Below are 114,060 nucleotides of genomic sequence, written 5' to 3'. Positions count from 1 at the left end.
GGCGGCTCACGCCCGCCAACAAGCCGTCGACGCGAAACTCATCGAGCGGACCGAGGCGCTCGCCGAGACCGCGGCACGATTCCAGATGATGGCCGACCACTCACCCGTCGGCACTGTGTTCGGCGACGAGCACGGCGCTGCGAACTACATCAACAGTCGATTCACCGACATCATGGGCCTGTCCCCCGACGACCTGTTAGGCCTCGGCTGGCTGTGCTGCGTCGACCCGGATCAGCACAACAAGATGCTCTCTGTGGCCGGCGCCGGCGCACAGGACCACGCGCAGCACCGTTACCGCGGCGAAGTCACCATGCCCGACGGGTCCGCTCGGTGGCTGCACGTCCACATGCAGGGCATCCCGAACAACAACGGCGGATCACATGGGTTCATCGCCACCATCGACGACATCACCACCGTCGTCGAGGCCGAGCGACAGAAGCAGGCCGCCGACCGGAAACGCTACGTCGACGCCCGCATCCAAGCCACCCAACGCCTCGAAGGCCTCAGTCGTCTAGCCGGCGGCGTCGCCCATGACTTCAACAATATCCTCGGCGCGATGCTCGGCTTCGAAACCTTCGTCACCGAAGGCATCACCGAACTCATGAACACCGGCCACATACCCAGTGACGCCGGCCGCACACTGCTCAGCGATCTGGAACAAATCCGCAACGGTGGCCACCGCGCCACTGACCTCACCCAGCAGCTACTCACCTTCGGCAGTCGGAAGCACCTCTCCGTCGCCCCGCTGGACCTCAACCAAGCCATCCACGAATCCTGCGACCTGCTCGCCCCCACCATCGGCAAGGACATCGACGTCCTCACCGACCTCGCCGTAGATTTACCCCATATTCTGGCCGAATCCGTCAATATTGCCCAAATCCTTCTCAACCTCACCATGAACGCGTGCGACGCCATGGAGTCCGGTGGAACCCTCACCATCAGCACGTCCAGCACCGCCATCCAGGGCGGCGAAGACGGTCCCTGCGGCGGCCTCCCGCCAGGCCGCTACGCGCGACTCACGATCCGCGACACCGGCGTCGGAATGACTCCCGACGTCCTGGACCGCGCGCTCGAACCCTTCTTCACCACGAAGGGCCGCGGAAAAGGCACCGGGCTGGGCCTCGCCACCACCTACGGCGTGATCAACCAACTCGGTGGATCCCTACGCATCGAATCCGCACCACACCGCGGCACCACGATCACCATCCATCTACCCACCGCAGACGAGACTGCCGAGCCGCCTCCCGCGCCCACAGCCCAGTCCGCACACGGCGGAACCGAAACCGTCCTCCTGGCCGACGACGAGGAGGGAATCCGCGAAACCGCCGCCCGCATCCTCACCCGGGCGGGGTACACCGTCATCACCGCTGCGAACGGCCCCGACGCCCTCAATCTGGCCAGCCACCATCATGGGTCCATCCAGCTGCTGCTCAGCGACGTCGTGATGCCGGGCATGCCCGGCCCCGAACTCGCAGACCTAATCACCACCGACCGTCCCACGGTCAACGTCCTGTTCATGTCGGGATACGCCGACGGACTCATCAACGACCGAGGCCTTCTACCGCCAAGTGCCACGTTGCTGACCAAACCATTCACTGCGAGCCAACTCCTCGCCGCGGTCCGAGCATCGCTCGAAACTCATCGACTGGCCTGACCGCACGCCCGTCGTTGTACACACCCCGCCCGTCGGGGATGGCGGCGGGTGGTCAGGACGCCGGCATCCGTTCGAGCCGGGCCATCCAGTTCTCGTCGATCGCGGCCTGCACGGCGTGCACAGCCCGGAAGGACTCGCGGAGGTGCCGACGGGTGAGGGTGTCCAAGGTCTTCGGGCCGATGTACGTCGTGGGGGTGGCGCCGGAGCGCAGGGCGTCCGCCTCATGGCGCAGTGCCAGGGTGTAGACGTCTTCGAAGGCGCCGGTCAGCGTCTGTGTCTCGTCCAGGGTGAGCAGCCCGTGGGCAGCGCCGCGGTGCAGCCGTTCGGGCGTGTTGCCGCCGGCGTCGCCGGTGGCGATCGCCACCCACCGGGCCAGTCCGACCACCGGAGCGAGCCCGCCCCTCTTGAGATCAAGCTGGCCACCGTGCGCGCCGCCGTGTTCGACGACGAAGTCCCGGATGATCCCGGTGGGTGGCCGGAAGCCCAGTGCCTCGTCCAGCAGCGCCCGCAGGAAGCGGGTGTCGCGGGCGTGGCCGCGGATCGGGTCGGTGAGGCACCGGCCCAAAGCCGTCTCGGTCAACGGACGGCTGTCCGCGACCATGGCGTACCTCAAGAGGGACCGTTCCTGGATGGTTTCGCGCCGCCAGGTTGAGATGGCGCCGGCCCACTCCGACCGGGATCGGCTGAACTCCGCGGTGTTCGCGTTCGTTCCGTTCGGGCACGGCTCCAGTCCGCAGCGCCGCAGGTCGTCGAGGACTCCGCCGGCGGCTGCCCGGATTGCTGCAGCCCGGTCCGGTGTGGTGGAGTCCGCCCACACCAGGGCGGTGTCGATGTCCGATCGCGGCAACGACTCGCGGCGGGCCAGGGAGCCCAGCGCGACCCAGGAGTGACTCACCTCTGCCAGCACCGGATCGGCGCGCGCCCATAGCACCCGGCGCACGATCGCGTCGACCACGGCGGCGTGAAGGGCGCCGATGTCGATCGCGGCTACACGGCTGTCGCACAGCGCGACCATCGCCGCGGGCAGCAGCTGCGCCGCGGCCACCACCTCGTCGACAGTGGTTGCGGTGTCGATGGCCGACCGGACCAGGAGCGGGTCGCGCACCTCGGCGTGGGCGAGGTCGACCGCCCGCAGCACGCCGACCGGCCGGCCGTCCCGGTCGATCACCACCAGGTGGTGCACCGCGTGTTCCACCATCTTGAGCAACGCGGCGGCCTGCGTGGCATCTTCGTCGACTGTCAGCACAGGGGCTGCGACCAGCTGCGCGACCGGGGCGTCGATGCTGAGCTCGCCGGTGGCGACCCGGCGCCGGAAGTCGTGATCGGTGACGATGCCGAAGCCGGCCCTGGTGCGCACCAGGGCGCAGGAGTGAACGCCGGTGCTGATCAGCCGGGCCACATCGCGGATCCGGTCGGTGGCCTGGCACCACAGGATCGGGCGAATGGGCTGCGCGAGTCGGCGCTCGACTGGTGACACTACGGTGCCGGGGTCCTCCGCCACGACGCACCCTAGATGCCGAACCGGCGGCGCAGTTCCCGCGCCTGACGTCGGGCGACCTCGACCCGGCTGTGCTGCCGGTCGTCCATCATGAGGACGAATGCTCCTTTGTAGTCGGGGACGAGTTCGCGTACGTGGTCGAGGTTGACCAGATACGAGCGGTGGGTGCGGAAGAAGTGACCGTGCAGCCGGCGCTCGAGTTCGTTCAGCGAGAAGCTCACCAGCAGCCGCTCGTCGGCCAGATTCAGGTATGAGTAACCACGGACGGCGCTGGCGTAGACGATCGACGCCGGGTCCACCAGCACCGTCCGCCCATCGCGCTGGACAGGTATGCGGGCCGGCTGCTCGGTGCCCGGCGGCCCGCCCCGGACCAGAGGTCCAGGGGCGGCGGCGTGCACGGTGCCGGACAGGGCACGGTCCAGGGCACGGCCGAGCCGCTCCGCGTCGAAGGGCTTGACCAGGTAGTCGACCGCCGCGAGGGCGAAGGCGTCGACGGCGTGGTCCGGGTAGGCGGTGGTGAAGATGACTTTGGGTTGGTGGGGCAGCTCGCGCAGGGCCGCGGCCACCGCCAGTCCGGTGCCGCCCGGCATGCGGATGTCGAGCAGTACCAGGTCGTAGTGGAGCCTGCCCAGCAGGACCAAAGCCTCCTCACCGTTCGCGGCCTCGCCGACCACCTGGATATGGCCGAACCCCTCGAGGAGGTAGCGAAGTTCGGCGCGGGCAGGTGCTTCGTCGTCGACGATCAGTGCGCGAGCGCGCATCCTGTCATCGTAGGGGGATACGTAGTTCGACGGCTGTCCCGGCACCGACGGTGGATTGGACATTGAGGGCATAGCGCTCTCCAAACAGGGTTTCGAGCCGCTGCGATATGTTGCGCAGGCCCACGCCGCCGTCGGCGCCGGCCGCACCGGTGGTGAGCTGTGCGAGCACGTCGGCGGGGATGCCTACGCCGTCGTCGGTGACCTGGATCAGGGTGGTTCTGGTCAGCGGGTCGACGCGGGCTCGCAGGTTGACCGTCCCGCCCTCGACCTTCTCCGCGAGCCCGTGCTTGACAGCGTTCTCGACCAGCGGCTGGATGATCAGCACCGGCACGTGCGTCGTCAGCACCTGCGGGTCGATGTCGTAGCGCACGCGCAGGCGGTCGCCGAAGCGGGCCTGTTCCAGGGACAGGTAGGTACGGACGAAGAAGTACTCCTGGGCGAACTCGGCGAAGTGGCCGTCCTGGCGGACGGTGTAGCGAAAGAAGTCGGACAGCCGCACCAGCAACTGCCGTGCCTCATCCGGGTCGTCGCGAGCCTTGGAGGTGATGGTGTTGAGGACGTTGAACAGGAAGTGCGGGTTGATCTGCGCACGCAGCGCATCGAGCTTGGCGTCGACCGCAAGCTTGCGTTCCAGGTCGAGCTCGGCGAGTTCGAGATGCAGCGACAGGATCCCCGCCATGTCCTCGACCAGCTCGCGCGACGGCGGGTCGGCGTCGGTGCGATAGACCTTGAGCGTTCCGACCAACCGGTCGCCGATGGCCAACGGCGTGACGACGGCCGTCTGCAGCGGACAGCCGGGCACCGGGCAGCCGATCTCCGACCGGCGCCGGACGACCGTCGTCCGGGCACGCCTGATCACCCGGGCCGTCGTCCCGGTCGCCGGCTGGCCACCGACGAGATGATGGTCGGCGCCCGGGCCGACGAAGGCCAGTACCTGCTCGCGGTCTGTGATGGCGACCGCGTGGCCGCCGAGGAGAGGCCGCAGCAGCTCGGCCGTGCGGCGTGCCGCGTCGGCGGTCAGTCCGGAACGCAACGGCATCGAGCGTCCCGCCGCCGTGATCGTCCGGGTGGTGCCGAGGCTGATCGCGGTCCAGCCCGGCTGGCGCAACGCCCGGCCTGCCCGCGGCCCGCGGAGGGCAGACGGATAGCCGATCGTCAGGACGGAGGTCAGCACCACCCCGACGACCAGCGTGATGCCGGTGGCCAGCGGGGGGTCGACCAGCACCTGGGTGGCCAGGTAGACCAGGCCCCAGGTCCCCGCCACCACCGCGGCGAGCAGAACGCTACCGCTGCGCACCTGTCCTCCTCCCCTGCCCGCGGCGCCTGCCGCCACTGATCATCAGCCGGGCCAGCCGTTCGGCGTGCCGGTCGGCCGCGGTGCCGTGCAAGGCCGACCACATCCGTTCGACATCCGGCGGCACGGACGTCCGCCGCGAGACGAGCACGGTGAGCGCCGCCGCCACCGGCGCGGCGATGAGTGTGGGGGTCAGCAGCAGCTCGCCGACGCCCCGGTCCCCGACCAGGATCCCGGCGGCGAACATGGTCAGCGCGACCGCCGCGCCGCCGGCCATTCCGGCGGTCGCGCCCGCCGCGGTGATGCCGCGCCACCAGATCGCGAGGAGAAAAACCGGGGTGAGGGCCGAACCGGCCAGCGCGAAGGCCCACGTCACCATCGTCGCCACGATCGACGGCAGCACCGCGACCAGCGACTCGGGCCGCATGGCGAGCGCGGAGCCCGCCGAGGCGAACGCCACCACCACGACGGTCGCACGGCCGGCCCGGACGGCCTGCCGCTGGGTGGCCCGGGGGTTGATGTGCCGCTCGTAGACGTCGTGACCCCAGGACGCGGCCGAGGCGAGCAGGAGCCCTGCGATGGTGGACATGACGGCGACCAACGCCCCGGCGGCGATCACGCCGAGGCCGGCATTGCCGCCGTAGATCCGTCCCAGCACCGGCAAGGCGTGCTCGGGCATGCGCAGGACACCGTCGACCGTCAGCTCCGCCAGCCAGGCATTGTCCTTGACCGCCGCGGGGATGAGCGCCCTGGCCGCCGTGCCCAGCATCACGGCGAGGGCGTAGAAGATCCCGGCCAGCCCGAGCACCCAGACGGTGGTCATCCGGGCCGCGGTGCCGGTCGGGCTGGTGAAGTACCTGTTCATCACATGCGGCAGGCCGGCCGTTCCCAGCACCAGAGCGATGATCAGGGCGAACTGCCCGAGCCGGCCGTAGCGCGCTCCCGGCTCGTTGAAGGCTGCCGCCCCGTCGTCGTCGACGCGGTTCTGCTCGAGCGCCAGCCGCCACCCGTCGTCGGTGTGGACCGCGGCGGTCAGCGGCTCGGCGGAGAGGTCGGCCACCGCGCCCCCGTAGCTGAACCCCGACCCGAGCACCGCCACGGCGAGCCAGACGAGGGCCGTGAGCAGGAGGAGGAACTGGACCGCCTGGGTCCAGGTGGTGCCGCGCATGCCACCGAACGCGACCAGGCCGGTGATCGCGACCGTCGAGAACAGGACCCCGGTGGCGTACGGCGACAGCCCCGCGACGCCCCGGCCCACCAACAGCTCCCAGGTGATGCCGCTGCCCACCGCCTGTGGGATGAGATACGACAAGATGATCAACTGCACTACGCCCACGGCGACCAGGCGGACCCGCTCGGACGCGAGCCGGCGGCCGAGGAAGTCGGGGATCGAGAACTCGCCGAACCGGCGCAGCGGTGCGGCCACGAACAGCAGGACCGGGACGAAGCCGGCGGCGAATCCGACCGCGTACCAAACACCGTCCACGCCGGAGACGTACACCGCCGCGGCCACGCCGAGGAAGGACGCGGCGGAGAAGTAGTCGCCGCAGATCGCGCACGCGTTGGTGATCACACCGACCCGCCGACCGGCGAGATAGAAGTCTAAAGTGGACACTCCGCGAGGACGGATCACCACGGCGAACCCGGTGACCACGAGCAGCACGGCGGCGAGGGCGGCAAGGCTCGCGCCGTTCACCGGGCGCCGTCCTCGGTCGGTTCCTCGTCACGCGGGCCACCGAGCATGCGGGCCTCGACAGCGGTGGAGAGGGTAGCCGCGGCAAGGCCGATGAGGAAGAAGAACACGTAAAGGCCGAAGGCAGCCATCACGAAACCGGGGCTCATGCCCCCGATGAGGCGGCTGTCCGACCACCAGACGAGGGTTACCGAGAGGGCTGGAACAGCGGTGATGGCGACGAGGAAGACGGCGAAATAGCCGATGGCGACCCGGCGAAGGGTCCGGAACGCCGCGTCGACCTCCGCCGGGGTGTCGGACTCGTCGACGTGGTTTCCCATAGCCGCACCCTAGGGAAGGCCCGGTCAGGATGCTACGTCACGGACCGGAGGCGAAATCCCGCACGGAGCAGCACGACCCCGCCGCCGGCGGCCATCACCAGACCCATCCCAGGCAGCAACTGCCCCCAGGAGTCGGTGGCGGCACTGAGGTAGCCCAGGCGGGCGACCTGCCAGACGACGATGGCCAGGACAGCCAGTGCGGGTGCCAGGCAGTGGGCGATCGCCAGCTTCCGGTACGGCAGGAGCGCGCCCGCGACGGCGAGGAAGCCGGCGCCCAGCGTCCACAGCCCGGGCCCGGCCGTCCCGTACAGGGAGCCGAACGGTGTGGACACCCACGGCAGCAGCGAACCGACCACGACGATCAGCCCTCCGACGAGCATGCCGGCGCTGCCGCGGTGCAGGACGCGCCGGCGGTTCGGCGCAGCATCAGCACGTGCGGTCGAAGACATGGCCGAATGCTAGGCCGGAACCGGACCGGAACCGCCAGGTCAATCGGCCGGCGGTCGGGTCTGCCTCGCGAACGGTGGGTTCGGCGGCGTGAGCGGCTCGTCGGCGCTCGGAGCCGTCGTTCGTCCCGCCGTTCGACCGCTCGGGAAGTGAGATCCGCCACTTGCCGACCAGCTCTTGATTGCCGCTCGCCGTGGCGTTTCCCTTCGCACAACACGGTATGACCCACTCCACGTCTCAAGAAAGGAGTGCCGGGACATGGCCGAGGCGACACCCCCAAGCGGAAAAGGCGTCGACGAGACGCCACCACCGGACGACGGCACGCCGCCGGACAATGGCTGGCGGAAGGAGTATTGGAAGCGGAATCTCCGAATCATGGTGGTTCTGCTGATCATCTGGTTCGTCGTCTCCTTCGGCTGCGGCATCCTGTTCATCGAGCAGCTGAACAAGGTTGAGATCAACGGATTCCCACTCGGCATGTGGTTCGCGCAGCAGGGGTCGATCTATACGTTCGTGCTCCTGATCCTGGTCTACGCGGTCCTGATGGACCGCCTCGACGACCGTTACGGCGTAAGTGAACGTGACGGGGACGGGAGGCGGATGTGACCGAGATCCAGGGCTGGACACTGGGCTTCATCACCCTGACCTTCGCCATCTACATCATCATCGCCTGGCGGAGCCGGGTGAAGGAAACGGCCGGCTTCTACGTCGCCGACCAGGGCATCCCGACCGTCGCCAACGGAGCGGCGGTGGCGGCCGACTGGATGTCGGCAGCGTCGTTCATCTCCATGGCGGGCCTGATCGCCTTCCTGGGGTCGGACGGATCGATCTACCTCATGGGGTGGACCGGCGGCTACGTCCTGCTTGCTCTGCTGCTGGCGCCCTACCTGCGTAAATGGGGCAAGTTCACGGTTCCCGAGTTCGTCGGCGACCGATACTCCGAACTCGTCCGCACCATCGCCGCGCTCTGCGCCATCATCATTTCCTTCACCTACGTCGTCGGACAGATGCGGGGCGGTGGAATCGTCTTCAGCCGGTTCCTCAAGCTCGACATCAACGGCGGCGTGGCGGTGGCCGCGGCAATTATCTTCATCTATGCGGTGCTCGGCGGGATGAAGGGGATCACCTGGACGCAGGTCGCCCAGTACTCGGTTCTGATCGTCGCCTACCTGATCCCCGCGATCGCGGTCGCCCAGCAGATCACGGACTGGCCGATACCGCAGGTGACGTTCGGGACGATCCTCGACGAGCTCAATGCGATCAGCGTTCAGATGGGGCTGAACCAGTACACCGAGGCGTTCGCCTCACGACCGCAGATCGACGTCTTCCTGGTGACGATGTCACTGATGATCGGCACTGCCGGCCTGCCCCACGTGATCATCCGGTTCTACACCACGCGCACCGTCCGCGGCGCCCGCTACTCGGCGTTCTGGGCCCTGCTGTTCATCGCCCTGCTGTACACCACTGCCCCCGCGGTGGGTGCGTTCACCAAGCTGAACCTGCTGCGCGACGTGCAAGGCGTTGCGGTCGACGCCCTCCCGGCCTGGGTCGGGAACTGGATGGCGACCGGCCTGATCACGATCGCCGATGACGTCCAGACCATCCAGTCGGTCAGCAACAGCCCCACGTCCGGCGCCGACCTGATCGTCAACAACGACATCCTGGTGCTGGCGAGTCCGGAGATCGCCGGTCTGCCCGCGCCGATCGTCGGGCTGGTCGCGGCCGGCGGCATGGCGGCGGCGATGTCCACCGCTGCCGGGCTGCTGCTGGTCATCTCGTCGTCGGTCTCGCACGACCTGTACTTCCGCCGGATCAAGCGCGACTCGACCGACAAGCAGCGGCTGCTCGCCGGCCGGATCGCGATGGGCTTCGCGGTCCTGGTCGCGGTGTACGCCGGTATCAACCCGCCGGCCTTCGTGGCGCAGGTGGTCGCGTTCGCGTTCGGCCTGGCGGCATCGACGTTCTTCCCGATCATCGTGCTCGGCATCTTCTGGAAGCGATGTAACGCCACCGGAGCCGCCTCCGGCATGATCGTGGGCCTGCTGTTCACCGCCAGTTACATGATTTACACCCTGCCGGTGTTCGGCACCTCGGCACACGACCACGTCCTCGACATCAGCCCCGAGGGGATCGGCGCCATCGGCGCGATCATGAACTTCGTCGTCACGATGGTGGTGTCGAAGATGACGGCGCCTCCACCCGCCGACGTGATGGAAATGGTGGAGAACATCCGCTACCCAGCCAAGACCCGCGCGGTTCCCGTGTCCCGGGAGAACTGACCATACCCACTCACCGACCGGTCCCCGCCACCCCGGCGGGGACCGGTTCCCGCGTCTGCCTCAGTGGTGATCGATAGTGGTGATCGATTTGATTGGGGCCGGTGGGTCGCTATCATCATCGGACGCCGCACTCGGAAGCGCTCCAATGCGGGAGTGTTCGAAACCGGAGGCGTTGGATGGCGAATCAGCGCTTCGCGGTGATGGTGGGCGTCGACGACGCCGGCTCACTGCTGCGTTTCGCCGAGCGTGACGCCGAGGCCATGCGCGACCAGTTCGAGGCCGAGGGTTTCGAGACCTGCCTGTTCACGGGGCTGAACGCCACTGCCGGCGAGATCAAGGCGACGCTGCGTCAGGCCGTGATGCGGTCCGGGAAATCGGATGTCCTGGTGGTCTACTTCGCCGGTCGCACGGTCACTCCGGAGTGGAGTCGCGGCGCCGACACTTACCTCATCACCCACGATCTCGACGAATCGGCTCTTTCCGAAAATCCCGATTCGGGCGTACGAATGGCATTCCTGGAACGGGACGTGCTGGAGTTCTTCGCCGGCGCCGCGGTGCTGTTCGTCGACGCCGTGGGCGACGCCCCCGAGGGGTCGCGGCCCGCCTACAGCGCCCTCACCTCGTATGCGGAGGACGCCGCCACCCGCGAGGACCCGGTCATCCGGCATGGCGTGCTGACCGCGCACATCCTCGCGACTCTGCACCGGCAGCCGAGCGTCACGTTCGGGTCGCTGGCTCAGGCCGTACGCGAACAGGGTCTGACACCGCAGGTCATGAGCCCGCCCGAGGGTGACGCGGTCGTGCTGGCCGGGCCGGCCGACCAGCCCGGGCGGCCCGCCTCGCGCCCGCTGGCCAACCCGATGGACGCGGCCGCGGGCGAGATCCTGCACCTGATCAGCCGGCTCACTCACCACGCCCGGATGCCCCGGCACGCTGCCCCGCGCTCGGCCGGCAGCCGCGCCGAAGCCGGAGGGGCCGCGCCCTCCCGCGTCGAATACCTGCGCGCCGCCACCGACGCCCACTCGTCGGCCCTGCTCGAGTACACGGCGAACGGCTTCCAGACGATCGACTCGTCCAAGCGATTCGACCTCGACGTGATCCGGCCGCTGCTGCGTTTCCCGGCCGGGGCCGACTGGTTCGGTCACACCGTGCACGACGACCATCGCACCGTTCTGTGCGTGCCGCTGCGCCTGGCCGAGGGCCGGTCCCTGCTGCTGGCGCTGGTCGACCCGGTCGCAGACCTGCTGGGGCTCGGGCAGCCGCTCGCCAAGATCCTCGAGACGATCTGGCGTACGGATTTCGCGGCGTCCCCGGACGAGGCCGAGATCGAGGTCCTGACCGCGCTGCGGGACGCCTTCGGCAGGCTGCCCGTCCCGCTCTACGAGCACTGCTTCGAGCTGTACCGGCGGGTCGTGAAGTCGTACTGCGTGGTCTTCCAACCGGTAGTGACGCTCGGTAAGACCGCTCGGCGGGTCGGCGTACACAGTTACGAGGCGTTGGCCCGCCGCTCGCCCAGCGACCAGCGCGCCCCCGTCGCCATGCTGCGGCTGGCCGAGGTGTGGGGCGACCGCTTCGTCGTCGAGCGCGACAAGGTGATCCTGCGGATGGCGTTGCACGCGTACGCCCAGGCCCACGCCGAGGGCCCGTGGGCCCAGCCCAAACCGGTCTCGGTCAATGTCGCCGTACGGTCGCTGCTCAGCGACGCGTACGTCGAGACGCTCCGCACGACGATCGCCGAGCTCGCCATCGACCCCGAGACGGTGACCCTGGAGATCTCGGAGCAGGACCCGATCGAACCCCGCCGCGGCGAGCAGTGGGCCGAGGCCCCGCACGCCTACTTCCACAACCGCCTGGCCGCGATCGCACGCGACGTCGGGGTGGCGTTCGCGGTCGACGACTTCGGCGAGGGGTACGCGTCGCTGTCGCGCATGGCCGAGCTGCCGCTCACCCAGATCAAGGTCGACCGCGCGATCCTGCACCACCCGCTCGCGGCCAAGGAACTTTCGCTGGTCATGGACACGGCCCGCTACGCCGGCCACGCCCCGCGGGTGGTCATCGTCGAGGGTGTCGACAACGAGTCCCCGCTGACCCTGCGCGAGATCTACGAGCAGCGCATCCGCCACGTGCAGGGCTACATCACGCGCCAGCCGGCCGCCCCCACGCTGAGCACGATCTCGCCCGAGACCAGCGAATACATCGCCGCCCTGGTCCGCGGCGACGACGAGCACCGGGACACCCTGATCACCCGCGCCGACGACCTCCCGCTGCAACGTGGCGCCTGAGGTGCCGGTATAACGGCCGTGATCTGACCGCAATGGCGGGACGGTAGCCGCTAGGCCACGCGGTGCGGCAGCTTCCAGTCCGGCCGCGGGAAGTGGCAGGTGTAGCCGTCCGGGATCCGCTCCAGGTAGTCCTGGTGCTCCGGCTCGGCCTCCCAGAACGGCCCGGCCGCGGTCACCTCGGTCACCACCTTGCCCGGCCACAGCCCCGACGCCTCGACGTCCGCGATCGTGTCCTCGGCGACGCGCTTCTGCTCGTCGCTCTCGAAGAAGATCGCCGACCGGTAGCTGGTCCCGATGTCGTTGCCCTGCCGGTTCATCGTCGTCGGGTCGTGAATCTGAAAGAAGAACTCCAACAGGTCCCGGTACGAGGTCACAGCCGGATCAAAGGTGATCTCGATGGCCTCGGCATGCCCGTCGTGGTTGTAGTAAGTCGCGTTGGCCACGTTCCCCCCGGTATAGCCCACCCGGGTCGAAACCACCCCCGGCCGCCGCCGGATGAGGTCCTGCATCCCCCAGAAACAGCCCCCGGCCAGAATCGCCTTCTCCGTAGCCATGCCACCCACCTCGTCCGTCGCTGAGTTACCCGCTCCAGCGTTACCCCTCGACCGTCCCACGGCTACTGTCACGTCGGTCACGCGATCGCGATGGCTCTGAGCGATCAGCTCCTGTTTGCCGTCGGCGACAGCTTCCTTCCCGCCAGCCCGCTCGACGTACGCGGCTCGAATGTCCTGCCATCGCGACCAGCCGCTCATATTCTGTCCTCCTGCTGAGCGACCGACGTCAGGTCCGGTATGCGTGGTCTGAAGAACCGAATCAGCAGCGCTGTCAGGCCGGCAGGTCGACGCGGACCGGGTAGTGGTCGGAGGCGTACTCGGTCTCGTCGCCGCGGATCACGGTCATGTTTGTGGCGCCCTCGGCCAGGGTGGGGCCGGCCAGCACGTAGTCGAGGCGCATGCGGGAGAACTCGCGGCCGCCGCCCTTGGTGGTGGGGACGGTCAGTGGGGAGCCGGCGCCGGCCACCCGCCACAGGTCGGTGTAGCCGGCGTCCAGGAAGGCGGCCACCGCTCTGGTGTCGGCGGAGCCGTCGCGGGCCAGGTGGCGGGCGCGCAGGAAGCCGGGCTGCGGCGCCAGCGTCTCGGTGTGGTCGGTGCCGGGGTTGAGGCCGTTCAGGTCGCCGGCTATCACCGTGGGGAGCCGGGTGGGGCGGTAGCGATGGGCCAGCCACACGGCTTCGCGCATGCGGCGGTACGGCGAGAACGGGTTCAGGTGGGCGCTGACGATGCGCAGCGGGCCGGTGTCGGTGGCTACCGTGACCACCGCGGCGGCGTGGTGGAGGCGCCAGCGGACCTCGGCGCGGTCGATGATTTCGAGCGGCGGGCGGACCAGCACGGCCACCGGCTGGCCCAGGAAGGAGCGGGCCAGGTGGGGCACCATGCCGACGGCCTCGGCGAGCTCGTTCAGCACGCGGCCGTCGTTGCGGTCGAAGTTGCGCAGCTCCTGAAGGGCCAGCAAGTCGGGCTGCTCGCGGCGGATCACGGCGGCGATGGCATCCAGGCGGCCGGCGCCGCCCGTCTTGATGTTCCAGGTGACGAAGCGCAGCGTCATGCGGTCACTGCCTGGCGGTCGCGCACCTCGTGGGCCTCCTCGGCGGCCTCGGTGACCGTCTCGGCGTGGTCGTTGGGGCGGATGATCAGGTAGAGGGCCCCCACCCAGCACAGCGTCAGCAGGGACGCGCCCAGAACGTCGGTCGGGTGGTGCATGCCACGGTACATCCGGGACAGTGCCACCATCGCCGGCATCAGGACGGCGAGCACCGGGAAGATCCAGCGCCACCACTGGCGTACGCGGGGCATGCTGACGACCGCGATGGCCGCCCACAGGCACATGGTGGCGGCGATGTGGCCCGACGGGAACGACGACGTGGGCATCTGGCCGTCGAGCTGTTCGACCGAGGGTCGTTCGCGACCGGTTGCGGCGGCGGCGCAGAGGAACAGGGTGAGCTCGCCGATCATGGTGAGCACGATGAACACGACCGGCCGCCACTGCCGCCACAGCGCCAGCGCGAGCGGGCAGAAGACCAGGCAGACGATGAGTACGGCGTGTGTGTCGCCGGCCTTGGAGGCGAGCCAGCTCAGGTAGTCGAGGCGCTCGGTGCGGAACGTCTGGAGCCACCGCGGCACGGCGTCGTCGAACGGGGGCTCCCAGCGCGTCACCGCGTACCCGACGAAATAGAGCAGACCGAACGTGAACACCCAGCCGACCAGGATCTCGGCGCCCTTGGCCCAGGGGTGGGGCAGCACCTTGTCCTCCGCGGGCGCGGGCACCAGGTCGTCGGCGGCGGCGGGGTCGAGGCCGTCGGTTGCGGGCGGCGCCGGGTGGCCGGCCTCGCGGCGCCAGACCCGGAACGCGTACGCCGTGACACTGATCCAGGCTAGGCCGAGCATCCAGCCGGCCAGCACGTCGGAGAGGAAGTGCACGCCGAGCGCGATGCGGGTCAGCCCGACGGCCACGATGATCGCCGCCGCCACCGAGAGGATCCACGCCTTGTGCCGGCCGCGGGTGGCCGACAACGCGACCAGCGCCAGCATGCCGTACACAATGGTCGCCCCCAGCGTGTGACCGCTCGGGAAGCTGTTGCCGCCGCCGACCGCGACCGGGTCGGCGACCACCGGGCGCACCCGGCCGACCAGCGCCTTGAGCGACGGGTCGAGGACGGCCGCGCCGAGCCCGGTGACCGCCGCGTAAAGGGCGAGGCGGGGCAGGCGGCGGATCAGCAGCAGCAGAACCACCATGACGACCAGGGGCACCAGCACGCCCCGGCCGCCGGCCGAGGTGATCGTGGTGAGCACCTTGACCAGCGCGGGGTGCGGCGCGACCAGGTCGTTGAGGCCGGTGGCGATCGACTGGTCGAGCCGCCGCAGCGGGCTCCACTCCGACCGTACGAGCAGAAGGAGGGTGCCGAAGGCCAGGCCGGCCAGGACGACGGCGGTCAGGCCGGCCACGCTGCGTCCGGCGAAGTGCCGCAGGGGGGCCCAGCCGGTGCGTTCTACCACTCGGTTGTCGGTCACGGCCCGGTTTTACCCGGAGCGCCGATTCCGTACACCGCTGGTCGAACGGGCCGAGGGCTCCCATTTGTCCTTCTTGGCCGGCCGCGGAGCACCCACCCGCGCCGCCTCCAGCTGAGCCGCGAACGCGATGCCCAGGAACAACGCGATGCCGGTCAGGTTGGCCCAGAGCAGCAGGGCGATGATCGCGGTCAACGGCCCGTACGTGGCGCCGAAGCCCTCGGCGAAGCGGACGTACCCGGCCAGCATCAGGCTGGCCAGCCACCACAGCGCCGTGGCCAGCCCGGCGCCGAACAGCAACCAGGACAGCCCGGGCTGGTGCCGGCGCGGCGAGTACTTGAAGAGCACGGCCACCGCGAAGACGATCAGCAACAGGCTCAGTGGCCAGCGCACGAAGTCCCAGGCCACCCGCAGATCATCGGCCCACGCCCAGTGCCGTGCGGCCGCGTTTCCGAACGGTCGCCCCGCCACCAGGAGCAGGAACCCGAACAACGCGGGAATGCCGGCCACCGCGGCGAGGATCGTGGCCCGGATGTACTTGAACAACGCCGGCCGGTCCCGTTCGACGCCGTAGATCCGGTTCGCGCCCCGCTCGATCTGGCTGATCGCCGTGGTCAGGGCGAACAGACCGGTGATCAGACCCAGGGTCAGCGCCAGCTCGCCGGCATCGCTGCTGCCCTCGCTGTCCTCGAGCAACTCGGCCACGAGCGGATCGCTGGCGCCCGGGGTCAGTTCGAGGACCGTCTCGGCCACCACCCGGCCGCCGTCCTCCGCGCCCAGATCGGCGGCCAGGCCGGAGAGCGCGATGAGGAACGGCACGATCGCCAGGCACAGCTGGAACGCGAACGCCCGGGCGTGGCTGAAGCCGTCGCCGTACCGGAATCGGACGAACGCGTCGCGGACCAGCGGCCAGCGGCCGTAGTGCCACAACGCCTGAACGGCATCGTCGGCGGAGAGCTCGTCCCCGCTCATGTCACGGGTCTGCGGCACGGGCTCCGTACTACTCACGGGCGGCCTCGCGGATGTCTTCGGCCGCCTCGGCCGCGGAGCTCACGTCGTACGCCAGGTCGGGGTCGCCCGCGGGGCGGGGAACGCAGAGCAGGAGAGCCTTGGGCTTGATCGAGATCTTGAGGGTCCGGCCGGGCTCGATGAGGTCGCCGTCGAGCTGCCGCGGCTGCGCCGACCGGGCCTGAATCTCGACCTGCTCGGCGGTGTAGGTCTCCATCAGCGGCACACTCTTCCGGCGACGGATCACGCCCCAGGCGAGCGACACCCAGTGACCCAGGTTGTTCGGGCTCAGAATGGCGACGTCGAGCTTGCCGTCGGCCGGGTCGGCCTCGGTCAGCAGGGTCACGCCGCCCTGGAGCCGGCCGACGTTGCCGACGATCACCGAACGGGGACGGCGGGGCATCACCTTGCCGCCGTCGAGCACGATCCGTACCCGCATCGGCCGCTCCCGCAGCGCCTTGACCCCGCCTCCGATGTACGCCAGCCAGCCGATCCGCTTCTTGGCATCGTCGGAGGTCTTCTCCAGCATCTTGGCGTCGAAGCCCATGCCGGCCATCACCGCGAAGCACTTGTCGCCGGCCACGCCCACATCGATGCGCTTCCGGCCGCCCTCGAGGGCCACCTCCACGCCGGTCGCCGGGTCGGCGCCGAGGCCGAGGTTGGCCGCGAGCAGGTTGCCGGTGCCGGCCGGCAGCACGGACATGGTCACGTCGGACCCGGCCAGGGCGGTCACCACAGCCATCACGGTGCCGTCGCCGCCACAGGCGAAGACCAGCTCGGCCCCGTCCGCCACGGCCTGTTTCGTCTGACCTTCGCCCGGGTCCTCGGGGGTGGTCTCGTACCAGGACGGCTCCGGCCATCCGGCGCCGGCCAGGCCCTCGCCGATGATCCGGCGCAGCTCGTCCATGTCGGGCACCTTGGTGGGGTTGACTACTACGGCGCTGCGGGGTCCAGTCACGGCGACAGTGTGCCCGTCCTGGGTGGGGATCGAAACTCGGCTTCTGTACGGTGAATTGCGTGAGCACGACTTCGGTCACCTGGTGGGGGCACAGCACCGTGTGGCTGGCCGACTCCGGCACGTCCCTGCTGACCGATCCGGTGCTCACCGGCCGGGTGGCTCACCTGCGCCGCATGGCCGGCCCGCAACCGGCGCTGCCCGGCGTCCCCGACGCGGTGCTGCTCTCCCACCTGCACGCCGACCACTTCCACGTCGCCTCCCTGCGCAAGCTGGGCGGCACTCCCCAGCTGATCGTGCCGCGGGGGGCCGGGGCGTTCGTGGTCAAGGCGCTGGGCTTCGAGGCGGCAGCCCGCACGGTCGAACTCGGCCCCGGCGACGAGACGACCGTCGGTTCGCTCCGGGTCCGCGCGGTGAAGGCGGCCCACGACGGCGGCCGCGGCCCGTGGTCCCGTGAACGCGCCGTCGCCATCGGGTTCGTCGTCGAGGGCGAGGCCCGCACCTGGTTCGCGGGCGACACCGGCCTGTTCGACGAGATGAACGACCTGGCCCCGCTCGACCTGGCCCTCGTACCGGTCGGCGGCTGGGGCCCCACCCTCGGTTCGCTGCACCACCTGGACGCGACGGCCGGGGCCGAGGCCCTGCGCCGGGTGAAGGCCGCGTGGGCCGTCCCGGTCCACTACGGCACGTTCTGGCCGCTCGGCATGGGCCGGGTCCGGTCACACATGTTCCGCGACCCGGGCGAGGAATTCGCCCGCGTCGCGCTGCGCGCCGCCCCCGACTCCCACGTGCGGGTGCTGGCCCACGGCGAGAGCTTGTCGATCGGGCGTCCCGCGTGACGGCCACTCTGGGCACGCTGGCCTGGCTTTTCGCGGTTGTGGCGTTCGGCGCCATCATTCCGATCGTCCCCACCGGGGCCGCGGTCAGCGGCGCGGCCGCGCTGGCCTTCCACGAGCACCACCCGCTGACCATCGTCTTCGTCATCGCGGCCGGCGCCGCCGGCGCCTACGTCGGCGACCTGGTCATGTACGCGATGTGCCGGCTCGGCGGCGAGAAACTGGCCAAGCGCCTGCGCTGGCTGCGCGACGAAGAGCACCTGGTGTCGGTCAAGGAGCGCCTGCACGAGAAGCAGATCCCGGTGCTGCTGGTCTCGCGGCTGATTCCCGGCGGCCGCGTGCCGGTGCTGCTGGCCGCCGCCTTCGTGGGCATGCCCTGGCGTACGTTCGTGGTGGCCAACGCCCCGGCCTGCGCGCTGTGGTCGGCCGTCTACGCCGGCATCGGCGTTGCCGGCGGCTCGATCTTCCCCGAGCCGTGGGAGGGCGTGGTCGCTGCCGTCGTGCTGATCCTGATCATCAACCAGACCGTCTCGTGGATCTCGAAGCGGCGCGACGCCCGCGCCGCCGCTGATGCTTCAGGTGCCGGCGCCTGAGCTTCGCTCAGTATTTGAGGTGCTGGCGCGTCAGCTTGGCGACCTTCTGCACCGTCGCGATGCCGCCCGACATCGTGGCGTTGTCGTGCGAGAGGACGGCGATCGAGACGTCGGTGCCCGGCCCGGTGACCCGGCCGACCGAGTTGATGATCCAGCGGTAGTTCTCGGTCGAGCGGGCCAGCCAGCCGTTCTTGACCGTGAACTTCTCGGTGCTCCGGGCAACCGCCGGCACGCCCCAGTCCTGGCTGTCGTCGACGGTGCTCATCAGCGTGTAGGCCAGCTTGCGCGAGCCGGCGTCGAGCGGCCCCGACGTGTCGGTCAGCTCGGCCAGCAGCTTGACCTGGTCGTTCACGGTCGTGCGGGTCAGCCCCCAGGCACTGTTGACCTTGGTCTCGGTGAGGCCCAGCCGCTTGTTGCAGGCGCTCACCCCCGAGGCCCGGCCCAGCTTCGAGAACAGCGAGGTGGTGGCATCGTTGTCGCTGAGCCGGATCATGCGCTTGGCCAGGGAGAGCTCGGTGGCCGTGAGGTCGCGGCGGGCGTCCTGGGCCTTGAGCAGCAGGCAGGCCAGCACCTGCACCTTCACGACGCTCGCGGTCTCGTATTTCTCGGTTCCCCGGTACGAGTAACGCTGCCCCGTGCGGCGGTCGAGCACGGCGACGGAGAACTCCGGGGCCGACGCGGCGTACTTCTTGAGAGCGGCGTCGAGCGCCTTGACCCGGGCGGCGCGCACCGCGGCCGGGCTGGGCGTCTTCTGCACGGCGGGCGCCTGAGCTTGAGCGCCCTGCCGCGGGGCAGCCTGGGCTGGGGCTCGAACGCCGGCTTCGCTGAAGGTGCCGGCAAGCGGTCGCGTGCTGCCCCCGGAGTCGCGCATCATGCCCACCCCGACCAACCCCGCACCCCCGAGGACGCCCGCCATCGCGGCGCCCAGGATCCAGATTCGCGTACGTCGCACGCCTGCCATAGTGCCAACTCGCGACGGTTCATGGGCGTCCCAGGGTGCTCCGCGTACGAGATTGACAGCAAGTATCGACTGTCGGCGCACATTCCGCTCACCGAGGGCGATCACGTTTGAGGCGTGCCTCCCTGGCGCATCATGGGAACATGCGCATCCCGTTGCTGTCACCGTCCACCATTGCCGAGCTGGCCCGTTCCGCCGTCGGCCAGGCGGTTGAGACGGCGGCCGCAGCGGCCACGGTCCCCGTCCGGGTACTCGGCCTGCTGGGCCAGACCGAGCTGCTGGTCAGCCGCGTGACCATGCTCGCCGACGAGGCCGAAGCCCTGATCCAGAGGGTGACCGCGGTGGTCGAGGCGGCCGAGTCGACGGTCGCCGACGCCCGCTCGATAGCCACCACCGCCTCCGGTGTAGTGGGCCAGGCCGTCGAAATCAGCTCACGCGCCGGCACAGTCGTCGGCACCGCCGAAGAGATCAGCTCACGCGCCGCCACAGTCGTCGGCACCGCCGAAGAGATCAGCTCACGCGCCGCCACAGTCGTCGGCACCGCCGAAGAGATCAGCTCTCGGGCCGGGGCCGTTGTCGGGCGAGCCGAGGATGTCAGCGGGCGCGCGGCCGTGGTCGTCGGGACGGCCGAGGACGTCAGCGGCCGGGCCGGCGCCGTGGTGGGCCGGGCCGAGCAGGTCAGCGAGCGCGCCGAGGGCGTGGTCCTGCGCGCGGTCGGCATCTCGGACGCCGCCGCGGGCGTGGTCGAGCGGGCCACCGCAGTCAGCGCCCAGGCCGAGACGGTGGTGGGCCGGGCCGACAAGACCGCCACGGAAGCGGCCCTGCTGCTGGCCGCCTACTCGGAGGCGCTCATGAAGGGCGCCCCGATCGCCCGCCGCTTCGTCGACGAGCTCTCGCCCGAGGAGGTGACGGCCGCGATCCGCATGATCGACCAGCTTCCGGCCCTGCGCTCCCACCTGGTCGACGACGTGATGCCGCTGCTCGGCAAGCTCGACCAGGTCGGCCCCGACCTGCACAAACTGCTCGAGGTCACCGAAGACCTGCACCTGGCCATCGCCGGCCTCCCCGGCCTGAAGCTGCTCCGCCGCCGCGGCGAGGAGCGCGTCGAAGAATCCCGCTGACCACCCCGAGCGGCACCCGCCCAACGAACCGCGCGGCAGTCTGCGGCACAGCTTCAGCCCGGCGGTGAGAGGCTCGTCAACCCGGTGGAGCGGCGGGCGGGTCCGGTGTTCTGAGCGTGTCGCGCAGCAGGTCGAGGTGGCCGCAGTGCTGAGCGGTCTCACGGATCATCTGCACCAGCATCCACCGGAGGCTGACCGGCGCCTTGCCGAACGAGGGCAGCGCCGCCCGCCCGTCGAGCCCGCCGAAGCCGACAACGGCGGCCCGGCTGCGGGCGCACGCCGACGCGTACAGGTCGCGCAGTGTCTCGACCGAGTCGTCACCGGCCGACGCCCAGGCCCAGGCCTCGTCGGTGCCGACGGACGTCCACGGCTGCGGGAAATCGGCGCCGAGCAAGGTGTGGGTGAACCAGAGATCCTCCATGTGAGCCAGGTGCTTCACGATGCCGCCGATGGTCATGCCGGTGGCCGGCAGCAGACGTGCGGCCGCCGTCCGGTCGTCGATCCCGTCGAGCGCGGCCGAGGCCATCGCGCGGTGCTCATCGAGAAACTGGAGCAACGTCTCGCGCTCAGGTGGGTGCAGCTGGGGATATTCGCTCAGGACAGGACCTCCTCCCGATCACCGGTGCGGTGCGACCGGACGTGCCCCCGATTCTGCCGGGTCCGCCGCTCCCCCGGCGCTGCCCAATCCGGACCTGTGGATAACCTCGCGCACCCGTCTGCCGGCCGTCGTAGCGCGCTCCGGCAACCGATCCGGCAAGCCACCCGATCCGGGGTAGGGCTGCCCTACCCTCCGACCACGGATTCCGCGGGTTGGTCATGAGCGCCGGGGACAAACGGGGCAGCTGGAGCCGGCGGAGCCGACTGCCGCCAAGAATCCTGCCGACGCGGGAATGGTCGTCAGTCGGCCCGCCGCCTCGCCGCGCATGCGAACGGCCCCGCCGATGAGGACGGGGCCGTTCGGTGATCAGCGATTCAGGAGCCAGACGATCAGTACACCTGGACGCCGTACACGTTCAGGGCCTCGGTGACCGGCTGGAAGTAGGTCGTTCCACCGGTGCTGCAGTTTCCGCTGCCGCCCGAGGTCAGGCCGAGGGCCCTCGTGCCGGCGTAGAGCGGGCCGCCGCTGTCGCCCGGCTGGGCGCAGACCGTGGTGCGGATGAGGCCGGAGACCGAGCCCTCGGCGTAGTTCACCGTGCTGTTGAGGGCGGTCACCCGGCCGGACCGGATGCCCGTAGTGGAGCCGCGGCGGGTGACCGTGGCGCCGACGGCGGGGGTGCCGGCGGAGCTGATCTCCTGCGAGCCGACCGTGCCGCTCTTGGTGATGCTCGTGTTCGTGTAGCGGACGATGCCGTAGTCGTTGCCGGGGAAGCTGCTGCCCGCGCGGGTGCCCAGGGTGGCCGAGCCGTTCGTCCAGGTCGAGGCGATGTTGGTGCAGTGGCCGGCGGTCAGGAAGTAGTAGGTGCTGCCGGAGCGCACGTTGAAGCCGAGCGAGCAGCGACCGCCGCCGGCGTAGATGGCGTCGCCGCCGCTGATCTTCGTGCTGAGCGTGCCCGCGGTCTTCTCGATGCGGGCGTTGTCGCCGAGCTTGGCCACGGTGGCCTCGACGGAGGCGAGCGCGGCGCCGGTGACCGAGCTGTCGACCTCGACGACGACCTGGTTGCTGACCGGGTCGACGGCGAACGCGGTGCCGGGGGTCTTCAGGCTGCTCTTGAGGGCGTTGTCGGCCGCGGCCAGCTGGGCGCCGGTGCGGCTGACGAAGCGCGGGGTGGCGCCGGCGGCCTTGACCGACTTGGCGGTCGCGGCGTCGGTGACGTTGACGACGACCTTGCCGGCCGAGTCGATGTAGGAGCCGGCAGCGTTGACGCCGAACTGGGAATCGAGCTTCTGGGACAGAGCGGACGGGGCGAAGGAGTCGCCGGAGGGGGCGGCCGACGCGGGTGAGGCGGCGAGTCCGGTGCCGACGAGCATGCAGGCAGCAAGGCCGACGATCGGCCGGCGCAGCTTCCGGTTGAGCACGGGGGTCCTCCCAGGGGGTGGGGGTACGCCGGATCCGGCGTACCGCTCTGCCCTCGGAGTATTGAGGCATCTCGATGGTTCGACAAGATGTTCACATTTTCGCGTCCGTGAGCGAAACCCTCTGACCTGCGCGAACACCCACGCATAGCGCGAATCGTATTATCCAACCGGGATGGCTAGACCCCGAGCCTGCGAGCGGATCTCGGGCACGGCCGTCGTCTCCCACCGGGCGCCCCGGCGCAGCGGCCCGATCAGCCACCGGTCCTGCCGAACACGCCCGTCGGCACCGATCAGCCGGCCGGCCGGGTCGATGTCGAGCCCCAGCCCGTGCGGGCCGACCCGGGCCTGGCCGACCGCGAGCAGGCTGCCCACGAACGATCCCGCGGCCTCCGGCAGCCGGCCGGGCCCGGCACAGTTCACCACCGCGCCGAACCACTGCACGCCCGCCTCGAGCTCGACGAGCAGACCCCCGGCGGCGGGCGCAGTCATCGAGCGGATGCCGCCGGCCCGCACCTCGAACCGGCCCTCCTCCCGCACCCGGGCGATCCGGGCGCCCACCGAGGGAGCCATGCGGTGCCGGTGACACTCCCAGGGGCGGGCCAGGTGGCGCAGGAACGCCTCCTGCTCGTCGGGCGTGAAGGCGGTCCACAACTCGTCCAGGTACGGACGCAGCCCGTCGACCACAGCCCGCCAGTCCCCCACGCGGGCCGCCTCGGTCCGCACGGCCCGCACGATGTCGCGCAGGGTCGCGCAGTCGTCGAGCGCCAGCCCGATCGGCGGCGCGGCCACCTCGGTGTGGGTCAGCGGCAGCCGGCCCCGGCGGCTGACCGCGGTGATCGGCGCGTCCCGGTCCGAGGCGGTGAGCGTGAGCGCGACGTCGATCGCGGTCAGCCCGGCCCCGACCAGCAGCACCGGGACGTCGGACGGGATGGCGTCGAGCGCGCCCTTGGCCCACGGGTCGCCTATGTAGTCGGGGTGGTCGGGCCGGGCCGCGGGCTGCGCGGCGGCCGGGTTGCCGGTCGCGACGACGACGCTCTCGGCCCGCACCTCGGTTCCGTCGGCGAGGCGCACGCCGGTCGCGGTCAGTCCGGCCGCCCGGGCCCGGCGCACGTCCAGGCGCTCCGAGGAGGGCAGGACCGAGCGCAGGTAGCGGCCGTATTCAGCCCGCGGGCGGAACTCGTCGGGCGAACAGCCGGCCCAGCGCGCGAAGTGCCCCGGGTCGTCCGGATCGGCGCTCATCGCACCGGCCCGCGAGTTGAGCAGGTGCCACGGCCGGGCCGAGCCGTAGGCCAGGCCGCCGCCCGGCTCGTCCGGCTCGATCAGCACGACCCGGTCTTCGGTGCCGCGCAGCAGTTCGCGGGTGGCCAGCACGCCGGCACACCCACCGCCGACGACGGCCACGGTCCGACGGGTCACCGCTCGACCACGGTGACGCAGGCGTCGTCGGCCAGGCGGTAACCGAGCCCGTAGACGGTGGTCACGACCTCGGGGTCGGCCAGCTTGGTGCGCAGTCGGCTCACGTGCACGTCGACCGTCCGGTTGGTGGTGTGCGTGTGCCCCCACACCTGGGCCAGCAGCTGACTGCGGCTGAACACCTGACGCGGGTGCCTCGCGAGGAACAGCAGCAGGTCGTACTCGAGGCGGCTCAGGTCGAGCCGCTGCCCGGCCCGGACTGCGGTGCGGGCGCCGGGTTCGAGCCTCAGCGCGTCGCCGGTAGCCGGCGGCTCCTCGACCGAGACGGCCGTGCCGGCCGCGTCCACGAAGTCACGCAGGGCGGCGACGACCCGGTCGCGGCCGGCCCCCGAGCCCGAAATGCTGATCGTGACGGTGACGGGTGGCTCGGGCCGGTCGGGCACGGGATGCAGACGGCGGCGCGGAATCGTGGGGTGGGCGACGGCGAGCGCGGACATGGGGTTCTCCCTCCGGTGGCGGCCCGAACAATATATCTCCTATCTGCAAAATAGGTTAAGACCCGGCCGGCGGGTCGGCCGCTCGAAGCGGCTGATCCTTCCGGATTCCGCGGCGATCGCGGAGAAGTACGCGGCTGAGGTCAGCTGACGTCGATCGTCAGGGCGCGCGTGCTCCGGACGCCGAAGCTGTCGGTGAACGCCACGGTGAAGACGGCAATGCCCGCGGTCGCCGGCGTGCCCTCGAGGGTGCCGCCGGCCGGGAGGGTCAGGCCGTCGGGCAGCGCGCCCGAGACGACCGACCAGGTGCCGGCGCGACCGCCCGCGACCGTGAGCTGCTGGTAGTAGTAGTCGCCGACAGCGGCGGCAGGCAGCGAGGTCGTGGCGATCACCGGGGTGGTCGTGCGGACGGTGACCTTGATCGAGCGGGTGACCGCCTGCGGCACGTAGTCGGTGAAGCGGACGGTGACGGCGGCCGAGCCCGGGCCGGTCGGTGTGCCGGTGATCGAGCCGTTCGGGCGCAGCGTCAGGCCGGTGGGCAGCTTGCCGGCGGCGATGCTCCAGGTGCCGCGCCGAGCCGCGGTGAGGGTGAGCCGGCCCGCGTACGCCTGTCCGGCGGTCACGGTCAGCGAGGCGCTCGTGATGACCGCCTTGGCCGGCGGGCGCGGCACGAACAGCAGCCGGTTGGCCGAGCCCCTGGCGTTCTTCACCTTGCTCCCGGTGGCGTTCTTGACCAGCAGGTTGCGTACCTGGGCCGGGCTGAGGCCGGGCGACGCGTCCAGAACCAGCGCGGCCGCGCCCGCGACGTGCGGGGCCGCCATCGACGTGCCGCTGGCCACCGCGGTCAGGTTGTCGCCGCCGTAGTAGTCGGAGCGGATGTTCACGCCGGGCGCGAACAGGTCGAGCGCCGTGCCGTAGTTCGAGAACGTGGCGCGGCGGTCGGCCGCGTCGGTGGCGCCGACGGTGATGGCGGCGGGCAGGTTGGCCGGGCTCATCGTGCTCGCGTTGGCGTTCTCGTTGCCGGCCGCGACCACGTAGGTGACGCCGGAGTTGATCGAGCGTTGCACGGCCGCGTTGAGCGAGGCGCTCTTCGAGCCGCCCATGCTCATGTTGGCCACAGCCGGCTTGACCGCGTGCGTCGTGACCCAGTTGACGCCCGCGATGACCTGGGACAGCGAGCCGCGGCCCTTGCAGTCGAGCACCCGGACGGCGACCAGCTTGACCTTCTTGGCCACGCCGAAGTACTGGCCGCCGATCGTGCCCGCCACGTGCGTGCCGTGCCCGTTGCAGTCGTCCGCGTTGCTGGTGCCCGAGAGCGCGTCGTAGCCGTAGGAGGCGCGGCCACGGAAGTCGGCGTGGGTGACCCGGATGCCGGTGTCGAGCACGTACGCGTGCACCGAGTCGCCGTCGTCGGTCGGCGTGAACGTCTTGGACGCCTTGGTGACCCGCTGGTCGATCCGGTCGAGGCCCCAGGCCGGGTTGTTCTGCGTCGCCTGCAGGATCAGGATCCGGTCCTGCTCCACGAAGCGCACGTCCGGATCGGCCGCCAGCCGGCGCGCCTGGGTGGCGCTCAGGTCGGCGACGTAGGTGGCGCCGCCGTCGACCGACAGGGCCGAGACGTCGCCGCCGGCCGGCTCGTCGAGCGTGACGATGTACCGGCCCGGGATCGCACCGGGCAGGCCCGTCCCGAAGACGGTGCCCTCCGGCAGCGAGGCCTGAACGGGGACGGCGGTGCCGACGAGGACCACGGCGGCGGTGGCGGCCGCGGTGGCCAGGGTGCGCATACGCATGGCCGTGTGATCGGTGCGGAACAGCCGTGACATGAGGTGAAACCCCTGCCGGCAACGCGGAAATACCGGCCCTGCCACGGTCGTTACACCACTCGCGACCGGCGGACGCCATCGCCGGCGCGGAGAGGTACCGATCATGAAGGTCCGAAACTCGCTGCGGTCGCTCAAGAGCAAGCCCGGTAGCGTGGTCACTCGTCGCCGCGGCCGCCAGGTTGTGATCAACAAGAAGAACCCGCGCTGGAACGGCCGACAAGGCTGACCCGGCTGAGATAGCCTGGACAAGACAAAGCCGGAGTCCCCGCCGCCACGGGGGCTCCGGCTTTTCTCATCCGCCCCGATGGGCCACGAGGGCCAGGCGTACGCGGTTGGGGCTGTTGGTCTTCGTCATGAGCGCCGTGATGTGCGTCTTGACCGTGGTGATCCCGATGTGCAGCCGCTCGGCGATCTCGGTGTTCGAGAGCCCCTCGCCCACCAGGTTCAGCACGTCCTTCTCGCGCGCGGTCAGTCCCTCGACCGGCTGCCGCGGCGCCGCCCCGGCGCTGGTCGCCCGGCGTACGAGCCGGTGCAGCACGTCCCGGCTGAACGGACTGTCCCCGGCTGCCGCCCGCCGGATGCCGTCGAGCAACTCTCCGGGCGGCGCGTCCTTGAGCAGGAACCCGCACGCGCCCGCGTTGAGCGCCGGGTACAGGTGGTCGTCATCGCCGAACGTGGTGAGCACCAGCACCCGGACGGACGGCCGCTCGGCCAGCACCCGGCTGGTCGCGCTGATCCCGTCGACGCCGGGCATCCGCAGATCCATCACGATCACGTCGGGCGTCAGCCGGGCCGCCAGCGTGATCGCCTCGCGCCCGTTCCCGGCCTCGCCGACCACCTCCAGGTCGGGCTCGGCGTCGCACAGCATCCGCAGCCCGGCCCGGATGAGCTGCTGATCGTCGGCGAGGAGCACCCGGATCACGCGGCGGCCCCGCTGTGCGCCGGCAGCACCGTGGCGACCCGCCAGCCCGGGCCGTCGGGCCCGGCGGTCAGCGTGCCGCCGAGCACCTCGACCCGCTCCCGCATGCCGGTGAGCCCGTGCCCGCCGCCCGGCGCTGCCACGGCCCGAGCCTGGCCCCGGCCGCCGTCGTCGCTGACCGCCCACACCACAGCGCCCTCCTCGACCGCCACCCGCAGGCGGGCCAAGGCGTCGGCGCCGGCGTGCTTGGCCACGTTCGTCAGGGCCTCCTGGGTCAGCCGGAGCACGGCCAGGCCTCGTACGGAATCGATCGTTCCCACCGCCTCGTCGATGTCGGCTTCGACCGTGACCCCGGCGCGGCGAGCCGTTTCGACGGCCCCGCCCAGGGCAGCGGGCAAGGCGCCCGGCTCGACCGCGGCCAGTGCCGCATCGGTCGCCGCGCTCTGGTCACGCAGCACAGCAACGAGCCGACGCAGATCGTCCAGGGCCGCGGTGCCGGTGCGGTGCACGTCGTCGAGCACTTCCCCGACCCGCGGGTCGATCCCGGGCAGCACGTGCCGGGCCACACCGACCCGCAGCACCATCGACGCGACGTGGTGGGCCACGACGTCGTGCAGCTCCCGGGCGATCGCGCTGCGCTCGTCGGCGCGGGCCGCGCGGCTCTCCGAGAGGGCGCGCTGCTCGGCCTGCCGGCTCAGCTCGCGTGACGTACGGATGACCAGGCCGAGCAACAGCGGCAGGCCGACCGGCAGGATCAGCCCGATCAGCTCGTCGCCGTCCCGCAGCACGCCCAGAGCGAGGTGGACGCCGGCCAGCAGCGCGGCCGCCACCGCGTACACCGACGGCCGCCGGGCCTGCACGACGAGTTCGCCCAGCGCCCAGCTGGCGCCGACCTGGTTGATCGTCGTGTCGTCGATCAGCAGGAACGCCGCCACCAGCAGCGCCACCTGCACCGCGAAGTTGACCCGGGGCAGGCGCGAGAACACGATCAGCAGCACGAACGCGGCGATCGCGAGCGCCCACTGCGGGCCGGTCGGCGCCGGTTGCCCGCCGGGGTGGAAGACGAGGTAGCTCAAGCCGCTCAGGTCGAGCAGGACCATCCGGGCCCACGTGTCCCGCTTGTCGAAGAGGCGAGCAAGCCAGCCCATGGGGATCACCCTAGGCGCTGCGTTCGCAGCGCGGCGCGCACGCCCAGGGCGGTCCCGATCACCAGGACGGCCAGCGCGGCCAGGGTGAGCAGATCGGGCCGCAGCAGCGGCTGGCCTCGCAGGGCCTGGCCGGTCGTCAGGAGCGTCAGTCCCGCGTACGCGAACCCGGCCACCGTGACGAGCCGCGCGCTGGTCATCTGGTCGAAGCGGCCGCGCCGGGTCAGCAGCAGCGCCAGCAGCGGCATCGCCTGCAGGCCGTGCATGCCCACGAAGTGCCCGATCCGCAGGTCGCCGCCCGTGGTGCTCCAGCCGAGCAGCGGCAGCCCGGGCCCCCCGTCGCGCACCCCCACCGAGTGCGCGCCCGAGATGGCCTCGGCCGGGGAGGCCTGGTTCGGCATCACCATCGGCCAGGCGACGATCAGCCCGAGCAGGGAGAGCAGCAGACCCCAGCGGATCGCGTTCGCGGCCACCCGATCCGGGATCCGCTGACGCAGCGCCACGACGGCGATGACCAGGTGAGCGACGAACAGCACCATGATCGACGCGCCCATGACCGACCAGAGCCGGCTGTCGAGCGTGTTCGTGTCGTTGAAGTGGCTGCGGTGACCGCGCACGGTCTGCACGGTGATGACGGCGATCTCGATGAACGAGACGGCGACGATCACCGTGCCGGCCCACTCGCCGGTCCGGCTGCGACGGGGCAGCACCGCCAGCATCCAGGCCAGCGTCAGGGCGTACAGGGCGAACGAGACGGCGAATTTGAACGGCTTGGCCCAGATCGGGGCGCCGACCAGGATCCGGTCGTCGGCCACCAGGCCCACGGCGGCGACGAACGCGAGCAGGGCCATCGCAGCGGTCAGCACCAGCAGCGGCCGGTGCCATCGAACGGTGCGGAGCGCAACGGTAGTCATGCAGGCAGCGTCTTGCTTCCCGGCGGCCGGATCGTCCGCCCGCAGGCCCCGGTTGCGGCCGATGGTCGGAAGGCGCCTCCTACCGTGGGAGGAGATACTGTCGCGCGTGATCGACTTTCCCGCCGACGAGACGGGCCGGCGCAGCAGTGCTGCCTTCGGCCGCCACGTGGTAGCCGATGCCCTGCGCGTCGCCGACCCGGCCGCTGCCGATGCCGCAGCCGCCCAGACCGACTGGCGCCGCGGCTACCTGCCGCACTTCCGGGCGCTCGTCTCGGCTGGGCTGGCCGGCGGCTACGACATCGCGGCGGCCGGGCTGGCCGCGGTGCACCACAGGATGCCGGTCACGATCGAGGCGCCCGAGCAGCCGTTCGAGACGCTGACCACGGCCGGGCGTGAGACCCGCGAGACCGAGGTCGTGCTTCCGTACGGCCGGGAGTTGCTGCGCGGGGATGCCCTGCGGCAGCGGCTCGACGCGTGGGTGGCAACGGGAGTCGTCGAACAGTCGTGCGCCGAAGCGGTGCGCGAGGTGATGGACAACCCGGACTGGCTCGACCTGTCCGACCAGCGGCTGGTGGTGATCGGGGCCGGGGCCGAGATGGGCCCGGTGCCGGCCGTGCTCGGCTGGGGCGGCACGGTTGTCGCGGTCGACCTGCCCGCGGTCTGGGCGCGGATCTCGGCGGTCCCGTCGGCGGGCACGGTGATCGCGCCGGTGCGGCCCGGGCGCGACCCCGGCGCCGACCTGCTGACCGAACTGGGCGCGGTCGCGCACTGGCTCGACGGGATCGAGGGCCGGCTGATCGTCGGCAATTACCTGTACGCGCCCGGGGCCGCGTACGTGCGGTTGTCAGTCGCCTTCGACGCTCTCGCCGTACGCCTGCGCGAAAGCCGCGACGACGTCGCGCTGGCCTTCCTGGCCACGCCGACCGACGTCTTCGCGGTGCCGCCGCCGGCCGTCGAGCAGTCCACGCAACGATTCCGGGCCCGGTCCCGGCGGGCCCGCGTGACCGGGGCGCTCTCCGGCGGCCGGTTGTTGCAGCCCAATTACCGCGGCGACGCCGTCAACGACAGCCTGGTGCCGCAGCAGGGCCCGAATTACGCGCTGGCGAAGCGAATCCAGCGCTGGCGGGCGTCGATCGCACGCCGCGACGGCGTGGTCAGCTTCGCGGTCGCCCCGCCCACCTGGACCCGCTCGGTGACCAGCAACCGCCTGCTGGCCGCGGCCTACGCCGGCGCCCATCTCTTCGACGTCGAGATCTTCCGCCCCGAGACGGCCAACCGCCTGATGGCCCTGCTGCTGGTCCACCAGATCCGCAAGCCCCGCCCGGCCGCACCGCTGGCCTGGCAGGACGAGGCAGAGTCAGCGGCCCACGGCGGTCTGTGGCGCACCGCCTACCACCCGAGGACGGCGCTGGGCCTGGCCGCGGTGCGCGGCTTTCTGCCCTGACGGGGTAGGTACGGCATTCAGGGCTTGGCCCCGGCGTCCGAGGTGATCAGCACGACGTTGCCATCCGGGTCGTCGACCATGGCCGCGTACGGGCCTTCGGTCTGAGCCGGCGCCATCCGGCCGTGGTGACCGGCCGCGGTGAGCTTGGCCCACTCGGCGTCGACGGCCGCGTCGTCGCCGACGTAGAACTCGAGGAACTGCTGGTAGCCGCGCTCGGGACGCACCCAGTCGGGATCGTTGGCGGCGGCGAAGCCCTCGGCCAGCACGAGGGTGACGCCGCTGTCCATCCGGCAGAGCGAGGCGGGGTGGCCGGCGAGCGGCTCGGGGATGTCGAGCCCGAGGAGCCGGTAGAACTCGATCGACCGACGCAGATCACGGACGTCGAGTCCGATCATGCCGAGCTGGATTCCCATGGTGTCTCCTTCGCCAGATCGTAAGCACCTACCTATGATCTATGGACGCTTACGATATGTCAAGGCGTGAGAAGGTAGGAGCCGTGCGAGGCGAGGAGCGAGCGGATCTCGCGGCCATGGTGGGGCGGCTGGCCCGCCGGCTGATCGCGGCGGAGGAGCCGATCCTGGCCCGGCACGAGATCTCGATGTGGGCCTACGTGGTGCTCAGCTCACTGCGCGAGGGGCCGACACGGACGCAGGCAGCGCTGGCCGCGGCGATCAACGCCGACAAGACGCGGCTCATCCCGGTGCTCGACGACCTGCAACGACGCGGGCTGATCGAGCGGACGCCCGACCCGGCCGACCGGCGCGTACGCCTCCTCAGCCTGACCCCGGCCGGCCGGAACCGGCAGCGGGCGGTGCAGGCCGAGATCCGCGCCGAGGAAGAGGCCCTGCTGGCCGGCCTGGCCGAGGACGAGCGGGCCGGCTTCCTGGCCGCGCTGAAGGCGCTCAGTTAGGCCGAGCACTGCGGAGCGGCGTAACGGCCCCGCTGGACGGCGGTGGTGAGTTCCTTGCCGCCGACGGTGATCGAGCAGGTCATCGCGCCGGCGCCGCCCTCTTTGCGCTGGGCGAGCAGCACCAGCGGGGGCTTGTCGCCGACGAACTCGAAGGTGAGCCGCCACGGCAGCGACACCTCGCCCTTGCGGATGATGTCGCGGTCCTGGTCGGTGTATTCGACGCGGGCCAGGTCACCGCGGCCGCTCGAGGTGACCAGATAGACGACCTCGACGGGCGCGGCGGCGGACGGCGGATCGGTTTCGACGACCGGCGCCACGGCGGTGACGGCGGGTGCCCGCTCGAACCGGTCGCCGTCGCTGACCACGGTGAGCAGGACGCCGGAGAAGCAGGCGAGGAGCGCGAGGACGGAGGCCGCGAACCACACGAGGCGCCGGTCGCGTCGCCGTGGTGCCTGTTCGACGTAGCCGTCGTCGGGGACGGGGGCTACCGGCATGCCGGGGACGGCGTACGCGGCGGGTGTGGGCGGCCGGGACCGGCGGTCGTCGGGTCCACCGTCCTGATCGGCGTTCGTCACAACCTCACAGTAGGGGGACGGTGCCAACCGGTCACGGCGGCTAAATGTCGTACCGGGGCCGTAAGTTGTCGGCATGACGGACTCCGCCCTCACCGAAGCCGACTTCGCCGCCGCGGTCGGTCAGGCGCAGGTCGCCGCCAAGTCGTATTACGACACCGGCGACGTGCTGATGACCGACGCCGACTACGACGCGCTGCTCGACCGCATCGCCCAGGCGAAGAAGGCCCACCCGGAATGGGACGACGGCGGCCTCACCACGCAGGTCGCGGCCGGGGTGTCCGGCGGCGGCGACGTGCGGCACCCGGTGCCCATGATGTCGCTCGAAAAGATCAACGGCGACGAGGGCGTACGAACCTTCGTCGCGAGCCTGGGCGGCGAACCCTGCCTGGTCGAGGTCAAGCTCGACGGCCTCGCCATCCGCGTCGAGTACGAGTCGGGCCGCCTGGTTCTGGCCGCCCTGCGCGGCGACGGCAGCACCGGCGAAAATGTCACGGCCCAGGTGCTGCGCGGCGTGGCCGGGCTGCCCGCCCAGCTCGCCACCGGGTGGACGGGCGAGGTGCGCGGCGAGATCTACATGACCGTCGGCGACTTCGAGGCGGCCAGCGCCAACCGGGTCGCCGCCGGGGCCAAGGCGTTCATCAACTCGCGCGGCGCGGTGGCCGGGTCGATCCGCAGCGTCGACCGCACCTACGAGACGCCGATGACCTTCGCGGCGTACGACATCTCCGGCGCCTTCGAGTCCCACCGCGAGCGCATGGCCCGCGCGGCCGAGCTCGGCTTCCCGGTGGCCGGGCGGCTGGCCACCGGCGCGATCCAGGTCGCCACCGACGCCGAGGCCGCGCTGGCCGCCGTCGCCAACATCGGCGAGCTGCGCCGCAGCCTCGAGTTCCCGATCGACGGCGCCGTGCTCACGGCCGACCTCGAATCGACCCGCCGCAAGCTCGGGTCCGGCAGCCGCACCCCGCACTGGGCGGCCGCATTCAAATATCCCGCCGACACCGGCTCCACAGTGCTGCGCGACATCGAGGTGCGGGTCGGGCGCACCGGCCGCATCTCGCTGCGTGCCGTGCTCGACCCGGTCTTCGTCGACGGCACCACGATCACGTACGCCACCCTGCACAATCCCAAGTTCGTCGAGGAACAGGGCCTGGCCATCGGCCAGACCGTCGCCGTGTGGCGGGCGGGCGACGTCATCCCCCGGGTCACCGCGCCCATCGGCGAGCAGCCGCACGGCCTCACCCCGTGGGCGCCGCCCGAGGCCTGCCCCCAGTGCGGCGAGCCGTGGGACAAATCCAGCCTGCTCTGGCGCTGCCACACAGCCTCGTGCAGCGCCACCAACGCGCTCGAGTACTGGTGCAGCCGCGAGGCCATGGACGTCGAGGGCGTGGGCGAGGCGCTGTGCGTCGTCCTGGTCAGCCGCGGCCTCGCGAACGACGTCGCCGACCTCTACCAGCTCACCGAGGAGCAGCTGGCCGAGCTCCCCGTCGGCAACACCAAGGCCGGCGGCGTCGTGCTGCTCGGCAAGCTCAACGCGGCCAAGGTCGTCGCGTCGCTGGAACGCAGCAAGGCCCAGCCGTTCAACCGCGTCATCACCGGCCTCGGCATCCGCATGACCGGCCGCAGCGTCGGCCGCTGGCTGGCCGCCCGCTTCAAGACCATGGACGCGCTGCGCGCCGCCACCGTCGAAGAGATCGCCGAGATCGACAAGATGGGCCTGATCAAGGCCCAGCACGTCGTCGACGGCCTGAGCGCCATGTCCGGCGTCATCGACCGCCTGGCCGCCGCCGGCGTCACCATGAGCGTCCCCGAGACCGAGGGCGACAAGCCCTTCGAGGGCCGCACCTACGTGGTCAGCGGCAGCGTGCCCGGCTACACCCGCACGACCGTGAGCGAACGCATCGAACAACTGGGCGGCCGCGCCAGCGGCAGCGTCTCCGCCACCACCACAGCGCTGATCACCTCCGAGACCACCACCGCCAAGGCCACCAAGGCGGCCAAGCTGAACGTCCCGATCATCGACCCGGCCGAGTTCGCCGAAATGCTCGCCGACGGACGACCTACTTGAGCGCCCAACAGGCGGGGGCGCCCAACAGGCGAGAGGGCGGCCGAACGATGGGCTGAAGGGGTTGGCAGGCGACGCAGCCGGGTCGGCGCGACCTGCAGGTCGCGCGGGCATGGGCGGGTGGCAGGTGTGGGCCAGCGGGCGCTCGCGATCGCCGACGCGGCCGAGCTTGCCGGTCGAGGCCGCATGCGGGTGGACCGACAGGTCAAACGTGCTCGGGCCGGGTGACAGGTGTGGGCAAACAGTCGCTCGTGATCGCCGGCGCGGTCCAGCTTGCCGGTCGAGACCGCATGCGGCAGTACCGGAACGTCAAGCGGGCATGGGCCGGGCGACCGGTGTGGGCCGGCAGGCGCTCGCGATATTGCCGGCATGGCCGAGCTGGTGGTCGGGGCCGCGTGGGGTTGGAATTGTGGAGTCAGTCGGCGTGGATGCGGCCCTCGGTGGCGGTCAGGCGGGCGCCCGTGCCGCCCCAGCGCAGGGCGACGATCTCGGCGGCGATGCTGACGGCGGTCTCCTCCGGGGTGCGGGCGCCCAGGTCGAGGCCGACCGGGGAAGCCAGCTGGTTCAGGTCGGCATCGGTCACGCCGGCCTCCTGGAGGCGCTTGTTGCGGTCGTCGTGGGTGCGGCGGGAACCCATCGCGCCGACGTAGGCGACCGGCAGGCGCAGCGCCACCTCGAGGACCGGGACGTCGAACTTCGGGTCATGGGTCAGCACACAGAGGACGGTGCGCTCGTCGATGCGGCCGGCCTCCACCTCGGCTGTCAGGTACCGGTGCGGCCAGTCGACCACCACCTCGTCGGCCGAGGGGAAGCGGCGGGCAGTGGCGAAGACCGGGCGGGCGTCGCAGACCGTGACGTGGTAGCCGAGGAACGAGCCGATCCGGGCGGTTGCCGCGGCGTGGTCGGTGGCGCCGAAGACCAGCATGCGGGCGGGCGGCGCGAACGACGCGACCAGCACCGAGAGTCCTTCGCCGCGGCGCTCGCCCGACGGCCCGTAGTGCAGCACGCCCGTTCGCCCGGCCGCGAGCAGGCCGCGTCCGTCATCGGTGGCCGCGTCGTCGATCCGGTCTCCGCCCAACGTGCCGTCCCGGCGGTCGGGCGTGATGACCAGATGACGAGAGTCGCTGACGTCGTTTCCACCGTCCGGCGTGATGTCCGAACGGGCGTCGCCGCCCATACCGTCAGCGGATCCCGACGTAGCGCCCGGACCGGCATCACCCCCGACACCATCACCGTCTCCCGACGTGGCCCCCGGACCGGCACCGCCCCCGACACCCGACGTAGCGCCCGGACCGGCGCCGCCCCCAACACCGCCACCACCACCCGACGTAGCGCCCAGACCAGCACCGCCTCCAACACCACCCGGCGTAGCGCCCGGGCGGGCACCGCCCCCGACACCGCCTCCCGAGGTGGCCGCCGGACGGACGTCGGTGGGGTTCCTGGTCGTGGAGGCCGGGGGGTTGCCACCGATGTTGTCGGTCAAGTGACGGGCGTCGGCGAGGCCGTTCGATATGGGCGGCGGGTGGTCAGCGGGTGCGGGGGGCCGGCTGCCGGGAATTCGGGTCAGCAGGGCCACCGGGCGGGATTCGGCGATTGCCGCGGCCAGATCGGGGAGTTGGGGAAAGGACTCGCGGTCGACTCGCTCGATCAGCAGCTCGATCGTGCCGCCGCAGGTCAGGCCGACCTCGAAGGCGTCGTCGTCGCTCACGCCGAAGCGGGCGGTGCGGGGGGCGCCGGTGTCGATGACCTCGCGGCACAGTTCGTAGACGGCGCCCTCCACGCAGCCGCCGGAGACGCTTCCCACCACCTGGCCGTCGGGGCCGACGACCATGGCCGCGCCGGGCTGGCGGGGGGCGCTCGACCACGTCGCGGTCACCGTGGCCAGGCCGACCGGCACGTCGGCGTGCCACCACTCGAGCAGGGCGTCCAGCACGTCACGCATGGGGATTCAACTCCGGGACGTCGAGGTCGAGGTCGTCGGCGACGTCGTCGACGGGCACGACGCGTACGGAATGGGACTGCAGATAGGACCTTGCCCCGGAATCGCCGGTCGCGCTTGCGATCACACCGGGCCAGTGGGCGCGACCGAGCAGCACCGGATGGCCCCGGCGCTTGCCGTAACCGCCCATGACCAGCGCGTCGGCACCGGCATGGGCGGCCACCCGGCGTACCGCCTCGGGGGTGACGCCGGGCATGTCGACCAGCAGGACCACCGCGGACCCGGCCGGCGTGCCGGTCAGCGCCCGCAGGCCCGCTCGCAACGAGGAGCCCAGACCGGTCGGCCAGTCCGGGTTGATGACTGTCGTAGGCAGACCGGGGGCGGCGGCCAGCACTCGCTCGGCCGCCGCCCCCAGCACCACGACGATCTGTGACAGGGCCGCCTCACGCAGGGTGTCGACGGCCCGTTCGACCAGCAGCTTGTCCGGGTACGGGATCAGCGCCTTCGGCATGCCGTAGCGGCTCCCCGCACCCGCGGCGAGCACCAGCCCGGCTGTGTTCCCGATCACCGGCCAAGCTTAGGCCGTCATTGTTCGGATGCCGCCTTGTCGCGCGCCACCCGGACCAGCTCGACGAGCCCGCCCGCGTACTCCTGCGCCTCGGCGTGCGCCTCGTCGAACGGCGGCTGGAAGCCGACGCCCTCCCACTGCTGGGTCGCCTCGTTCCAGCGGTCGTTGCCGACCTCGAAGTCCCACGCGTCGATGCCCAGCTCGTAGTAGAGCTGGTCGGCCGAGTTGCCGGCGGCCGAGTAGAGCACGTCGGCCACCGGGCCGGTGTACGAGGGCCAGGTCACCGTGCCGCGTTCGGCCGAGATGGCGCCAACGATCCGGCGGGCACTGTCCAGGAAGAACTTCGACTCGTCGATCGACGGTCGCGGCAACGTGACGCGGCCGTCGGCGCGATAGGCACCGGGCGGCCACATGAAGTAGCCGCCGTAGCTGTGCACGTTCATGGCCAGGCCGATGTTCGGGTGCGCCTGGGCGAGGGCGATCACGTTGCGGCTCTCGGCCTCGGAGAGTTCGGCCGTGCCCGCGTACGTGCCGGAAAGGCAGTTGGAACTGCCGCCGACGTAGCCGTCGAAGTAGGAGCCGACGGTGTAGTTGCGGTTGACGTCGACTCCCCACGAGTCGCGGTTGCGCGGGTCGCGGGACGCTCCGGCGCAGTGGTTGACCAGGTTCTTGCGCTGGAAGTTGAAGTCGTTGAACGAGTAGTTCGCGCCGTCCGGGTTGACCGTCGGGATGACGAACACGTCGGCCGAGTCGACCAGTTCGCGCGTGGGTGGGTCGGTCGCGTAGTTGGCCAGCAGCCGCTCCGCGAACTCCAGGGTCACCAGCGGGGTGGCCCACTCGCGGGCGTGCTCCTGCGAGTACGCCAGCACGCCCGGCTTCGAGCCGTCGCGCACCTTGCCGATGCGCAGCGCCTGCACCGTCCACGGACCGGTCGGCACCTCGGTGCCCTTCAGTCCGTCGTCGAGCCGCGCCGGCCCGGCGATCGGCATCGGCAGGCCGGCCGAACCGGCCTCGACGAATGCGCGGAACTGCTGCGGGTAGCGGGCCGTGACGAAGGCGGCCACGTCGTCGGTCGTGCTGATCACCTTGCCGCCGGCGTCGGTGGCCAGTCGTACGGTGAGAACGCGGTCCCGGTAGGTGGCCCCGAGGGGGCGGTTGGCCAGGCCCGGGTCCACGGTGCGCACCTGGACGCCGTTCATGTTCTGGGCGCCGAACCGGACCGACTCGACGACGACGGCGGCCGCGGCGGGATCGCCGAGATAGGCCGCGGCCGTACGCCGGTAGCCCTGCGTCCGGTTGGGCAGGTTGATCACGTCGACGAGCTCGGGGTACTGCCGCCCGAGCCGCTTGATCCGCGCCCGCACGTCGACCGGCGTCAGGTACGCGTCGATGAAGTCCTTCTGATAGCCGCTGGGCGTGGGCGGCGGGGACGCACCCGGCCACGCCGCCGGGGTGGCCGGCCGGGCCGTGCCGCCGAGGCTCGAGGTGGCCGTCACCTGCACCGGCTTGGCCGGCAACGGTTGCGGCAGCGCGTAGTGGTACTGGTACTCCCCCGCGTCCTCGAACCGCACGAGCGGGAACGACCCGGTCGCGCCGTCCGCTGTCCGCCAGGTGACGGTGATCTCGACGTCGGGGTCGTCGCTGGAGGTGGTGGCGACCTGGGTCTGCACGAACGTCCGCCCGGCCGTGGTCCACCAGTACGCCTGCAGGAAGTGCAGCGTGTCGGCCTGCACCGCGACTTTCGCGGACCGCTGGGCGCCGCCGGACGACTCGCGCTGGACGACCTGCACCGGCACGGCGCCCTGCCCGGTCAGCGTCGCGAACTGCCGATCGTCGACGACCATGTCGACCAGCACGGCGCCCTGCTGGGTCCGCGGCCGCGCGGCGAGGTCGGCGCCCTGGGCCACGAGTCGCCGCAGCGCGTCCTCGTCGGCCAGCCGGAATCGGATGAGCGCCGTCTCGCCGGCGTTCAGAGTGACCGACGGCGGCGCCGCAGCGGGCGCTGCCTGCGCCGGCACAGACACCGACGCGGTGATGAGAGCGAGGGTGGCCACAGTGGCCACCCATCGAGGTCGGAGCGACATCGAACCCCCTGCTTCGTTGAAGGATGTCGCTCACCACCCCACCTCTCCCATGGATGGATGTCAATGTCAGTGGAAATTCGGTTGTCCGCCCGGGCTTGATCCGCGAAGGTCGAAGCATGACGTACTGACGGACTGCCCTCAGCCCTTCCCAGTGGCCGCGCGCTGTGACGCGCCGCCGTCATGTCGTCATTCCCTTTTCGTGGAGTTCTTTTGTCTCAGCAGTCTGCTCGCGCAACTGTTCGTGTCTTCGCCTCTCCCGGCAGCTGGATCGAGTCGGACGCCCTCGTGCAGTGCGACCGGGTCGCCGCGCTCGACGGGATGATCCGGGTCGCCGGCATGCCGGATCTGCATCCGGGCAAGGGGGCGCCGATCGGGGCGGCCATGTTGTCGTCGGTGCTGTATCCGTTCCTGGTCGGGTCGGACATCGGCTGCGGCATCGCCGTCTTCCCCATCAGGATCAAGCGGCCCGACGCGGAGCGGATCGCCGCCCGCTTTCCCGACCTCGACCGGGCGCTGACCCCGGACGACGAGGAATGGCCGGCCGACATTCCGGCCGGGCACACCGACAGCCTCGCCACCGTGGGGCGGGGAAATCATTTCGTGGAGCTGGCCCGGGTCGACAGCGTCCGCCAGGAGACGACGCTTTCGGAAAAGAGCCTCGTGCTGATCGTCCACAGCGGATCACGCGGGCTCGGCGAGCGCATCCTGCGGGCGCACACCGAGGTGCACGGGGCCGGGCCGGCTGCCGACCCGGCCGCGTACCTGAAGGCGCACGACGACGCCGTGCGCTGGGGGTCGCTCAACCGGCGGCTGATGGCGGCCCGGGTCGGGCGCGCGCTCGGGGCCGAGGTCGGCGAGCCGGTCGTCGACGAGTGCCACAACCTGGTCGAGGTGCGCGACGGTCTCTACCTGCACCGCAAGGGCGCGGCCCGCGGCGACTCGCGGGACGTTCTGGTCGCGGGCACGCGGGGCACACCGTCGTACCTCGTCGCGGCCCACGCGGGGGCCGAGGCGAACTTCTCGGTGGCCCACGGCGCCGGGCGCAAGATGTCGCGGTCGGACGCGCTCCGCCGCGGGAAGGCCAAGCACACGGTGGCCGAACTCCGGCGTACGAAGGTGGGCTCGCTGGTCGTCTGCGGCGACCGGCAGTTGCTCTTCGAGGAGGCGCCGACGGCCTACAAACGGATCGAGCAGGTGATCGGGGATCTGGCGGCGCACGGGCTGGCCACGCCGGTCGCGGTCACCGTCCCGCTGGTCACCTACAAGACGAGGGGGCACCGGTGAGGGTGCATCTGCTGCTGTCGGCCGGGCGCGGGCCGCGGGAATGCGAGTGGGCGCTGATCGAGCTGCTGGTGCGGTTGAAGGCCGAGGCGGCGGCACGCGGGCTACGGGCCGCGGTCGCCTCCGACACGTCCCGGTCGGCCCTGGTCACGGTCGAGGGTGCGGGGGCGGGCGAGTTCGCGCGGGGCTGGACGGGCACGCTCTGCTGGCAGGCTTCCAGTCCCTTCCGTACGGGCATCGGCCGCAAGAACTGGTACGTCATCGCGCAGCCGGTCAGCCTCGACGTGCCGCACACCGCGTTCTCGGAGCGCGACGTCGACGTCGTCGCCACGCGCACCGGCGGGCCGGGTGGCCAGCACCGCAACAAGGCAAGCACGGCCGTACGGGCCACCCACCGGCCGTCCGGCCGGGTCGTGGTGGTCGACACCGAGCGGCAGTTCGGGCTCAACCGGCGGATCGCCCTGCGGTTGCTGCGGGAACACCTGGAAGCGGACGAGGCCGCCGTCGAACGGGCCGCGGCGGCCGGCCGGTGGCGGGTGCACGATCAGCTCGTGCGCGGAAACCCGGCCCGCATCGAGCGGCCGGCTATCGGAGCGAGCGCCCCCCGAGGAACGAGACCGCCTCGGCGAGCCCGAGGTCGGTGAGCGCCGGGTCGTAACGCGGCCCGACATCCCGCATGAAGGCGTGCTCCCCGCCGGCGTACACGTGCAGCTCCAGATCCTCCAGACCCGCCTCGTAGAGGGCGGAGATGATCTGAGCCCGGGCGCCGGCGGGGACGTGCGGGTCACGCGACCCAAAGATGATCATCAGGTCGCCGCGGATGTCGGCCGCCCGGCTCAGCGAGTCGGCGGTGTCGGCGCCGAGCGAGCCGTTGTGCAGGCCGGTCGGGTAGAAGCAGACGGTCGAGGCGACCCGCTCGTCGAAGGCGGCCCGGAACGCCAGGTGCCCGCCGAGGCAGTAGCCGGCCGCGTGCACGGTCGTGACGTCGGCGCGCCCGGCCAGGTAGCCGAGCACGCTCGTCCGGTCCTCGTCGAACTCGGCCGTCGTCATCGAGGCGGCGCCGGCCAGACCGGCCCGCTTGCCCGCGTCGTCGAACTCGAGCGCGACCCCGGCCAGTTCGCCCCGCGGATAGATCTCGGGTACGCAGACCACCAGCCCGGCCGCGGCCAGGCGGCGGCAGGTGCGCAGCGTCGACTCGGTCAGCTGGAAGATGTCGGAGTAGAGCAGCAGGCCGGGCCGGTTCCCGCCGCCGTCGGCCGTCAGCACCCGGGCCCGGATCTCGTGGCCTGCCCCGGCAATGCGTACGTCTTCCTCGAGCACCTTCATGCCTGCGCACCCTACTGGGAAGATCCGTCGTCGTTCCGGACCGTCGCCCCCGGGCGGAGTGGCGCGTGCCCGCCCATGGTTCCCGACCAGCGGAAATATCCGGCCCCAGCACCCGAGGGAGCGATAATGCCCAGGTGCAGACTGCATCCGAGTATGTCTATATCGTCCGGCCACCGCGGCTGCGGGCCGGCGATCAGGTGCGACTGGTGTCACCGACGGACTCGCCGGACCGGGCGGACGTCGAGCGCACGGCCCACTGGCTCGAGAGCCTGGGTCTGAAGGTCTCGGTGGCCGAACACGCGCTGGACGCCGGTTCCGGCGCCGACCGCATCGCCGACATCGACGAGGCCCTGCGCGACCTGTCGATCAAGGCGATCATCGCCGTCGGCCGCGGCGCCTATGCCCACCGGATAGCCGACGACCTCGACTTCGCGACCGCGGCCCACCTGCCGACGCTGCTGGTCGGCTTCCGCGACTGCACGATCCTGCACCTGGCGTTCTGGGAGCGGGCCGGCCTGGCCGGCATCTACGGCGAGCCCGACCGCTCGTTCGTGGCCGCGGCCTTCGGTGCCGAGCCGGCCGTCCTGCACAGCGAGCCCGACTCGCACACCGCCGAACTGACCACCACCGGCCAGGCCGCCGGCGTGCTGCTGGGCGGCGACCAGGAACAGATCGCCACTGCCGCGGGCTGGATCCTGCCCAGCCTGCACGGCGCGATCCTGCTCCTGGAGGCCCGCTCGCTGAACGCGGCCCAGATCGACCGCCAGCTGACCATGCTGCATCGCACCGGCCGCCTGCAGGGTCTCAACGGGGTGGCCCTGGGCCGCTACATCGACTGCGGCCCGGGCCCGGTGCTGGACGTCCTGCGCGACCGGCTGTCCCCGCTCGGCGTGCCGATCCTGGGCGGTCTGCCGATCGGCCAGGGCGCCATCCCGCTCGGCACCCCCGCCTTCCTGGACGCCGACGCCGGCACCCTCACGATCGAGCCGGCCGTCTCCTGAGGGCGACGCGCCCAGGCTCGTCAACAGCGGCTGATCGAGCTGGCTCACCACTGATGTGATCATGGACGTACGCTGTCCCCGATTCGCGTAACGTGCCGGGCAACGGCAGTGGCCACGGGCTGACGGAGGACGCGCATGGGTGACGGCCGGTCGGTGTTCACTCTCGACTTCGGCGCGGGCCGCCAGGCCCTGGCCGCCCGGGTGTCCGACCGGGACGGTCTCGAGGCGGCCGTCCGCGACCTCGGCCTGACCGGTCCCCGGCCCGCAGTGGCGATCGTGGGCGGGGCCAACGGCATGACCGACGCCGACATGGAACGAACCAGCGCGGTGGTGGCGCTGGCCTTGCTGCCCACCTTCGCCGCCACCCGCGCCGTCGTCGTCGACGGCGGCACCGACGTCGGCGTGATGCGCCTGATGGGCCGCGCCCGCGACACCTTTCCCCTGGTCGGCGTGGCGGTCGAACAGACCGTCGTGCTGCCCGGCCGATCCGCCGGCCCGGGCGACCCGGCTCCCTTGGAGTCGCACCACTCGCACTTCGTGCTGGTCCCCGGCACCGAATGGGGCGAGGAGGCCCCCTGGCTGGCCGACACCGCCACCGTCGTGGCCGGCTCCGCCCCGTCGGCGACCGTGCTGATCAACGGCGGCCCGGTCTCGGCCGACGACGCCGCCGAAAGCCTGCGCTCCCATCGCCCGGTGCTGGTGCTGGCCGGCACGGGCCGCCTGGCCGACCGCATCCAGGCCGTCCGCAACGGCGCCCGCGACGACGACCAGGTCGCGCACCTGGCCGAACATCCCCTGATCCACATCGCCGACGTGTCCGACCCGGCCGCCGTACGCCGTCAGTTGACCGCCCTGCTTCGGCCCGGCGGCTGAACCCCGAAAAGCTGAAGCGATCTTGCCGGGCGGGCCCGTATGTTCGGCGGGTGCTCGTGCGGATGCTCGGGCCGTTCGAGGTGAGCGGCGAGAACGGGCCGGTTGTCGTGGCCGGCGGGAGCCAGCGGACCGTGCTGGCCATGCTCGCGCTGCACGCGGGGCAGCCCGTCGGCGCTGCGGCTCTGACCGACGCGCTCTGGCCCGAGGGGCCGCCCGCGTCGGCTCGCAACAGCCTGCAGTCCCATGTGGCCCGGCTGCGCGCGGCGATCGGCGTGCCCGCGTTGATCGCGCTGACGCCGGCCGGCTACTGCCTCGGTCTGCGTCGCGCTGAGGTCGACGTGCTCCGGTTCGAAGATCTGCTGCGCGACGGGGCGGTGGCCGAGGCGCTCGACCTGTGGCGCGGGCCGGCGATGCCCGAGTTCGAGGGCGAACCGTTCCGGGGCGTCGCCGGGCGGCTCGCCGGGCTGCGTCGCGAGGCCCTGGCCGATCTCGTCGGAGCCGGTGGGCCCGTGGATCGGCTGTGGGTGGCGGCGGCGGACGACCCGTGCTGGGAGCGCGGCGCGGTCGTGCTGGCCACGGCGCTGGCCCGCGACGGGCGGCGCGGGGAAGGGCTCGAGGTGCTGCGGCGGCATTCCGACGCGGTGGTCGACCGGCTGGGGATCGACCCGTCCGAGACCGTACGGCTTCTGCAGGTCGCGCTGCTGCGCGGCGAGGGACCGGGGACTGTGGTGGGAACTCCTGCCTCCGGTTTGTCACCGGCGCGCGTACCGAAAAAGACCGTGCCCCTCCGCTTTTCCAGCTTTCTCGGACGCGAGGGTGAGCAGCGGACGCTGGCCGGCCTGCTGGCCGAGCCCGGCATCGTCACGGTGACCGGGCCCGGCGGCGTCGGGAAGACCCGGCTGGTGGCCGAGACTGTGCGGGCCGGTTCGAGGGTGGCCTGGGTGGACGCGGCCGATGTGACCGCCGATGACTTCCTGGCGGCGGTGGCCACCGAGGTGGGCGCGCGGGTCGGGCCGCTCGACGATCCGCTCGAGGTCATCGGGCGGCACGCGGCGGGCTTCACCGTCGTCGTGCTCGACAACTGCGAGCACGTCGTCGAACCGGCCGCGACCGTCGTGCAGGCCATGCCGGGCGTCCGCGTCGTCGTGACGAGCCAGGAGAGGCTGCGGGTGGACGGCGAGCGGCTGCTCGAACTCGGGCCGCTCGACCAGCCGGCGGCGATGCGCTTGTTCGCCGAACGGGCCGGCGTGCCCACCGGCGACCCGGTCATCGTCGAGCGGCTCGACCGGCTGCCGCTGGCGATCGAACTCGCGGCCACCCAGGCGGCCGCGCTCGGGGTCGACGAGTTGCGGGAGAGGCTCGACGACCGGCTCGACCTGCTGGTCCGCGGCGGCCGGACGAGCGCCGCCCGGCACCGCACGCTGCGCGCGGTGGTGGAGTGGTCGTTCGGACTGCTCGACCCCGCGGCGCGGCAGGTGCTGACGCGGCTGTCGGCCTTCGCCGGCGCGTTCACGGTGTCGCAGGCCGAGGCCGTGGTGGCGGCCGACGGGGCGGCGGCCGTGCTGGCCGACCTGGTCGACCGCTCGCTCGTCGTCCGGCACGGGCCGGGGCGGTTCCGCCTTCTCGAGACGATCCGGGCGTACGCCGCGTCGTTGCTGGGCGAGGAGCGCGAGGCGCTCCACCGCCGCCACGCCGACGTGATGCTGGCCACCGCCCGGCGGCTCGACCTGATGTTCCGCGGACCCTCGCAGGCCGTGGCGGTGCGTGAGCTCGACGCCCTCCTGCCCGACCTGCGCCTCGCGGTGCTGCGGAGTTCGCGCGCCGGCGACCTGGCCGCGGCGCTCTACCGCTACGGCTACCGCTGCCAGCAGTACGAGGTGCTGGCCTGGGGACGGGCGGCCGGTGATCAGCCCGACGCGCGAGCCGCCGCGGCCACCCACGCGTGGGGCCGGGGCGACCTCGCCGAGGCCCGCGCGCTCGCGGCCGGGTACGAGAGCGACGCCGTCCACGAGGTGCTGGGCGACGTCGCGCTCGTGTCGTGCGACGCCGCGACCGCCCTCCGGCACTACCGCGCGATGGGCACCGAGCCCGTGCACCGGGTGTCCGGGCTGGTCGGCGAGGCCCTGGTGCTGGCCTGGTCGGGGCGGGTGGACGAGGCGGTCGCAGCGGCCGGGTCGGCGGTGGATCTCGCCGTGTCGACCGGCAACCCGGGCGCCCGGGCCGAGGCGCTCTACGCCCTGGGCGAGGCGCTGGGCGACAGCGACCCCGACCGGGCCCTGAGCCTGCTGGCCGAGGCGGCCGAGGTGGCCGCGACGGTCGACGAGCGGCTCTTCCTGGGCGCGGCCGAGACGGCGGCGGTGGCGATCGGCAGCCGGCACGGCGACCCGGCGGCCGCGCTGTCCGCGTTCCGCGAGGTGCTGGCCATGTGGCGCCGGGTGGGCAACGACACACTGCGGGCGACGGCGCTGCGCAACCTGGTCGTGCTGCTCGTGCGGGTCGGGGCCGACGAGACGGCCGTCCTGGTCGACGCCGCGCTGCCGCCGGCCGACGTCTATCCGGCCGAACAGGCCCGTCTTGATCGGGCTCGGGCCGCCGCCGGCGAACGGCTCGGCGCCGACCGGGTGGCGGCCCTGCGGCGGCGCGGCGCCCTCCTCCCTCCGGCCGGGGTGCACGACGAAGCGTCACGGGCCATCAACGCTGCGCTGTCCCGGATAGCCGGATAGGCGAGCTTTGGTCGCCGGGCGGTCACGATCGGCGTGCGGGCTGCGCCCGCCGGGCACGGCGTCGATACCGTTAGCGCGTGTCTGACATCCCGTGGTGGGGACTCCCCCTCATCGCTGCCCTGTTCGCCCTGGCCGGAGCCGCGGCGGTACAGCTCGCGTCCGCTCGCAACGACTATCTGCGCAGCCGCCGGAAGCGCACCCGAAGGTGGTACGAGGAACGCAAGGAGGCGTACGTGTCGCTTCTGTCGGTCTTCGAGCGTGACACCTACCGGCTGCGGGCCGCGTACGACGCCGGCGAGAAGGCGGTGCCCGTCCTCACGTACATGGACGAGGTGGGCCCGGCCCTGATGCAGGTGCGGCTGCTCGCCTCCGGGCCGGTGCGCAGCGCCGCCCTGGCCGTGCACGTCCTTTTGCAGAAGCTGCACGGCCAGATGAACCCGGCCGCCGTGGTCGGGGTCGAGCCGCAGATCCACTTCCGTGAGCTGCTGGCCCAGGTGCCGCTGGTCATGCAGCAGTTCGAGGCGGCCATCCGCGACGAGCTGCGGATCGAGACGGCGCCCCCGTCGCCGCCGGTCGACGGCGAGAGCCGCAACTGGCCCCGGTTGAGACGTCCCGCACGCACCGCACCCCTGGATGGCCGGACCGAAGTGGGGCAGGATCTGAAGGCGTGACCGATGTGAGCGTTCCCCTCGACGCCGTGTCCGCCGCCGTGGTCGAAAGCGGGATCGTCGCGATCCTGCGGGCTCCCACGGCCGACTATTTCGCCGCCGTGGCCGAGGTGCTGGCCGAGAATGGCATCACGGCTCTCGAGGTGACGCTCACCTCCCGGGGCGCTGTCGAGGCGCTGGCCGGTCTGCGCCGCCAGCTGCCGTCATCGGTGGCGATCGGCGCCGGCACGGTGCTCACCCCCGAGGACGCCAAGGCCGCGGTCGACGCGGGCGCCGAGTTCCTGGTCTCCCCCGTGCTCGACCGCGGTCTGATCGCCACCTCGGCCGTCCCGTTCTACCCCGGCACGTCCACGCCGACCGAGATGTACGCGGCCCACCAGGCCGGCGCGCCGCTGGTCAAGCTGTTCCCGGCGGCCGGTCTGGGCCCCGAGTTCCTGCGTAACGTGCGCGGCCCGCTGCCCCAGATCAACGTCATGCCCACCGGCGGCATCAAGATCGAGGACATCGCCGACTGGCTGTTCGCCGGGGCCCGGTCGGTCGGCCTGGGCGGCCCGCTGGTCGGCGACGCGGTCGTCGGCGGCAGCCTCACCGCCCTGGCCGCCCGGGCCCGCCACGCGGTCAGCGCGGTCGCCTTCGCCCGCTCATGACGGGCCTGCTCACCTTCGGCGAGACGATGGGGCTGGTCGCGGCCGACGGCATCGGCACGCTGGCGTACGCGAAGAGCTTCTCGTTCGGCATCGGCGGCGCCGAGAGCAACGTGGCGATGGGCATCGCGCGCCTCGGCGGCGAGGCCACCTGGCTGGGCCGGGTCGGCCCCGACGCCACCGGGGCCCTGATCGCGTCCCGCATCGCCGCCGCCGGGGTGCGCACGCTGGCCATCACCGACGAGTCGTTCACCGGCCTGATGGTGCGCCACCGCCGGTCCGGCGAGTTCGCGCAGGTCGACTATCACCGGGCGGGCAGCGCGGGCTCGCGCCTCTCCCCCGCCGACGTCCCCGCGGCCGAGGTCACGGCGGCCACCATCCTGCACATCACGGGCATCACGCCGGCCCTGAGCGAAACGGCCCGGGCGGCGACGTTCCAGTCGATCGAGACCGCCCGGGCAGCCGGCGTCACCGTGTCCATCGACCTGAACTACCGGGCCAAGTTGTGGAGCCGTTACGACGCCGCTCCCGTCCTGCGCGACCTCACCACCCGGGCCGACGTGGTCTTCGCGTCACCGGCCGAGGCCGAGCTGTTCGTCGACCCGGGCGACGTGCCGGCCGAACTGGCCAAGCTGGGCCCGGCCGAGGTGATCGTCAAGGACGGCGGCGACGGCTGCGTGGCGCTGATCAACGGCGAACGGCACACGGTGCCGGCCCTGCGCGTCACCGTGGTCGACCCGGTGGGCGCGGGCGACGCGTTCGTGGCCGGCTACCTGGCCGACCGGCTGGCCGGGGCCGCCCCGGCCGAGAGGCTCACGACGGCGATCAGAGCCGGGGCGTTCGCGGTGACCGTCCCGGGCGACTGCGAGGGCGCCCCCACCCGCGCCGAACTGGCCGCCCTCACGGGCGACGACGTCCGCCGTTAGCGCTTCGCGGCCGCGCGGGCCAGGCGCTTGCGTTCGCGCTGCTCACGGGTGTAGCGCTTGCGATTCTCGAGGTCGCGCTTCCACTGCTCGCGGGCGCCCTCGTCGCAGCCCTGCACGGCGTTCTTCGTCTGGGCCGGCCCGATCATCGAGCGGAACCACATGTCGTCGAACGTCTCGTGAATCCACTGCCGGAACCGGCCGCGTCCCTCGGCGTCCTTCGTCATCTCCGCGCCCTCCCGAACCGACATAGTTGCCACACAAATCATTTGTACCCCAACCATCGGCCTGGCGGCAACGAATGTGAGGCGTCCGCCTAGAGACTGCCCCGGCGGGCGGTCAGGAAAGCATGTTCCACCTCGTTGTCGGTCAGCGTGAGGGCCTCGTCGTAGGCGGCAGCGGCCTCGGGGCTTCGACCCAGCAGGCGCAGGAAGTCGGCCCTGGCCGCGGCGAGATAGGCGTACGTGGCCAGGGCGGGCTCGGCCGTCAGCGGCGCCAGCGCGTCCAGCCCGGCCTGGGGGCCGTCACGGAAGCCGACGGCCACCGCCCGGTTGAGCGCCACCACGGGCGAGTCGCCGGTCAGACGGAGCAGAACGTCGTACAGGCTGACGATCTCGGGCCAGTCGGTCCGCTCCCAGGACGGCGATTCGGCGTGCACGGCGGCTATCGCGGCTTCCACCGCGAAGCGGGTCGGCGCCTCCCGGCGCAGCGAATCGGTCAGCAGGGCCACACCCTCGGCTATCTGCGGATGGTTCCACCGGCTGCGGTCCTGGTCGGGCAGCAGCACGAGGGCGCCCGAGGCGGAGACCCGGGCCGCGGACCGGGCATCGGTCACCAGCAGCAGCGCCAGCAGGGCGGCGACCGCGGCGGACCTGGGCATGAGCAGGTGCAGGGTCCGGGCCAGGTGGATCGCGCTCGCGGTGAGGTCGGCGCGGATCAGGACGGGGCCGATGGGTGCGGTGTGCCCGGTGGTGTAGAGCAGGTGCACCACCTCGAGCACGGGGTCGAGGCGGGACCCCATCTCGTCGGGGTCGGGCGTCCGGTACGGGATGCGGGCGGTGACGATCTTCTTCTTGGCCCGGGTCAGGCGGGCCGCCATCGTGGGCTCCGGCAGCAGGAACGCGCGGGCCACCTCGTACGTGGAGAGCCCGCAGACGAGGCGAGCGGTGAGGGCCACCTGGGCCTCGCGGGACAGCGCGGGGTGGCAGCACGTGAAGATCAGGCGCAGACGGTCGTCGCCGGGGCCGTCGGGCGGGGTGACCAGCAGCGGCAGCCGGCGGCGGAAGGCTGCCTCGCGCCGCATCTCGTCGAGCGCCCGGTTCCGCGCGACCCGGGTGAGCCACGCTCCGGGCCGGCTCGGCACGCCGTCGCGGGGCCAGACGGCCAAAGCCTGCGCGTACGCGTCCTGGGTGCATTCCTCGGCCAGGTCGAGATCCCGGGTGACGCGCGCCGTCGTCGCCAGCACCTGAGCCCAGTCGCGGCGGTGGGCCTCGGCCACCGCCGCGACGATCCCGGCCGTCATCCGTGGTCGACGACCGGACGGATCTCGACGCCGCTGTGGGTGGCCCGCACCTCGGGCAGCAGCTTGGCCAGGGCCAGCACCTCGTCGAGGTCGGCCGCCTCGAGCAGGTAGAAGCCGCCCAGCGCCTCCTTCGTCTCGAGGAACGGGCCGTCGGAGGTGACGGACCCGCGCAGCGTCGTGGCGGTCGGCGCGGGTTCCAGCTCCTGCCCGCCGATGACGCGGTCGCCCGCCGCGGCCCGGAACTCGGCGTGAGCGGCGTCGTGTGCCCGTCGCTCCTCGCCGGTCAGCGCCTCCCACTGTGCGGAGTCGCCGTAGATCAGCAGGGTGTACTTCGGCATGTCGGTTCCTTCCGTTCTTCGCTGTCATTCCACCGACGAACGCCGCCGACCGGAAATCGACAAGCCGGGCCCTGTTCTGCTTCAGACGGTTTCTACCGCAGACGATTCCTACCGCAGACGGTTCCTACCGCAGACGGCTTCTTACCGCAGACGGTAGAAGCGCCAGAAGTCGTTCGGGATGTCGAGCACCTCCGGCGACCGGTAGCCGGCCTCGCGCGCCCAGGCCAGCAGCGTCGGGGCGCGCAGGATGGTGCCGTTGGCGATCACCGGGTCCTCGGCGCGGGTGGCCGGCAGGCAGTGCAGCACGCTGAACGCGTACTGGAGCCGCTCGATCTCGCCGGCCGGGGCGGTGAACTCGTCGGCCACCCGCTCGTCGCCGATGAAGACGCTGCCGCCGGGCGCCAGCCGGGGGCGGACGGCGCTCAGCACGCCGACCGGGTCGCCCATGTCGTGCAGGGCCTCGAAGATGGTCACCAGGTCGTACTCCCCGTCGATCCGGGTGGCATCGCCCAGCGTGAAGCTCACCCGATCGGCCACACCGGCGGTGGCCGCGGCCGCCCGCGCTTCCGTGATCGAGGCCTCGTCCAGGTCGATTCCGCGTACGGTGATCGCCGGGTAGGCCAGCGCCAGCGCCACCGACGAGCGGCCGGCGCCGCAGCCCAGGTCGAGCACCCGCGCGCCCGGCGTGGTCAGCAGTCGCGCCTCCACCTCGGGCAGGGCCGGCAGCCACTCCGCGGTGAGCAGGTGGTCGAACATCGGCTGGTTGAACGCCGCGATGCCGTGCCGGATGTGCTGCCCGTAGTCGGAGTACGGAATGCCCGCGCCGGTGCGGAACGCCGCGACCACCAGCGGAAAGACCATCCCCAGCCCGGCCGCGAACTCCCCCGGGCCACCCTCGTCGAGCAGCACCTCGGCTGCCCCCGCGGCCAGCGCGAACTCGTCGCCGTCGACCGTGAGGAACCCGGCCGCGGCCTGCTGTTCCAGCCACTCCCGGGCGTATCGCTCGTCGATCCCGGCCGTCTTGGCCAACTCCGCGGCGCTTGCCGGCCGGTCCCGCAGCGCGGCGTAGAGGCCCAGCTCACGGCCGAGTTCCACGGTCAACAGTTCGGTCGCGCCGACCAGCGCGGTCAGGAGTCGTCCGCTCAGATTCTCTGCTTCAACAGTCATGCCCACCACCCTCGGCCCCCGCGCGTGCAGTCCGCGTGCAGCGCCCTTGACCTCAACCTGAGTTCAGCTTGCAGACTCGCCGCATGAGAGCAGCCGTGTTCGACAAGTTCGGTCCGCCCGAGGTCCTGCACGTCGTCCACGTGCCCGATCCGCAGCCCGGCCCGGGCGAGGTGCGGGTCCGCGTGCTGGCGGCCGGTGTTCAGCCCTTCGACGTCGCCGTCCGCCGGGGCCACATGCCGTGGGCGAAGATCCAGTTCCCGCAGACCATCGGCCAGGAGTACGCGGGCGTGATCGACGCCGTCGGCGAAGGTGTGCACGAGTTCGAGCCCGGTGATCCCGTCCTGGGCTCGACGATGCTCAACGGCGCCGCCGAACTGCTCTGCGTCGCCGCCGAGAACGTGGTCCGCAAGCCGGCCACGCTCGACTTCCCGACCGCCGCCGCCCTGGTCGCCGCGTCCCAGACCGCGAGCGGGGCGCTGCTCGAACTGGCCGTCGGTGCGGGCGACGTCCTGCTGGTCCACGCGGCCGCGGGCAGTGTGGGCACCGTGGCCACCCAGTTGGCCCGCCTCGCCGGCGCGAGCGTGATCGGCACGGCGAGCCCGCGCAACCACAACCGCCTGCGCTCCCTAGGCGCTGTTCCCCTGGACTACGGCGAAGATCTGGTCCGGGCCGTACGCGATCTCGGCCTCCAGCCGACAGCCGCGCTGGACGCCGCCGGCGGCGAGGCGATCGCCCAGTCCGTCGGGCTGGGCATCCCCCGTGACCGCATCGGCACGATCGTCGACGACAAGGCCGCCGCCGACCACGGCACCCGCGTCGTCCGGGCCGGCCGCGACCCGAAACGCCTGGCCCACGTGATCGATCTGGCCGCCCGGGGCGAGCTGCTCATGCCGGTGCAACCCTTCCCGGTGGACGACATCGTCGAGGCCCACCGCGTGGTCGAGTCCCGCCACAGCGACGGCAAGGTCGTGCTGCTGCTCGCCCCCTGACGAGAGCGAGCGCGGGCCGGCTATCCGCGGGCGTCGACGAAGAGCGCCAGGCCGACGCAGGAGCCGCTGACACACGGGCCGGCTGCGAATGCCCCAGCGTGGGTGCCGGCACTCGTTACGCGAGTGACTCCGCCGGGGAAGCGGAACACGCCGGACGTTCGGACAGATTGTCGAGCTGTTCGACGGAATTGTCCGGCTTGGTTCGTGATTCCCGGGACGGCCGCGGGCACCGGCGGCAATGGTGGCACGGGATCGATCAACGAGGCCACGGGGGACCACGTGTCACGGAATCGGACAGTATTCTGCGCTGCCGCGGCGCTTCTGACCATGGTGGCCGGCGGCAGCCCGGCAGCGGCGACGGCTGGTGAGCAACGGCAACCCGCAGGGGTCGCCGCCAACCCCGTCTTGCAGACGGTCGCCCTCAACGGCGGCGCGAACACGGCACAGGCGTCCATCAAGCCGTTCAGCCTGGTCGGCGTGACCTGGGCCGATCCGGCGGCCCGCGTCGGCGCCCTCGTTCAGGTGCGCACCCGTGCGCTGGACACCCGGCGGTGGTCGCCGTGGCAGACGCTCGAGACGGACGGTCGCGCCCCGGCCGACGTACGCGGCTCGTCCGACCCGCTCTGGGTCGGCCCCTCGGACAGCGTTCAGGCCCGGCTGACCGGCGCCCGCGGCCCGCTTCCGGCCGGGCTGCGCATGGACCTGATCAACCCCGATGCCGGCACCGACACGAGCTCGCGCGACGGCCGGGCCCAGGACGCCGTCACGCCGCGGCGAGCCGAGACGGCCACGGCCGGCGAAACCACCGCCGCCGGCCGAGCCGCCGTGCCGCTGCCCCCACGGCCGGCCCCGCGCGTGGTGACCCGGGCCGGTTGGCGCGCCAACGAGGCCATCGTCAAGGGACCGCCCGAATACACCGGCCCCACACAGGTCTTCTTCGTGCACCACACGGCCACCGGGAACGGTTACAGCTGCGCCCAGTCGGCCGGCATCGTCCGCGGCATCCAGGCCTATCAGGTGCGGAGCCGGGGGTGGGACGACATCGGCTACAACTTCCTCATCGACAAGTGCGGGACCGTCTTCGAGGGGCGCGGCGGCGGGATCGGGCGCACCGTGCTCGGCGCGCACACACTCGGCTTCAACGCGAACGCCAGCGCCATCGCGGTGATCGGCTCCTACGGCGGCCGGGCCGTCTCCACCCGGGTCCGCACGGTGATCGCTGCCATGGCGGCCTACAAGCTCGGCGCGTACGGAAGTCCGCCCGCCGGACAAGTGGTGGTCACGTCCGGCGGGAGCGAGCGCTTCCCGCTGGGCCGCAAGGTGCCGCTCTTCCGGATCTCGGGGCATCGCGACGCGGGCCAGACGGCCTGCCCGGGCAACGCCCTCTACGCGCAGCTTCCGTCGATCCGGGCGATCGCCGGCGCCGCCCCGGCCGGGCTGCGGATGATCGGCATGGGTGGTTCGGCTCGCGCCGGCAATTGGTACTTCACCAAGGGCGTCATCCAGCCCGCCTGGTCGGTGACCACTCCGCTCGGCCTGATCAACCGGTTCGAGGTGTGGGTGGACGGCGTGTTGCGCGTCGCCACGCCGGCCGGCAGGCGGTCGGTCCCGGTCCGGCTGACACCGGGCGGGCACACCGTCACCGTGCGGGCGCTGCATCTGTCCGGCCGGTCGACGGTCGTGAACAGCCGGGTCTTCGCGGACACGAGCGCACCGGTCTTCAGCCGCGAGCCGGACTTGGCGCTGCGGCCCGGCACCGTCAACCTGGGTGCGGTGCCGATGCACCTCGACTGGACCGTCCGCGACAACGCCAGCCTGGGCTCGGTGCGACTGACCCGGCCCGCGACCGTCAATCTGGGCGTCACCGCTCGCACCCGCAACGTCGGCGCTCCGGCCAACCGGCCGGCCACGTTCACCGTGCGCGCCACCGACCGGGCCTTCAACTTCGTGAGTGCCTCGGTCACCCGTACGCCCGTGGTCGTCTCCGAATCCGGGGCCCAGCGCAGCGGGACGTGGCGGCCCCTGCGCAACAGTTCCTACCTCGGCGGCACGGCGGTCGGTGGCAGCGTCCGCGGGACGAGCGCGTCGTGGCGGTTCAGCGGCAGTTCGGTCGCGCTGGTGCTCAGCAAGGGCCCGCGCGCCGGCCGGATCGGGGTGTTCCTCGACGGGCGGCCGCAGGGCATGGTCGACCTGCGCTCGGCGCGCCCGCTGCCCCGCCAGGCGGTCTGGTCGCGCTGGTGGCCGCAGGGCGGCGAGCACACCGTACGCATCGTGGTCGAGGGAACGCCGGGCCGGCCGGGCGTGGCCCTGGACGGCCTGGTCTATCTGAAGTAACTGACAGCAGATGTCAGTCTTGGCGGGAAGGATCGCGTCCATGAGTGGATTCGCAACCCTGGCGATGATCAATTTGGACGCGTCCGACCCGGCCGCGCAGGCCCGCTTCTACGCCGGTGTGCTCGGCTGGGAGATCCTGCACAGCCAGGACGACTACGCGATGATCGGCGACGGCTCGACGAGCATCGGCTTCGGGCGGGTGCCCGGCTATTCGGCGCCCGGCTGGCCGGAGGAGAGCGCCCCGAAGCGCTATCACTTCGACCTGTACGTCGACGACCTGGACCAGGGCGAGCAGCAGGCCCTGGCCCTGGGCGCGACCAAGCCGGACGAGCAGCCCACCCCCGAGCGGTGGCGCGTGCTGCTCGACCCGGAAGGTCACCCGTTCGACATCTGCCTCAAGAGCTGAGGGACCCGATGGCCTGAGACACCAGGCCAGTGATGGTCCACGCGGCGAGCCGGTCGAAATCCGGCTCGCCGCTGCCCTGTCCGCCCTCGGCCAGCACGGCCCCCAGCTGTGGGAAGTCACCGCTGGCGACCGCTTCGCCGATCAGTGCGGCCTGCTCCGGAACGGGCGTGGACCCGGCCAGCTCGGCCGTGACGAAGGTGGCCATCAGTCCGGTGACCAGCGCGACGATCTCGAGCTTGGCCGGCCCGCCGAGACCGGTCGGCTCGAGCGCGGCGAGCCCCTGTTCGAGGTACGCGAGCATGTTGCGCCCGGTCACCCGCCGGTTGGGCAGGGCCGCGGGCAGCCACGGGTGCGCCAGCATGAGCGAGCGCTGGGAACGGGCCAGCGCCAGCAGATCCGTACGCCAGTCGCCGGTGAGCTCGACGGGCGTCCGCGTCGCCCCGACCCGGTCGACCATGAGGTCGACCAGGCGGTCCTTGTCCGGGACGTACGTGTAGAGCGACATCGCCCCGGCACCGATCTGCTGGGCGATGCGGCGCATGGTGACCGCCCCCAGCCCGTCGGCGTCGGCGATCCCGATCGCGGCGTCCACGACCTGGTTGCCACACCGACCCGTACGACTTCTTCTGGGCCAGTGGCGCATTCGGGCTCGAACGGGCGCTGGTCGGTGGCGTCATGCTGAAGCAGGGTGAGGTGACCTCCGGCCAGGCGCTGCGCATCGTGATCCGGATGAGGTTCCGCCTGCGCCGGGCCATCCTCGGACTGCCACTCCTCGACGCCTATCCGCAGGTTTTCGGGGGCCGGCGGCCGGCGCTCGAGGAGTGGCTCACCCATTCCTCGCCGGACTTCTGGCACGAGGCGAACATGGCCGAGGCGGCCGGGGCCATGGAGGTGCCGGTCAGCCTGACGCTCGGCTGGTGGGATCTCAGCCCGGCCCAGGTGCTCGACCAGTACGCCCGGCTGCGCGACGCGGGCCGCGACGTCGACCTGCTGATCGGCCCCTGGACCCACACGTCCGCCCTCGAGAAGGGCTGGGCCGAGGTGTTCGCCCAGGCGATGCGCCGGCTGCGCGGCGAGCCTCCGGCCTATCGCGTACGAGTCCACGTGGGCGGCACGAACGAGTGGCGCGACCTGCCCGGCTGGCCCCCGCCGGACACCCGGGCCGAACGCCTGAGATTCGATTCGCTCACCGCCGAGCGTGGCTGGCGTTTCCGGTACGACCCCGCCGACCCGACCCCGTCGATCGGCGGCCCGCTGCAGTCGTCGACACAGGGCCAGGTCGACAACGCCCCACTGGAGAAGCGCGGCGACGTGCTGCTGTTCACCAGCGACCCGGTCGAGCGGCCACTCACGCTCATGGGCCCGGTGCGGGCCGAGCTGGACGCCACGACGACCGCCGCGAGCGGAGACCTCTTCGTACGGCTGTGTGACGTCGACCCGGACGGCCGCTCGCTGAACGTCTGCGACGGCCTGACCCGCATGACGGGCGAGCCCCGGACGGTCGTCGACATGGGACACACCGCGCATGTCTTCCGCCCCCGCCACCGCCTGCGGCTGCAGGTGAGCGGCGGCGCGCATCCCCGCTTCCTGCGCAACTACGGCACCGGCGAGCCGCCCGGCCGCGCCACCCGCCTCGTGCCCACGGAAACCACGATCGGCGCCGGCTCCGAGTTTGTGTTGACCTTGGTTTAGCCCGCCTCGCAGTGGGGGTACTGGCAGCGCCGCCACCCCCACTATCGAGGAGCTTCCATGTCCATCCAGGGCATCTTCTATCTGATCGCGGTCATCCTGCTCGTGCTGGCCGCGCTGCCCATCTCGTCCCGAGGCATCAGCCTGGCCCTGCTGGGCGCCGCGTTCGCCCTGCTCGCCTTCTCGTGGGACACCATCACCAACTGACCGCCGCAGGCTCGGGCCGGCTCACGGCCCGAGCCGAGCCGCGGCTCCCGTGAGCCCGGCCCGGCTCGACGAGGCCCGTGGATGAATCCGATCGGGGGTGTGCTCTCATGGTGCGCCCCCATCGCGAGAAAGATTCATCCACCGTGTCGATTCATGCCGTCCGATATGGACACCTGGTGACCGCTGCGCTCGTTCTGAGCCTGGCCGCCTGTTCCACTCCTGAGGCAGCCACCGCCCGGCCGGCCCCCAGCGCCTCCACGTCCGCCCCGGTGTCGGTGTCCCCGTCCACCGGTGCGTCGCCAACGGGATCGGGGCCACGCGACCTGAACCCGAAACTCGCGCCCTACTCCACGACGCCGGACATCGGCGAGCCGATCCTCGGCAAGGACGTGGCCAAACGGTTCGGGGCCGCGCGGGTCACGAAGACCTATCAGGACGTCGTCGCCTTCCTGCGAACGGAGAGCTTCGACCTGGATCGGTTGCGGCCGAAGAGCAAGTACGTCGTGTCGGACTTCGCCTCAGTCTCCCGGCACATGATCCCGCCGACGCGCGACCACTGGCGCGACTCAGTTCGCGGGGCTCTCAAAAACAACAAGGACGACGTAGGCGACGTCGAGGTCCTGGCCTTCTGGGACCTGAGCGACAAGACCTACACCTTCGCGAAGACGGGGCCGTACGTTGTCGACGAGAAGGTCGGCCAGTCGGTCCTCTACATCGACGAGGAGACCAACTGGCTGACGATCGCCGTGTCCTACAGCGCGCGGGTGCGGATGGTCCGGGGCGGGGTGACCTACCGGCGTCCGATCACCAAGCAGGTCACCCTCGTCGTCATTCCCGGCGCCGGCAACTGGTTGCTGATCAGCTATCGCGGCTCGTGGAACTTCGGGAAAGCACTACCCGAGTGAGCGCTTGTAGATGACGGCCTGCCACGGCGCCAGGGCCCAGTCCTCGGGCGGCGTCGGCAGGTTGGTCAGCAGCAGTTCGGCGCCGGTCCAGGCTTCGTCCACCTCGGCTCGTACGGAGTCGCCGGAGAAGTTGCCGATCACGAGGAGCTCGGTGTCGTTCAGGCGGCGGGTGTACGCGTACAGCTGCTCGTGGTTGGGCAGCAGCATCGTGAAGTCGCCGTCGACCACGGCCGGTTCGGTGTGCCGCAGGTCGGCCAGCTTGCGGTAGTAGTGGTAGACCGAGTCCGGGTCGGCGTGCGCGGCCTCGGCGTTGATCTCGGGGTAGTTCGGGTTGACCGCGAGCCACGGCGTGCCGGCGGTGAAGCCGGCGTGCGCCGAGGCGTTCCACTGCATCGGCGTACGGGCGTTGTCCCGCCCGCGGGCCCGGAGCACCGTCAGCACCTCCTCGGGTGACCGGCCCTCCAGCTCGACAGCCTGCGCGTACTGGCCGAGGGCCTCGATGTCGCGGAACTCGTCGATCGAGGAGAACGGGTAGTTGGTCATGCCGAGCTCTTCGCCCTGGTAGATGTACGGCGTGCCGCGGTGCAGGTGCAGCACCGTGCCGAGCATCTTGGCCGACGCGACGCGGTGGGCGGGACTGTCGTCGCCGTAGCGGGAGACCGCCCGCGGCTGGTCGTGGTTGTTCCAGTACAGGCTGTTCCAGCCGACCTCGGCCAGCCCGGCCTGCCACCGGTTGAAGATGGCCTTGAGGTTGGTCAGCCGCAACGGCATCAGCAGCCACGGGTCGTCACCGCGGTCGGCCCACACGTGGTCGAACTGGAAGACCATGTCGACCTCGTGCCGGTGCGGGTCGGTGAACAGCTTGGCCTCGTCGACCGTGACGCCGGGCATCTCGCCCACAGTCAGCATCGCGTCGCGGCCGGCGAACACCTCGCGGTGCATCTCTTGCAGGTATTCGTGCAGGCGGGGGCCGTTGATGAAGCCGGCCGAGCCGTCACCGTAGGGCGATCCGGCGGTCAGCCGGCCGTCGGGCAGCGGCACCACCTTGGAGATCATGTTGATGACGTCCATCCGGAAGCCGTCGATGCCCCGGTCGAGCCACCAGTTCATCATCTCGTAGACGGCGTGGCGGACCGCCGGGTTCTCCCAGTTGAGGTCGGGCTGCTTCTTCGAGAACAGGTGCAGGTAGTACTCGCCGGTCTTCTCGTCGAGCTCCCAGGCCGAGCCGCCGAACACCGAACCCCAGTTGGTCGGCTCGGCCCCCGGGGTGCCGGGTTCGAGGCCCTCGCGGGCGGGCTGCCACCAGTACCAGTCACGCTTCGGGCTGTCCTTGCCGGACCGGCTCTCGAGGAACCAGGGGTGCTCGTCGGAGGAGTGGTTCACGACCAGGTCCATGATCAGCTTCATGCCGCGGGCGTGCACCCCGGCCAGCAGCTCGTCGAAGATCTCGAGGGTGCCGAAGACCGGTTCGATGTTCTGGTAGTCGCTGATGTCGTAGCCGTTGTCGTCCTGCGGCGAGGGGTAGACGGGCGACAGCCAGATCACGTCGACGCCGAGGCCGGACAGATGGTCCAGGTGGTCGATGATGCCGCGCAGGTCGCCCATGCCGTCGCCGTCGGCGTCCGCGAAGCTGCGCGGGTAGATCTGGTAAACAACCGCACTCTTCCACCAGAGATCCGTCATAGGTCTTCTCTAACACGAGAACGCCGGATCAAACCGCTGGGCATACTAAGCACGTGTTAACTACCAGCACGAGTGATACGAGGCATTTGTCGTGAAGGTCGCCATGCTGGGGCCGATCGCCTGGCGTACGCCGCCGCTGCACTACGGCCCGTGGGAGCTGGTGACCAGCCTGATCACCGAGGGTCTGGTGGAGCGCGGCATCGACGTGACGCTCTTCGCCACCCTCGACTCGATCACCAAGGCCGGCCTGGACGGGGTGGCGCCGAGCGGATACGAGGAGAACCCCGACCTGGACGGCCGGGTGTGGGAGGCGCTGCACGTCGGACACGCGCTGGCCCGCTCGGGCGAGTTCGACATCGTGCACAACCACCTCGACTGGCTGCCGCTCGCCTTCTCACAGCACTGCGCGGCGCCCATGGTGACGACGATCCACGGCTTCTCGGGCCCGAACATCCTGCCCGCCTACCGCCGTGGCCGGTCGGCGTACGTCTCGATCTCGGACAGCGACCGCTCCGCCGACCTCGACTACCTGGGCACCGTGCACCACGGCATCGACATGAACGGCCTGCCCGTCCACCTGGAACCCCGGGAGGACCTGATCCTGTTCGGGCGCATCCACCCCGACAAGGGCACCGACCTGGCCATCGACATCGCCGCCCGGGCCGGCCGGCGGCTGGTGATGTGCGGAATCGTGCAGGACCGGGCGTACTTCGAGGAGCTGATCGAACCGCGGATCGACGGCGACCGGGTCGTCTATCTGGGTTCGGTCGGACCCGAGGACCGCGGCGCGATCCTCGGGTCCGGGCTGGCGCTGCTGCACCCGATCCGGTTCGCCGAGCCGTTCGGGCTGTCGGTGGTGGAGTCGATGGCCTGCGGGACGCCCGTCATCGCGTACCGGAAGGGGTCCATGCCGGAAGTGGTCGACGAGGGGGTGACCGGATGTCTCGTCGCGAACGCCGACGAAGCGGTCGAAGCCGTCGAGCGGGTGCGCGACCTCGACCGCGCGGCCTGCGCGCGCCGCGCCCGGAACCGGTTCTCGCGCGACCGCATGGTCGACAACTACCTGTCGATTTACCGGAAAATCGTCAGGTGAATGGCCCTTCTTGTTAACGTCGCAATGTGAATTGCGTGTTAATCCGGGCCATTTCCCGGATCTCCGCAATGGCGATTACGCGCGCCCGGCACCGCTTGGCCCGGGTGCGCTGAGCCGTGCTGCGGGGAGGCGTACGCAGAGCGAGAAAGGCCTAGTCATGCCCGCGACGTACGGTTTTCTGAGCACCTACCCACCCACCCAATGTGGTTTGGCGACCTTCAATGCAGCTTTGGCCACGCATCTGAACACGAACGGCGGCTCAGGAGTCGTCCGGCTGCTCTCCTGCGACAGTGTCAGCGGCGGCATCGAACTGGATCGGGGTGCTCCGAGGACAGTGCACACCTGGCACACCGACACCCCGGGCGGCTGGCGGGCCGCGGCCAACGCGCTCAACCGTTTCGACGTGGCGATCCTCCAGCACGAGTACGGCATCTATCCCGGCGACGCCGGCAACGAGGTGCTGCCACTGCTGCGCGCCCTCCGAGCGCCCTCGATCGTGGTGCTGCACACCGTGCTCAGCACGCCCGACCCGCTGCAACGTCAGGTGCTCGAACAGATCGCGGCCACGGCCGACGGGGTGGTCACCATGACTGACACCGCCCGGCAGCGGCTGACAGGCGGGTACGACGTCGACCCGCGCAAGATCTCGGTGATCCCGCACGGCGCGGGCAGCCGCGGCACCGGCCCGCGCGAGGAGCACGACCGCCCGCACCTGCTGACCTGGGGCCTGCTCGGCCCGGGCAAGGGCATCGAGTGGGCGTTGCGTGCGCTCGCGCAGCTCGGGGACCTGAGCCCGGCCCCGGTCTACACGGTCGCCGGGCGTACGCACCCGAAGGTTCTCGAGCAGTTCGGCGACGCCTACCGCGACTCGCTCCGGGCCCTCGCCGCCTCGCTCGGGGTGTCCGACGCGGTGCGCTGGAACGACGCGTACCTGGAGGAGGACGACCTGACCCGGCTGATCCGCTCGGCCGACGTGGTGGTGCTGCCGTACGACTCCACCGAGCAGGTCACCTCGGGCGTGCTGATCGAGGCGGTCGGCGCCGGCATCCCGGTCGTCGCGACGGAGTTCCCGCACGCCGTCGAGCTGCTGGCCGACGGCCCCGGCCTGCTCGTGCCCCACCAGGACCCGGAGGCGATGGCCGCGGCGATCCGGCACGTGCTGGCCGAGCCGGGCCTGACCGGGCGGCTCACCGGCCTGACCGGCGGCCCCACCCTGCGCTGGCCCGCGGTCGCCGCCCGCTACCAGGCCCTGGCCAACGGCCTGCTCGCCACCGGTTCCCCGCTGGCCGCGTCGGTTCCGGCGTGACCACGGCCGCCGGCGGGCTCCGCCTCGTGCCGCCGCCGATCCAGCTCGCCGACGCCCCACCGCCCGACTGGAGTCACGTCGCGCGCCTGTCCGACGACACCGGCTTGCTCGAGCACGCCCGCAACGCGATCGTCCGGCGCGAGCACGGCTACTGCGTCGACGACGTGTCCCGCGGGCTGCTGCTGATCAGCCGCGAGCCGAGGCCTACGGCCCAGCTCGTCGGGCTGGCCGAGCGCTACCTGGCGTTCCTGACCCACGCCCAGGGGCCGAAGGGCGGCTTCCGCAACCGGTTCTCGTTCGACCGGCGCTGGGAGGACGAGCCGTCGGTGGGCGACTGGTGGGGCCGGGCGCTGTGGGGCCTGGGCACCGCCGCCGCGCGCTCGACCGTGCCGTGGATCCGCCGTGAGGCGATGAACGCGTTCCTCATCGGCTGCCGGGAGCGCTCGCCCTGGTCGCGGGCGATGGCGTTCGCCGGGCTGGGCGCGGCCGAGGTGCTGCGGACCGATCCGCGGGCCGTCGCGGCGACCGAACTGCTGGCCGACGCGGCCACCGTGATCGGGCTGCCGTCGAACAAGGAGGCGGACTGGGTCTGGCCCGAGCCCGAGCTCACCTACGCCAACCCGGCCCTGCCCGAGGTGCTGATCGCCGCGGGCGACCTGCTCGGCGACGAGACGCTGCTGCGGTCGGGGCTCAAGATGCTGGCCTGGCTGTGCCGGGAGCAGGACAACGGCGGGCGGCTGTCGGTGGTGCCGGTCGGCGGCTGGCGCCCCGGCGTGCCCAAGCACCGCTTCGACCAGCAGCCGATCGAGGCCGCCGCCACCGCGGACGCCTGCGCCACCGCGGCCGCGGTCACCGGTGACGAACGCTGGGACGAGCAACTGTTCCGGGCAATCGCCTGGTTCCTGGGCGACAACGACGGTCAGAAACCGATGTACGACCCCTTAACCGGTGGATGTTATGACGGACTGACGGCAACTGGTCCTAATGTGAACCAAGGAGCCGAATCCACCCTCGCGCTCGTCTCCACGCTGCAGCATGCCCGCACGCTGGCGACCCGGAGCGCGACCCGACCGTCAGGCGGCCTAGCGTGACCGCAACCATGAATACACAAAACATGATCACCAGACACGACGTCGTCATGCAGCCGGACGGCCGGCGCGTCGTGATCAAGCTGTTCGTCCCGGGCGAGGACTCGCAGACCGTCAAGAACCGGGCGGGCCGTCTGATCGAGCGCATTCTGCAGCTCGACGAGGCCGAGACCGGCCGGCTGCTCGACGACGTGCTGACCCGCTTCGCCGGCCGGCACCACGACCTGCTGGGCACGTTCCAGCACCACTACGACCTGGTGCAGCACCGGGTGCCGCCCGAGTTGGAGCTGTCGCCGACCGCGCGGACGCTGATCGGCGCCTACTTCAGCCACGAGTTCGCGGTCGAGGCGGCCGCGCTCTGCAACCCGTCGATGGTCGAGCACCCCGACCAGGCCGGCCTCGAGCCGGGCGAGCTCAGGGTGGCGATCAGCCTGCGGCAGATCGGCGAGGGGCACATCTCGTCCATCGGGTTCTGCTCGGCCGTCCTCGGCCCCGGCGAACAGCTGCGTGTGGAGGACCGCGGCGGGCCGCTCACGGTCGGGCACCGGATCGATGCCACGCACTGGAAGAACCAGCTGGCGGCGGCGCTGATCGATGCCGAGGTCGACAACGAGGCGTCCTCGTACGTGGTCTCGGTGCTGCCCGAGCGGTTCACCGACGTCGAGTTCGAGGACGTCATCGCGCACGTGCCCGGCGAGCTGCTGGCCCGGCCGCAAGCGCAGGAGACGATCGACCGGATTCGGCACATCGTCTCCGAGGACTACGCGCTCCAGTTCCCGTGCGCGGTGCCGTTGCACCAGCGAGTCATGTGGCCGGCCACGCAGGCCGAGAGCAACGGCATGGAGGACGCGCGGTTCGTGCGCGTGACCGACCCGGACGGGCGGCACGTCTATCAGGCGACCTACACCGCGTACGACGGACGGCAGATCTCGGGCCGGGTGATCTTCTCGCGCGACCTGCGGCACTTCGAGGTGACCCGGCTCAGCGGGCCGGCCGCAGCCAACAAGGGCGTGGCGCTGTTCCCTCGCTACATCAACGGGCAGAAGATGGCGCTCTGCCGCTCGGACGGCGAGACGCTGGGCCTGGCCGTACGCGACGAGCAGCACCGGTGGCAGCAGTCGGTGCCGCTGCTCATGCCGCACCGCGGCTGGGACCTGATCCAGGTCGGCAACTGCGGCTCGCCGATCGAGACCGAGGCCGGGTGGCTGGTGCTGACCCACGGCGTCGGGCCGATGCGGCGCTACGCGATCGGTGCGATGCTGCTCGACCTCGACGACCCGTCCAAGGTGATCGCCGACCTGCCCGAGGGCCTGATCGAGCCGGACGACATCGAGCGCGAGGGGTACGTGCCGAACGTCCTCTACTCGTGCGGCGGGCTCGTGCACGACGGTCGCTTCTGGATGCCGTACGGGGCGAGCGACGTGCGGATCGGTTTCGCCAGCATGCCGCTGGACGCGCTGCTGGCCCGCATGTTGCCGACGGCCCGGAAGGTCAGCGGGCGTCGTGCACCAGCAGGGCGATCTGCACACGGTTCGTCAGCGACAACTTCGTGAAGATCCTCGACACGTACGCCTTGACGGTGGCCGTGCTCATCAGGAGCTCCGTGGCGATCTCCTGATTGGTGCGGCCCTGGGCGATCAGCCGCGCGACGTCGATCTCGCCCGGGCTGAGCCGTTCCAGCGCCGTACGGGCCCGGTCGCGGCCCGGATCGGCGCCGGACACCATGCCGATCATCTTGCGCAGCACCTCGGGCGACATCATCGGCTCGCCGGCCGCCACCCGGCGCACGGCGTCGGCGATCTCGCGCGGCGGGGTGTGCTTGAGCAGGAAGCCGCCCGCCCCGGCGCGCAACGCCCGCAGCACGTGCTCGTCGGTGTCGAACGTCGTCAGCACGATCACCTGGGGCGCGCCGGGGCGGCGGCGCAGCGACTCGGTGGCGCTCAGGCCGTCGAGGCCCGGCATGCGGATGTCCATCAGCACGACGTCGGGCCGGTGGGTGTTGACCGCGGCCGCGACCTCGGTGCCGTCGGTGGCCGCCCCGACCACGTCGATGTCGTCGAACGCGTCCAGCATCATGGTGAGCCCGGCCCGGACCAGGGCGTCGTCATCGACGAGCAGGACCTTGGTCGTCATCTCGCCGCCCCGGCTCTCGTCGGTACGCCGGCCCTGGTCGCTCACGTCGGCCACGGCAGCCAGGCTCTCAGATGAAACTCGCCGCCCGTGGTCGGGCCGTGCTCCAGGCGGCCGCCCACGAGCTGGACCCGCTCGCGCAGGCCGGCCAGGCCCGAGCCGGCGCCCGGCATCGCGGCACTGCCCGGGGCCAGCGCGTTGCGCACTGCCACGTCGAGGCCGCGCTCGGCGCAGGCGCTGATCGCCACCCGTACGGGCGCGCCCGGTGCGTGCTTGCGCGCGTTGGTCAGAGCCTCCTGCACGATGCGGTAGGCGTGCCGGCCCACGGTCACGGGCACGCCGTCGCCCCCGTCGAGGGTGAGGCCGACGTCGGCGCCGGCCGACCGGGACTGCTCGACCAGGGCGGGCACGTCACCCAGAGTGGGCTGCGGCTGATCGTCCGCGGGCGCGCGCAGCATGTGGATCACCGAACGCAGGTCTTCGAGGGCGTCGTGGGCGGTCTCGCGGATGACGCCGGCCGCGCGCTGCTCGTCGCCGGAGGCTTCCCGCCGTACCTCCAGAGCGCCGGCATGGACGGCCAGCAGTGACAGCCGATGCGCCAGCACGTCGTGCATCTCGCGGGCCAGGCGCTCGCGCTCGGACGAGCGGGCCTGCTCGACCCGCAGCCGCTGGCCTTCCTCGGCCTGGCGGGCCCGCTCGGCCAGCGAGGCGACCAGGTGGCGGTGGGAGCGGATCAACATGGCGATCGCGACCAGGCTGACGTGCAGCAGCACGAGGAAGATGACCACCTCGTAGTAGAGACGCGTGTTGCCCAGGGCGATGAAGTAGATCGAGGCGACCAGCGCGGCGTGCAGGGCGACCAGGCCGGCCGCCACCCCGGCACGGCGGCGCAGACCGACGGCGAACAGGGCGATCGGTGTGGCCCCCATCGGCAGCGCGAACAGGATGCCGAGTGGGATCAGCACGAGGGCTAGCGTGACCGGACGGGTGCGCCGGAACAGGATCAGGCAGGCCACGGCGAGCGCGCCGGTCGCGACCTCGACCGGGACCGGCGCGCCGTCGCCCTCGCTGATCGTGTTGACGAGGAAGAAGAGGCCCAGCGCGACGGCCGTCGAGGCCACCGACAGCTCGACCAGCAATCTCCGCATGGTTCGACGCTACCGGCGCCGCCTTCCGGGGGGGCAGTCGACTTTGGTCTACGCCGCGTCGACCCGAGTCGGTATCGGCGGCCCGGACGCCGCGCAAGACTCGATGACGTGCTGGAACAGGAAACGACTGTGCCCACCCCCTGGTGGTCGCGGATGCTCGTGTGGCTCCTGCTGCCGGTCGCCGGCGCCGGGCTGCTGTGGGGAATCCTCTGGGTGATCGACCGGCTGCCCTTCGGCGGACCGTTCAACCTGATCCGGGACCTGCCCGAGCCGTGGGACCTGGTGGTCGCGCTCGGGATCGGCTTCGTACTCGGGCTGATCCTCGCGGCGCTGGTCGACGCCGAGTCGCTGACCGTGCGGATCACGCCGATGGAGGTGGTGCTGACCCGGCCCGGTCATCGGCGGGCGGTGCCCAAGGGCGAGATCGCGCTGGCCTTCCCCGACCGTGACCAGCTCGTGCTGCTCGGGCGCACCGGTCGCGAGCTGGCCCGGGAGCCCTCCCACCTGTCGAAGCAGAAGCTGAGCGCGGCGTTCGGCTCGCGGGGTGTGGCCTGGGCCGAGCAGGATCCGTACCTCGACGCGTACCGGCGCTGGGTTCCCGGCCTGCCCGATCTGCCCGACGCCGTCTTCACCGCCCGGCAGAAGGCGCTCAGCGCGGGCGACGACGATGACGTCCGGGAGCTGCGCGAGGAGCTGGGACGGCTCGGGTTCGTGGTGCGGGACGAGAAGAAGCGTCAGTACTGGCGTCGCGCCTCCTGAACGGTGCCGGTCACCGTCCAGATGGTCAGGACGGCCAGGAAGTCACCGCGGGCGCCGGCCTCGTCGACGTGCGAGAACCACTTCTCCCGTACGCCGGGCGGGGTCGTCCACACCTCGGCCGGCACCCCGGCGTTGACCATGGGCAGCACCACCGCAGCCGACCCCGGGTCGCCGAACAGGCACGTCACGGGGGTCGCGCTGACGTCCGTCAGCCCCTTGCCGACCAGCCGGCGGCGCAGCGTGCGGCCCATGTCGACCTGTTTCGGCGTGAGGCGGCCGTGCATGGCGGCCACGACGGCGCGGGCCAGGGCCGGCGGCACCCCGTCGAAGGCCAGCGAGCTCCAGTCGGTGTCGATCAGGCAGATCCGCCCGCCGGGCCGGGTCACCCGCACCAGCTCGGCGATGGCCAGGTCGGCGTCGTCGACGTGCTGGAGCACCCGCTCGCACCAGACCCCGTCGACGCTGCCGGCCGGCAGGTCGATCGCCGAGACGTCACCGGTCGTGTAGCGCACGTTGCTGCCGTCGTGCCGCTCGACCGCGGCGGCGATGATGGCGGCCGAATAATCCAGGGCGGTCACGCCCCCGGCCGGGCCGACCTCCCCGGCGATCCAGCGGGCGACGTCGCCGCCGCCTGAACCCGCGTCGAGCACCTGCCAGCCCGGCTCGGGCCGGAGCGCGTCCATCGCCGTACGGCGAACCCGGCGGATCTCGGGGTGCCGCCCCATCTCGTCGAGAGCGGCCAGCAGCATCGCCGTCATCTCACGAGGCTGCCGATCGAGGTCGGCGAACGGCGTGCGTTCCATCTGCGCGGGCTTCATGGGACGAATGTTGACGCATCAGAAGCTCTCCGCTGAAGCACCCGTCACCCATCCGACAGGCAGCCTCACGGTCTGCTGCCTCGCCGATCAGTCCTGACCCGGACTGGCGACGGGCAGCCCCGCGGCCTTGGCCGCCTCGAGCAACCGGCGATCGTAGGTGACGAAGGCGGTGAGAGCCGACCCCGACTCGTTGGTGAGAACCTGCGCGGTGGCGAGGTGGATGGCGTCGAGGCTGCGCAGCGCCGGCTCGGCGAAAGCGGCCGCCGTCGCGCGGATCGTGGAGTCGATCTCGAGCCGGAACAGTCGCCCGACGGCGGCGGGGACACCGATCATCGCCTGCGGCGCCGACCGCCGCAGGGCTCGGGGCACCTCTACCTCGACGAGGGCGGAGGAAACCAGGGGCGCGTCGTCGTGCGAGTTGAGCCAGGCGACAAGGTCGGCACTGTGCGTTTCCTGGCGGACGAGCTTGACGACGGCGGCGGAATCCAGATAGATCACCAGCGTTCCTCTTCGCGCATGTCGGCGAGGGCGGCGGCGACATCCACGTCGTCGCCGCCGAGTTTCGGGGGAAGAGGAACCGGCCCGCCACCGGTGGGAGCGACAGCCCGACCCGTGGCCACCAGCTTCGCCAGAGCCTTGTGGTCGTCGCCGACCGGAACGAGCCGGGCGATCGGGCGCCCCCGATCGGTGATCTCGACGGTTTCACCCCCGCTGACCCGAGCGAGAACCTGGCTGGTGTTCTGGTTCAACTCCCGCACTCCAATACGCTCCATAATGAAGAGTGTAGAACTTCAGGTTCTACACCGCTATGACTCAGTCACCCTAGAACAGCGCCAGTCGGCAGACCGCAAGTTGTCCACAGGCCCGGTCCGGCGCGATGCGCGTTGTCCACAGGCCCCGGGGCAGCGTGCGGGAACAGTGCGCGCATGTGGCAAGGTTTCGAGACATGAGTGACGCGGTGCGGTTCGGGCTGGTCGGCTACGGCTCGGGTGGGCGAACCTTTCATGCTCCCCTGATCGCCTCGGCGGCCAACGTCGAGTTCCTCGGCGTGGTCACCACGAACGAGGAACGCCGCAAGCAGCTCGCCGAGCAGCACCCCGCGGCAACCGCGTTCGACTCGATCGCCGCGCTGGCCGAGGGCGGCGCCGAGGCGGTGGCGATCTCGACGCCGGTCACCACCCACGCCGACCTCGCGCTCGAGGCCATCGCGCACGGGCTGCACGTCGTCTGCGACAAGCCGTTCACCCTGACGGCCGAGCGCGCCCGCGAGGTCGTCACCGCCGCCAAGGCCAAGGGCGTGCTGCTCAGCGTCTATCAGAACCGGCGTTACGACTCCGACTTCCGGACGCTGCGACGGCTCATCGACGACGGGCAGTTCGGCACGGTCCGGCGGTTCGAGTCGCGCTTCGAACGCTGGGCGCCCGAGCGCAAGCCCGGCCCGGCCGGCGGCGGCACGCTGCTCGACTTCGGCTCCCACCTGGTCGACCAGGCCCTGCTGCTCAACGGGCCGGCCGTCCGGGTCTACGCCGAGGTGCGCGGCAGCGGCGAGCTCGACGACGACTTCTTCCTCGCGCTGCACCACGTCAACGGCGTCGAGTCACACCTGTGGGGCAGCTGGCGCCAGGGCGCGCCGGGCCCCCGCTACCGGGTCGCGGGCACCACCGGCACGTTCGTGGTGGCCGACGTCGACAGCCAAGAGGCCGCGCTCAAGGCGGGCCTGTCGCCGGCCGCCCTGGGCGACGGGTGGGGCGTCGAGCCCGAGGCGAAGTGGGGCCACATCTACCGCGGCGACGACGGCACGCGGGTGCGCAGCGAGCGCGGCCGCTGGGATCTCTACTACCCGGCCTTCGCGGCGGCCGTGCGGGGCGAGGGTCCGCTGCCGGTCGACCCGGCCGACGTCGTGCGCAACATGACCGTCCTCGACGCGGCCCGCGAAAGCGCGCGGAGCGGGCAGACGATCAGGCTCTGAACCCGGGCGGCCCTGGGCGGGCGCGCGGGCCCCTCGGGCTTGTCCGCGGGTCAGGCTCGCAGGCCGCTCAGGGCTATGCCGAGCACGCGGTCGCGCTGGACGTCATCGACGTACGTGCCCGAGGTCAGGCCCGCGACGAGGCGCAACAGGTCGTCGAAGCTGGCGTCGGCGCGCACCTCGCCCGCCTGCTGGGCGCGGGTGAACAGCGGCTCGCCCGCCTCGTACATGGTCGCGCGGCACGAACGGAACATCTCAGACTCGCGGTTGAGCGCCTCGATGACCGCTCGCTTCGTGCCGACGTACGAGACGAACTGGTCGAGCCAGGCGGTGAGCGCTTCCCACGGCGGGCGGCCGGCAACCTCCTCGGCGACGCGGGCAAGCTGGTTGATCTCCTCGACGTAGACCGCCTCGAACAGATCCTGCCGGGTCGGGAAGTTGCGGTAGAGCGTCCCGATGCCCACGCCGGCGCGCCGGGCGATGTCTTCGAGCGAGGCCTCGGTGCCGTTCTCGGCGAACGCCTCGCGCGCCGCGACCAGCAGTGCTTCGAAGTTGCGGCGCGCGTCGGCACGCTGCGGACGGCGTACGGCAACCGCCATGGAGACACTCCTCACAGATAACCGGCTTGCCAACCGGAGGCACCCCTCCACTAATCTGGAGGCATGCCTCGACTTTACCAGCGCTCGCCGCGAACCACCTTCGCGGTCCTGGCCGCCGCCGCGGCGGCCTTCTCGCTCATGCAGTCGCTGGTCACGCCGGTCCTCCCGACGATCCAGCAGGACCTGCACACCTCCCCCGGCACGGTCACCTGGGTGCTCACCGCGTGGCTGCTCAGCGCGTCGGTCGCCACCCCGCTGATGGGCCGCATCGCCGACATGACCGGCAAGGACAGGGCGCTGCTGGTCGCGCTGGCCGCGATCGCCGTCGGCTGCCTGCTGGCCGCGGTCGCCCCCAACGTCACCGTCCTGATCATCGCCCGGGTCATCCAGGGCCTCGGCGGCGCGATCTTCCCCGTCTCGTTCGGCATCCTGCGCGACGAGTTCCCGCCCGCGCGGGTCACCTCGGCCATCGGCGTGCTGGCCGCGGTCATCGCCACCGGCGGCGGCCTCGGCATCGTGCTGGCCGGCCCCATCGTCGGCGCGCTGAACTGGCGCTGGCTGTTCTGGCTGCCGCTGGCCGTCGTCATCGTGGTCGGACTGCTGGCCTGGCGGCTGGTTCCAGCTTCCCCGGTACGCACCCCCGGCCGCGTCAACTGGCTGTCGGCCGCCCTGTTGTCGGGCTGGCTGGTCGCGCTGCTGCTGCCGCTGAGCAAGGCCACCGCCTGGGGCTGGGCTTCGGCCCGCACGCTCGGCTTCCTCGCCGCCGCGGTCGTGCTGCTGACCGCGTGGCTGCTGACCGAACTCCGGTCGTCCGAGCCCCTGATCGACATGCGCATGATGCGCCTGCCCGCGGTGTGGACGGCCAACCTGGTCGCCCTGCTCTTCGGGGCCGCGATGTTCGGCGTGTTCGCCTTCCTGCCTCAGCTGATGCAACTCCCCCGCGAGTCCGGCTTCGGTTTCGGCGCCACGGTCACCGGCGCCGGCCTGCTGATGCTGCCGATGCTGGTCACGATGGCCGTCTTCGGCTCGCTGAGCGGCCCGCTCACCCGCTGGGCGAGCAGCAAGGCGCAACTGCTGTGGGGCGCCGGTCTGAGCACGATCGCCACGCTGGCCCTGGCCCTGCGCCACGACGCACCCTGGCAGGTGGCAGTGGCCGGCGGCGTCTTCGGCATCGGCCTCGGTCTGGTCTACTCGTCCCTGGTCAACTTGATCGTGCAGAGCGTCCCCCGCCACCAGACCGGCGTGGCCAGCGGCATGAACACCAACATCCGCACGATCGGCGCCTCGATCGGCACGGCCGTGGTCAGCTCGATCATCACCAGCCACCCCGGCCCCCAGGGCCTGCCCGCCGAATCCGGCTACACCGAGGCCTTCCTCGTGCTGACCTTCGTGGCGGCGGCCGCCTTCCTGGTCGCCCTGCTGGTACCCACCGCCCGCAAGACCGCTCCCGAACCCGAGCGAAGCCCCGAGACCCTGCCGGAGCTCTCCCCCGTCGAGGTCTGACCGCCCGACAACAAAGCGCGCGCTCACCCATCCGGGAGGGCGCGCGCTCCGTCGTAGCTGTAACCACACTGCCGCAAGACTATGCCCCGGGTCGCATGCGAAGCAGAGGCGAATCCCGGAGCGCACGACTGCCACTTCACCGCGACACTGGGCAAGAGACTAGAGTACCTACGACCAGTGTTCAAGCGACTAGTCACCATGAGGTGGTTGACGATGCGATCAGGCGGATCGGTGCGCCCTGCCTCACACTCTCAACGACCCGCCGACCAGGAACTTCGCCAGAAAAGACGTTACCCCGGGTCGCATGCGAAGCAGAGGCGAGTCCCGGGGCGTGCACTGACAACGTTAGCACGACGTCGAGCTCTTCTACGAACCTCGGAGGCATCACGTGTCCCGGTCTGAGCCCGACGCCGAATGGGTCAAGCGATTCCTCTCTGTGCCGCGATTCCGGCCGTATGTCCGGGACTGCGGAGGGAACGAGGCACTGGCTTTGGCGCTCTATCGATGGAACATCGAGGTGTCGTCGGCTCTCCATCCAGCGCTCAACTTTCTCGAGGTTCTCCTGCGCAACGCTTTCCACAACGAGTTGACCAGCCACTATGTAAGATCCGCGTGGTGGACGGTCGCCCGGCTGGCCGGTGATGGCGCGCTCCTCATCGCCGGCGCTCGACGGAGGCTCAATCGAACATGCCGCCATGAGCCGACCTCCGATGACGTTGTCGCCGCGATGCCCCTCGGCTTCTGGGTCTCATTGCTCAACCGCGACAACGAGGAGGTCACGTGGCGGCCGGCTCTCCATCGTGCCTTCCGCCCGGGCTATCGCGGGCCACGGCGCGAGATACACGCACATCTGGAGCATCTACGTATGTTCAGGAACCGAGTCATGCATCACGAGCCCGTTCACATGCGGCATCTCGAGGCGGATCACCAGCGCATCTACGAGCTTGCGGAGTACCTCGCTCCTGGGGCTGCGAAGATGCTGCGGCCTGTGGACCGTCTGGCCGAGGTTCTGGCTCGCCGACCCGTGCCTTACCTCGGAAGACGGCGGCCCGGCCTGACTCAGACGGAGATGTGAGCAAGCAGGTTGTCGACGACTTTGTCGAAGTTGGCTATCAGGGACAGGTGACCCTCGTCGGGGCGCAGGTGCACCTCGGCCCCGGGCACGTGGTGGGCCAGCCAGTGGCCGTGGGCGGGTGGGACCATGCGGTCCTGTTCGCCCTGCCAGATGGCGACCGGCACGCGGATGTCGGCCAGCGCGAAGCCCCAGTCGGCCAGGACCGCCAGGTCGTCCTCGCGCCAGCCCGCGATGCCGGCCGAGACCGCGTAGCGGGTCGACTCGGCCAGGTAGTCGGCGAAGCCGCCCGTCAGGGCTTGCTTGTCCACCTCGGACAGCAGGTCGCCGAAGGCCGCCACCACGTCGTCGGCGGTGACTCGGGCCAGGTCGCCGGCCATGTCGGTGAGGAATGTGTCGAGGGGCTGGACGCCGGCCGCGGCCGCCTCGAACTCGGCGATGTTCTCTTCGCCCATGCCGGCGAGCCAGTCGAGACCGGGCGCCTCGTAGGGGGCCACGCCGGCGATGGTCGACGCGCCGACACAACGGCCGGGCAGCAGGGCGGCACAGGCCAGCGCGTGCGGGCCACCGCCGGACCAGCCGACGGTGACGAAGTGGGTGGCATTCAGGCCGTCGAGCAGGGCGGCGGTGTCGGCGGCCACGTCGGCGACCCGGCGGCCGGGGTGCGGCGACGAGCCGCCGTAGCCGGGGCGGCTGGCCTCGACGATACGCAGGCCGTGCTTCAGGGCCGATTCGAAGACCGGGGCTTGGCGCACGGCGCCGGACGGGGTGCCGTGATGCAGCACCAGCGGCAGGCCGCCGGGCGGGCCTTCGATGAGGTATTCGAGCGTGCGGCCGTCGGGCAGGACGATGCGTTCCACGCCGACGAATGTACGCAAGCGACGCGCACGCCGCTGGCGGAACGCCAGGGCCGACCCGAAGGGGCCCGCATGGACGGACGCGGGCCCCTCGTTCACACCAGGGTCAATTACGGATGATGGTGAAGGTGGAGGTCGGGTTCTCGATGTCCCGGTAGTTGTTGCTCATCTGCAGGTTGGTGAAGGTCGCCGAACCGACCGCGGGGCCCTGGCCGGCCTCGGGCATCGGGTTGGCCCAGATGCCGTAGCCGGACTTGGCGTCGTAGGCGTCACCGCTGCGCTGAGCACCGGTGATCGTGACGTTCGTGAAGACGGTGTCCTTCACGATGTTCTGCGGCTGCCCGCCCACGTAGTTGGTCTGGAACATGATTCCGGAGTAGGTCGGGTCGATGATGTCGACGTTCGAGACCCGGATGCCCTGGAAGACCTTCGACGCGCTGAACACCCAGATGGCCGGGAAGACCTGCGCGCCCCAGAAGTGGCCGCCGGCCCGGACGATCGAGATGTTGTCGAAGACCGTCGGCGGGTCGGCGCCGAACCCGTTCATCGGGTAGCCGAAGTCCAGCGAGCTGATCGTGATGCCCGAGTAGACCAGGGTGTCCGCGATGTAGATGTTCTTGAACGTATTGGCGTACCCGCCGTAGACCGCGATGCCGGCCGCTCGCCACGTCAGAATCGACGTGAGGTTGGAGTAGACGTTGTTGATCTCGTCGGCCCCGCCCGCGTCGATCGCCGAGAACAGCGCGAAGCTGTCGTCGCCGGTCGCCCGGGCCTCGTTGTTGTCGACCAGGTTGCCGGTGCTGCCGTTGGTCATGTTGACGCCGTCGGCGAACGTGTTCCGGATCCGGGTGTTCTTGATGACCATGTTGTCGGTGTTCGCGCCCCAGTAGAGGCACACCACGTGCTCGGTCCAGATGTTGTCGATCGTGATGTTGGCGACGTTGGCGAAGTCGAAGACCTTGCCGGGGCCGTCGATGCGGATCGTGTAGTTGCCGAAGAACGCGAAGTCGGCGAACGTCGAGCCGTTGGCGGTGCTGTCGGCCCGGAAGCCGGCGTCCGTCTCGGTCTGCGTGGACGGGGTGTAGAAGCGCGTGTACCAGGGCCCGGCCCCGACCACGCGGATCGACTTGCCGTACACCTGGAACTTGGAACCCGTCTGGTAGTCACCGGCCGGCAGGTAGACGCCGAGCTTCGACGAGTCCTGGCGGGCGGTGTCCAGCGCGTTCTGCACGGACTGGTGGTCGAATCCGGCCGGCACGACGTACCGGGCCGTGTCCGGGTTGGCCTTGGGGGCGACCTGCTCCAGGTTGATGAAGTCGATCGCGATGGCCCCGCTGTTGGCGCCGTCCTTCTGCAGCTTGATCGTGCTGCCGGCCGGGAACGAGCCGGTCAGCAGGATGTTCGCCTCGTCGTAGATGTGCCGCGGCCCGGTGCCCGAATTCTGCGGCGCCGCCTCGTTGCCGTACAGCCAGGCGTACTTGGAGGTGAGCGGCAGCGTCTTGTTCAGCGAGCCGTTGACGTAGACGTTGATCGAGCTGGTGGTGCCGTCCGGGATCGAGAACCGCGCCACGATCGTGTTCGTCGCCGCCCGCGAGGTCCACTGCACGTACGCCCCGGTCTGGTTCAGCGTCACGGCCTTGCGCCCGGACGCCTCGCCGGCCAGGTCGCCGACCGTCCGGTTGGGGCCGACAACCGCGGCGCCGCCACCGGTCTGGCCATCCTCGGCCTCGTAGAAGTCGAACGGCATGTTGGCGCCACGACCCACGAAGAACGACTTCTCGCTGGTGTTGTTGGCCTGCTTGACGGGCAGCTCGTTGGCGTCGTTGGCGACGACCGTACGGACGGTGTAGCGCCCGTTGGCCGCCGTCCAGGTGCCCAGGTTGATCGCCGGCGACGACGCGCCCGCCGCGAGCGTCCCGCTCCACGAGCCGGTGAGCGTGCGGACCACCGACGAGCCGTTGAGCACCGTCAGCGTGATGCCGTGGGCCCCACCGGCCGACGCCGCCGAGCCCTGGTTCTTCAAGGTGACCGAGAAGGTCACCGTGTTGCCCGCTGTCGGGGCGCCCGGCGACCAGCTGACCACCGAGGCGACCAGGTCGGAGCTGCTGACCGGGGTGACCACCAGCGCCGCCGGGCTGGTGTAGGAGTTGTTGGCCTCGTTGGACTCGATGACCGTGTTCGACTCGTCCACCTTGGCCACGACCTGGTACGAGCCGGCGTCCCGGGCGCCGATGCCGGCCGAGACGGTCGCCTGCGCTCCTGCCGCCAGCGCACCGACGGTGGCGGTGCCCACCTTGGTCGTACCCAGGTAGAAGTTGACGTTGGAAGCGGCGCTGGCCACGCCGCCCGCGTTGCGCACGGTGGCCGAGAGCGTGACAGTGTCGGTCTCGACCGGGGAGGCGGGCGAGGCCGAGGTGCCGGTGATCGTCAGGTCCGGGTTGGGGGCCGCGGTGCCGATCGCCTGCAGCTCCGCGACCTGGCCACTGGGGGCGCCCGAGTTCGCGGTGAAGGACAGGCGCAGATCGGCCGCGGTCGCGCTGACCGGAACGGTCACCGTGTTGCCGGAGGCCGGGTTGAAGGAGTACGACGCCGCGCCCACGATCGTCGTGAAGGTGCTCGAGCTCTGCTCGCGTCCGAGGATCGCGAACGTCTGCTGCCGCGCGCCCCACGAGCTGTCCGGGTTGAGCTTGACCACGACCGACGACAGGGCCGCGTTCGCGCCCAGCTTGACCGTCAGCGTGGCCGGGTAGCCGCCACCTTCCCAGTACGTCGCGGTGTTGCCGTCGTTCGCGTTGGTGGCCACGAACGTGTGCACCACCGAGGACGCCTCGATCGGCTTGCCCTGGGCCAGGTTGCTGCCCGGAACGGACGTGCCGTTGCGGGTGACCGTGTTGCCGAGCGCCGACGTGTTGCCCGCGGCGTCCTTGGCCCGCACCTGGTAGGTCACGGTCGCGCTGGCCGGCTGCGTGTCGGTGTACGTGAGCACGTTGCCCGCCACGCTGGTGCGCAGCACGCCGTTGGCGAAGACGTCGTAGCCGGTGACGCCGACGTTGTCGGTCGAGGCCGACCAGGTGAGCCGGATCTGGTCGCCGCCGGGCTGGGTGAAGGCCAGGTTGCCGGGCACGCTCGGCGCCTGGGTGTCGCCGCCCGTGACGGGGCCGTAGACCTCGAGCTCGGAGAGCTGACCGGCGGGCCAGCCGGTATTGCCGGTGACGTTGACCCGCACGAAGCGCGCGCTCGCCGCGGTGAAGTCGATGGTCACCGTGTTGGCGCCGGCCGGGTTGAAGACGTAACCGGCACCGGCTTTGAGGGTCGAGAACGAGCCGCCGTCGGTGCTGCCCTGGACGGACAGGGTCTGCGTCCGCGTGGCCCACGCCGTGGCCGGGGGCAGCTTGAGGACGACCTGGTTGACCTGAGTGGCGGTGCCCAGGTCGACCTGGAGCCACTGCGGGAAGGCATTGTTGTTGCTTTCCCAGTACGTGTTGGCGTTGCCGTCACCGGCGTTGCCCGCGCCGTAGACGTCGGTGACGCTGCTCGCGCTGAAGGTCTTGCCGGCGGCCAGGTTGGGGCCGGCCGCGTTCGCGGGTGAGGGGACAACGAGGACGGTGGCTACGACGCCGGCCGCGGCGAACGCGGCGAGAAGTCGTCGTCTCAATCTGGACATGCGGGAGCGCACCTTTCTTCGAGGAGGCAGAGCTGGACGGGCTCAGGAGGGATGGACCTCGAACTTGGAGAGCTGGCCGGCGGGCCAGCCGGTGTGGCCGGGCGCGGACGTCGTGGGTGGGGTGGTCCGGTTGGCCATGGGGAATCCCTTTCTCAGGTGGCCGGCCCCCGGGTGTTACGAGCGCATGCGCAGCCACACGGCGGTGTCCTGGGGGAGGCGGTCACCGTCGAGAGGGCTGCTGGCGAGCAGAACGGACTGGTGCGCGGGCAGGGCGATGGGGGCGCCCGACATGTTGACGACACAGGCGAATTCCTGACCGCGGCAGAACGCGAGCACCGCCGGGTTCAGGTCGAGCCACTCCATGCCGCCGCGGTGGAGACCGGGCTCGGCCCGGCGCAACGCGATGGCGGAGCGATAGAGCTCCAGCATCGAGTTGGGGTCGCCGGTCTGGGCCTGGGCCGTGCGGTCCTTCCACTCCGCCGGCTGGGGAAGCCAGGGGGTGGCGGTGGTGAAGCCGAACGGGGCCTCGTCGCCGGTCCACGGCAGCGGCACCCGGCAGCCGTCACGGCTGTGCCCGCGCCGGCCCCACATCGGGTCCTGGAAGTCCTCGGGCGGGATGTTCTCGTTCTCCCACAGTCCGAGCTCTTCGCCCTGATAGATGTAGGTGGCGCCGGGCAGGGAAAGCGACAGCAGGGCAGCCGCGCGGGCCCGGCGGGTGCCCAGTTCGAGGTCGACCGGGGTGCCGTCGAGGTTGTTGTCGAAGCTGAACGTGGTGTCCACACGGCCGTAGCGTGTGACGTGCCGGGTGACGTCGTGGTTGGAGAGCACCCAGGTGGCCGGGGCGCCGATCGCCGCGTGGGCGTGCAGGGTGCGGTCGACGCACTCGCGCATCAGCCGCGGATCCCAGGCACAGCCGAGGAAGTCGAAGTTGAACGCCGCGTGCAGCTCGTCGGGTCGCAGGTAGTTCGCGAACCGCTCGACCTCGGGCATCCACACCTCGCCGATGAGAGCCCGGTCCCCGCCGTACGAGTCGGAAACGCGCCGCCACGACCGGTAGACCTCGTGCACGCCGTCGAGGTCGTGGAACGGGTGGGGGTTGCCCTCGAGCACCTCGGGCAGGGCCGGGTCCTTGAGCAGCAGCGCGGCCGAGTCGATCCGGATGCCGTCGACGCCGCGGTCGAACCAGAAACGCAGAATGCTCTCGAACTCGGCCCGCACGTCGGGGTGGTCCCAGTTCAGGTCCGGCTGCTCGGGCGTGAACAGGTGCAGATACCAACTGCCGTCTCCCGTACGGGTCCAGGTGGTGCCCCCGAACTCCCCTCGCCAGTCCGTAGGCATCTCGTCGCCGTTCTCACCCCGCCCCGGCCGGAACCAGAAGTAGTCCCGCTCCGGCGCGTCCGGGTCGGCCAGCGCCGCCTTGAACCACGGATGCGCGCTGGAGATGTGGTTGGGCACGATGTCGACGATCATGCGGATGCCGGCCGCGTGCGCCTCCTCGATCAGCGCCTCCGCCTCGGCCAGCGTGCCGAACGCGGGATCGATGTCGCGGAAGTCGGCCACGTCGTAACCGGCGTCGGCCATCGGCGACGGGTACCACGGGCTCATCCAGATCGCGTCGACGCCGAGGTCGCGCAGGTGTCCCAGCCGGTCCCGGATGCCCGCGATGTCGCCGACGCCGTCGCCGTTCGCGTCGGCGTAGCTGCGCGGATAGACCTGGTAGATCACCGCGTCGCGCCACCACTGGGAGTCTTTTTCGGACACTGGAAACCCGCTTTCTGTGCACAGTGGGTCCGACGACCCTTGTTGGATCGCCCGTATTGTGTGTTTACGTCAGCCTTTCAGACTGCCGGTCGTCAGGCCTGACATGATGTTTCGCTGGAAGAGCAGGAAGATGATCACCGTGGGGATCGCGGCGATGACCGAGGCGGCGATCACCACGTTCTGCGGCGTGCCGCCCGAGAAGGCGTAGATGCCGACGCTGAGCGTGCGCGTCTCCGGTGACGGCATCACCAGCTTCGGCCAGAGGAAGTCCTTCCAGACCGCCGTCACCGCGAAGATCGACACCACGCCGAGGATCGGCCGCGACATCGGCAGGATGATCGACCACAGCGTCCGCAGCGGCGAGGCGCCGTCCACCTGCGCGGCCGCGATCAGATCCTCCGGGATCGAGTCGAAGAACCGCTTGAGCAGGAAGATGTTGAACGCGTTGGCGACCAGGGGCAGCCAGATGGCCCACGGCGAGTCGAGCAGGTTGACGTGAATGATCGGCAGGTCGATCGCCGTCACGTACTGCGGCACGATCAGCACCATGGCCGGGATCATCAGGGTGGCCAGCATCAGCCCCAGGATCACGTTGCCGAAGGCCGGGCGGAGCTTCGAGAGGGCGTACGCCGCCGCGGTGTCGAAGACGAGCTGGAAGAAGACCGCGCCGGCCGCGTAGTAGAACGTGTTGAACATCAACTTGGCCAGGTCGAGGTTGGTCCAGGCGTCGATGTAGTTCTGCAGCTGCGGATCGTGCGGCCACAGCGTGGGCGGAGTCTGCGCGATCTCCTGGCCCGACTTGAGCGCCCCCGTGACCATCCAGTACAGCGGCCCCAGGAAGACCAGCGTGAAGCCGAGGACCACGACCGTGAGCAGCGTCCAGTAGATGACCTTGCCGCGGCCGCGGCGGAGCTGGGCCTGCGAGATGAGGGTCCGGGTGCCGGAATCAGCCATGGTCTCAGTCCTGTTTCGTGGTCAGTCGCACGTACACGGCGGAGAAGGCGGCCAGCACGATGAGCATGATCACGCCGAGCGCGGCCGCGCCGTTGAGGTCGTTCTGGAAGAAGCCGTGCTGATAGATCAGGTAGGCCACCGAGGTCGCCGAGTCCTGGGTGCCGGCGCCGTTGGCCAGGATCAGCGGCTCGATGAACAGCTGCATGGTGGCGACGATCTGCAGCATGGCCAGCAGCGCGAGGATGAGCCGGGTCTGCGGGATGGTGACGCTCCAGATGCGGCGCCAGATGCCGGCGCCGTCGAGCTCGGCCGCCTCGTACAGCTCGCCCGGGATGTTCTGCAGCGACGCCAGATAGATCAGCACGGCGCTGCCCAGGTTCATCCAGGTCGAGGCGATCACCATGGCCGGGATCGTCATGGTCGGCGACTGCATCCATTCCGAGGTCGGCAGGTGCAGGAACGTGAGGATCGCGTTGAACAGGCCGGCTTCGCTGGGGTCGTACGCGTAGTACTTGAAAAGGAAGAGCGCGGACGCCGGGGGCAGCATCACCGGCAGGTAGACCAGGATCCGCAGGTAGCCCTTGGCGTGCCGGAACTCGTTGAGCAGGATCGCCACGAAGAACGGCAGCACATAGCCGACGACGAGGGCCAGGATCGTGAACAGGAACGTGTTCTTCCAGGCGATCCAGAAGCTGGGGTCGGCGACGATGCGGGTGTAGTTGTCCCAGCCGACCCAGGTGGTCTCGCCGCGCCGGGTGCGCTGGAAGCTCATCACGATGCCGCGGATCATCGGGTACCACATGAAGAGGGCGAAGCAGACGACCGCCCCGATCAGGAACGCGTGCCCGGTGAGGTTGTCTTTGATTCGGCGTGCGGCTTTGCCGCTGGGCTTGGCCGGCGCCGGTGCGGTCTGCGTGGTGACGCCCGGCGCAGTCATGATCGCCAACTGGGGCTCCTGGGTTGAGGGCGCGGGAGCCGGAGGTCCGGCTCCCGCGCTCCGGGGTCAGCTGCCGGCGGCCTGGAGCTGGTTGACCTTGGTCTCGGCCGTCTTGAGCAGGGAGTCGATGTTGGCGTTGGGGTTGGTCAGCACCCCGGACATCGCCGAGTCGAGGACCGCGTAGATGGCCTGCGCGTTCCGGGGCTCACCGACGATCGGCACCGGGTTGTCCTCGAACGCCTTGAAGTTCGCGGTGTCGACGTTCGCGTTGGCCTTGCGCAGCTCGAGCTCCTGCTTCTGGGCCTCGCTACCGTTGGTGAACAAAAGCGGCTGGGGCAGGCCGACCGGGTAGTTCTGCGGCTTCGCCCGCACGTAGTCGAGCTGGCCCTTGCCCGGCGTCAGCTTCTGGTAGGCGATCCACTTGAGACCGGCCTTGACCTGCTCGGGGGTGAGGTCCTTCTTGAAGAAGTAGCCCTCGCCGCCGCCCAGCGTGCCCTTGGCCGGGCCGTCCTGACCGGGCATCGGGCCCATGGCCCAGTCCTCGTACTTGCCCTGGAACTGACTCACGATCGCCTGGGTCGCGTCGGGCGCGCCGATGAACATGCCCACCTTGCCGGCGCCGGCGTTGGTCAGCAGGTCGCCCCACTGCAGCAGCTGACGGCTGCCCATGCTGTCGTCGCCGTACCGCATGTCCTTGAGGTTCTGCAGGACCTGCTTGCCCTGGGCGTTGTTGAACTCGGCCTTCTTGCCGTCCTCGCTGAGGATCTTGCCGCCCTGCGAGTAGTTCAGCGCGGTGAAGTGCCAGCCGCCGGTGTTTCCCGCGCTGTATTCGGAGTAGCCGGCGACGCCGCCGCCGGTCCCCGCGATCTTCTTGGCCGCGGCGCGAACCTCGGCCCAGGTCTTGGGCGGGGCTTCCGGGTCGAGCCCGGCCTTCTTGAAGAGGGCCTTGTTGTAGACCAGACCCATCGAGTAGTTCTTCACCGGTACGGCGTAGAGCTTGCCCTCCTCGGTGAAGACCTCCTTGAGGGCGGGATCGACGCTGTCCCAGGTCGGGATGGTGTCCTTGGTCGCGTACTGGGTGATGTCCATGGCCTGACCGCTGTCGAGCACCTGCTGCAGGTCGGTCATGTAGCCGTAGAAGACGTCGGTCATCGTGCCCCCGGCCAGGCGGGCCGTGAAGTCCGGCGGGTTGTTGCACTGCTCGCCGACGCTGACGCTCTTGATCGTGATGTCGGGGTTCTGCTTCTGGAACTCCGCGACATCGGCGTTCCAGTTCGCCAGCAGTTCCTTCTGCGCGCCGACCGGCTGGCAGTCGACCGTGATGGTGACCTTGCCGGCAGCGTCTGTCCCGCCGTCGTCGTCGCTCTTCGTGGAGCACGCCGTGAGGCTGAGCCCCAGGCCGGCCACGAGCGCGAGCGCCGCTGCCTTCCGGTACTGCGGTACGGACATCTGTCCATCCCTTCGGGAACGGTTATCCATGGCCATCGTTGTCAGGCGTGATCGTGTGACTTGGGTCTCGCATGTTTCGTGGACGTGACGATACAAAGTCCAACCGGTTCACCGCAAGAAGCCGACTGAAGAAAGAAAAAACGCGACTAGCCCCGCTGTAGGCGCGCACGACAAAGGGCGGGCCGCAGGGCCCGCCCTTCAGGTAAGAAACTTGCTGGTCAGTCGCGCTTTCGTGCCGGCCCGGTGGAGCCGCGCACCACCAGCTCCGGCTCGAAGAGAAGCTCGTCGGGCTCGACGCCGCTGCCCTCGATCTGGTTGACGAGCAGGTCGACGGCCGACTGGCCCATCAGCTCGATGGGCTGCCGGACGGTCGTCAGCGGCGGGTCGGTGCACGTCATCAGGGCCGAATCGTCGAAGCCGACGACCGACACGTCGCCCGGCACGTCGAGGCCGAGCCGGCGGGCGGCCCGGATCGAGCCCAGCGCGAGCACGTCGGAAGCGCAGATCATGCCGGTCACGCCGCGGTCGATCAGCTTGGCGGCGGCCAGGCGCGCGCTCTCCATCGAGAAGCTCGTGCGCTCGACCAGGAACTCCTTGCCCTCGAGGGCGGCCAGCTTGCGGCGCGAGGGCACGTGGTCCTCCGGGCCCATGACCATGCCGATGCGCTCGTGACCCAGCGATCGCAGATGCCCGTACGCCTGCTCGACGGCCACCGCGTCGTCGGTCGAGATGTGCGGGAAACCCAGGTCGGAGACGCCCGCGTTGACCATGACGACCGGCATGCGGCGGTCGGTCAGCGCCCGGTAATGGCCGTGCTCGGCATCGGCCAGGGCATACGAGCCGCCGGCGAAGACCACCCCGGAGACCTGATGGTCGAGCAGCATCTCGATGTAGTCGCGCTCGGGGACGCCGCCGATCGTGCGGGCGGCCAGCAACGGGGTGAAGCCACGCTGAGCCAGCGAGGCGGTGACCACCTCGGCCAGCGCCGGGAAGATCGGATTTTGCAGCTCGGGCAGGACGAGACCGACCAGCCGGCCGCGCTCGCCCCGCAGCTTGGTCGGTCGCTCGTAGCCCAGGACGTCGAGCGCGGTCAGAACGGACGCGCGGGTCGCCTCGCTCACACCGTTGCGACCGTTGAGCACCCGGCTGACGGTCGCCTCGCTGACGCCTGCCTTCTTGGCCACCTCGGCCAGACGTTTGGTCACGTAGGCAGCGTACGTCAAATGTCTGCAAAATTCGAACGCGCGCTTTCATGACGTTCGCCATCCGCCGTTCGGTCTTGCAGGTTGTTCCGCATGATTGCGGGCCGTGCTCGCTGACGCGTTTAAGTCGTCACTCTCTGCTCGCCTGACATTCCGGTGTCCCGATTCGCTTTCGCCGACCACGTCGCGTCCCACGCGCTTCGGTATCGCCGTCCAGCACGGGATGGTGACCTGAGAAAATGAGCGCATGGCGTCGAAGACGAAGCTCTGCCCCTGCGGCCGCGGGCTGCCCTATGCCGAGTGCTGCGAACCGGCCCACCTCGGCACTCCCCCGGCCACCGCCGAGGCGCTGATGCGGTCGCGCTACTCGGCCTTCGCGCTCGACGACGACGACTACGTGCTCCGGTCGTGGCACCCCAAGACCCGGCCGGCCCGCATCGAACCCGACTCGCGGCTGCGCTGGACGGGCCTCGACATCATCGAGTCCACCGGCGGCGGCCTGTTCGACACCGAGGGCATCGTCGAGTTCCGGGCCCACTACAAGGACCACGGCAAGGCCGGCGACATGGTCGAGCGCAGCCGTTTCGTCCGCTCCGACGGGCACTGGGCGTACTGGGGCCCGATCCTGGCCAACGGCTCGTTGGCGAACGCCTGAGCTGGTGTGATTCTCTTCAGGTGAGGATCTGAGGAGGAATTACCGTGGAAGGCGACCAACGGCCGATCGAGGACTCCGTCGTCCGCGATTTCAAGGTCAACCTCTCGTACGGCCGATACCTGCACCTCGACGAGCTGTTGAACGCCCAGCATCCGGTGAGCGTGCCCGAGCACCACGACGAACTGCTGTTCATCCTGCAGCACCAGACCTCGGAACTGTGGCTCAAGCTGGTGCTGCACGAGCTGCGTGCGGTGACCCGCCGGATCGCCGCGGACGACCTGCGCCCCGCCCTCAAGGGGCTGGCCCGGGTCAAGCACATCCAGCGCACGCTGACCGAGCAGTGGTCGGTGCTGGCCACGCTCACGCCCAGCGAGTACGCCGAGTTCCGCAGCTTCCTGGGCACGTCGTCGGGCTTCCAGTCGTATCAGTACCGGGCGGTCGAGTTCCTGCTCGGCAACAAGGACAGGCGGATGCTGTCGCTGTTCACCGACGACCAGAGCGCCCTGGCCATGCTGACCGAAGCGCTCGAGGCGCCCAGCGTGTACGACGAGTTCCTGCGTTACCTGCACCGCCACGGCCACGACGTGCCGAGCGAGCTGCTGCAGCGCGACGTGACTCTGCCCTGGCGCTACAACGAAGACCTGGTGCCGGTGTTCGTGCGCATCTACAACGACCCCGAGAAGTTCTGGGAGGCGTACGAGGCCTGCGAAGAGTTCGTCGACATCGAGGAGAACTTCCAGCTCTGGCGGTTCCGCCACCTGAAGACGGTGGAGCGCACGATCGGCTTCAAGCGCGGCACCGGCGGCTCCAGCGGGGTCGGCTTCCTCAAGGCGGCGCTCGACCTGACGTTCTTCCCCGAGCTCTACGCCGTACGCACGGAAATCGGAATCCCCGGCTGACCCGTCAGAGGGCCGCGTTCAACAGGGAGCGCAGGGCCGGGACGAGTTCGTCGAAATCCGCCTTCTTGCCGGTGAAGAACTCCGCATAGAGAAACGCGCCGACCATGCGGACGTAGAGAAAAGCGAGATGCTGAAGGTCGGCGTCCGGCGGCAACTCGTCAGTCAGCCCGGTCTCGCGGAAAACCGTGAGCTGATTGGCGACCGCGCTCTCGTGCACGCCGCCGGCCGGTGTGAACAATATTCGCGATGCCGCCTCGGGATCCTGGCGCAGAAAGGTCTCGAGGACGGGCGACCGCAGCAGCTCGCCGAAATGCCGGGAAATCTCGACCACACCGTCGAAGCCCGCGGCCGTGCGCGCCGCCCGGGATTCGGCGAACATGGCTTCGGTGAGCGCTCGCAGGACGTCGTCGAGCAGGGCGTCGCGGCTGCCGGCGACCCGATAGAGCGTGGCTCGGCTGATGGCCATGGAAACGGCCAGTTCTTCCATGTCTATTGTGGATCGGCTCAGAAAGTGCTCGATCCCGGCCCGCACCACCTGTTCGTGCGTGACAACCCGGCGGCTGGCCCTTTCATCGCCCACTACCGTCACCATCGCCCGCATCCGACCCGGTGATCACTGTGCCAATCTGCCGAATTGATGCGCGGTTTCCCTTCGTCGGATCTCATCCCCACCAGCTCCTTTGTCCGTAATGCCGCCGGAGTCCTTGTCCGTAGTGCCGCCGGAGTCTTCGTCCGTAGTGCCGCCGGAGTCTTCGTCCGTAGTGCCGCCGGAGTCTTTGTCCGCAGTACCTCCGGACATCGAAGACTTTCGCTGCGACCGCCGTCCCACGATTTCCGCTCGCCTTGAAATACGGATCGGAGGGCCCTCAGGATCGATTCGGCCACGATCCGATCCCGCTCGCGGATTCACCTGCCCCTCCCGCTCGCCACTCTGCTCCTTCGGCCGGTCGGCCGGACTGGGGCCGGCGCCCGAATCGGGGTGTGGTTTTCCGCAGGTGAGTTCGGCGGCCGGCTTCATGGCCGAGCCGACCGCCGATCCCTAGCGTTTTCGCCATGACCTCGACGTATGCAGCCGACGGCGGCCTCACCGGCTTCGTCACGGGCCTCGTGGAACGCCTCGGTGGGCCCGGTGCGGGCCTCGCCGTGGCGCTGGAAAATCTGTTCCCCCCGATCCCGAGCGAGGTGATCCTGCCGCTGGCCGGCTTCGCCGCCGGCCAGGGCCGGATGAGCCTGATCGGCGCCATCGCCTGGACCACGCTGGGTTCGGTCGTGGGCGCGGTCGCCCTCTACTACGCGGGCGTGCTGCTCGGCCGCGAGCGGCTGCGGGCGATCGCCGCCCGCCTGCCGCTGATCAAGCTGAGCGACATCGACCGGACGGAAGCCTGGTTCCATCGCCACGGCCCCAAGACTGTGCTGTTCGGCCGCATGATCCCCATCTTCCGCAGCCTCATCTCCATCCCGGCCGGCGTCGAGCGCATGTCGCTGCCCGTCTTCCTGCTCTGCACCACCGTGGGCAGCCTGATCTGGAACTCGGCCTTCGTTCTGGCCGGCTACTACCTGGGCGCCAACTGGCACGAGGTCGAGGCCTACGCCTCCACCTTCCAGAAGGCCGTGATCGTCGCCTGCGCGGTGGCCGTGGCCGCCTTCGTCGCCGTCCGCCTGACTCGCCGCCATCGCGTACGGTGACCGAGATGCTTCCTCGCGTTCACCCGTCCGGGCCGGCGGGCTCCGACCTGGCCGCCCGCCCGGGCGACCACGCGATGAGCCGGGGGCTTCGCCTCTTGATCCGGGCCGGGCAGCCGCTGGCCGTGGTGTCGCTCGGGGCGCTGAGCGGCGCCGGCGAGGTCCTCTTCCTGATCGTGGCCGGCCTGGCGTGGCGGTCACGGGGCCGGGCCGGTGTGCTCGAGAGCGCTCGGCAGATCGTCGCCTGGGAGCTGCGCCGGCTGTCGCTTCCACCCATGAGCGCCGATGCCCCGCGAATGCTCGGCTACCTCGTCGCCCGGCTGCTGCCGGCCGCTCTCGGGGCGGTCGCTGCCGGGCTGCTCCTGGTCGGGCTGGTGCTGGCCGGCATCGTGACGCAGGCCGTCCTCACCGGGCAGATGAGCGGGGCCGAGCTCGTCATGCAGATCGTCATCGGGTCGGCGCTGCTGGCCCTGAACATCCAGGCCGTCGCCAGCGTGCTGCGGCTCGACCGGTGGCTCGCCGGCAACCTGCTCGAACCGGGCGGCCGCGAAGATCTCGAGCAGCGCATCACCGAGCTCACCACCACCCGGGCGGGCGTGATGGCAGCCGTCGACGCGGAACGCCGGCGCATCGAGCGCGACCTGCACGACGGACTTCAGCAGCGGCTCGTCGCGCTCGGCATGATGCTGGGCCGGGCCCGCCGCAGCCACGATCCCGAGCAGGCGACCCGGCTGCTCGGCCAGGCCCACGACGACGCGCAGCGAGCGCTCGACGAGTTGCGCGAGGTCGCCTGGCGCGTCTACCCGTCGGCGCTCGACCACGGCACTCTCGAAGACGCGCTCGGCATGGTCGCGCACGGCTCGGCCGTTCCCGTCCGCATCGATTACCGCCTGGCCGATCGACCGCCGCCACAGGTCGAGACCGTGCTCTACTTCGTGGCCTGCGAGGCCATCACCAACGCCGCGAAGCACTCCGGCGCTACCGTGATCCACATCGACATCACCGGCGACGACGGAGAGATCGCGATGGTGCTCCGCGACGACGGCCAGGGCGGCGCCGACCCCACCGGCAGCGGCTTGCAGGGCCTGGCCCGCCGCGTGGCCGCGCTCGACGGCCGCTTCACCCTGACCAGCCCCGAGGCCGGCGGCACCACGATCCAGGTGACGCTGCCATGCCACTGACCTCCCGCACCGGCAACGCCCCGCGACCCAGCCTTGCCCCGCGACCCAGCCTTGCCCCGCGACCCAGCCTTGCCCCGCGTGAGTTCAAACGCCTCCCCGCACCCGAGACGACCCGCCGCGACCCCCATAGCCCGCTCCGCGACGGGCGCCTCTCGGCGGTTCGGCGGTTGTTGCCGTGCGCATAGTGCTGGCCGAGGATTCGACGCTGCTGCGCGAGGGTTTGGTGCGGCTGCTCGGCGACGAGGGCCACGAGGTTGTCGCGGCGGTCGCCGATGCCGATCAGCTCGTCGAGACCGTCGGGAAACACCAGCCCGACATCGTGGTGACCGACGTCCGCATGCCGCCCACCAACACCGACGACGGGCTGCGCGCGGCGCTCGAGATCCGCCGCCGCTGGCCCGGCATGGCCGTGCTGGTGCTCTCGCAGTACGTCGAGAAGCGCTACGCCGCCCGGTTGCTGGCCGACCGTTCCGAGGGCGTCGGCTACGTCCTCAAAGACCGGGTCGCCCAGGTCGAGGACTTCCTCGACGCCCTGGACCGGGTCGCCGCCGGCTCCACGGCGCTCGACCCCGAGGTCGTGCGGCAGCTGATGTCCGCGACGAGCCACACCGATCCGCTGAGCCGGCTCACCGCCCGCGAAAGCGACGTCCTGCGCCACATGGCCGAGGGCTACACCAACGCCGCCATCGCCGACCGCCTCTTCGTCTCGCAGAGCGCCGTCGAGAAACACGTCAACGCCATCTTCGACAAGCTCGGTCTGGCCGACACCACCGGCTACAGCCGCCGCATCCTGGCCGTCCTGCGCTACCTCGGCTCCTGATCGGTGGCCGCGATCATCACCGGCGGCACGGCCGGCGCGGCGGGCTGGCCATCGCCACCCCAGGCAGGCCTGTCCACCGGCCGGCGCCGACGCGCCGACGGCCTGCGCCGCTCTACCCGAGCGGCGCCTCGCCACCGATGGCCCTGGGTCGTGTCAGGCGATCTTGGTCCACGTGGTGCAGCTGCTGGATTTGAAGATGCCGCCGGGCGGGATGGTGACCAGCAGTTGGCCCTGCGAGATCTCGTTGGCGATGATGTTGCTGGAAGCGCCGTCGGCCGAGCGGGATCGTTCCCAGTAGCAGAACTCCTTGTTGGAGGAGGAGCGGTAGGTGCCGGGGACGAAGTCGGAGCCCACGAAGTAGACGCCGTTGCCGGGGATCGTCGTCCTGGTGGACTTCGTCCTCATGGCGGCGGGGGTCACGCGGGTGAAGAGCTTGCAGCCGCTGGTCTTGAAGACCTTGTCGGTGGGCTTGACGTAGACGATCCGCTGGCCGTCGCCGATGTCGTTGGCGATGATGCTGCTCGTCGCGCCGGTGGTGTTGGTGGCGCGCTGCCAGTAGCAGGCGCTGTTGCCGACCGAGCGGTAGACGCCGGCCTGGAAGTCCTTGTTGACCACGTAGGTGCCGTTCCCGGGGATGGTCGTCTTGGGCGCTGCGGCGGCCGGAAGCAGGCCCGTCGACAGGCCGGCGAGTCCGCCCACCAGATAGACCGCTGCCACTGCGACCTGCCGCTTGGCCATTCCACGCCGGAGAGAAGCGCTCATCATGTTCCTTCGTTCCTGCTGTCAACGGAGACGGTGCCACCGCGCGTGGGGCGGTCGCGGAGAGCCCGCCGACAAACGCCCTTGAACGGTCAAGGTCACCAAATCGGATTTCTCGACGCTCCGCGGCCCGAACGGGACCGGGTAGACCGTCCGCGCTCAAGATCCGCCCGAACGGCCGACGTCGTTCAGGTTCGGCAATCGGGCGGCTGAGCGTCCACGGGGCGGTGAACGGCTGAGCGTCCGCGGGGCGGTGAACGGCTGAGCGTCCCGAGGCGGTGAACGGCTGAGCGTCCCGAGGCGGCGGGCGGCTGAGCGTCCGCGGGCGGTGAACGGCTGAGCGTCCGCGGGGCGGCGGACGGCTGGGCGGCGTACAAAAGGGGGATGAGTTTGATCGTGATCACGGGGGCCAGTGGGCGGTTGGGCGGGCGGGTGGCTCGCAGGCTGAACGGGGCCAAGCGGCTGCTCGTTCGGGATGCCGGGCGGGCACCGGATATCGAGGGCGCTGACGTGGCTGTGGCGGCCTATCGGGACGGGGACGCTGTGCGGCGGGGGCTGGAGGGAGCCGAGACCGTGTTCATGGTGTCGGCGGCCGAGACGCCGGATCGGGTGACGGAGCATCGGAGTTTTGTGGATGCGGCCGTGCTCGCGGGGGTGCGGCACGTGGTCTACACGTCGTTCATGGGGGCGGCGGCCGATGCTTCGTTCACGCTGGCCCGCGATCACTGGGCCACCGAGGAGCACATCCGGGACAGCGGGCTCGCCTTCACGTTTCTGCGGGACAACCTCTATGCCGACTTCCTGCCGTTCATGGTGGGCGAGGACGGCGTCATCCGCGGACCGGCGGGGGACGGGCGGGCGGCGGTCGTCGCTCAGGACGACATCGTGGACGCCGCACTGGCTGTGCTGCGCGACCCGGGAGCTCATGAGGGGCGTACGTACGACCTGACCGGCCCGGCTGCGTTGAGCCTGACCGAGGTCGCGGCGGAGATCGGCGCGGCCACCGGGCGGGAGGTCCGCTATCACGCCGAGTCGATTCCCGAGGCGTACGCGTCGAGGGCCTCCTACGGCGCGCCGGATTGGCAGGTCGAGGCGTGGGTGAGCACCTACACCGCGATCGCGAAGGGCGAGCTGGCGGCGGTGAGCACGGCCGTCCCCGACCTGACCGGGCACCCCGCGACGACCCTCGCGGAGCTCTTGAGTAAAAGCTCGGCGGCCTGAGCCGGTGGCCGGCAGAGCTCGCGATGGCCGTCACGGGGCGACCGGCAGCGCTGGCCGACCTGCGAGGCGCGGGCGCGGGGGCCGGCCGGCTGCTCAGCTCGCGTTGACCGGCAGCGGCTCACGGACTCCGCGCACCGGGCAGACCGTGTACATCCGGGCCTCGGCCAGGTCGAAGACGAGGCCGGTCAGCGTCAGCCGCCCGTCCGCCTCCGCCTCGCGCACCACCGGATAGGTCCGCAGATTCGCCAGCTGCTGGGCCACGTTGGCCGTCACGCAGCGCTCCTCGTCCGCACAGTCCGAGAAGTCCACGCCGGACTGCGACAGCCAACTGCCCAGCGCCTGGTCCTCGCCGAAGCCGCCCTTCATCAGGGCTCGCACCGCTCCGCACCCCGAGTGGCCGCAGACCGTGATCGTGCCCACCCCGAGCACGCTCACGGCGAACTCGATCGCCGCCCCCACCGAGACGTCGGCGCCGCCGGACGGCGGGACGATGTTGCCCACGTTGCGCACGCAGAACAGGTCGCCGGGGCCGCTGGTGGTGATCAGGTTGGGGACCAGGCGGGAGTCGGCGCAGGTGATGAAGAGCTGTTCGGGCTGCTGCCCGTCGCGGGCCAGGCCGGCCAGGTGGGGGCGTACCAGCGGGGCGACGCTGCGCTCGAACTCGCGGATTCCGGCGCCCATGGCGTCGCGGCGCTGGCGGTCACGGTCCTGCCACTGCGTCCACGAGCCGAAGCGGCGGGCGGGGGCGGTCTTGCCGTCGCCCAGCCGGCCGCTCGTCGCGCGCGAGAACCACCCGTCGTTGGTCTCGCGCACGGTCACCGTGCCGCCCGCCTTCTCGTAGTTCGAGCGCCAGTCGTCGATCACCTGGAACGCGCCGTGGTCGAGATAGTCGAGGTGCAGCTCGACCGTGACCTGGTGCCCGGGCGGCACGAGGGCGAGGGTGCGGATCACCCGGCCCGAGCCGACGAAGGCCAGCGTGCCGCTGATCGTGACCGTCCACTCCCCCGGCCCGGCCGTCACGACCCGGGCGTCGCACCGGACGATCCGCCACAGCATCGTCAGCACCGCCGCCCCGAGCCCGAGCGCGACCCCGGTGAGCAGGTCGGTCGCCACCACAGCGACCGCGGTGATCAGATACGTCGGCAGTTCGCGGTGCCGGATGTAGGTGCGGATCTGGGCCAGGCTGATCAGCCGCAACCCGACCACGACCAGCACCGCGGCCAGCGTGGCCATCGGGATCGTCTCGAGCAGCGGCGCGCACAGCAGCACGAAGACCGCGATCCACAGGCCGTGCAGAACGGCCGACATCCGAGTGCGGGCGCCCGCGGCCACGTTGGTCGAGCTGCGCACGATCACGCCGGTGATCGGCAGGCCGCCGAGCAGGCCGGAGGCGGTGTTGCCGACGCCCTGGGCGACCAGTTCCCGGTTGAGGTCGGCGCGCGGGCCGTCGTGCATGCGGTCGACGGCCACGGCCGAGAGCAGGGATTCGACGCTGGCCACGAGGGCGATGGTCAGCACGGCCACGGCGATCGGGCCGAGTCCGGCGTCCGGCCAGCGCGGGAAGATCAGCTCGTCGAGCGGCCGGTCGGGCAGGTCGACCCGCTTGACGTCGGCGCCGATCGCGGCGGCCAGGGCGGTGGTGACCACGACCGCGGCCAGGGCGGCCGGCAGCAGGGAGGTCTTCACCAGGCGCGGCCAGAACAGCAGGACGGCGATGGTGAGCACGCCGAGCAGTGTCGAGACGCCGTGGCCGCCGGCGATCTGGGCGGGCAGGTCGCGCAGGTTCTTCCAGGCCTCGCTCTGGGCGTCGCCGCCGAGCAGCACGTGGATCTGGCTGAGCGCGATGACGAGGCCGATGCCGGCCAGCATGCCGTGCACGACGGCGGGCGAGAGAGCGAGGGCGGCGCGGCCCAGGCGGGCGACGCCAAGAAGTATCTGTACGCCACCTGCCAGCGCGACGATGGCGGCCGTGCCGGCCAATCCAAAATCGCCGATGGTCCCGGCCACGATCACCGTGAGCCCGGCCGCGGGCCCGCTGACCTGCAGCGGCGCCCCGCTGAGCAGGCCCACCACCACACCTCCGACGACCGCCGCTATGAGCCCGGACAGCAGCGGCGCACCGGAGGCGGCGGCGATGCCGAGCGAGAGCGGGATGGCGATCAGGAAGACGACGATGGACGACGGGACGTCATGCCGGAATGCCTTCAAGACGGACATTCCGGCAATGTACCCATAAAGAGTTAACGCGCAGTTACGGCGCGAGCGCGCTCAGGCAAGCCACAGCTAACTCGCGGCGGGCTTCCAGACGTCCTGGTTCGCCTCGTACATCTCGCGCAGGATCGCCGGCACGTCGTACGTCATCTTCCAGTCCGGGTAGTGCTGCTCGAATCGGGCCGTGCTGCTGATCCACCACTGGTGGTCGCCAGTGCGGGCCTGGTCGACGTAGTCGGTGCGCGCCTCGAGCCCCGTGATATCCGAAGCGATCTGGAACGCCTCGATGTGGCTGCAGTTCGAGAAGCGGCCGCCGCCCATGTTGTAGACCTCGGCGACGCGGGGCGCCTTGTGGAACGCCTCGAACGCCGACACCAGGTCGTGCGAGTGGATGGCGTCCCGCACCATCTTTCCCTTGTACCCGTAGATGTGGTACATCCGCTGCTCCATGACGCACCTCATCACGTACGCCAGGAAGCCGTGCAGCTCGGCGGCCGAGTGACCCGGCCCGGTGAGCGTGCCGCCCCGGAAGACCGCCGTGGGCATGTCGAAGTACCGGCCGTACTCCTGAACCAGCACGTCCGCCGCGACCTTGGATGCGCCGAAGACCGAGTGCAGGGTCTGGTCGATCGACATCTGTTCGTCGATGCCCTGGTGCCACTGGTGGTCCGCGGGCAGCTCGTACCGGGTCTCCTGCTCGACCAGCGGAAGCCGGTTCGGGGTGTCGCCGTAGACCTTGTTGGTCGAGGTGAAGATGAACGGGGCGCTCGGCGCGTGCGCACGCGCCGCCTCCAGCATGTTGAGCGTGCCGACCGCGTTGACGTCGAAGTCGGTGAACGGCTCCTTGGCCGCCCAGTCGTGCGAGGGCTGGGCCGCGGCGTGGATGACCAGGCCGATGTTGCTGCCCAGCTTGGCGAAGAGCGCGGCCAGCCCGTCCCGGTCGCGGATGTCGATCTCGTGGTGGGTGTACCGGTCGCCGACCTCCTTGGTCAGGCGGTCCAGGTTCCACCGGGTGGAGCCGTCCTTGCCGAAGAAGTAGCTGCGCATGTCGTTGTCGATGCCGACGACGTCCATGCCGAGGCCGGCGAAGTGCCTCACCGACTCGGAGCCGATCAAACCGGCGGATCCGGTCACCACGACGACATTGCTCATCAAACAACCTCCTGGAGAGAGTTCGGCCCGAGGTTACAGCGTGTGCGCACTTGGCCCGACCACCGGCTGCTGTGTCGTCACAGTCATGCATGGCACTGATGTGAAACGGGCACGTGACAGATTCGGCACATGTGATGGCGAGGCTCCGACAAGGCAGAGTTGGGCCAGGAGAAGGGCGGTCCCATGACGGAGTCTTTGAGCGTCACCTCGGGTGATGCTACGGCGAGCCACGGCCTCGACCTCGGTGTCGAAGAGGAGTTGCACGTCGTTGACCTGGTCACCCGTGAGCTCGTACCGAAGGCGCAGGAGATCCTCGACCGGCTCGACGCGGCCCATTTCTCGGCCGAGCTGCACCGTTCCGTGGTCGAGACGAACACGCCGGTGGCACAGACGCTGGACGGCCTGCGCGACGCCATCGTCGATCGCCGGCGCACCGCGATCACCGTCGCCGAGTCGCTCGGGCTGGGCCTGGTCGCCTCGGGCACGGTCCCCCTGGTCGACCTGGAGTCACTCCCCGTGACGCCCACCTCGCGCTACCGGCGGATGCTCGACGACTACCAGATGCTGGCCCGGGAGCAGTTGATCTGCGGCGCCCAGGTGCACGTCGGGGTGCCCGACCGGGACGAGGCGGTCGCGGTCACCCAGCGGGTCGCCTCGGCGCTGCCCACGCTGCTCTCGCTGAGCACCAGCTCGCCGTACTGGATGGGTGAGGACTCGGGCTACGCCAGCGTGCGCTCGCTGGTCTGGCTGCGCTGGCCGACCGCCGGCGACCCGGGCCCGCTGAACAGCGCGGCCGAGTTCGACGAGCTGGTGGCCGACCTGATCGCCTCGGGCACCATCACCGACCCCAAGATGGTCTATTTCGACGTGCGCCCGTCGGCCCACGTGCCCACGGTCGAGCTGCGCGTCACCGACTCCAGCCCCGACGTCGACACGGTCGTGCTGATCGCCGGCCTGTTCCGGGGCCTCGTGCTGCGCGCCCAGCAGGACTACCGCGCCGATCGCCCCTTCACGCCCACCCGGCCGCCGCTGCACCGCGCGGCGATGTGGCGCGCGGCCCGCTCGGGCCTGGAGGGCGACCTGCTCGATCTGCCGCGCTCGCCGCAGCCGGTGCCGGCCGCGGTCGCCGTCGAGCGGCTCGTCGGCGACCTGCGTCCTCAGCTGGAGGAGCTCGGCGACTGGGAGCAGGTCTTCGATCTGTCGGTGCGGGCGCTCAGCCGGGGCAGCTCGGCCGCCCGCCAGCGCCGGGCGCTGGCCCGCCGCGGCCGCATCTCCGACGTGGTCGACCTCGTGGTGGCCGACACGCGCGGCGGCGCGACCGGCATCGGCCCCGAGGGGCAGACGGTTCCGGCCGGGCTGTTCCCGTACGCCGCCGCCGGCGACGAGGCCTTCCCCGGCGGTGAGGTCGATCCGGCGTACGCGGGAATCACCAATGTCCTGACGGCCCTCGGATCGGCCGGCCTCCGTCGCCGCGAGGACGCCAAGGACGACGAGCAGCGCGCGCGGGGCATCACGTTCAGCGTGGCCGGCGAGGCTGCCACCCGGCTGTTCCCGTTCGACCTGGTACCCCGCATCGTGCCCGCGGCGGACTGGGCCGCGCTGCGGGTCGGGCTGGTGCAGCGGGTGCGCGCGCTCGACCTGTTCATTCAGGACGTGTACGGCGAGCGCAACGTCGTCCGGGACGGCATCGTGCCCGAATGGGTGCTCGACGGCTCGCCCGAGCTGCGCCCCAGCGGCGCCCTGGTCGCCCACGCGGGGGTCCGGGCCCAGGTGGCCGGGGTCGACCTGGTGCGCGACACCGACGGCAAGTGGTGCGTGCTCGAGGACAACCTGCGGGTGCCGTCCGGCATCGCGTACGCCATGCAGAACCGCCGCCTCACCGACAGCGTCCTGCCCGAGCTGCCCGAGCCGGACGGCCTGATCTCGGTCGAGCGCACCCCCGAGCTGCTGCGCCGCGCGCTGACCGACGCCGCCCGACCGGCCGCCGGCGACAGCCCGAAGATCGTGGTGCTCAGCCAGGGCCCGGACGACTCGGCCTGGTTCGAGCACCGGATGCTGGCCGAGGAGATGGGCGTCCCGGTCGTCCGCAGCACCGAGCTGTTCGTCGACGACACCCGGGTGTTCCGGATCCGCGACGGCAAGCGCCACCCGGTCGACGTCATCTATCTGCGGATGGGCGAGGACAGCCTGGTCCACTCCCCCGGCGCCGACGGCATGCCGCTGGGCCCGAGCCTGGTCACCGCCCTGCACGCCGACACGGTGGTGCTGGCCAACGCGCTGGGCAACGGGATCGGCGACGACAAGGCCGTGTACGCCTACGTGCCCCAGCTGATCGAGTACTACCTGGGCGAGAAGCCGATGCTGGCCGACGTGCCGACCTATCTGTGCGGCCTGCCCGAGCAGCGGGCCGAGGTGCTCGACCGCCTGCACGAGCTGGTCTGCAAGCCGGTCGACGGCTACGGCGGCGACCGGATCGTCATCGGCCCCCACGCCTCGCCGGAAGACCTGGCGGCCGTACGCCGGCAGATCCGCACCGCGCCGCACCGGTGGGTCGCCCAGGAGGTCGTCAACCTCTCGACACACCCGGTCTTCGACGGTCACCAGCTCGCGCCCCGGCACGTCGACCTGCGCGCCTTCGTCTTCACCGGCAGCGAGTCGGTGGTCGCCCCGGCCGCGCTGACCCGGGTCGCCCCGGCCGACTCGATGATCGTCAACTCGTCGCGCGGCGGCGGCTCGAAGGACACCTGGTTGCTCGGGTGACCGGCGTGTTACAGCCCGGTGACCTGATCGAAACCGACGACAGGGAGGTTCGGTAAATCATGTGCGGAATCGCGGGCGAACTGCGGTACGACGGGCACCTCGCGGACACCGAGGCGGTCCGCCGGATGCTGCCCTGCCTGGAATCGCGCGGCCCCGACGGCGAGGGCCTGTGGGCGCGCGGACCGATCGCGCTCGGCCACCGCCGCCTGAAGATCATCGACCTCTCCGAGGCCGGCAGCCAGCCCATGACCGACGACGAACTGGGCCTCTCACTGGTCTTCAACGGCTGCGTCTACAACTACAAGCAGCTGCGCGAGGAGCTTCAGGGGTACGGCTACAAGTTCTTCTCGACCTCGGACACCGAGGTCGTCATCAAGGCGTACCACCGCTGGGGCGCCGACTGCGTGCAGCACTTCCTGGGCATGTTCGCCTTCGCGATCGTCGAGCACGACAGCGGTACGGTCGTGCTGGCCCGCGACCGGCTCGGCATCAAGCCGCTCTACCTGGCCGAGACCCGGGGCCGGGTGCGCTTCGCGTCGACGCTGCCCGCGCTGCTGGCCGCCGGTGGCGTGGACAAGTCGATCGACAAGGTCGCGCTCCAGCACTACATGACGTTCCACTCGGTGGTGCCGGCGCCGCGCACGATCGTCAACGGCGTCCGCAAGCTGCCCCCGGCCACGGTCCGGGTGATCCGGGCCGACGGCACCGCGACCGACCAGGTCTACTGGGAGGCGTCGTTCACGCGCCGGCCCGAGGTCGCGGACGCCGAGTGGCCCGAGCTGATCCACGAGAAGCTGAAGGTGGCGGTCGAGCGGCGGATGGTGGCCGACGTGCCGGTCGGCGTGCTGCTCTCGGGCGGCATCGACTCCAGCTACATCGTGGCGCTGCTGGCCGAGCAGGGGCAGCGCGGGCTGACGACCTTCAGCATCGGCTTCGAGGCGGCGGGCGGCGAGACCGGCGACGAGTTCGCCTACTCCGACATCGTGGCGAAGCAGTTCGACACCGTGCATCACCAGATCCGGATCGGCAAGGACCGGTTCCTGCCCGCCGTCGACCGCACGGTGGCGGCCATGAGCGAGCCGATGGTGTCGCACGACTGCATCGCGTTCAACCTGTTGAGCGAGGATGTCTCGAAGTCGGTCAAGGTCGTACAATCGGGGCAGGGTGCGGACGAGATCCTGGCCGGCTACAGCTGGTATCCGCCACTTGAGCACGTGCCCTACGGCGGGGCCGTCGACGCGTACGCGGAAGAGTTCTTCGACCGCCCGCACGCCGACCTCGCCCGGCAGCTGAGCCCCGAGTGGCTGATCGGCGACGACGTCAGCCGGGAGTTCGTCGCCGCGAGCTTCGGCCGGCACGGCGCCGACACCGCGGTCGACGCGGCGTTGCGACTCGACTCGCAGGTGATGCTGGTCGACGATCCGGTCAAACGGGTCGACAACATGACTATGGCGTGGGGCCTGGAGGCTCGCGTACCGTTCCTCGATCACGAGCTGGTGGAACTGGCCGCGGCCTGCCCGCCCGCTCTGAAATTGGCGCACGGCGGCAAGGGGGTGCTCAAGCAGGCGGCCCGCGGGGTGGTGCCCGACGAAGTGATCGACCGCACCAAGGGTTACTTCCCGGTTCCGGGCATCCGGCACCTCGAAGGAGCGATGCTCGACAAGGTGCGGGACGCGCTCCTCGCACCGGCCGCCCGCGATCGGGGCCTCTTCCGGCCCGAGTACGTCGACGCGCTGCTGGCCGACCCGAACACCCCGCGCACCACGCTCGGCGCCAACCAGTTGTGGCAGCTCGCCCTGCTGGAGATGTGGCTGCAGGACAAAGGAATCTAGACAACGAGGGAGGACCCGTATGACCGGTCAGTTCAACCGTGTCGACGTCACCGTGCTGCCGATGGGCTGGACGAATCGTGAGACGGGCTCCTTCCCCTCGGAAGTCTCCGGAAGCTGGTCGCCGGCCCTGTCGCCGGACGGCCGGCACGCCGCGTACGTCTCCGACCGCAGCGGCCGCCCTCAGGTGTGGGTGCAGCCGGTCGGCAGCGAGCTGACGTTCCTGGTCGACACGGGCGAGGCCCCGGTGGCCGCGGTGCAGTGGTCGACCGGCGGCGGCTGGCTGGCCTGCCTGGTGGCTCCGGGCGGCGCTCCCCGGCACGAGGTGTGGCTGGTGCGGCCGGACGGCTCCGAGCTGCACCAGGTGGGCGGCTTCAGCGACGGCACGGCCGACAACGTGCGCTGGCTGCCCGGCCGGTCGCTGCTCGCGCTGACCGAGAACCTCACCACGGCGCTGCTGATCGACGCGGTCTCCGGCGAGCGGTCGGTGGTCGCCCGGGGCGAGCTGATCTCGCTGCTCGACGTGTCGCCCGGCCGCGACCGCGCGCTGCTGCGGGTGGGGCCGCGCGGCGACCGGCACATCGTGGTCCGCGACCTGCTGACCGGCGTCGACGAGTTCGTCACAGCCGGCGAGCAGGCGGTCTTCGGGCCGGACGGCGAAACCGTGTACGCCCGCACCGAGTCCGGCGAGCTGCCGGCGCTCATCCGGGTGGCCAAGGGCGGCGTGGAGGTGCTGGCCGCGTCCGAGACCGATGAGGTCGAGTCGTTCACCATCACGGCCGACGGGCGTACGGCCGCGGTGCTGTGGAACGTGCGGGGCGGGCTGTCCGAACTCACGCTGATCGACCTCGACTCGGGCGCGCGGCGGCCGGTGACCCCGCTGCCGGGCTGGGTCGTCAGCGGCCCGTCGTGGTCGTTCGACGGTTCCGCGCTGGCCTTCACGGCCGAGGGGCCGGGCCAGCCGCACGGCGTATGGGTCTCGTCGGCGACCGGCGTCGAGGCGGTGTCGGCCGAGGCGGCGGCGCCGAACGCGGTGCGGCCCACGCTCGAGACGTTCGCCGCGCACGACGGGCTGACGCTGACCGGCTGGCTGTTCCGGCCGGCGGGCGACGGGCCGCACCCGACCGTGCTGTGGTTCCACGGCGGGCCCGAGGCACAGGAGAGGCCGGGCCACGGGCCGCTCTTCCAGTCGCTGACCGACCGCGGCATCGCCGTCTTCGCCCCGAACGTGCGGGGGTCGTCGGGCTTCGGCCGCAGCTTCGTCAACGCCGACAACCTGGGGCTGCGCTACGCGGCGATCGAGGACGTGCGGTCGTGCGCCCGCTACCTGACGGGGTCCGGCGTCGCTTCCACCTTGGGCATCATGGGCCGCTCGTACGGGGGTTATCTGACCCTGGCCGCCCTGACCACGTTCCCCGGCCTGTTCGCGGTCGGCATCGACGTCTGCGGCATGTCCAACTTCGCGACCTTCTACGAGCACACCGAGCCGTGGATCGCGGCCGCCGCCGTCTCCAAGTACGGCGACCCGGTCACCGACCGCGAGCTGCTGGCCGACCTCTCCCCGATCACCCGGATCGACCGCCTGCGGACGCCGCTGATGATCGTCCACGGCGAGAACGACAGCAACGTCCCGGTGATCGAGGCCGAGCAGGTCGTGCGGGCGCTCGAGGCCCGCGGTGTGCCCCACCGCTACCTGCTCTTCCCGGGTGAGGGCCACGAGCTGCTGCACCGCTCGTCACGGGCGGACTACCTGCGCGAGACGGTCGACTGGCTCACGACGTACCTGTAGGAAAGGGAGCGCCGGCCACCGCGCGGTCCCCTCCCGCGGCGGTGGCCGGCGCTCCCGTCTCATCCATCTGCGTTCCCGTCGCTGCCCCGAACCCCACGCTCAGGACGGCGGCCTGCCCGTCGTCGCCCCGAACCCCACGCTCGGGACGGCGACGGTGCCGGATCGCAGACGACTCACCGGATCAGAACTGCGACAACGTGATCCCGGCGGTTCGCGGGTCGCCGCTGTGGACCAGCGACTCCTGGTTCTGCACATCGTCGAAGGCGAACGCGTACGCCTTCCCGTCCACCATGTTGTCGTGGATCACCTTGGCGTACAGGTTGGCCGGGTTGCCCTGGTAGAAGTCGGCCGCCGTGCCGCTGGGCTGGGTGTCGAGCCGGCCCAGCGTGGTTCGGGTCAGCGCCGCGCACAGCGTCCGGGCGATCGGCCCCACGACCAGGTCGTTCGGAGCGCCGAGAGCGCCGTCGCAGCCCCACACGTTGGCGGTGGACGGTTTCGTGAAGGACGCGACCGTCCGGCCGGTGCTGTCGGTGAAGTTCATGACGTTGCCGGTCGTGCGGCCCAGGAACCTGGTGTCCGGCCGGTCGGTGAACGGCACGACAGTCAAGTTCTTTCCCGCGTACGCGTTCCAGGCGCTCGTGATGTACGAGTCCAGGTACGTGGGGCTCATCAGGCCCGCGTCGGCCGCCTTGCCCGGCGCCAGCACGCGCAGCACCGTGCCGTCGCCCCGGGTGACCACGCTCCGGGCGAAGTCCGGCGACGCCTTGACCGCGTTGATGACCCGCTGCCGGCCGCCCGCCTTGACCTCACCGGTCTTCGCGGTGCGCCCGTCGCCGCCGGTCACGCTGACCACGTGCGGCACGGCGAACATGTCGACCTGCGAGCTGTTGAGCCACAGACCGGAGTCGTTGAGGGTGAACTCGCTCCAGTCGAACAGGATGTCGCGGTTGGGGTCGCCGCCCGCCCACGGCGCCGGCTGCACGAGACCGTCGGTGGTGAGCCGGAAGTCCAGCTTCTGCCCGAACGACATGTAGAGGCGGCCGGAGAGGTTCTTCGGCAGCTTCAGTGTGGTCGTCGCGCCGTCGGCCGGGCCGGCGATGGCGACGTCGGGCGCCGGCACCGGCACGGGCCCGCCGCCGGTCCACGCGGTGAAGGCGCCGGCCGCGTTGACGTAGCCGAGCTTGCCGGTCGTCAGATTGGTGCCCAGCACGTACAGGAAGACGTTGTCGCCCCGCCCGGTCTCGTTCCGGACCGCCACCGGGAGCACGTTGCTCGCCGGAGGGACCTCGGCCGGCCTCGTTGTCGTCGGCGCGGCCGTAGGCGCCTTCGTCGTCGGGGCGACGGTCGGCGCCTTCGTCGTCGGGGCCGTGGTCGGCGCGGTCGTCGGCGTCGTCGTCCCGCCCGCACACGGCGCGCCGTTGAGCTTGCAGTTGGCCGGCTTGCCGCCCGAGCCCACGAAGCCGAACGTCACGGTCGAGCCGACGGCGACGCTGCCGTTCCAGCCCCGGTTGGTGAAGGTCCGGTGGCTGCCCGCGGAGACCAGGTCGGCGTCCCAGTAGCTGCCGATCGCGCCGCCGGCCGGAAGGTCGACCTCGACCTTCCACGACGACATCGCGTCGGCGCCGGTGTTCTTGATCGTGACCTCGGCCTGCCAGCCCGAACCCCAGTCGGAGACCGTACGCAGCGTGGCGGTCGGCGCGGCGGCCGACGCCGGCAGGGCGATCCAGGTGGTGATCCCGACCACGACCGCGACCACACCGGACAGGATGAAACTTCGTTGGCGACGCATCTCTGACTTGCCTCCGTAGTGAGCCGGACCAGCCCATCCTTGGAAGCAGCCCGCCGATTCACCCCATCCAGGATGATCTTTAAGGTCGCTTTAAGGTCGTATTGCCCCTATGCCCTGCCCGCCCTGCCCGGCGTTCCCTCAGCCCAGTTCTTTGATCTGCGCTTCGATGCGCTCGCGGCGCTGCTCGAGAGTGCCGATGACGGCCTCGGTCTCGGCGAGGCCGGTCAGCTCGGTGGCGATCTCTTCCGGCTCCTGCAGGCCGATCGAGGTGTCGCTGTCCTGCCCGCGACGGGCGGTGACGTCACCGGCCACCCGGCGCAACTCGGCCAGCTCCTCGTCGAGGTCCTTCAGTTCCTGGCGCAGCTGGTCAGCCGTCTTATCACTGGTCATGACCGCCATCCTAGGGCGCACGTTCAGGACCCGCGCAGGGACTCGAAGTGCGCCTTCATCGACGGGTAGTAGTCGTTGAAATCGGGCAGCGGCCGGCCGTCGCGGGCGGCGACCAGGTTGTCGAGGTAGTACTCCCAGCCCGGGCCGACCTCGCCGACGCCCTCGGTGGTCGTCAGGTGGTGCACGAAGCGCAGCTCGGTCTCGCCGCCGACGGCGGTGAGCAGCAGCTCCAGGTGCCAGGCGCCGGCCTCGTCGATCGTGGAGAGGGCCAGCCGGTTCGGGGGCTCGCAGGCGTCGATCCGCGCCTCCATCCAGGGGTTGTTCTCCTCGTACGCCAGCTGGACCTTGACGGTGCGGCCGGGCCCGGCCTCGCCGGTCCACTGGCCGAACCAGCGCGCGGTGCGGCCCGGTTCGGTGACGCTGGCCCAGACGTCCTCGATGCCGGCCCGGAACGTACGGCTCAGAATCAGGTCGTTGCCCTCGAGCCGGCCCGTGGGTGCGTTGGTCATGCCGTCCTCTCCTCTCGGTCTTCCCGGCCCGCACGACGATCGCGGCGGGTGCGGTAGACCTCGGTCTCGAGGGCGTCGAGCCGCCGGTTCCACACGTCGGCGGAATCCACGAACCCGGCGAGCCAGCTCTTGACCTCGGTCAGGGGTGAAGGGTCGAGCCGGTAGACGCGTTCGCGCCCCTCGGCCGTGTCGCGGACCAGGCCACTTTCGCGCAGCACCCGCAGGTGCCGGCTGACGGCGGGCCGGCTGATCGGAAAACGCTCGGCGATGCGGCGAGCGGGCAACGGGCCCGCCCGCAACACCTCGAGAATCTGCCGGCGAACCGGATCGGCGATGGCCGCCACGACGTCGTCCACCCGAAAAGCGTAACTCATCGGTTACGCTTCAGCCATGAGAGATCGCTTCCACGCGCTGCACGAGAGCGGAACCTTCCTGCTGCCGAACCCGTGGGACGCCGGCTCGGCCCGGCTGCTCGAGTCGCTCGGCTTCCCGGCGCTGGCCACCACGTCGTCGGGCCTGGCCGCAAGCCTGGGCAAACGCGACCAGCAGGTCACCCGCCCGGAACTGGTCGCACACGTCGCCGCCCTCACCGCCGCCGTCGGCATCCCGCTCAACGTCGACGCCGAACGCTGCTTCGCCGACGCGCCCGACGGAATCGCCGAGACCGTCGACCTGCTCGCCGAGGCGGGCGCGGCCGGCATCTCCATCGAGGACTACGACCCCGCAACCGCTCGCATCGAAACCCTGGAGTCCGGAATCGAACGGGTCGCCGCCGCGGCCGAGGCCTGCGCCCGCCACAACATCGTGCTCACCGCCCGCGCCGAGAACCACCTCTACGGCTACGACAACCTGGACGACACGATCGAACGCCTGCGCGCCTACCGGGCAGCCGGCGCCGACGTCGTCTACGCCCCCGGCCTCAGCACCCCCGGCGACATCGGCCGCGTGGTCACCGAGGTGGCCTGCCCGGTCAACGTCCTGGCCGTCCCCGGCGCCCCCTCGGTAGCCGAACTGGCCGCCCTGGGCGTCCGCCGCGTCTCCACCGGCGGCGCGCTGGCCTGGGCCGCCTACGGAGCCCTGCGGGACGCCGCCCGCGAACTGCTCGACGCCGGCACCACAACGTTCCGCACCGGCGCCCTGACCGAGGATGAGATCGACCGCGCCTTCGGTTGACCGCCCCGGCCGGGTGGTCGCGGCCGTCGTGTTCGGTGGAATCGCCGCAGTGGAGGCGCCCTCGGCCGCAGATCTGCCGACCGAGGGCTGGCGCACCGGCTGGCCGGCGGGGTGGAGGCGTGGTGCCGCTGCCGCTACGGCACCACGCCGGATCAGGGGTGGGTCAGCCGCGGCGCCACTTCTGGTTGGCTCCGCCGGTGCACTCCCAGAGGACCAGCACGGCGCCCTCGTTGGCGTTCCAGGCGTCGATGTCGACGCACTTGTTGGCCTGGGGGTTGACCAGGTCGCCGGCGGCCGACAGGACGAACTGCTGGGCCGGGTTGCCGCTGCAGCCGACGATCTGGATGGCGGCGCCGTTCGCGGTGGAGCCCCACGCGACGTCGAGGCACTTGTTGTTCGAGGTCTGCAGGGTGCCGTTGACGAAGTTCCAGCGCTGGGCGGCCGTGCCGTTGCAGTTCCACATCTGTACCCGTACGCCGTCGGCGAAGTTGCCGTTGGGCACGTCCAGGCACTTGTTGTTGAGGCTGCTGATCACCGACGAGCCCGAGCTGCCGCCGCCGGTCGTGGTCAGCGACAGGCCGTACACCTGGAGGATCTCGTTGACCGGCTGGAACCACATCGTGCCGCCGCTGGAGCAGTTGCCGGAGCCGCCCGAGGTGACGCCCTGGGCCTGGTTGCCCGAGATCCACGAGCCGCCGGAGTCGCCCGGCTCGGCGCACGCGTTGCTGCGGGACAGGCCGGAGACCGCACCCTGCGAGTAGACGATCGTCTCGTTGCGGCCCAGCAGGGTGCCGCAGCGCCAGCCCGTCGTGCGGCCGGAGCGGCAGATCGAGCTGCCGATGGCCGCGTCCTGCGAACCGGCCACGGTCACGTTGCCGCCGGAGTAGTTGTTCACCCAGGGCTGGGAGGTCCAGTTGCCGTTCGTCCGGACCCAGCCGTAGTCGTTGCCGGGGAAGGACGAGCCGGCGAAGTTGCCCTGCGCGACGTTGTTGTAGCCGAGCGTCGGGCTGCCGGTGCCGCCGCAGTGGCCCGCGGTGACGAAGCCGCCGGCGACCGAGAAGCCGACCGAGCACAGCGTGTTCCCGTTGATCACGTACTGGTCGCCGCCGCGGGTGTCGTACATCGGGCGGGGCTGCTCGGCCGACGTGACCACAGTCACCGCGCCCGCGCCTCTGGCGAACGCGCGAGCCTCGGCCTCGGCGCCGGGGGCAGCCGTCACCACTACGCGATTGTTCGGGACATCGACGTACCAGCCGCGCACGACCGAGGACTTGGCCGATTCAGCCCGCTTGTCCAGGGCGGTGCGCGTCGAAGCGAGGTCGCCGCTGCTGTGCGCCACGACCTTCGCGTCGGCTCCCTCAGCCCGTACGACGGAAGCGGCGGAAGCGTCGGTGACCGCGACCGTCAGCCGAGCCGCTCCGGACGGGATCCAGGCGCCGGCGAAGGCGGAGCCGAGCTTGGACTTGAGGCGCTTCTCGACCACGGGGGCCGCCGCCTCGGTGCGCAGCCGGGCTGCGATCTCACCGTTGTCGATCTTGAGGTCCCGGCGCATGGCGCTGAGCATGCCGGGATCGAGATCGATCGACGGATCGGCCGCGTGCGCGGGGACGGGACTGAGGGTGCCGATCGTGATCGCCGCTGAGGCGACCGCGAGCCAACGTAGGCGCATGTCGGGGGTCCTTTTAGTGCGCCGGAAATTCGGGGATTAATCGGAGGCTGTCTATACGTGACAACGCTGTCAAGGAATAGGAAGGAACCCTGCCCGAATGAACCACGTGTGCTCCGTCGCCTGCCCTCGCCGATCGGGCGCTCGACGTGCAAGGCTGTGTTCTTGAGTTCGGACGAGGGGCGGGGTCACACCGGATGGGCATGGTCAAGGTCGTCGGCCTGGTGTTGCACCCGAGGCGCGACTGCGGGTCGGCCATAGAGGCCATCGTGCAGTGGGCCGAGCGCCGCAATGTCACCGTGCTCGGTCTGCACGACGAGATCGATCGCATCGACTGCGAGGCCGTCGCGGTCACGCCGGAAGAGATGGTCGAGCGGGCCGGCCTGCTGGTCAGCCTGGGTGGCGACGGCACCATGCTGCGCACGATGCGGCTGGTCGAGGGGCGCAAGACCCCGGTGCTCGGGGTCAACGTGGGCCGCCTGGGCTTCCTGGCCGAGGTCGACCTGCCCGACCTGCCGGCCGCCCTCACCGCGATCGACGAGCACAAGTTCACCATCGAGGCGCGCACCGCCGTCCGCACCAAGCTGCCCGACGGCCGCGAGGTCTCGGCCTTCAACGACATCGCGATGGTGCGCGTGCCCGGCGACGGCCTGGCCGCGATCGGCATCTCGGTCGAGAAGAAGAACTTCGTCAACTACGCGGCGGACGCGGTGATCGTGGCCACCCCGACCGGCTCCACGGCCTACAGCTTCTCGGCCGGCGGCCCGATCGTCTCGCCCAACGTCGAGGGCCTGATCGTCACGGCCGCGGCCGCACACTCCTCGTTCAACCGCCCGCTGATGCTGGCCCTGCAGGAACAGCTCGACCTCGACGTGCTGCCCACCAGCGGCCGCCTGGCGATCGAGGTCGACGGCATCGTCGAGGGCTACGCCGGCCCCGACGACCGGCTCTGCATCGAGCCCGTCCCGTCCGCGGCCCAGGTGATCCGGCTCGGCCGCACGAGCTTCTACGAGCGGGCCCGCCGCAAGCTGCGTGTCGAGGGCAGCGCCCAGGTCGGCGTGCCCGACGCGGGCGACGCCACCGTGGTCGACAGCTTCGAACGCCAGCGCTACGAGCTGCTGATCGGCGGCGAGGTGGCCGGCCTGCTGCACTACCGCCGCCACGGCGACCGGATCGAGCTCATGCACACCGAGATCGAGCAGTCCTTCTCCGGCCGCGGCCTGGCCAGCCGGCTCGCGTCGGCCGCGCTGGAGGACGCCCGTGGCCGGGCCACCCCCGTCGTCCCGTCCTGCCCCTTCGTCATCGGATACCTGGACCGCCACCCCGAATACTCCGACCTGCTGGCCACGCCAACTGCCGATAGCTGAGGTATCTGCCATGGGCCACCCCGCGATCCTGACCGTCGACGACGACCCCGCGGTCTCCCGGGCGATCGCCCGTGACCTGCGCCGCCGCTACGGCGACCAGTACCGCATCGTCCGCGCCTCGTCCGCCGCCGAGGCGCTCGAGGCGCTGCGCGAGCTCAAGCTGCGTGGCGGCCGGGTCGCCGTGATCCTCGCCGACTACCGCATGCCGCAGGTCAACGGCATCGAGTTCCTCGAGCAGGCGATGGACCTGTTCCCCAACGCCCGGCGGGCCCTGCTGACCGCGTACGCCGACACCGACGCCGCCATCCAGGCGATCAACGTCGTCGACGTCGACCACTACCTGCTCAAGCCGTGGGACCCGCCCGAAGAGAAGCTCTACCCCGTGCTCGACGCGCTGCTCGACGCGTGGCTGGCCACCGGCGACCGCGAGATGGAGGACATCCGGGTCGTCGGCCACCGGTGGAGCGAGCCGTCGTACGAGATCCGCGACTTCCTCGCCCGCAACCTGGTGCCCTACAAGTGGCTCGGCGCCGACGAGCCCGAGGGCCGCCGCCTGCTCGAGGCCGCGAGCGTCGGCCCCGAGTCGATCCCGCTGGTGGTGACAGCCGACGGACGCGCCATGGCCCAGCCCACCACCACCGAGGTGGCCGAGGCGGTCGGCCTCTCGACCGCGCCCGGCCGCGACTTCTACGACCTGATCATCGTGGGCGGCGGACCGGCCGGGCTGGGCGCGGCCGTCTACGGCGCCTCCGAGGGCCTCCGGACGCTGCTGGTCGAGCGGCGCGCGGTCGGCGGCCAGGCCGGGCAGAGCTCGCGCATCGAGAACTACCTGGGATTCCCCGACGGCATCTCCGGCGCCCAGCTGACCGACCGGGCCCGCCGGCAGGCCGGCAAGTTCGCGGCCGAGGTGCTGACCACACGCGACGTCACCGGTCTGCGGCAGGACGGCTCGGCCCGCACCCTGACGTTCGCCGACGGCGGCGAGATCTCGGCCCACTCGATCGTGCTGGCCACCGGCGTCTCGTACCGGCCGCTGATCGCCGACGGCGTGGCCGAGCTGACCGGTTCGGGCGTCTACTACGGCTCGGCCTCGACCGAGGGGCCCTCCTGCGCCGGCACCGACGTCTACATCGTCGGCGGCGCCAACTCGGCGGGCCAGGCGGCGCTGTTCTTCTCCCGGTACGCCAAAACGGTCACTCTGCTCGTGCGGGGCGATTCGCTCGAGGCGTCGATGTCGTACTACCTGATCCAGCAGCTCAACAAGATCGAAAACATCCGGGTGCGGACCCGCTGCGAGGTGCTCGGCGCCCAGGGCGACGGCCACCTGCAGGCCATCACGATCTGCGACAGCAAAGAGGGCGTGAGCACCACCGTCGAGTGCGGTTACCTCTTCGTCTTCATCGGCGCCGAGCCCCGCACCGACTGGCTGGGCCAGGCGGTCGCCCGCGACGAGAAGGGCTTCGTCTACACCGGCCCCGATCTTCTTTCAAATGGCACCCGTCCGAAGGGATGGGATCGGGAGCGGGATCCGTTCTACCTGGAGTGCAGTGTTCCCGGCATCTTCGCCGCCGGCGACGTCCGGGCCAACTCGGTCAAACGAGTGGCCTCGGCGGTCGGCGAGGGCGCGATGGCCGTCACGCTGGTCCACCGCTATCTGGAGGCTCAGTAAGCCATGGCTGACACCACCGACGAGGTCCGGCTCGTTCCCTGCGATCCGGGAGCGCTCACGCCCGCCGAACTGCGCACCCTGTTCCTGTTCGAGAAGCTCACCGACGACCAGCTGGCCTGGATCTCGCAGCACGGCTGCACCATGCACATGCCCGCCGGTGGCGTCGTGATCCGCGAGGGCGACCCCGCCGACCAGTTCTTCGTGCTGCTCAGCGGTACGATCGCGCTCACCCGCAAGATCGGCCAGGACGAGGTCGAGACGACCCGCACCGAGCAGCGCGGCGTCTACATGGGCGCCACCCAGTCCTACCTGCGCGACGACGGCCTCGAGCGCCGGTACATGGCGAGCATGCGCGCGCTCGACGACGCCGACTTCTTCGTGATGAGCGCGGCCGACTTCGGGCACATGATGCGCGAGTGGTTCCCGATGGCGATCCACCTGCTCGAGGGCCTCACCCTGGGCATGCGCAGCACCCAGGCCGCGGTCAGCGAGCGCCAGCGCCTGACCGCGCTCGGCGCGCTCTCGGCCGGCCTGATGCACGAGCTCAACAACCCGGCCGCGGCCGCCGGGCGGGCCACCAGCGCGCTGCGCCAGCGGGTCGCCGGCATGCGGCACAAGCTCGCCATGCTGGCCGCCGGCAAGGTCGACCCGGAGCGCCTGGTCGCCCTGGTCGAGCTGCAGGAGGACGTCATCGAGCGCGCGGCCAAGGCGAAGCCGCTGACCGCGATGGAGACCTCCGACCGCGAGGACGAGCTCGGCGACTGGATGGACGAGCGCAGCGTCACGAGTGGCTGGGACCTGGCGCCCGTCTTCGCCCAGGGCGGCATCGACATCGAGTGCCTCACCCTGATCGAGGAGCGGGTCGGCACGCGCGAGCTGCTCGACCAGGCCATCCACTGGATCGGCTACGCGCTCGAGACCGAGCAGCTGATGACCGACATCGAGGACGCGACGAGCCGGGTGTCGTCGCTGGTGTCGGCGGCGAAGCAGTATTCGCAGATGGACCGCGCGGCCCACCAGTGGATCGACGTGCACAGCGGCCTCGACAGCACGCTGGTGATGCTCACCCACAAGATCGGCAACGGGGTCACGGTCGTGAAGGACTACGACCGCTCGCTGCCGCAGGCGCCGGCCCACCCGGCCGAGCTCAACCAGGTGTGGACGAACCTGATCGACAACGCGGTGCAGGCCATGGCCGGTGCCGGCACGCTGACGATCAAGACCTATCGCGAGGACGACCACCTGGTGGTCTCGATCGGCGACTCCGGGCCGGGCGTGCCCGAGGATCTGAAGAAGCGCGTGTTCGAGCCGTTCTTCACGACCAAGCCGGTGGGCGAGGGCACGGGGCTGGGCCTCGACATCTCGTACCGGATCATCGTGAACGGGCACGGCGGCGACATCCGGCTCGAGTCCAAGCCGGGTGACACCCGGTTCCTCGTACGGCTGCCGCTGACCGAGCCGTCGTCGGCCTGACGCAAGAAGCGGGCGGGAATGTCCCCGCCCGCTTTCTCGTCTACAGCAGCCCGCGTACGTACGCGGCCTGGCCCGCGTGCTGGGCGTCGTCGTCGTAGACGCTGATCAGCCGCACCCCGAGGGTGACGGGCGGATCCCAGTTGTCGTCGACCACCCGGTCGAGGTCGGCCTCGGTGAGACCGGCCAGGTAGCCGACGGTGCGGTCGTGCACCGCCCGGTAGTAGTCGAGCAGCGTCTGCGCGCTTTCCGGCGCGACCGCCGTGATCTGGGACGCGTCGTGGCCGTAGCCGGTGTCGGACGGGTCCTTGAGCCCGAAGCGGGCCGCCCAGTCGCCGGTGGCGTAGACCTGCTCGGTCCCCATCACCTCGGCGACGTGGTCGTCCTGCACCCGGGTCAGGTGCCAGACCAGCCAGCCGATCGAGTTGGCGCCCGCGGCCGGCTGCCATCGCAGCTGTTCGGGGGTGAGCCCCCGCACAGCCGTCTCCACCAGGTCGGGAAGACGCCCGAAGGCCTCGGTCAGCACGCCCTTGGCGTCCATCGTCACTCTCCGCTCTGCTGGTTCGTGCCGTCCTGGGTCGTGCCGTCCTGCGTCGTGCCGTCCTGCGTTGTGCCGTCCGGCTGAGTCTCCCCGTCGGTGGGCTGATCCGTGGGCTCGGTGCCCGGATCCGTGCCACCGGTCTGCTGGGGGTCGGCCGGCTCGGTCGTCCCGGTCGGAGGCGTCGCCGGCGTCTCGGTGGGCTCGGCGGTCGGCGTGCCGGTCGGCTGACCGTCCGCGGGCGCCTCGCTGGAATCCGGGGAGGCCGACTCCGACGGCGTCGTCGCGGGCTTCTCGTCGGTGCCGTTGTCGCCGCTGAAGGCGGACCCGATCGTCGTGGTCGAACTGGTCGTGTGCCCGACCGCGGCCGGAACGCTCTTCCCGGTGAGCAGCTCGAACGCCGTGAGCGAGCCCATCGCCAGCACGAACAAGGCGCCGGCCATGACGGCGATCCGTCCCCAGCGCACGTCCTTGCGCGCCGGCTTGTGCTCCACGACCGGCTCCTCGGAGGGCAGCTCATCCTCGGCGGCCACGACCGTCGGGGTGCCGACGGCGGCCGGAGCGGTCACGAAGGTCGAGACGATCTTCTTGCTTCCGCGGTTGATGAAGCGGACGTAGAGCTCGGTGCCGACCGAGCCGATGAGGCTGGCCACGGCTGCGCCGATCAGCGTTCCTGCGACGCCGAGGAAGGAACCCACGACCGCGGCGGAGACCGCGGCGAGTGTTCCGGCGATGGTCTTGGGGATGTCGATGCCGGACCATAGACGGTCCGGTGCGTGCTGAGTCATGTCCTCCTCTGCCCTTACTGACGTCCGGTGCCGGGCCGGCCGGATCACTGCTGCCGGTCTACTTCTGTCCCGTGGAAGCCTTCGCCTTCTCCGTACGGCCGATTGCTAAACCCCGCCGATCGGCCCACACCTCGCGAAGCGGGCGGATCACGATGCCCTCCTCGGCCATGCGCCGCCGGGCCAGCCTGCGGGTTCGCAGGATCCCGACGACCCCGATCACGATGAAGATGTATTGCACCGACATGGCCACTTTGAAGTCGGCGATGTCATAGTTCGTGCCGCCGCCGGTGCGCGCGTCGAGAATCAGGCCGATCAATTCGATCGACAATAGCGAGGCGACGAAGCCACCCACGTTGACGACGCCGGTGGCCGTGCCGAGGCGGCTCGGGGGGTTGAACGTCCGCGCGTAGTCGAACCCGATCATCGAGCCCGGCCCGCCCAGGCCCAGCGCCACGATCAGCAGCACCAGCACCGGCAGCGGCGCGTGCCCTGGCCAGGCCAGCACCAGGGCCCAGCCGGCGGAGTTCACGCCGACCACCCCCAGCACCAGCCACGAGCGCCGCAGCGGGTGCCGCTGCACAAGGATCCCGATCAGCGGCCCGGCCGCCATGCCGACCAGCACGAACAGGGTCAGCAGGGCGCTCGCCGTCTCGCGGGGCAGGCCCTGCCCGGCCACGAGGAACGGGAAGCCCCACATGAGGGCGAACACCGTGCCCATGAACTGGGTGGTGAAGTGCGTCCACAGCCCGAGCCGGGTGCCCGGGTGCCGCCAGGCGCTGCCCAGGCTCTCGCCGAGCTGGCGCATCGTCATCGACGCGCCGCTGTCCATCCGCTTGGCCGGGCTGTCGTGCAGGGCGGCGAACGCGGCGACCGCGACGAAGATCCCGGCCCCCGCGGTCGCGAAGAACGCGGTGCTCCAGCCGGGACCGGCCAGCAGGATCGCCAGCGGCACCGCCGAGAGCACCTGCCCGGCCTGGCCGACGATGCCGGTCAGCTGGGTCAGCACCGGCACCCGTTTGGCCGGGAACCACTGCGGCACCAGCCGCAACACGCTGATGAAGGTCATCGCGTCGCCCGCTCCGACCAGGATGCGGGCCAGCACGGCGCCGCCGACGTGATCGGTGGTTGCCATGATCGCCTGACCGGTCGCCATCAGCACACCGCCGCTGACCACCAGTCGCAGCGACCCGAAGCGGTCGAGCAACAGCCCGACCGGCACCTGCAGACCGGCGTACACGAGAAGCTGGAGCACGGCGAACGTGGCGAGCGCTCCGGCGCCGATGCCGAAGCGGTGCTGCGCGTCCAGACCGGCCACGCCGAGCGACGTGCGGTGCAGCACTGCGACGATGTACGCGGCGAGGCCGACGGCCCAGACCGCCCAGGCCCGTGCTGGGGAACGCAGGGGCATGAGTCGCCTTCCACTTGCCTTCTCTGCAGGTACGGCACTCAGCCTTGTCCGCCCGGTCGCCGACGACAACAGAATCCGGCCGAAACCACACGTGGGTCCGGTCACTGATCGTTTCCGCAGCACAGCGCCCCGGCGAGTCAAGCCGATTACCGCGATTCGGCGAGGTTGTGATCACTATTACCGGACGGAAGAAACTCGGCCGCGGGAGGCTTGAACCCGAATATGCGCCAAGATCCTGCCGGTCGCCGCTTAGGTGTCGTCCTCGTCCTCGGTTTTCTG

The 114,060-nt window shown here is 70.9% G+C and carries 103 protein-coding genes and 1 pseudogene (2 of these 104 only partly in view); 47 read left to right on the top strand and 57 right to left on the bottom strand.

The features are described from left to right. Positions 1-1,654: the 3' portion of a hybrid sensor histidine kinase/response regulator gene (locus LXN57_RS13380; protein ID WP_251798386.1), read on the top strand. 401 nt of this gene lie to the left of the window's left edge; only the last 1,654 of its 2,055 coding nucleotides appear in the window; its start codon lies beyond the left edge, outside the window; the stop codon is at positions 1,652-1,654. 52 nt (positions 1,655-1,706) lie between these two features. Here LXN57_RS13380 and LXN57_RS13375 read toward each other — a convergent pair whose 3' ends face one another. Genes LXN57_RS13375 through LXN57_RS13350 form a run of 6 tightly spaced genes read right to left on the bottom strand, consistent with a single transcriptional unit; the run spans position 1,707 to position 7,669 of the window. Next, positions 1,707-3,155, bottom strand: coding sequence for a putative nucleotidyltransferase substrate binding domain-containing protein (locus LXN57_RS13375; protein WP_251798385.1), 1,449 nt, complete (start codon positions 3,153-3,155; stop codon positions 1,707-1,709). Positions 3,156-3,163: 8 nt separating this feature from the next. Beyond that, on the bottom strand, positions 3,164-3,913 hold the full coding sequence (locus LXN57_RS13370; RefSeq protein ID WP_251798384.1) for a LytR/AlgR family response regulator transcription factor: 750 nt from the start codon (positions 3,911-3,913) through the stop codon (positions 3,164-3,166). Between the two features lie 4 nt (positions 3,914-3,917). Continuing rightward, the gene (locus LXN57_RS13365; protein ID WP_251798383.1) at positions 3,918-5,210 is read right to left on the bottom strand and encodes a histidine kinase; all 1,293 of its coding nucleotides are present in this window, start codon (positions 5,208-5,210) and stop codon (positions 3,918-3,920) included. Beyond that, positions 5,197-6,903 (bottom strand): solute symporter family protein, encoded by a 1,707-nt coding sequence (locus LXN57_RS13360; protein ID WP_251798382.1) that lies wholly within the window; start codon positions 6,901-6,903, stop codon positions 5,197-5,199. The genes LXN57_RS13365 and LXN57_RS13360 overlap by 14 nt, the downstream gene beginning before the upstream one ends. Then, a complete protein-coding gene (locus LXN57_RS13355; protein ID WP_251798381.1) occupies positions 6,900-7,220 on the bottom strand; it encodes a hypothetical protein in 321 nt (106 codons plus the stop codon). The genes LXN57_RS13360 and LXN57_RS13355 overlap by 4 nt, the downstream gene beginning before the upstream one ends. Before the next feature lie 32 nt (positions 7,221-7,252). After that, on the bottom strand, positions 7,253-7,669 hold the full coding sequence (locus LXN57_RS13350; protein ID WP_251798380.1) for a hypothetical protein: 417 nt from the start codon (positions 7,667-7,669) through the stop codon (positions 7,253-7,255). Between the two features lie 256 nt (positions 7,670-7,925). On the opposite strand from LXN57_RS13350, the gene LXN57_RS13345 reads away from it, so the two are divergent. The 3 genes from LXN57_RS13345 (at position 7,926) to LXN57_RS13335 (ending at position 12,228) form a co-directional block, all read left to right on the top strand. Next, entirely contained in the window at positions 7,926-8,273 is a 348-nt protein-coding gene (locus tag LXN57_RS13345; RefSeq protein WP_251798379.1) for a DUF4212 domain-containing protein, read from the top strand. Then, a complete protein-coding gene (locus LXN57_RS13340) occupies positions 8,270-9,946 on the top strand; it encodes a sodium:solute symporter family protein (protein ID WP_251798378.1) in 1,677 nt (558 codons plus the stop codon). Before LXN57_RS13345 ends, LXN57_RS13340 begins: the two co-directional genes overlap by 4 nt. Before the next feature lie 176 nt (positions 9,947-10,122). Next, positions 10,123-12,228, top strand: coding sequence for an EAL domain-containing protein (locus tag LXN57_RS13335; protein ID WP_251798377.1), 2,106 nt, complete (start codon positions 10,123-10,125; stop codon positions 12,226-12,228). A 50-nt stretch (positions 12,229-12,278) separates the two neighbouring features. Here the strand turns inward: LXN57_RS13335 and msrA are convergent, their stop codons facing one another. The 5 genes from msrA to LXN57_RS13310 form a co-directional block, all read right to left on the bottom strand. Further along, positions 12,279-12,782, bottom strand: coding sequence for a peptide-methionine (S)-S-oxide reductase MsrA (gene msrA / locus LXN57_RS13330; protein ID WP_251798376.1), 504 nt, complete (start codon positions 12,780-12,782; stop codon positions 12,279-12,281). 271 nt (positions 12,783-13,053) lie between these two features. Continuing rightward, complete coding sequence (locus tag LXN57_RS13325; protein WP_251798375.1) at positions 13,054-13,833, bottom strand: endonuclease/exonuclease/phosphatase family protein; 780 nt, start codon at positions 13,831-13,833, stop codon at positions 13,054-13,056. Then, positions 13,830-15,296: a phosphatase PAP2 family protein gene (locus LXN57_RS13320; RefSeq protein ID WP_251798374.1), complete on the bottom strand. Its 1,467-nt coding sequence runs from the start codon at positions 15,294-15,296 to the stop codon at positions 13,830-13,832. The genes LXN57_RS13325 and LXN57_RS13320 overlap by 4 nt, the downstream gene beginning before the upstream one ends. A 9-nt stretch (positions 15,297-15,305) precedes the next feature. Continuing rightward, a complete protein-coding gene (locus LXN57_RS13315) occupies positions 15,306-16,301 on the bottom strand; it encodes a YihY/virulence factor BrkB family protein (protein WP_251798373.1) in 996 nt (331 codons plus the stop codon). Further along, complete coding sequence (locus LXN57_RS13310; protein WP_251798403.1) at positions 16,294-17,208, bottom strand: diacylglycerol/lipid kinase family protein; 915 nt, start codon at positions 17,206-17,208, stop codon at positions 16,294-16,296. Before LXN57_RS13310 ends, LXN57_RS13315 begins: the two co-directional genes overlap by 8 nt. Positions 17,209-17,318: 110 nt before the next feature. On the opposite strand from LXN57_RS13310, the gene LXN57_RS13305 reads away from it, so the two are divergent. Further along, positions 17,319-18,095, top strand: coding sequence for an MBL fold metallo-hydrolase (locus tag LXN57_RS13305; RefSeq protein WP_251798372.1), 777 nt, complete (start codon positions 17,319-17,321; stop codon positions 18,093-18,095). Beyond that, positions 18,092-18,685 carry a DedA family protein gene (locus tag LXN57_RS13300; RefSeq protein ID WP_251798371.1) on the top strand — a complete coding sequence of 198 codons (594 nt, stop codon included), beginning with the start codon at positions 18,092-18,094 and terminating at the stop codon, positions 18,683-18,685. The genes LXN57_RS13305 and LXN57_RS13300 overlap by 4 nt, the downstream gene beginning before the upstream one ends. Before the next feature lie 7 nt (positions 18,686-18,692). Here the strand turns inward: LXN57_RS13300 and LXN57_RS13295 are convergent, their stop codons facing one another. Beyond that, the gene (locus tag LXN57_RS13295; RefSeq protein WP_438872869.1) at positions 18,693-19,646 is read right to left on the bottom strand and encodes a serine hydrolase; all 954 of its coding nucleotides are present in this window, start codon (positions 19,644-19,646) and stop codon (positions 18,693-18,695) included. A gap of 140 nt (positions 19,647-19,786) precedes the next feature. Here LXN57_RS13295 and LXN57_RS13290 point away from each other — a divergent pair, with 140 nt between their 5' ends. Then, on the top strand, positions 19,787-20,764 hold the full coding sequence (locus LXN57_RS13290; RefSeq protein WP_251798369.1) for a methyl-accepting chemotaxis protein: 978 nt from the start codon (positions 19,787-19,789) through the stop codon (positions 20,762-20,764). A gap of 76 nt (positions 20,765-20,840) precedes the next feature. On the opposite strand, the gene LXN57_RS13285 is transcribed toward LXN57_RS13290, so the two are convergent. From LXN57_RS13285 to LXN57_RS13265, 5 genes are all read right to left on the bottom strand, one after another. Further along, the gene (locus LXN57_RS13285) at positions 20,841-21,320 is read right to left on the bottom strand and encodes a mycothiol transferase (RefSeq protein ID WP_251798368.1); all 480 of its coding nucleotides are present in this window, start codon (positions 21,318-21,320) and stop codon (positions 20,841-20,843) included. Between the two features lie 431 nt (positions 21,321-21,751). Beyond that, on the bottom strand, positions 21,752-22,780 hold the full coding sequence (locus tag LXN57_RS13280) for a S1 family peptidase (protein WP_251798367.1): 1,029 nt from the start codon (positions 22,778-22,780) through the stop codon (positions 21,752-21,754). A 159-nt stretch (positions 22,781-22,939) separates the two neighbouring features. Beyond that, a complete protein-coding gene (locus LXN57_RS13275; RefSeq protein ID WP_251798366.1) occupies positions 22,940-24,196 on the bottom strand; it encodes an FAD/NAD(P)-binding protein in 1,257 nt (418 codons plus the stop codon). Further along, complete coding sequence (locus LXN57_RS13270; protein WP_251798365.1) at positions 24,193-24,690, bottom strand: winged helix-turn-helix domain-containing protein; 498 nt, start codon at positions 24,688-24,690, stop codon at positions 24,193-24,195. Before LXN57_RS13270 ends, LXN57_RS13275 begins: the two co-directional genes overlap by 4 nt. 140 nt (positions 24,691-24,830) lie before the next feature. After that, a complete protein-coding gene (locus tag LXN57_RS13265) occupies positions 24,831-26,510 on the bottom strand; it encodes a S8 family serine peptidase (RefSeq protein WP_251798364.1) in 1,680 nt (559 codons plus the stop codon). Positions 26,511-26,613: 103 nt separating this feature from the next. Between LXN57_RS13265 and LXN57_RS13260 the strand changes: the two genes are divergently transcribed. Continuing rightward, the gene (locus LXN57_RS13260; protein WP_127501833.1) at positions 26,614-26,736 is read left to right on the top strand and encodes a ribosomal protein bL36; all 123 of its coding nucleotides are present in this window, start codon (positions 26,614-26,616) and stop codon (positions 26,734-26,736) included. 66 nt (positions 26,737-26,802) lie between these two features. Here LXN57_RS13260 and LXN57_RS13255 read toward each other — a convergent pair whose 3' ends face one another. From LXN57_RS13255 to LXN57_RS13245, 3 genes are read right to left on the bottom strand one after another with little or no spacing between them, the layout of a single operon-like run. Then, positions 26,803-27,432, bottom strand: a complete 630-nt coding sequence (locus LXN57_RS13255; RefSeq protein WP_251798363.1) for a response regulator transcription factor — start codon at positions 27,430-27,432, stop codon at positions 26,803-26,805. Then, positions 27,429-28,577 carry a sensor histidine kinase gene (locus tag LXN57_RS13250; RefSeq protein WP_251798362.1) on the bottom strand — a complete coding sequence of 383 codons (1,149 nt, stop codon included), beginning with the start codon at positions 28,575-28,577 and terminating at the stop codon, positions 27,429-27,431. The genes LXN57_RS13255 and LXN57_RS13250 overlap by 4 nt, the downstream gene beginning before the upstream one ends. Positions 28,578-28,582: 5 nt before the next feature. After that, positions 28,583-29,488: a hypothetical protein gene (locus LXN57_RS13245; protein ID WP_251798361.1), complete on the bottom strand. Its 906-nt coding sequence runs from the start codon at positions 29,486-29,488 to the stop codon at positions 28,583-28,585. A 106-nt stretch (positions 29,489-29,594) separates the two neighbouring features. Between LXN57_RS13245 and LXN57_RS13240 the strand changes: the two genes are divergently transcribed. Beyond that, positions 29,595-30,932 (top strand): hypothetical protein, encoded by a 1,338-nt coding sequence (locus LXN57_RS13240; RefSeq protein ID WP_251798360.1) that lies wholly within the window; start codon positions 29,595-29,597, stop codon positions 30,930-30,932. 17 nt (positions 30,933-30,949) lie between these two features. Here the strand turns inward: LXN57_RS13240 and LXN57_RS13235 are convergent, their stop codons facing one another. Then, positions 30,950-31,345, bottom strand: coding sequence for a VOC family protein (locus tag LXN57_RS13235; RefSeq protein ID WP_251798359.1), 396 nt, complete (start codon positions 31,343-31,345; stop codon positions 30,950-30,952). Positions 31,346-31,428: 83 nt separating this feature from the next. Here LXN57_RS13235 and LXN57_RS13230 point away from each other — a divergent pair, with 83 nt between their 5' ends. Continuing rightward, positions 31,429-31,842, top strand: a complete 414-nt coding sequence (locus LXN57_RS13230; protein ID WP_251798358.1) for a MarR family winged helix-turn-helix transcriptional regulator — start codon at positions 31,429-31,431, stop codon at positions 31,840-31,842. On the opposite strand, the gene LXN57_RS13225 is transcribed toward LXN57_RS13230, so the two are convergent. After that, positions 31,839-32,417, bottom strand: coding sequence for an MmpS family transport accessory protein (locus LXN57_RS13225; protein WP_251798357.1), 579 nt, complete (start codon positions 32,415-32,417; stop codon positions 31,839-31,841). The genes LXN57_RS13230 and LXN57_RS13225 overlap by 4 nt on opposite strands. 73 nt (positions 32,418-32,490) lie before the next feature. Here LXN57_RS13225 and ligA point away from each other — a divergent pair, with 73 nt between their 5' ends. Continuing rightward, positions 32,491-34,482 carry an NAD-dependent DNA ligase LigA gene (gene ligA / locus LXN57_RS13220; protein ID WP_251798356.1) on the top strand — a complete coding sequence of 664 codons (1,992 nt, stop codon included), beginning with the start codon at positions 32,491-32,493 and terminating at the stop codon, positions 34,480-34,482. 412 nt (positions 34,483-34,894) lie between these two features. Here ligA and LXN57_RS13215 read toward each other — a convergent pair whose 3' ends face one another. From LXN57_RS13215 to LXN57_RS13205, 3 genes are read right to left on the bottom strand one after another with little or no spacing between them, the layout of a single operon-like run. Beyond that, positions 34,895-36,421 carry an XdhC family protein gene (locus LXN57_RS13215; RefSeq protein ID WP_251798355.1) on the bottom strand — a complete coding sequence of 509 codons (1,527 nt, stop codon included), beginning with the start codon at positions 36,419-36,421 and terminating at the stop codon, positions 34,895-34,897. After that, the gene (locus tag LXN57_RS13210) at positions 36,414-36,983 is read right to left on the bottom strand and encodes a nucleotidyltransferase family protein (protein WP_285904619.1); all 570 of its coding nucleotides are present in this window, start codon (positions 36,981-36,983) and stop codon (positions 36,414-36,416) included. The genes LXN57_RS13215 and LXN57_RS13210 overlap by 8 nt, the downstream gene beginning before the upstream one ends. Positions 36,984-37,003: 20 nt before the next feature. Beyond that, complete coding sequence (locus LXN57_RS13205) at positions 37,004-39,070, bottom strand: M14 family zinc carboxypeptidase (protein ID WP_251798354.1); 2,067 nt, start codon at positions 39,068-39,070, stop codon at positions 37,004-37,006. 180 nt (positions 39,071-39,250) lie between these two features. Between LXN57_RS13205 and LXN57_RS13200 the strand changes: the two genes are divergently transcribed. Both LXN57_RS13200 and LXN57_RS13195 read left to right on the top strand, forming a co-directional pair. Beyond that, complete coding sequence (locus tag LXN57_RS13200) at positions 39,251-40,354, top strand: RNA ligase RtcB family protein (RefSeq protein WP_438872868.1); 1,104 nt, start codon at positions 39,251-39,253, stop codon at positions 40,352-40,354. Beyond that, positions 40,351-40,995, top strand: a complete 645-nt coding sequence (locus tag LXN57_RS13195) for a peptide chain release factor-like protein (protein WP_251798352.1) — start codon at positions 40,351-40,353, stop codon at positions 40,993-40,995. The genes LXN57_RS13200 and LXN57_RS13195 overlap by 4 nt, the downstream gene beginning before the upstream one ends. Here LXN57_RS13195 and LXN57_RS13190 read toward each other — a convergent pair. After that, the gene (locus LXN57_RS13190; RefSeq protein WP_251798351.1) at positions 40,937-41,677 is read right to left on the bottom strand and encodes a dienelactone hydrolase family protein; all 741 of its coding nucleotides are present in this window, start codon (positions 41,675-41,677) and stop codon (positions 40,937-40,939) included. The genes LXN57_RS13195 and LXN57_RS13190 overlap by 59 nt on opposite strands. A gap of 134 nt (positions 41,678-41,811) precedes the next feature. Here LXN57_RS13190 and LXN57_RS13185 point away from each other — a divergent pair, with 134 nt between their 5' ends. From LXN57_RS13185 to LXN57_RS13160, 6 genes are all read left to right on the top strand, one after another. Next, positions 41,812-42,678 (top strand): S66 peptidase family protein, encoded by an 867-nt coding sequence (locus tag LXN57_RS13185; protein ID WP_251798350.1) that lies wholly within the window; start codon positions 41,812-41,814, stop codon positions 42,676-42,678. A gap of 135 nt (positions 42,679-42,813) precedes the next feature. Further along, complete coding sequence (locus LXN57_RS13180; protein WP_251798349.1) at positions 42,814-43,551, top strand: hypothetical protein; 738 nt, start codon at positions 42,814-42,816, stop codon at positions 43,549-43,551. Positions 43,552-43,601: 50 nt separating this feature from the next. Next, entirely contained in the window at positions 43,602-46,274 is a 2,673-nt protein-coding gene (locus tag LXN57_RS13175; protein WP_251798348.1) for an AfsR/SARP family transcriptional regulator, read from the top strand. Positions 46,275-46,351: 77 nt separating this feature from the next. Further along, positions 46,352-46,945, top strand: a complete 594-nt coding sequence (locus LXN57_RS13170) for a hypothetical protein (RefSeq protein ID WP_251798347.1) — start codon at positions 46,352-46,354, stop codon at positions 46,943-46,945. After that, the gene (locus LXN57_RS13165; RefSeq protein WP_251798346.1) at positions 46,942-47,589 is read left to right on the top strand and encodes a bifunctional 4-hydroxy-2-oxoglutarate aldolase/2-dehydro-3-deoxy-phosphogluconate aldolase; all 648 of its coding nucleotides are present in this window, start codon (positions 46,942-46,944) and stop codon (positions 47,587-47,589) included. Before LXN57_RS13170 ends, LXN57_RS13165 begins: the two co-directional genes overlap by 4 nt. Then, positions 47,586-48,512: a sugar kinase gene (locus tag LXN57_RS13160; RefSeq protein ID WP_251798345.1), complete on the top strand. Its 927-nt coding sequence runs from the start codon at positions 47,586-47,588 to the stop codon at positions 48,510-48,512. The genes LXN57_RS13165 and LXN57_RS13160 overlap by 4 nt, the downstream gene beginning before the upstream one ends. Here the strand turns inward: LXN57_RS13160 and LXN57_RS13155 are convergent. From LXN57_RS13155 to LXN57_RS13140, 4 genes are all read right to left on the bottom strand, one after another. Next, positions 48,509-48,736, bottom strand: a complete 228-nt coding sequence (locus LXN57_RS13155; RefSeq protein ID WP_251798344.1) for a hypothetical protein — start codon at positions 48,734-48,736, stop codon at positions 48,509-48,511. The two genes, LXN57_RS13160 and LXN57_RS13155, sit on opposite strands and share 4 nt — an antisense overlap. Positions 48,737-48,825: 89 nt before the next feature. Beyond that, positions 48,826-50,031, bottom strand: a complete 1,206-nt coding sequence (locus LXN57_RS13150; protein WP_251798343.1) for an RNA polymerase sigma factor — start codon at positions 50,029-50,031, stop codon at positions 48,826-48,828. After that, positions 50,028-50,369, bottom strand: a complete 342-nt coding sequence (locus LXN57_RS13145; RefSeq protein WP_251798342.1) for a YciI family protein — start codon at positions 50,367-50,369, stop codon at positions 50,028-50,030. The genes LXN57_RS13150 and LXN57_RS13145 overlap by 4 nt, the downstream gene beginning before the upstream one ends. A 141-nt stretch (positions 50,370-50,510) precedes the next feature. Beyond that, complete coding sequence (locus LXN57_RS13140; protein ID WP_251798341.1) at positions 50,511-51,536, bottom strand: class I SAM-dependent methyltransferase; 1,026 nt, start codon at positions 51,534-51,536, stop codon at positions 50,511-50,513. Positions 51,537-51,619: 83 nt separating this feature from the next. On the opposite strand from LXN57_RS13140, the gene LXN57_RS13135 reads away from it, so the two are divergent. From LXN57_RS13135 to LXN57_RS13125, 3 genes are all read left to right on the top strand, one after another. Continuing rightward, positions 51,620-52,525: an NADP-dependent oxidoreductase gene (locus LXN57_RS13135; protein ID WP_251798340.1), complete on the top strand. Its 906-nt coding sequence runs from the start codon at positions 51,620-51,622 to the stop codon at positions 52,523-52,525. A gap of 279 nt (positions 52,526-52,804) precedes the next feature. After that, entirely contained in the window at positions 52,805-54,859 is a 2,055-nt protein-coding gene (locus LXN57_RS13130; RefSeq protein ID WP_251798339.1) for an N-acetylmuramoyl-L-alanine amidase, read from the top strand. A gap of 40 nt (positions 54,860-54,899) precedes the next feature. Then, complete coding sequence (locus tag LXN57_RS13125; protein ID WP_251798338.1) at positions 54,900-55,265, top strand: VOC family protein; 366 nt, start codon at positions 54,900-54,902, stop codon at positions 55,263-55,265. Here LXN57_RS13125 and LXN57_RS13120 read toward each other — a convergent pair. Further along, positions 55,255-55,857: a TetR/AcrR family transcriptional regulator gene (locus LXN57_RS13120; RefSeq protein WP_251798337.1), complete on the bottom strand. Its 603-nt coding sequence runs from the start codon at positions 55,855-55,857 to the stop codon at positions 55,255-55,257. The genes LXN57_RS13125 and LXN57_RS13120 overlap by 11 nt on opposite strands. A 26-nt stretch (positions 55,858-55,883) precedes the next feature. On the opposite strand from LXN57_RS13120, the pseudogene LXN57_RS13115 reads away from it, so the two are divergent. The 3 genes and pseudogenes from LXN57_RS13115 to LXN57_RS13105 all read left to right on the top strand — a co-directional run. After that, positions 55,884-56,957: pseudogene (locus LXN57_RS13115) on the top strand (CocE/NonD family hydrolase); the annotation flags it as partial. Between the two features lie 57 nt (positions 56,958-57,014). Beyond that, positions 57,015-57,161, top strand: coding sequence for a hypothetical protein (locus LXN57_RS13110; RefSeq protein ID WP_221382125.1), 147 nt, complete (start codon positions 57,015-57,017; stop codon positions 57,159-57,161). Positions 57,162-57,337: 176 nt separating this feature from the next. Next, complete coding sequence (locus tag LXN57_RS13105) at positions 57,338-58,066, top strand: hypothetical protein (protein WP_251798336.1); 729 nt, start codon at positions 57,338-57,340, stop codon at positions 58,064-58,066. Here the strand turns inward: LXN57_RS13105 and LXN57_RS13100 are convergent. Beyond that, positions 58,055-59,749 carry a glycoside hydrolase family 13 protein gene (locus LXN57_RS13100; protein WP_251798335.1) on the bottom strand — a complete coding sequence of 565 codons (1,695 nt, stop codon included), beginning with the start codon at positions 59,747-59,749 and terminating at the stop codon, positions 58,055-58,057. The genes LXN57_RS13105 and LXN57_RS13100 overlap by 12 nt on opposite strands. Before the next feature lie 91 nt (positions 59,750-59,840). On the opposite strand from LXN57_RS13100, the gene LXN57_RS13095 reads away from it, so the two are divergent. From LXN57_RS13095 to LXN57_RS13080, 4 genes are all read left to right on the top strand, one after another. Further along, positions 59,841-60,842, top strand: coding sequence for a glycosyltransferase family 4 protein (locus LXN57_RS13095; RefSeq protein ID WP_251798334.1), 1,002 nt, complete (start codon positions 59,841-59,843; stop codon positions 60,840-60,842). 157 nt (positions 60,843-60,999) lie between these two features. Next, positions 61,000-62,148: a glycosyltransferase gene (locus LXN57_RS13090; RefSeq protein ID WP_251798333.1), complete on the top strand. Its 1,149-nt coding sequence runs from the start codon at positions 61,000-61,002 to the stop codon at positions 62,146-62,148. Then, positions 62,145-63,239 (top strand): glycosyltransferase, encoded by a 1,095-nt coding sequence (locus tag LXN57_RS13085; RefSeq protein WP_251798332.1) that lies wholly within the window; start codon positions 62,145-62,147, stop codon positions 63,237-63,239. The genes LXN57_RS13090 and LXN57_RS13085 overlap by 4 nt, the downstream gene beginning before the upstream one ends. 23 nt (positions 63,240-63,262) lie before the next feature. Beyond that, the gene (locus LXN57_RS13080; protein ID WP_251798331.1) at positions 63,263-64,789 is read left to right on the top strand and encodes a glycoside hydrolase family 130 protein; all 1,527 of its coding nucleotides are present in this window, start codon (positions 63,263-63,265) and stop codon (positions 64,787-64,789) included. On the opposite strand, the gene LXN57_RS13075 is transcribed toward LXN57_RS13080, so the two are convergent. Together LXN57_RS13075 and LXN57_RS13070 are read right to left on the bottom strand one after the other, a co-directional pair. After that, complete coding sequence (locus LXN57_RS13075) at positions 64,728-65,369, bottom strand: response regulator transcription factor (RefSeq protein WP_251798400.1); 642 nt, start codon at positions 65,367-65,369, stop codon at positions 64,728-64,730. The genes LXN57_RS13080 and LXN57_RS13075 overlap by 62 nt on opposite strands. Positions 65,370-65,410: 41 nt before the next feature. Further along, positions 65,411-66,514, bottom strand: coding sequence for a sensor histidine kinase (locus tag LXN57_RS13070; protein WP_251798330.1), 1,104 nt, complete (start codon positions 66,512-66,514; stop codon positions 65,411-65,413). Positions 66,515-66,622: 108 nt separating this feature from the next. Here LXN57_RS13070 and LXN57_RS13065 point away from each other — a divergent pair, with 108 nt between their 5' ends. Beyond that, complete coding sequence (locus LXN57_RS13065; protein WP_251798329.1) at positions 66,623-67,273, top strand: YqeB family protein; 651 nt, start codon at positions 66,623-66,625, stop codon at positions 67,271-67,273. Here the strand turns inward: LXN57_RS13065 and LXN57_RS13060 are convergent. The 3 genes from LXN57_RS13060 to LXN57_RS13050 form a co-directional block, all read right to left on the bottom strand. After that, complete coding sequence (locus tag LXN57_RS13060) at positions 67,249-68,091, bottom strand: methyltransferase domain-containing protein (protein ID WP_251798328.1); 843 nt, start codon at positions 68,089-68,091, stop codon at positions 67,249-67,251. The two genes, LXN57_RS13065 and LXN57_RS13060, sit on opposite strands and share 25 nt — an antisense overlap. Positions 68,092-68,178: 87 nt before the next feature. Then, positions 68,179-68,589 carry a type II toxin-antitoxin system VapC family toxin gene (locus LXN57_RS13055; RefSeq protein WP_251798327.1) on the bottom strand — a complete coding sequence of 137 codons (411 nt, stop codon included), beginning with the start codon at positions 68,587-68,589 and terminating at the stop codon, positions 68,179-68,181. Then, a complete protein-coding gene (locus LXN57_RS13050) occupies positions 68,586-68,864 on the bottom strand; it encodes a type II toxin-antitoxin system Phd/YefM family antitoxin (protein ID WP_251798326.1) in 279 nt (92 codons plus the stop codon). The genes LXN57_RS13055 and LXN57_RS13050 overlap by 4 nt, the downstream gene beginning before the upstream one ends. Before the next feature lie 173 nt (positions 68,865-69,037). Between LXN57_RS13050 and LXN57_RS13045 the strand changes: the two genes are divergently transcribed. After that, positions 69,038-70,060: a Gfo/Idh/MocA family protein gene (locus LXN57_RS13045; protein WP_251798325.1), complete on the top strand. Its 1,023-nt coding sequence runs from the start codon at positions 69,038-69,040 to the stop codon at positions 70,058-70,060. 50 nt (positions 70,061-70,110) lie between these two features. Here LXN57_RS13045 and LXN57_RS13040 read toward each other — a convergent pair whose 3' ends face one another. Next, complete coding sequence (locus LXN57_RS13040; protein ID WP_251798324.1) at positions 70,111-70,656, bottom strand: TetR/AcrR family transcriptional regulator; 546 nt, start codon at positions 70,654-70,656, stop codon at positions 70,111-70,113. Positions 70,657-70,719: 63 nt separating this feature from the next. On the opposite strand from LXN57_RS13040, the gene LXN57_RS13035 reads away from it, so the two are divergent. Further along, positions 70,720-72,159 (top strand): MFS transporter, encoded by a 1,440-nt coding sequence (locus LXN57_RS13035; protein ID WP_251798323.1) that lies wholly within the window; start codon positions 70,720-70,722, stop codon positions 72,157-72,159. 388 nt (positions 72,160-72,547) lie between these two features. Continuing rightward, positions 72,548-73,234, top strand: coding sequence for a hypothetical protein (locus tag LXN57_RS13030; RefSeq protein WP_251798322.1), 687 nt, complete (start codon positions 72,548-72,550; stop codon positions 73,232-73,234). On the opposite strand, the gene LXN57_RS13025 is transcribed toward LXN57_RS13030, so the two are convergent. The 7 genes from LXN57_RS13025 to LXN57_RS12995 form a co-directional block, all read right to left on the bottom strand. Beyond that, positions 73,219-74,091 carry an alpha/beta fold hydrolase gene (locus tag LXN57_RS13025; RefSeq protein WP_251798321.1) on the bottom strand — a complete coding sequence of 291 codons (873 nt, stop codon included), beginning with the start codon at positions 74,089-74,091 and terminating at the stop codon, positions 73,219-73,221. The genes LXN57_RS13030 and LXN57_RS13025 overlap by 16 nt on opposite strands. 103 nt (positions 74,092-74,194) lie before the next feature. Then, a complete protein-coding gene (locus LXN57_RS13020; RefSeq protein ID WP_251798320.1) occupies positions 74,195-77,752 on the bottom strand; it encodes a galactose-binding domain-containing protein in 3,558 nt (1,185 codons plus the stop codon). A gap of 174 nt (positions 77,753-77,926) precedes the next feature. After that, positions 77,927-79,513, bottom strand: coding sequence for a glycoside hydrolase family 13 protein (locus LXN57_RS13015; RefSeq protein ID WP_251798319.1), 1,587 nt, complete (start codon positions 79,511-79,513; stop codon positions 77,927-77,929). 69 nt (positions 79,514-79,582) lie between these two features. Then, complete coding sequence (locus LXN57_RS13010) at positions 79,583-80,467, bottom strand: carbohydrate ABC transporter permease (RefSeq protein ID WP_251798318.1); 885 nt, start codon at positions 80,465-80,467, stop codon at positions 79,583-79,585. Positions 80,468-80,471: 4 nt separating this feature from the next. Then, on the bottom strand, positions 80,472-81,413 hold the full coding sequence (locus tag LXN57_RS13005; RefSeq protein ID WP_251798317.1) for a carbohydrate ABC transporter permease: 942 nt from the start codon (positions 81,411-81,413) through the stop codon (positions 80,472-80,474). Positions 81,414-81,470: 57 nt separating this feature from the next. After that, positions 81,471-82,853: an ABC transporter substrate-binding protein gene (locus tag LXN57_RS13000; protein ID WP_251798316.1), complete on the bottom strand. Its 1,383-nt coding sequence runs from the start codon at positions 82,851-82,853 to the stop codon at positions 81,471-81,473. A 218-nt stretch (positions 82,854-83,071) separates the two neighbouring features. Next, positions 83,072-84,058, bottom strand: a complete 987-nt coding sequence (locus LXN57_RS12995) for a LacI family DNA-binding transcriptional regulator (protein ID WP_251798315.1) — start codon at positions 84,056-84,058, stop codon at positions 83,072-83,074. A gap of 244 nt (positions 84,059-84,302) precedes the next feature. On the opposite strand from LXN57_RS12995, the gene LXN57_RS12990 reads away from it, so the two are divergent. Together LXN57_RS12990 and LXN57_RS12985 are read left to right on the top strand one after the other, a co-directional pair. Beyond that, complete coding sequence (locus LXN57_RS12990) at positions 84,303-84,710, top strand: YchJ family protein (protein ID WP_251798314.1); 408 nt, start codon at positions 84,303-84,305, stop codon at positions 84,708-84,710. 44 nt (positions 84,711-84,754) lie between these two features. Beyond that, entirely contained in the window at positions 84,755-85,609 is an 855-nt protein-coding gene (locus tag LXN57_RS12985; protein WP_251798313.1) for a tryptophan 2,3-dioxygenase, read from the top strand. Between the two features lie 4 nt (positions 85,610-85,613). On the opposite strand, the gene LXN57_RS12980 is transcribed toward LXN57_RS12985, so the two are convergent. Further along, positions 85,614-86,210: a QsdR family transcriptional regulator gene (locus tag LXN57_RS12980; RefSeq protein ID WP_251798312.1), complete on the bottom strand. Its 597-nt coding sequence runs from the start codon at positions 86,208-86,210 to the stop codon at positions 85,614-85,616. Between the two features lie 452 nt (positions 86,211-86,662). Between LXN57_RS12980 and LXN57_RS12975 the strand changes: the two genes are divergently transcribed. The 3 genes from LXN57_RS12975 (at position 86,663) to LXN57_RS12965 (ending at position 89,293) form a co-directional block, all read left to right on the top strand. Next, a complete protein-coding gene (locus tag LXN57_RS12975; protein ID WP_221382150.1) occupies positions 86,663-87,295 on the top strand; it encodes a DedA family protein in 633 nt (210 codons plus the stop codon). Between the two features lie 5 nt (positions 87,296-87,300). Continuing rightward, positions 87,301-88,473 carry a sensor histidine kinase gene (locus LXN57_RS12970; RefSeq protein ID WP_251798311.1) on the top strand — a complete coding sequence of 391 codons (1,173 nt, stop codon included), beginning with the start codon at positions 87,301-87,303 and terminating at the stop codon, positions 88,471-88,473. A 175-nt stretch (positions 88,474-88,648) separates the two neighbouring features. Next, a complete protein-coding gene (locus LXN57_RS12965) occupies positions 88,649-89,293 on the top strand; it encodes a response regulator (RefSeq protein WP_251798310.1) in 645 nt (214 codons plus the stop codon). A 153-nt stretch (positions 89,294-89,446) separates the two neighbouring features. Here LXN57_RS12965 and LXN57_RS12960 read toward each other — a convergent pair whose 3' ends face one another. Beyond that, positions 89,447-90,055 carry an Rv1352/Rv1906c domain-containing protein gene (locus LXN57_RS12960; RefSeq protein WP_251798309.1) on the bottom strand — a complete coding sequence of 203 codons (609 nt, stop codon included), beginning with the start codon at positions 90,053-90,055 and terminating at the stop codon, positions 89,447-89,449. A 381-nt stretch (positions 90,056-90,436) separates the two neighbouring features. Here LXN57_RS12960 and LXN57_RS12955 point away from each other — a divergent pair, with 381 nt between their 5' ends. Further along, a complete protein-coding gene (locus tag LXN57_RS12955; protein WP_251798308.1) occupies positions 90,437-91,273 on the top strand; it encodes an SDR family oxidoreductase in 837 nt (278 codons plus the stop codon). 93 nt (positions 91,274-91,366) lie between these two features. Here LXN57_RS12955 and LXN57_RS12950 read toward each other — a convergent pair whose 3' ends face one another. Next, entirely contained in the window at positions 91,367-93,490 is a 2,124-nt protein-coding gene (locus LXN57_RS12950; RefSeq protein WP_251798307.1) for a SulP family inorganic anion transporter, read from the bottom strand. 66 nt (positions 93,491-93,556) lie between these two features. Continuing rightward, positions 93,557-94,636 (bottom strand): NAD-dependent epimerase/dehydratase family protein, encoded by a 1,080-nt coding sequence (locus tag LXN57_RS12945; protein ID WP_251798306.1) that lies wholly within the window; start codon positions 94,634-94,636, stop codon positions 93,557-93,559. A gap of 183 nt (positions 94,637-94,819) precedes the next feature. Here LXN57_RS12945 and LXN57_RS12940 point away from each other — a divergent pair, with 183 nt between their 5' ends. Genes LXN57_RS12940 through LXN57_RS12930 form a run of 3 tightly spaced genes read left to right on the top strand, consistent with a single transcriptional unit; the run spans position 94,820 to position 101,014 of the window. Further along, positions 94,820-97,396: a carboxylate--amine ligase/circularly permuted type 2 ATP-grasp protein gene (locus LXN57_RS12940; protein WP_251798305.1), complete on the top strand. Its 2,577-nt coding sequence runs from the start codon at positions 94,820-94,822 to the stop codon at positions 97,394-97,396. 59 nt (positions 97,397-97,455) lie between these two features. Next, positions 97,456-99,228 carry an N-acetylglutaminylglutamine amidotransferase gene (locus LXN57_RS12935; RefSeq protein WP_251798304.1) on the top strand — a complete coding sequence of 591 codons (1,773 nt, stop codon included), beginning with the start codon at positions 97,456-97,458 and terminating at the stop codon, positions 99,226-99,228. Positions 99,229-99,247: 19 nt separating this feature from the next. After that, positions 99,248-101,014 (top strand): S9 family peptidase, encoded by a 1,767-nt coding sequence (locus tag LXN57_RS12930; RefSeq protein WP_251798303.1) that lies wholly within the window; start codon positions 99,248-99,250, stop codon positions 101,012-101,014. Positions 101,015-101,195: 181 nt separating this feature from the next. On the opposite strand, the gene LXN57_RS12925 is transcribed toward LXN57_RS12930, so the two are convergent. The 4 genes from LXN57_RS12925 to LXN57_RS12910 form a co-directional block, all read right to left on the bottom strand. Further along, positions 101,196-102,803, bottom strand: coding sequence for a beta-1,3-glucanase family protein (locus LXN57_RS12925; protein WP_251798302.1), 1,608 nt, complete (start codon positions 102,801-102,803; stop codon positions 101,196-101,198). Between the two features lie 138 nt (positions 102,804-102,941). Beyond that, entirely contained in the window at positions 102,942-103,193 is a 252-nt protein-coding gene (locus LXN57_RS12920) for a hypothetical protein (RefSeq protein WP_251798301.1), read from the bottom strand. A 23-nt stretch (positions 103,194-103,216) separates the two neighbouring features. After that, positions 103,217-103,702: an SRPBCC family protein gene (locus LXN57_RS12915; RefSeq protein WP_251798300.1), complete on the bottom strand. Its 486-nt coding sequence runs from the start codon at positions 103,700-103,702 to the stop codon at positions 103,217-103,219. Next, a complete protein-coding gene (locus LXN57_RS12910) occupies positions 103,699-104,058 on the bottom strand; it encodes an ArsR/SmtB family transcription factor (RefSeq protein ID WP_251798299.1) in 360 nt (119 codons plus the stop codon). Before LXN57_RS12910 ends, LXN57_RS12915 begins: the two co-directional genes overlap by 4 nt. Before the next feature lie 34 nt (positions 104,059-104,092). Between LXN57_RS12910 and LXN57_RS12905 the strand changes: the two genes are divergently transcribed. Further along, positions 104,093-104,875, top strand: a complete 783-nt coding sequence (locus LXN57_RS12905) for an isocitrate lyase/PEP mutase family protein (protein ID WP_251798298.1) — start codon at positions 104,093-104,095, stop codon at positions 104,873-104,875. Positions 104,876-105,038: 163 nt separating this feature from the next. On the opposite strand, the gene LXN57_RS12900 is transcribed toward LXN57_RS12905, so the two are convergent. Further along, on the bottom strand, positions 105,039-106,544 hold the full coding sequence (locus LXN57_RS12900) for a ricin-type beta-trefoil lectin domain protein (RefSeq protein WP_251798297.1): 1,506 nt from the start codon (positions 106,542-106,544) through the stop codon (positions 105,039-105,041). A 194-nt stretch (positions 106,545-106,738) separates the two neighbouring features. Between LXN57_RS12900 and LXN57_RS12895 the strand changes: the two genes are divergently transcribed. From LXN57_RS12895 to LXN57_RS12885, 3 genes are read left to right on the top strand one after another with little or no spacing between them, the layout of a single operon-like run. Beyond that, entirely contained in the window at positions 106,739-107,908 is a 1,170-nt protein-coding gene (locus LXN57_RS12895; protein ID WP_251798296.1) for an NAD(+)/NADH kinase, read from the top strand. Between the two features lie 10 nt (positions 107,909-107,918). Beyond that, a complete protein-coding gene (locus LXN57_RS12890) occupies positions 107,919-109,577 on the top strand; it encodes an NAD(P)/FAD-dependent oxidoreductase (protein ID WP_251798295.1) in 1,659 nt (552 codons plus the stop codon). A gap of 3 nt (positions 109,578-109,580) precedes the next feature. Further along, on the top strand, positions 109,581-111,050 hold the full coding sequence (locus tag LXN57_RS12885; RefSeq protein ID WP_251798294.1) for an ATP-binding protein: 1,470 nt from the start codon (positions 109,581-109,583) through the stop codon (positions 111,048-111,050). A 40-nt stretch (positions 111,051-111,090) separates the two neighbouring features. Here LXN57_RS12885 and LXN57_RS12880 read toward each other — a convergent pair whose 3' ends face one another. From LXN57_RS12880 to LXN57_RS12870, 3 genes are read right to left on the bottom strand one after another with little or no spacing between them, the layout of a single operon-like run. Then, positions 111,091-111,588 carry a mycothiol transferase gene (locus LXN57_RS12880; RefSeq protein WP_251798293.1) on the bottom strand — a complete coding sequence of 166 codons (498 nt, stop codon included), beginning with the start codon at positions 111,586-111,588 and terminating at the stop codon, positions 111,091-111,093. 2 nt (positions 111,589-111,590) lie between these two features. Continuing rightward, entirely contained in the window at positions 111,591-112,373 is a 783-nt protein-coding gene (locus LXN57_RS12875; protein WP_251798292.1) for a hypothetical protein, read from the bottom strand. Positions 112,374-112,431: 58 nt separating this feature from the next. Beyond that, positions 112,432-113,781 (bottom strand): MFS transporter, encoded by a 1,350-nt coding sequence (locus LXN57_RS12870; RefSeq protein ID WP_251798291.1) that lies wholly within the window; start codon positions 113,779-113,781, stop codon positions 112,432-112,434. 222 nt (positions 113,782-114,003) lie between these two features. Here LXN57_RS12870 and LXN57_RS12865 point away from each other — a divergent pair, with 222 nt between their 5' ends. Beyond that, positions 114,004-114,060, top strand: the start of a protein-coding gene (locus tag LXN57_RS12865) for a multidrug effflux MFS transporter (RefSeq protein WP_251798290.1). Its footprint extends 1,179 nt past the window's final position; the window shows 57 of its 1,236 coding nt (coding positions 1-57); it begins with the start codon at positions 114,004-114,006; the stop codon falls past the right edge of the window.

Origin of the sequence: Paractinoplanes hotanensis (assembly GCF_023717965.1) — a bacterium.
GTDB classification, from domain to species: domain Bacteria; phylum Actinomycetota; class Actinomycetes; order Mycobacteriales; family Micromonosporaceae; genus Actinoplanes; species Actinoplanes polyasparticus.
Note: the sequence above shows the minus strand (reverse complement) of the source record. Positions and strands in the feature narration are given on the sequence as shown.

Coding starts and splice junctions, on each gene's coding strand:
- LXN57_RS13290 (WP_251798369.1), top strand. CDS start 19,787: ATGCGCATCCCGTTGCTGTCACCGTCCACCATTGCCGAGCTGGCCCGT.
- LXN57_RS13045 (WP_251798325.1), top strand. CDS start 69,038: ATGAGTGACGCGGTGCGGTTCGGGCTGGTCGGCTACGGCTCGGGTGGG.
- LXN57_RS13155 (WP_251798344.1), bottom strand. CDS start 48,736: ATGACGAAGGACGCCGAGGGACGCGGCCGGTTCCGGCAGTGGATTCAC.
- LXN57_RS13345 (WP_251798379.1), top strand. CDS start 7,926: ATGGCCGAGGCGACACCCCCAAGCGGAAAAGGCGTCGACGAGACGCCA.
- LXN57_RS13110 (WP_221382125.1), top strand. CDS start 57,015: ATGTCCATCCAGGGCATCTTCTATCTGATCGCGGTCATCCTGCTCGTG.
- LXN57_RS13000 (WP_251798316.1), bottom strand. CDS start 82,853: ATGTCCGTACCGCAGTACCGGAAGGCAGCGGCGCTCGCGCTCGTGGCC.
- LXN57_RS12880 (WP_251798293.1), bottom strand. CDS start 111,588: ATGGACGCCAAGGGCGTGCTGACCGAGGCCTTCGGGCGTCTTCCCGAC.
- LXN57_RS13350 (WP_251798380.1), bottom strand. CDS start 7,669: ATGTCTTCGACCGCACGTGCTGATGCTGCGCCGAACCGCCGGCGCGTC.
- LXN57_RS13010 (WP_251798318.1), bottom strand. CDS start 80,467: ATGGCTGATTCCGGCACCCGGACCCTCATCTCGCAGGCCCAGCTCCGC.
- LXN57_RS13245 (WP_251798361.1), bottom strand. CDS start 29,488: ATGACTACCGTTGCGCTCCGCACCGTTCGATGGCACCGGCCGCTGCTG.
- LXN57_RS12930 (WP_251798303.1), top strand. CDS start 99,248: ATGACCGGTCAGTTCAACCGTGTCGACGTCACCGTGCTGCCGATGGGC.
- LXN57_RS12890 (WP_251798295.1), top strand. CDS start 107,919: ATGGGCCACCCCGCGATCCTGACCGTCGACGACGACCCCGCGGTCTCC.
- LXN57_RS13035 (WP_251798323.1), top strand. CDS start 70,720: ATGCCTCGACTTTACCAGCGCTCGCCGCGAACCACCTTCGCGGTCCTG.
- LXN57_RS13325 (WP_251798375.1), bottom strand. CDS start 13,833: ATGACGCTGCGCTTCGTCACCTGGAACATCAAGACGGGCGGCGCCGGC.
- LXN57_RS12960 (WP_251798309.1), bottom strand. CDS start 90,055: ATGAGCGCTTCTCTCCGGCGTGGAATGGCCAAGCGGCAGGTCGCAGTG.
- LXN57_RS13355 (WP_251798381.1), bottom strand. CDS start 7,220: ATGGGAAACCACGTCGACGAGTCCGACACCCCGGCGGAGGTCGACGCG.
- LXN57_RS13295 (WP_438872869.1), bottom strand. CDS start 19,646: ATGGCAGGCGTGCGACGTACGCGAATCTGGATCCTGGGCGCCGCGATG.
- LXN57_RS13145 (WP_251798342.1), bottom strand. CDS start 50,369: ATGCCGAAGTACACCCTGCTGATCTACGGCGACTCCGCACAGTGGGAG.
- LXN57_RS12990 (WP_251798314.1), top strand. CDS start 84,303: ATGGCGTCGAAGACGAAGCTCTGCCCCTGCGGCCGCGGGCTGCCCTAT.
- LXN57_RS13050 (WP_251798326.1), bottom strand. CDS start 68,864: ATGGAGCGTATTGGAGTGCGGGAGTTGAACCAGAACACCAGCCAGGTT.
- LXN57_RS12885 (WP_251798294.1), top strand. CDS start 109,581: ATGGCTGACACCACCGACGAGGTCCGGCTCGTTCCCTGCGATCCGGGA.
- LXN57_RS13260 (WP_127501833.1), top strand. CDS start 26,614: ATGAAGGTCCGAAACTCGCTGCGGTCGCTCAAGAGCAAGCCCGGTAGC.
- LXN57_RS13160 (WP_251798345.1), top strand. CDS start 47,586: ATGACGGGCCTGCTCACCTTCGGCGAGACGATGGGGCTGGTCGCGGCC.
- LXN57_RS12945 (WP_251798306.1), bottom strand. CDS start 94,636: ATGAGCAATGTCGTCGTGGTGACCGGATCCGCCGGTTTGATCGGCTCC.
- LXN57_RS12875 (WP_251798292.1), bottom strand. CDS start 112,373: ATGACTCAGCACGCACCGGACCGTCTATGGTCCGGCATCGACATCCCC.
- LXN57_RS13190 (WP_251798351.1), bottom strand. CDS start 41,677: ATGAAGGTGCTCGAGGAAGACGTACGCATTGCCGGGGCAGGCCACGAG.
- ligA (WP_251798356.1), top strand. CDS start 32,491: ATGACGGACTCCGCCCTCACCGAAGCCGACTTCGCCGCCGCGGTCGGT.
- LXN57_RS12915 (WP_251798300.1), bottom strand. CDS start 103,702: ATGACCAACGCACCCACGGGCCGGCTCGAGGGCAACGACCTGATTCTG.
- LXN57_RS13265 (WP_251798364.1), bottom strand. CDS start 26,510: ATGTCACGGCTGTTCCGCACCGATCACACGGCCATGCGTATGCGCACC.
- LXN57_RS13075 (WP_251798400.1), bottom strand. CDS start 65,369: ATGACGACCAAGGTCCTGCTCGTCGATGACGACGCCCTGGTCCGGGCC.
- LXN57_RS12975 (WP_221382150.1), top strand. CDS start 86,663: ATGACCTCGACGTATGCAGCCGACGGCGGCCTCACCGGCTTCGTCACG.
- LXN57_RS13200 (WP_438872868.1), top strand. CDS start 39,251: ATGTCGTCATTCCCTTTTCGTGGAGTTCTTTTGTCTCAGCAGTCTGCT.
- LXN57_RS13090 (WP_251798333.1), top strand. CDS start 61,000: ATGCCCGCGACGTACGGTTTTCTGAGCACCTACCCACCCACCCAATGT.
- LXN57_RS13215 (WP_251798355.1), bottom strand. CDS start 36,421: ATGCGTGACGTGCTGGACGCCCTGCTCGAGTGGTGGCACGCCGACGTG.
- LXN57_RS13310 (WP_251798403.1), bottom strand. CDS start 17,208: ATGGACGAGCTGCGCCGGATCATCGGCGAGGGCCTGGCCGGCGCCGGA.
- LXN57_RS13135 (WP_251798340.1), top strand. CDS start 51,620: ATGAGAGCAGCCGTGTTCGACAAGTTCGGTCCGCCCGAGGTCCTGCAC.
- LXN57_RS13235 (WP_251798359.1), bottom strand. CDS start 31,345: ATGGGAATCCAGCTCGGCATGATCGGACTCGACGTCCGTGATCTGCGT.
- LXN57_RS13100 (WP_251798335.1), bottom strand. CDS start 59,749: ATGACGGATCTCTGGTGGAAGAGTGCGGTTGTTTACCAGATCTACCCG.
- LXN57_RS12895 (WP_251798296.1), top strand. CDS start 106,739: ATGGGCATGGTCAAGGTCGTCGGCCTGGTGTTGCACCCGAGGCGCGAC.
- LXN57_RS12925 (WP_251798302.1), bottom strand. CDS start 102,803: ATGCGTCGCCAACGAAGTTTCATCCTGTCCGGTGTGGTCGCGGTCGTG.
- LXN57_RS12900 (WP_251798297.1), bottom strand. CDS start 106,544: ATGCGCCTACGTTGGCTCGCGGTCGCCTCAGCGGCGATCACGATCGGC.
- LXN57_RS12950 (WP_251798307.1), bottom strand. CDS start 93,490: ATGTCCGTCTTGAAGGCATTCCGGCATGACGTCCCGTCGTCCATCGTC.
- LXN57_RS13250 (WP_251798362.1), bottom strand. CDS start 28,577: ATGGGCTGGCTTGCTCGCCTCTTCGACAAGCGGGACACGTGGGCCCGG.
- LXN57_RS13125 (WP_251798338.1), top strand. CDS start 54,900: ATGAGTGGATTCGCAACCCTGGCGATGATCAATTTGGACGCGTCCGAC.
- LXN57_RS13040 (WP_251798324.1), bottom strand. CDS start 70,656: ATGGCGGTTGCCGTACGCCGTCCGCAGCGTGCCGACGCGCGCCGCAAC.
- LXN57_RS12970 (WP_251798311.1), top strand. CDS start 87,301: ATGCTTCCTCGCGTTCACCCGTCCGGGCCGGCGGGCTCCGACCTGGCC.
- LXN57_RS13140 (WP_251798341.1), bottom strand. CDS start 51,536: ATGACTGTTGAAGCAGAGAATCTGAGCGGACGACTCCTGACCGCGCTG.
- LXN57_RS12920 (WP_251798301.1), bottom strand. CDS start 103,193: ATGACCAGTGATAAGACGGCTGACCAGCTGCGCCAGGAACTGAAGGAC.
- LXN57_RS13060 (WP_251798328.1), bottom strand. CDS start 68,091: ATGAAGCCCGCGCAGATGGAACGCACGCCGTTCGCCGACCTCGATCGG.
- msrA (WP_251798376.1), bottom strand. CDS start 12,782: ATGGCTACGGAGAAGGCGATTCTGGCCGGGGGCTGTTTCTGGGGGATG.
- LXN57_RS13205 (WP_251798354.1), bottom strand. CDS start 39,070: ATGTCGCTCCGACCTCGATGGGTGGCCACTGTGGCCACCCTCGCTCTC.
- LXN57_RS13370 (WP_251798384.1), bottom strand. CDS start 3,913: ATGCGCGCTCGCGCACTGATCGTCGACGACGAAGCACCTGCCCGCGCC.
- LXN57_RS12870 (WP_251798291.1), bottom strand. CDS start 113,781: ATGCCCCTGCGTTCCCCAGCACGGGCCTGGGCGGTCTGGGCCGTCGGC.
- LXN57_RS13070 (WP_251798330.1), bottom strand. CDS start 66,514: ATGCGGAGATTGCTGGTCGAGCTGTCGGTGGCCTCGACGGCCGTCGCG.
- LXN57_RS13080 (WP_251798331.1), top strand. CDS start 63,263: ATGATCACCAGACACGACGTCGTCATGCAGCCGGACGGCCGGCGCGTC.
- LXN57_RS12935 (WP_251798304.1), top strand. CDS start 97,456: ATGTGCGGAATCGCGGGCGAACTGCGGTACGACGGGCACCTCGCGGAC.
- LXN57_RS13270 (WP_251798365.1), bottom strand. CDS start 24,690: ATGTCCGCGCTCGCCGTCGCCCACCCCACGATTCCGCGCCGCCGTCTG.
- LXN57_RS13335 (WP_251798377.1), top strand. CDS start 10,123: ATGGCGAATCAGCGCTTCGCGGTGATGGTGGGCGTCGACGACGCCGGC.
- LXN57_RS12955 (WP_251798308.1), top strand. CDS start 90,437: ATGAGTTTGATCGTGATCACGGGGGCCAGTGGGCGGTTGGGCGGGCGG.
- LXN57_RS13020 (WP_251798320.1), bottom strand. CDS start 77,752: ATGTCCAGATTGAGACGACGACTTCTCGCCGCGTTCGCCGCGGCCGGC.
- LXN57_RS12980 (WP_251798312.1), bottom strand. CDS start 86,210: ATGCGGGCGATGGTGACGGTAGTGGGCGATGAAAGGGCCAGCCGCCGG.
- LXN57_RS13180 (WP_251798349.1), top strand. CDS start 42,814: ATGGGTGACGGCCGGTCGGTGTTCACTCTCGACTTCGGCGCGGGCCGC.
- LXN57_RS12905 (WP_251798298.1), top strand. CDS start 104,093: ATGAGAGATCGCTTCCACGCGCTGCACGAGAGCGGAACCTTCCTGCTG.
- LXN57_RS12940 (WP_251798305.1), top strand. CDS start 94,820: ATGACGGAGTCTTTGAGCGTCACCTCGGGTGATGCTACGGCGAGCCAC.
- LXN57_RS13150 (WP_251798343.1), bottom strand. CDS start 50,031: ATGACGGCCGGGATCGTCGCGGCGGTGGCCGAGGCCCACCGCCGCGAC.